The organism is Alteromonas sp. H02 (genome assembly GCF_059682525.1).
On sequence record NZ_CM185021.1, the window covers coordinates 1,325,171 to 1,440,513 of the forward strand.

104 protein-coding genes and 5 tRNA genes (1 of these 109 cut by a window edge) are annotated in these 115,343 nt (G+C 49.1%); 75 read left to right on the top strand and 34 right to left on the bottom strand.

Annotation, left to right across the window (positions count from 1 at the left end; all coding sequences use genetic code 11):
- Positions 1 to 512: the start of a 2-isopropylmalate synthase gene (gene leuA / locus AC566Q_RS06000; protein ID WP_105934347.1), read on the bottom strand. 1,048 nt of this gene lie to the left of the window's left edge; 512 of the gene's 1,560 nt are visible here — the first part of the coding sequence; it begins with the start codon at positions 510 to 512; the stop codon falls past the left edge of the window.
- A gap of 607 nt (positions 513 to 1,119) precedes the next feature.
- On the opposite strand from leuA, the gene AC566Q_RS06005 reads away from it, so the two are divergent.
- Positions 1,120 to 2,256, top strand: coding sequence for a DUF748 domain-containing protein (locus AC566Q_RS06005; protein WP_105934348.1), 1,137 nt, complete (start codon positions 1,120 to 1,122; stop codon positions 2,254 to 2,256).
- A gap of 10 nt (positions 2,257 to 2,266) precedes the next feature.
- Here the strand turns inward: AC566Q_RS06005 and AC566Q_RS06010 are convergent, their stop codons facing one another.
- The 4 genes from AC566Q_RS06010 to mutS form a co-directional block, all read right to left on the bottom strand.
- Complete coding sequence (locus AC566Q_RS06010; RefSeq protein WP_105934349.1) at positions 2,267 to 2,959, bottom strand: hypothetical protein; 693 nt, start codon at positions 2,957 to 2,959, stop codon at positions 2,267 to 2,269.
- Between the two features lie 64 nt (positions 2,960 to 3,023).
- Positions 3,024 to 4,316 carry a phosphopyruvate hydratase gene (gene eno / locus AC566Q_RS06015; protein WP_499614834.1) on the bottom strand — a complete coding sequence of 431 codons (1,293 nt, stop codon included), beginning with the start codon at positions 4,314 to 4,316 and terminating at the stop codon, positions 3,024 to 3,026.
- A gap of 60 nt (positions 4,317 to 4,376) precedes the next feature.
- Positions 4,377 to 6,008 carry a CTP synthase gene (pyrG, locus tag AC566Q_RS06020; protein ID WP_499614839.1) on the bottom strand — a complete coding sequence of 544 codons (1,632 nt, stop codon included), beginning with the start codon at positions 6,006 to 6,008 and terminating at the stop codon, positions 4,377 to 4,379.
- A gap of 221 nt (positions 6,009 to 6,229) precedes the next feature.
- On the bottom strand, positions 6,230 to 8,848 hold the full coding sequence (mutS, locus tag AC566Q_RS06025) for a DNA mismatch repair protein MutS (protein WP_499614842.1): 2,619 nt from the start codon (positions 8,846 to 8,848) through the stop codon (positions 6,230 to 6,232).
- A 35-nt stretch (positions 8,849 to 8,883) separates the two neighbouring features.
- Here mutS and AC566Q_RS06030 point away from each other — a divergent pair, with 35 nt between their 5' ends.
- Positions 8,884 to 9,411 carry a CinA family protein gene (locus AC566Q_RS06030; protein WP_105934354.1) on the top strand — a complete coding sequence of 176 codons (528 nt, stop codon included), beginning with the start codon at positions 8,884 to 8,886 and terminating at the stop codon, positions 9,409 to 9,411.
- A 160-nt stretch (positions 9,412 to 9,571) separates the two neighbouring features.
- Positions 9,572 to 10,603, top strand: coding sequence for a recombinase RecA (gene recA, locus AC566Q_RS06035; protein WP_105934355.1), 1,032 nt, complete (start codon positions 9,572 to 9,574; stop codon positions 10,601 to 10,603).
- A gap of 160 nt (positions 10,604 to 10,763) precedes the next feature.
- Here recA and AC566Q_RS06040 read toward each other — a convergent pair whose 3' ends face one another.
- Complete coding sequence (locus AC566Q_RS06040) at positions 10,764 to 11,075, bottom strand: EscU/YscU/HrcU family type III secretion system export apparatus switch protein (RefSeq protein ID WP_105934356.1); 312 nt, start codon at positions 11,073 to 11,075, stop codon at positions 10,764 to 10,766.
- On the bottom strand, positions 11,072 to 13,378 hold the full coding sequence (locus AC566Q_RS06045; RefSeq protein WP_105934357.1) for a hypothetical protein: 2,307 nt from the start codon (positions 13,376 to 13,378) through the stop codon (positions 11,072 to 11,074). The genes AC566Q_RS06040 and AC566Q_RS06045 overlap by 4 nt, the downstream gene beginning before the upstream one ends.
- Positions 13,379 to 13,613: 235 nt before the next feature.
- Here AC566Q_RS06045 and ccmA point away from each other — a divergent pair, with 235 nt between their 5' ends.
- From ccmA to AC566Q_RS06095, 10 genes are read left to right on the top strand one after another with little or no spacing between them, the layout of a single operon-like run.
- The gene (ccmA, locus tag AC566Q_RS06050; RefSeq protein ID WP_499614849.1) at positions 13,614 to 14,243 is read left to right on the top strand and encodes a cytochrome c biogenesis heme-transporting ATPase CcmA; all 630 of its coding nucleotides are present in this window, start codon (positions 13,614 to 13,616) and stop codon (positions 14,241 to 14,243) included.
- Complete coding sequence (gene ccmB / locus AC566Q_RS06055) at positions 14,240 to 14,908, top strand: heme exporter protein CcmB (RefSeq protein ID WP_279320280.1); 669 nt, start codon at positions 14,240 to 14,242, stop codon at positions 14,906 to 14,908. Before ccmA ends, ccmB begins: the two co-directional genes overlap by 4 nt.
- A complete protein-coding gene (locus AC566Q_RS06060; RefSeq protein WP_499614852.1) occupies positions 14,908 to 15,666 on the top strand; it encodes a heme ABC transporter permease in 759 nt (252 codons plus the stop codon). Before ccmB ends, AC566Q_RS06060 begins: the two co-directional genes overlap by 1 nt.
- Positions 15,656 to 15,886: a heme exporter protein CcmD gene (ccmD, locus tag AC566Q_RS06065; protein WP_105934361.1), complete on the top strand. Its 231-nt coding sequence runs from the start codon at positions 15,656 to 15,658 to the stop codon at positions 15,884 to 15,886. Before AC566Q_RS06060 ends, ccmD begins: the two co-directional genes overlap by 11 nt.
- Before the next feature lie 5 nt (positions 15,887 to 15,891).
- Positions 15,892 to 16,362 carry a cytochrome c maturation protein CcmE gene (gene ccmE, locus AC566Q_RS06070; RefSeq protein WP_123324479.1) on the top strand — a complete coding sequence of 157 codons (471 nt, stop codon included), beginning with the start codon at positions 15,892 to 15,894 and terminating at the stop codon, positions 16,360 to 16,362.
- Complete coding sequence (locus tag AC566Q_RS06075; RefSeq protein ID WP_105934363.1) at positions 16,359 to 18,356, top strand: heme lyase CcmF/NrfE family subunit; 1,998 nt, start codon at positions 16,359 to 16,361, stop codon at positions 18,354 to 18,356. The genes ccmE and AC566Q_RS06075 overlap by 4 nt, the downstream gene beginning before the upstream one ends.
- Positions 18,353 to 18,952: a redoxin family protein gene (locus AC566Q_RS06080; RefSeq protein ID WP_105934364.1), complete on the top strand. Its 600-nt coding sequence runs from the start codon at positions 18,353 to 18,355 to the stop codon at positions 18,950 to 18,952. Before AC566Q_RS06075 ends, AC566Q_RS06080 begins: the two co-directional genes overlap by 4 nt.
- Entirely contained in the window at positions 18,949 to 19,392 is a 444-nt protein-coding gene (locus AC566Q_RS06085) for a cytochrome c-type biogenesis protein (protein WP_499614857.1), read from the top strand. The genes AC566Q_RS06080 and AC566Q_RS06085 overlap by 4 nt, the downstream gene beginning before the upstream one ends.
- Positions 19,392 to 20,618, top strand: coding sequence for a c-type cytochrome biogenesis protein CcmI (gene ccmI / locus AC566Q_RS06090; protein WP_499614860.1), 1,227 nt, complete (start codon positions 19,392 to 19,394; stop codon positions 20,616 to 20,618). Before AC566Q_RS06085 ends, ccmI begins: the two co-directional genes overlap by 1 nt.
- Positions 20,615 to 21,472 carry an MlaA family lipoprotein gene (locus AC566Q_RS06095; protein WP_499614863.1) on the top strand — a complete coding sequence of 286 codons (858 nt, stop codon included), beginning with the start codon at positions 20,615 to 20,617 and terminating at the stop codon, positions 21,470 to 21,472. Before ccmI ends, AC566Q_RS06095 begins: the two co-directional genes overlap by 4 nt.
- Positions 21,473 to 21,517: 45 nt before the next feature.
- Here the strand turns inward: AC566Q_RS06095 and galE are convergent, their stop codons facing one another.
- The 8 genes from galE to AC566Q_RS06135 form a co-directional block, all read right to left on the bottom strand.
- Positions 21,518 to 22,531, bottom strand: coding sequence for a UDP-glucose 4-epimerase GalE (galE, locus tag AC566Q_RS06100; protein WP_105934368.1), 1,014 nt, complete (start codon positions 22,529 to 22,531; stop codon positions 21,518 to 21,520).
- Positions 22,528 to 22,830, bottom strand: a complete 303-nt coding sequence (locus AC566Q_RS06105; RefSeq protein ID WP_105934369.1) for a DUF6170 family protein — start codon at positions 22,828 to 22,830, stop codon at positions 22,528 to 22,530. The genes galE and AC566Q_RS06105 overlap by 4 nt, the downstream gene beginning before the upstream one ends.
- Before the next feature lie 87 nt (positions 22,831 to 22,917).
- Positions 22,918 to 24,447: a peptide MFS transporter gene (locus AC566Q_RS06110; protein WP_499614871.1), complete on the bottom strand. Its 1,530-nt coding sequence runs from the start codon at positions 24,445 to 24,447 to the stop codon at positions 22,918 to 22,920.
- A gap of 182 nt (positions 24,448 to 24,629) precedes the next feature.
- Complete coding sequence (locus AC566Q_RS06115; protein ID WP_105934371.1) at positions 24,630 to 25,745, bottom strand: KpsE/RkpR family capsule polysaccharide export protein; 1,116 nt, start codon at positions 25,743 to 25,745, stop codon at positions 24,630 to 24,632.
- Positions 25,746 to 25,757: 12 nt separating this feature from the next.
- Positions 25,758 to 26,408 (bottom strand): ABC transporter ATP-binding protein, encoded by a 651-nt coding sequence (locus tag AC566Q_RS06120; RefSeq protein ID WP_105934372.1) that lies wholly within the window; start codon positions 26,406 to 26,408, stop codon positions 25,758 to 25,760.
- Positions 26,405 to 27,199 carry an ABC transporter permease gene (locus tag AC566Q_RS06125; RefSeq protein WP_105934373.1) on the bottom strand — a complete coding sequence of 265 codons (795 nt, stop codon included), beginning with the start codon at positions 27,197 to 27,199 and terminating at the stop codon, positions 26,405 to 26,407. The genes AC566Q_RS06120 and AC566Q_RS06125 overlap by 4 nt, the downstream gene beginning before the upstream one ends.
- Positions 27,199 to 29,004, bottom strand: a complete 1,806-nt coding sequence (locus tag AC566Q_RS06130) for a polysaccharide biosynthesis/export family protein (protein WP_105934374.1) — start codon at positions 29,002 to 29,004, stop codon at positions 27,199 to 27,201. The genes AC566Q_RS06125 and AC566Q_RS06130 overlap by 1 nt, the downstream gene beginning before the upstream one ends.
- A gap of 15 nt (positions 29,005 to 29,019) precedes the next feature.
- A complete protein-coding gene (locus tag AC566Q_RS06135) occupies positions 29,020 to 29,337 on the bottom strand; it encodes a hypothetical protein (protein ID WP_146129534.1) in 318 nt (105 codons plus the stop codon).
- 410 nt (positions 29,338 to 29,747) lie between these two features.
- Between AC566Q_RS06135 and wecA the strand changes: the two genes are divergently transcribed.
- The 5 genes from wecA (at position 29,748) to galU (ending at position 34,992) form a co-directional block, all read left to right on the top strand.
- Entirely contained in the window at positions 29,748 to 30,824 is a 1,077-nt protein-coding gene (wecA, locus tag AC566Q_RS06140) for a UDP-N-acetylglucosamine--undecaprenyl-phosphate N-acetylglucosaminephosphotransferase (RefSeq protein ID WP_499614878.1), read from the top strand.
- Between the two features lie 74 nt (positions 30,825 to 30,898).
- The gene (locus AC566Q_RS06145; protein WP_499614883.1) at positions 30,899 to 31,786 is read left to right on the top strand and encodes a glycosyltransferase; all 888 of its coding nucleotides are present in this window, start codon (positions 30,899 to 30,901) and stop codon (positions 31,784 to 31,786) included.
- The gene (locus AC566Q_RS06150; RefSeq protein ID WP_499614886.1) at positions 31,783 to 32,649 is read left to right on the top strand and encodes a glycosyltransferase family 2 protein; all 867 of its coding nucleotides are present in this window, start codon (positions 31,783 to 31,785) and stop codon (positions 32,647 to 32,649) included. Before AC566Q_RS06145 ends, AC566Q_RS06150 begins: the two co-directional genes overlap by 4 nt.
- A 106-nt stretch (positions 32,650 to 32,755) precedes the next feature.
- On the top strand, positions 32,756 to 34,102 hold the full coding sequence (locus tag AC566Q_RS06155) for a UDP-glucose dehydrogenase family protein (RefSeq protein WP_499614889.1): 1,347 nt from the start codon (positions 32,756 to 32,758) through the stop codon (positions 34,100 to 34,102).
- Entirely contained in the window at positions 34,099 to 34,992 is an 894-nt protein-coding gene (gene galU / locus AC566Q_RS06160) for a UTP--glucose-1-phosphate uridylyltransferase GalU (RefSeq protein ID WP_123324494.1), read from the top strand. Before AC566Q_RS06155 ends, galU begins: the two co-directional genes overlap by 4 nt.
- Before the next feature lie 69 nt (positions 34,993 to 35,061).
- Here the strand turns inward: galU and suhB are convergent, their stop codons facing one another.
- On the bottom strand, positions 35,062 to 35,838 hold the full coding sequence (suhB, locus tag AC566Q_RS06165; RefSeq protein WP_499614894.1) for an inositol-1-monophosphatase: 777 nt from the start codon (positions 35,836 to 35,838) through the stop codon (positions 35,062 to 35,064).
- A gap of 163 nt (positions 35,839 to 36,001) precedes the next feature.
- Between suhB and trmJ the strand changes: the two genes are divergently transcribed.
- The 21 genes from trmJ to der all read left to right on the top strand — a co-directional run bounded on the left by trmJ (position 36,002) and on the right by der (position 57,605).
- Entirely contained in the window at positions 36,002 to 36,718 is a 717-nt protein-coding gene (trmJ, locus tag AC566Q_RS06170; RefSeq protein ID WP_499614897.1) for a tRNA (cytosine(32)/uridine(32)-2'-O)-methyltransferase TrmJ, read from the top strand.
- 2 nt (positions 36,719 to 36,720) lie between these two features.
- Complete coding sequence (gene cysE, locus AC566Q_RS06175) at positions 36,721 to 37,539, top strand: serine O-acetyltransferase (protein ID WP_499614900.1); 819 nt, start codon at positions 36,721 to 36,723, stop codon at positions 37,537 to 37,539.
- A gap of 132 nt (positions 37,540 to 37,671) precedes the next feature.
- Positions 37,672 to 38,151: a Fe-S cluster assembly transcriptional regulator IscR gene (iscR, locus tag AC566Q_RS06180; protein ID WP_499614903.1), complete on the top strand. Its 480-nt coding sequence runs from the start codon at positions 37,672 to 37,674 to the stop codon at positions 38,149 to 38,151.
- A 9-nt stretch (positions 38,152 to 38,160) separates the two neighbouring features.
- Positions 38,161 to 39,327, top strand: a complete 1,167-nt coding sequence (locus AC566Q_RS06185) for an IscS subfamily cysteine desulfurase (protein ID WP_499614906.1) — start codon at positions 38,161 to 38,163, stop codon at positions 39,325 to 39,327.
- A gap of 314 nt (positions 39,328 to 39,641) precedes the next feature.
- A complete protein-coding gene (sufB, locus tag AC566Q_RS06190; RefSeq protein ID WP_105934385.1) occupies positions 39,642 to 41,078 on the top strand; it encodes a Fe-S cluster assembly protein SufB in 1,437 nt (478 codons plus the stop codon).
- Positions 41,079 to 41,086: 8 nt separating this feature from the next.
- Entirely contained in the window at positions 41,087 to 41,848 is a 762-nt protein-coding gene (gene sufC, locus AC566Q_RS06195) for a Fe-S cluster assembly ATPase SufC (RefSeq protein WP_105934386.1), read from the top strand.
- Positions 41,845 to 43,107, top strand: coding sequence for a Fe-S cluster assembly protein SufD (sufD, locus tag AC566Q_RS06200; RefSeq protein ID WP_105934387.1), 1,263 nt, complete (start codon positions 41,845 to 41,847; stop codon positions 43,105 to 43,107). The genes sufC and sufD overlap by 4 nt, the downstream gene beginning before the upstream one ends.
- Positions 43,104 to 44,321, top strand: coding sequence for an aminotransferase class V-fold PLP-dependent enzyme (locus AC566Q_RS06205; RefSeq protein ID WP_499614910.1), 1,218 nt, complete (start codon positions 43,104 to 43,106; stop codon positions 44,319 to 44,321). Before sufD ends, AC566Q_RS06205 begins: the two co-directional genes overlap by 4 nt.
- Before the next feature lie 11 nt (positions 44,322 to 44,332).
- Complete coding sequence (locus AC566Q_RS06210) at positions 44,333 to 44,689, top strand: HesB/IscA family protein (protein ID WP_105934389.1); 357 nt, start codon at positions 44,333 to 44,335, stop codon at positions 44,687 to 44,689.
- Between the two features lie 8 nt (positions 44,690 to 44,697).
- Complete coding sequence (gene sufT, locus AC566Q_RS06215) at positions 44,698 to 45,231, top strand: putative Fe-S cluster assembly protein SufT (protein WP_105934390.1); 534 nt, start codon at positions 44,698 to 44,700, stop codon at positions 45,229 to 45,231.
- Positions 45,232 to 45,245: 14 nt separating this feature from the next.
- Positions 45,246 to 45,659, top strand: coding sequence for a SufE family protein (locus AC566Q_RS06220; RefSeq protein WP_105934391.1), 414 nt, complete (start codon positions 45,246 to 45,248; stop codon positions 45,657 to 45,659).
- A 122-nt stretch (positions 45,660 to 45,781) separates the two neighbouring features.
- Entirely contained in the window at positions 45,782 to 46,213 is a 432-nt protein-coding gene (gene ndk / locus AC566Q_RS06225) for a nucleoside-diphosphate kinase (RefSeq protein ID WP_073323091.1), read from the top strand.
- A gap of 525 nt (positions 46,214 to 46,738) precedes the next feature.
- The gene (gene ltrA, locus AC566Q_RS06230; RefSeq protein ID WP_499609383.1) at positions 46,739 to 48,127 is read left to right on the top strand and encodes a group II intron reverse transcriptase/maturase; all 1,389 of its coding nucleotides are present in this window, start codon (positions 46,739 to 46,741) and stop codon (positions 48,125 to 48,127) included.
- A gap of 150 nt (positions 48,128 to 48,277) precedes the next feature.
- The gene (gene rlmN / locus AC566Q_RS06235; RefSeq protein WP_105935567.1) at positions 48,278 to 49,396 is read left to right on the top strand and encodes a dual-specificity RNA methyltransferase RlmN; all 1,119 of its coding nucleotides are present in this window, start codon (positions 48,278 to 48,280) and stop codon (positions 49,394 to 49,396) included.
- Positions 49,397 to 49,431: 35 nt separating this feature from the next.
- Entirely contained in the window at positions 49,432 to 50,676 is a 1,245-nt protein-coding gene (gene pilW, locus AC566Q_RS06240) for a type IV pilus biogenesis/stability protein PilW (RefSeq protein WP_499614915.1), read from the top strand.
- A gap of 12 nt (positions 50,677 to 50,688) precedes the next feature.
- Positions 50,689 to 51,651, top strand: coding sequence for a RodZ domain-containing protein (locus tag AC566Q_RS06245; protein WP_499614920.1), 963 nt, complete (start codon positions 50,689 to 50,691; stop codon positions 51,649 to 51,651).
- Positions 51,651 to 52,769 carry a flavodoxin-dependent (E)-4-hydroxy-3-methylbut-2-enyl-diphosphate synthase gene (ispG, locus tag AC566Q_RS06250; RefSeq protein WP_499614923.1) on the top strand — a complete coding sequence of 373 codons (1,119 nt, stop codon included), beginning with the start codon at positions 51,651 to 51,653 and terminating at the stop codon, positions 52,767 to 52,769. Before AC566Q_RS06245 ends, ispG begins: the two co-directional genes overlap by 1 nt.
- A gap of 93 nt (positions 52,770 to 52,862) precedes the next feature.
- Positions 52,863 to 54,143 (top strand): histidine--tRNA ligase, encoded by a 1,281-nt coding sequence (gene hisS, locus AC566Q_RS06255; protein ID WP_499614926.1) that lies wholly within the window; start codon positions 52,863 to 52,865, stop codon positions 54,141 to 54,143.
- Between the two features lie 27 nt (positions 54,144 to 54,170).
- Positions 54,171 to 54,785: a YfgM family protein gene (locus AC566Q_RS06260; RefSeq protein ID WP_499614929.1), complete on the top strand. Its 615-nt coding sequence runs from the start codon at positions 54,171 to 54,173 to the stop codon at positions 54,783 to 54,785.
- Between the two features lie 54 nt (positions 54,786 to 54,839).
- Positions 54,840 to 56,060 carry an outer membrane protein assembly factor BamB gene (bamB, locus tag AC566Q_RS06265; RefSeq protein ID WP_105935663.1) on the top strand — a complete coding sequence of 407 codons (1,221 nt, stop codon included), beginning with the start codon at positions 54,840 to 54,842 and terminating at the stop codon, positions 56,058 to 56,060.
- A gap of 99 nt (positions 56,061 to 56,159) precedes the next feature.
- Positions 56,160 to 57,605 carry a ribosome biogenesis GTPase Der gene (gene der / locus AC566Q_RS06270; RefSeq protein ID WP_105935573.1) on the top strand — a complete coding sequence of 482 codons (1,446 nt, stop codon included), beginning with the start codon at positions 56,160 to 56,162 and terminating at the stop codon, positions 57,603 to 57,605.
- A gap of 76 nt (positions 57,606 to 57,681) precedes the next feature.
- On the opposite strand, the gene AC566Q_RS06275 is transcribed toward der, so the two are convergent.
- The gene (locus AC566Q_RS06275) at positions 57,682 to 58,758 is read right to left on the bottom strand and encodes a hypothetical protein (protein WP_105935574.1); all 1,077 of its coding nucleotides are present in this window, start codon (positions 58,756 to 58,758) and stop codon (positions 57,682 to 57,684) included.
- 69 nt (positions 58,759 to 58,827) lie between these two features.
- Complete coding sequence (gene xseA / locus AC566Q_RS06280; protein ID WP_105935575.1) at positions 58,828 to 60,189, bottom strand: exodeoxyribonuclease VII large subunit; 1,362 nt, start codon at positions 60,187 to 60,189, stop codon at positions 58,828 to 58,830.
- A gap of 102 nt (positions 60,190 to 60,291) precedes the next feature.
- Here xseA and guaB point away from each other — a divergent pair, with 102 nt between their 5' ends.
- The 4 genes from guaB (at position 60,292) to AC566Q_RS06300 (ending at position 66,238) form a co-directional block, all read left to right on the top strand.
- Complete coding sequence (gene guaB, locus AC566Q_RS06285; protein WP_105935576.1) at positions 60,292 to 61,761, top strand: IMP dehydrogenase; 1,470 nt, start codon at positions 60,292 to 60,294, stop codon at positions 61,759 to 61,761.
- A gap of 78 nt (positions 61,762 to 61,839) precedes the next feature.
- Entirely contained in the window at positions 61,840 to 63,417 is a 1,578-nt protein-coding gene (gene guaA, locus AC566Q_RS06290; protein WP_105935577.1) for a glutamine-hydrolyzing GMP synthase, read from the top strand.
- Between the two features lie 235 nt (positions 63,418 to 63,652).
- On the top strand, positions 63,653 to 65,275 hold the full coding sequence (locus tag AC566Q_RS06295) for a methyl-accepting chemotaxis protein (RefSeq protein ID WP_105935578.1): 1,623 nt from the start codon (positions 63,653 to 63,655) through the stop codon (positions 65,273 to 65,275).
- A gap of 39 nt (positions 65,276 to 65,314) precedes the next feature.
- The gene (locus AC566Q_RS06300; protein WP_170308521.1) at positions 65,315 to 66,238 is read left to right on the top strand and encodes a histone deacetylase family protein; all 924 of its coding nucleotides are present in this window, start codon (positions 65,315 to 65,317) and stop codon (positions 66,236 to 66,238) included.
- On the opposite strand, the gene AC566Q_RS06305 is transcribed toward AC566Q_RS06300, so the two are convergent.
- The 4 genes from AC566Q_RS06305 to tsaA all read right to left on the bottom strand — a co-directional run bounded on the left by AC566Q_RS06305 (position 66,235) and on the right by tsaA (position 70,428).
- Complete coding sequence (locus AC566Q_RS06305) at positions 66,235 to 67,179, bottom strand: phospholipase A (protein WP_240621997.1); 945 nt, start codon at positions 67,177 to 67,179, stop codon at positions 66,235 to 66,237. The two genes, AC566Q_RS06300 and AC566Q_RS06305, sit on opposite strands and share 4 nt — an antisense overlap.
- On the bottom strand, positions 67,157 to 68,008 hold the full coding sequence (locus AC566Q_RS06310; RefSeq protein ID WP_105935580.1) for an MBL fold metallo-hydrolase: 852 nt from the start codon (positions 68,006 to 68,008) through the stop codon (positions 67,157 to 67,159). Before AC566Q_RS06310 ends, AC566Q_RS06305 begins: the two co-directional genes overlap by 23 nt.
- A gap of 48 nt (positions 68,009 to 68,056) precedes the next feature.
- On the bottom strand, positions 68,057 to 69,652 hold the full coding sequence (locus AC566Q_RS06315) for a proline--tRNA ligase (protein WP_420836941.1): 1,596 nt from the start codon (positions 69,650 to 69,652) through the stop codon (positions 68,057 to 68,059).
- A gap of 62 nt (positions 69,653 to 69,714) precedes the next feature.
- Positions 69,715 to 70,428, bottom strand: a complete 714-nt coding sequence (gene tsaA / locus AC566Q_RS06320; RefSeq protein WP_499614945.1) for a tRNA (N6-threonylcarbamoyladenosine(37)-N6)-methyltransferase TrmO — start codon at positions 70,426 to 70,428, stop codon at positions 69,715 to 69,717.
- Positions 70,429 to 70,714: 286 nt separating this feature from the next.
- On the opposite strand from tsaA, the gene AC566Q_RS06325 reads away from it, so the two are divergent.
- The 4 genes from AC566Q_RS06325 to AC566Q_RS06340 are packed head-to-tail and all read left to right on the top strand — an operon-like array spanning position 70,715 to position 75,210.
- Positions 70,715 to 71,644 carry an ABC transporter ATP-binding protein gene (locus tag AC566Q_RS06325; RefSeq protein WP_499614947.1) on the top strand — a complete coding sequence of 310 codons (930 nt, stop codon included), beginning with the start codon at positions 70,715 to 70,717 and terminating at the stop codon, positions 71,642 to 71,644.
- Positions 71,637 to 72,371, top strand: a complete 735-nt coding sequence (locus AC566Q_RS06330) for an ABC transporter permease subunit (protein ID WP_105935582.1) — start codon at positions 71,637 to 71,639, stop codon at positions 72,369 to 72,371. The genes AC566Q_RS06325 and AC566Q_RS06330 overlap by 8 nt, the downstream gene beginning before the upstream one ends.
- Positions 72,372 to 72,373: 2 nt before the next feature.
- The gene (locus tag AC566Q_RS06335; RefSeq protein WP_499614950.1) at positions 72,374 to 74,242 is read left to right on the top strand and encodes a Gldg family protein; all 1,869 of its coding nucleotides are present in this window, start codon (positions 72,374 to 72,376) and stop codon (positions 74,240 to 74,242) included.
- Positions 74,239 to 75,210, top strand: a complete 972-nt coding sequence (locus AC566Q_RS06340; RefSeq protein ID WP_499614952.1) for a DUF4340 domain-containing protein — start codon at positions 74,239 to 74,241, stop codon at positions 75,208 to 75,210. The genes AC566Q_RS06335 and AC566Q_RS06340 overlap by 4 nt, the downstream gene beginning before the upstream one ends.
- 21 nt (positions 75,211 to 75,231) lie before the next feature.
- Here AC566Q_RS06340 and AC566Q_RS06345 read toward each other — a convergent pair whose 3' ends face one another.
- Complete coding sequence (locus tag AC566Q_RS06345) at positions 75,232 to 75,789, bottom strand: DUF1415 domain-containing protein (RefSeq protein ID WP_499614955.1); 558 nt, start codon at positions 75,787 to 75,789, stop codon at positions 75,232 to 75,234.
- Positions 75,790 to 75,798: 9 nt separating this feature from the next.
- Positions 75,799 to 76,653, bottom strand: coding sequence for a bifunctional methylenetetrahydrofolate dehydrogenase/methenyltetrahydrofolate cyclohydrolase FolD (gene folD, locus AC566Q_RS06350; RefSeq protein WP_499614957.1), 855 nt, complete (start codon positions 76,651 to 76,653; stop codon positions 75,799 to 75,801).
- Between the two features lie 253 nt (positions 76,654 to 76,906).
- On the opposite strand from folD, the gene AC566Q_RS06355 reads away from it, so the two are divergent.
- The 11 genes from AC566Q_RS06355 (at position 76,907) to AC566Q_RS06405 (ending at position 86,620) form a co-directional block, all read left to right on the top strand.
- Positions 76,907 to 76,983, top strand: a tRNA-Pro gene (locus tag AC566Q_RS06355).
- Positions 76,984 to 77,009: 26 nt separating this feature from the next.
- A tRNA-Arg gene (locus AC566Q_RS06360) sits at positions 77,010 to 77,086 on the top strand.
- Between the two features lie 208 nt (positions 77,087 to 77,294).
- Positions 77,295 to 77,370 (top strand) — tRNA-His (locus AC566Q_RS06365).
- Between the two features lie 7 nt (positions 77,371 to 77,377).
- Positions 77,378 to 77,462: transfer RNA gene (locus AC566Q_RS06370), tRNA-Leu, on the top strand.
- 33 nt (positions 77,463 to 77,495) lie between these two features.
- Positions 77,496 to 77,572 (top strand) — tRNA-Pro (locus AC566Q_RS06375).
- Between the two features lie 470 nt (positions 77,573 to 78,042).
- Positions 78,043 to 79,347: a trigger factor gene (gene tig, locus AC566Q_RS06380; RefSeq protein ID WP_123324526.1), complete on the top strand. Its 1,305-nt coding sequence runs from the start codon at positions 78,043 to 78,045 to the stop codon at positions 79,345 to 79,347.
- A gap of 96 nt (positions 79,348 to 79,443) precedes the next feature.
- Positions 79,444 to 80,073, top strand: a complete 630-nt coding sequence (clpP, locus tag AC566Q_RS06385) for an ATP-dependent Clp endopeptidase proteolytic subunit ClpP (RefSeq protein ID WP_123324527.1) — start codon at positions 79,444 to 79,446, stop codon at positions 80,071 to 80,073.
- Between the two features lie 62 nt (positions 80,074 to 80,135).
- Positions 80,136 to 81,413 carry an ATP-dependent protease ATP-binding subunit ClpX gene (gene clpX / locus AC566Q_RS06390; RefSeq protein ID WP_105935589.1) on the top strand — a complete coding sequence of 426 codons (1,278 nt, stop codon included), beginning with the start codon at positions 80,136 to 80,138 and terminating at the stop codon, positions 81,411 to 81,413.
- 164 nt (positions 81,414 to 81,577) lie between these two features.
- A complete protein-coding gene (gene lon / locus AC566Q_RS06395) occupies positions 81,578 to 83,938 on the top strand; it encodes an endopeptidase La (protein WP_499614961.1) in 2,361 nt (786 codons plus the stop codon).
- A 325-nt stretch (positions 83,939 to 84,263) separates the two neighbouring features.
- Positions 84,264 to 84,536, top strand: a complete 273-nt coding sequence (gene hupB, locus AC566Q_RS06400) for a nucleoid-associated protein HU-beta (protein ID WP_499614964.1) — start codon at positions 84,264 to 84,266, stop codon at positions 84,534 to 84,536.
- 197 nt (positions 84,537 to 84,733) lie between these two features.
- On the top strand, positions 84,734 to 86,620 hold the full coding sequence (locus tag AC566Q_RS06405) for a SurA N-terminal domain-containing protein (protein ID WP_499614967.1): 1,887 nt from the start codon (positions 84,734 to 84,736) through the stop codon (positions 86,618 to 86,620).
- A gap of 336 nt (positions 86,621 to 86,956) precedes the next feature.
- Here the strand turns inward: AC566Q_RS06405 and AC566Q_RS06410 are convergent, their stop codons facing one another.
- The 5 genes from AC566Q_RS06410 to rpsT form a co-directional block, all read right to left on the bottom strand.
- The gene (locus AC566Q_RS06410; protein ID WP_499614970.1) at positions 86,957 to 88,066 is read right to left on the bottom strand and encodes an acyltransferase family protein; all 1,110 of its coding nucleotides are present in this window, start codon (positions 88,064 to 88,066) and stop codon (positions 86,957 to 86,959) included.
- 105 nt (positions 88,067 to 88,171) lie between these two features.
- Positions 88,172 to 88,729, bottom strand: coding sequence for a DUF5655 domain-containing protein (locus tag AC566Q_RS06415; RefSeq protein ID WP_105935593.1), 558 nt, complete (start codon positions 88,727 to 88,729; stop codon positions 88,172 to 88,174).
- 126 nt (positions 88,730 to 88,855) lie between these two features.
- Positions 88,856 to 90,574 (bottom strand): bifunctional ornithine lipid synthase OlsF, encoded by a 1,719-nt coding sequence (olsF, locus tag AC566Q_RS06420; protein ID WP_105935594.1) that lies wholly within the window; start codon positions 90,572 to 90,574, stop codon positions 88,856 to 88,858.
- Between the two features lie 100 nt (positions 90,575 to 90,674).
- Entirely contained in the window at positions 90,675 to 91,475 is an 801-nt protein-coding gene (locus AC566Q_RS06425) for a UDP-2,3-diacylglucosamine diphosphatase (RefSeq protein WP_499614973.1), read from the bottom strand.
- A 169-nt stretch (positions 91,476 to 91,644) separates the two neighbouring features.
- Positions 91,645 to 91,908 (bottom strand): 30S ribosomal protein S20, encoded by a 264-nt coding sequence (rpsT, locus tag AC566Q_RS06430; protein ID WP_105935667.1) that lies wholly within the window; start codon positions 91,906 to 91,908, stop codon positions 91,645 to 91,647.
- Positions 91,909 to 92,199: 291 nt separating this feature from the next.
- Here rpsT and AC566Q_RS06435 point away from each other — a divergent pair, with 291 nt between their 5' ends.
- The 7 genes from AC566Q_RS06435 (at position 92,200) to ispH (ending at position 100,136) form a co-directional block, all read left to right on the top strand.
- Positions 92,200 to 92,640: a CBS domain-containing protein gene (locus tag AC566Q_RS06435; RefSeq protein WP_499614977.1), complete on the top strand. Its 441-nt coding sequence runs from the start codon at positions 92,200 to 92,202 to the stop codon at positions 92,638 to 92,640.
- Positions 92,641 to 92,747: 107 nt separating this feature from the next.
- Positions 92,748 to 94,307 carry a murein biosynthesis integral membrane protein MurJ gene (murJ, locus tag AC566Q_RS06440; RefSeq protein ID WP_499614990.1) on the top strand — a complete coding sequence of 520 codons (1,560 nt, stop codon included), beginning with the start codon at positions 92,748 to 92,750 and terminating at the stop codon, positions 94,305 to 94,307.
- Positions 94,308 to 94,386: 79 nt separating this feature from the next.
- Positions 94,387 to 95,331, top strand: coding sequence for a bifunctional riboflavin kinase/FAD synthetase (gene ribF / locus AC566Q_RS06445; protein ID WP_499614993.1), 945 nt, complete (start codon positions 94,387 to 94,389; stop codon positions 95,329 to 95,331).
- Between the two features lie 44 nt (positions 95,332 to 95,375).
- Positions 95,376 to 98,198 (top strand): isoleucine--tRNA ligase, encoded by a 2,823-nt coding sequence (gene ileS, locus AC566Q_RS06450; protein ID WP_499614996.1) that lies wholly within the window; start codon positions 95,376 to 95,378, stop codon positions 98,196 to 98,198.
- Complete coding sequence (gene lspA, locus AC566Q_RS06455; RefSeq protein ID WP_499614998.1) at positions 98,191 to 98,700, top strand: signal peptidase II; 510 nt, start codon at positions 98,191 to 98,193, stop codon at positions 98,698 to 98,700. Before ileS ends, lspA begins: the two co-directional genes overlap by 8 nt.
- A 22-nt stretch (positions 98,701 to 98,722) precedes the next feature.
- Complete coding sequence (gene fkpB / locus AC566Q_RS06460) at positions 98,723 to 99,172, top strand: FKBP-type peptidyl-prolyl cis-trans isomerase (RefSeq protein ID WP_499615000.1); 450 nt, start codon at positions 98,723 to 98,725, stop codon at positions 99,170 to 99,172.
- A 19-nt stretch (positions 99,173 to 99,191) separates the two neighbouring features.
- Entirely contained in the window at positions 99,192 to 100,136 is a 945-nt protein-coding gene (gene ispH / locus AC566Q_RS06465; protein ID WP_499615002.1) for a 4-hydroxy-3-methylbut-2-enyl diphosphate reductase, read from the top strand.
- A gap of 63 nt (positions 100,137 to 100,199) precedes the next feature.
- Here the strand turns inward: ispH and AC566Q_RS06470 are convergent, their stop codons facing one another.
- Positions 100,200 to 100,565 carry a type IV pilin protein gene (locus AC566Q_RS06470; protein WP_499615003.1) on the bottom strand — a complete coding sequence of 122 codons (366 nt, stop codon included), beginning with the start codon at positions 100,563 to 100,565 and terminating at the stop codon, positions 100,200 to 100,202.
- 269 nt (positions 100,566 to 100,834) lie between these two features.
- Between AC566Q_RS06470 and AC566Q_RS06475 the strand changes: the two genes are divergently transcribed.
- From AC566Q_RS06475 to AC566Q_RS06485, 3 genes are read left to right on the top strand one after another with little or no spacing between them, the layout of a single operon-like run.
- Positions 100,835 to 101,461 carry a hypothetical protein gene (locus AC566Q_RS06475; RefSeq protein ID WP_499615004.1) on the top strand — a complete coding sequence of 209 codons (627 nt, stop codon included), beginning with the start codon at positions 100,835 to 100,837 and terminating at the stop codon, positions 101,459 to 101,461.
- Entirely contained in the window at positions 101,451 to 102,575 is a 1,125-nt protein-coding gene (locus AC566Q_RS06480; RefSeq protein ID WP_105935604.1) for a pilus assembly PilX N-terminal domain-containing protein, read from the top strand. The genes AC566Q_RS06475 and AC566Q_RS06480 overlap by 11 nt, the downstream gene beginning before the upstream one ends.
- A gap of 8 nt (positions 102,576 to 102,583) precedes the next feature.
- On the top strand, positions 102,584 to 104,266 hold the full coding sequence (locus AC566Q_RS06485; RefSeq protein WP_105935605.1) for a PilV family protein: 1,683 nt from the start codon (positions 102,584 to 102,586) through the stop codon (positions 104,264 to 104,266).
- Position 104,267: 1 nt separating this feature from the next.
- Here AC566Q_RS06485 and AC566Q_RS06490 read toward each other — a convergent pair whose 3' ends face one another.
- A complete protein-coding gene (locus AC566Q_RS06490; RefSeq protein ID WP_105935606.1) occupies positions 104,268 to 104,789 on the bottom strand; it encodes a GspH/FimT family pseudopilin in 522 nt (173 codons plus the stop codon).
- Positions 104,790 to 105,008: 219 nt separating this feature from the next.
- Between AC566Q_RS06490 and AC566Q_RS06495 the strand changes: the two genes are divergently transcribed.
- The 5 genes from AC566Q_RS06495 to AC566Q_RS06515 are packed head-to-tail and all read left to right on the top strand — an operon-like array spanning position 105,009 to position 111,589.
- Complete coding sequence (locus tag AC566Q_RS06495; protein WP_499615007.1) at positions 105,009 to 105,635, top strand: pilus assembly protein PilV; 627 nt, start codon at positions 105,009 to 105,011, stop codon at positions 105,633 to 105,635.
- A complete protein-coding gene (locus AC566Q_RS06500; protein WP_499615010.1) occupies positions 105,632 to 106,480 on the top strand; it encodes a PilW family protein in 849 nt (282 codons plus the stop codon). Before AC566Q_RS06495 ends, AC566Q_RS06500 begins: the two co-directional genes overlap by 4 nt.
- The gene (locus AC566Q_RS06505; RefSeq protein ID WP_105935609.1) at positions 106,477 to 107,052 is read left to right on the top strand and encodes a pilus assembly PilX family protein; all 576 of its coding nucleotides are present in this window, start codon (positions 106,477 to 106,479) and stop codon (positions 107,050 to 107,052) included. Before AC566Q_RS06500 ends, AC566Q_RS06505 begins: the two co-directional genes overlap by 4 nt.
- Positions 107,052 to 111,122, top strand: coding sequence for a PilC/PilY family type IV pilus protein (locus AC566Q_RS06510; protein ID WP_499615014.1), 4,071 nt, complete (start codon positions 107,052 to 107,054; stop codon positions 111,120 to 111,122). Before AC566Q_RS06505 ends, AC566Q_RS06510 begins: the two co-directional genes overlap by 1 nt.
- Positions 111,123 to 111,127: 5 nt before the next feature.
- The gene (locus tag AC566Q_RS06515) at positions 111,128 to 111,589 is read left to right on the top strand and encodes a type IV pilin protein (RefSeq protein ID WP_105935611.1); all 462 of its coding nucleotides are present in this window, start codon (positions 111,128 to 111,130) and stop codon (positions 111,587 to 111,589) included.
- 5 nt (positions 111,590 to 111,594) lie between these two features.
- Here AC566Q_RS06515 and AC566Q_RS06520 read toward each other — a convergent pair whose 3' ends face one another.
- The gene (locus tag AC566Q_RS06520) at positions 111,595 to 112,152 is read right to left on the bottom strand and encodes a GspH/FimT family pseudopilin (RefSeq protein ID WP_499615019.1); all 558 of its coding nucleotides are present in this window, start codon (positions 112,150 to 112,152) and stop codon (positions 111,595 to 111,597) included.
- Positions 112,153 to 112,343: 191 nt separating this feature from the next.
- On the opposite strand from AC566Q_RS06520, the gene nadE reads away from it, so the two are divergent.
- Positions 112,344 to 113,177 carry an NAD(+) synthase gene (gene nadE, locus AC566Q_RS06525; protein WP_499615022.1) on the top strand — a complete coding sequence of 278 codons (834 nt, stop codon included), beginning with the start codon at positions 112,344 to 112,346 and terminating at the stop codon, positions 113,175 to 113,177.
- A gap of 6 nt (positions 113,178 to 113,183) precedes the next feature.
- Positions 113,184 to 113,522: a P-II family nitrogen regulator gene (locus AC566Q_RS06530; RefSeq protein WP_105935614.1), complete on the top strand. Its 339-nt coding sequence runs from the start codon at positions 113,184 to 113,186 to the stop codon at positions 113,520 to 113,522.
- 82 nt (positions 113,523 to 113,604) lie between these two features.
- Here the strand turns inward: AC566Q_RS06530 and AC566Q_RS06535 are convergent, their stop codons facing one another.
- Together AC566Q_RS06535 and ygfZ are read right to left on the bottom strand one after the other, a co-directional pair.
- On the bottom strand, positions 113,605 to 114,084 hold the full coding sequence (locus AC566Q_RS06535) for an FKBP-type peptidyl-prolyl cis-trans isomerase (protein WP_105935615.1): 480 nt from the start codon (positions 114,082 to 114,084) through the stop codon (positions 113,605 to 113,607).
- A gap of 55 nt (positions 114,085 to 114,139) precedes the next feature.
- Positions 114,140 to 115,117 (bottom strand): CAF17-like 4Fe-4S cluster assembly/insertion protein YgfZ, encoded by a 978-nt coding sequence (gene ygfZ / locus AC566Q_RS06540; protein ID WP_499615026.1) that lies wholly within the window; start codon positions 115,115 to 115,117, stop codon positions 114,140 to 114,142.
- Between the last annotated feature and the right edge of the window lie 226 nt (positions 115,118 to 115,343).

Below are 115,343 nucleotides of genomic sequence, written 5' to 3' on the forward strand. Positions count from 1 at the left end.
GTATCCGGAATATTAACCGTCGTGGCGCCGGCGGCAATGACTGCCTCAACCATACGGGCCAGGTAACCGATTTCGGTACGCCCGGCATCTTCACAGGAAAACTCTACATCGTCGGTATAGTTGCGGGCGCGTTTAACCGCGGCAACGGCCATCTCAACCACGTCATCCTGAGATTTACGTAGTTTATTATTCACGTGAATTTCGGATGTTGCAATGAAGGTATGAATGCGGAACTGATCTGCTACTTTCAATGCTTCGCCGCAGGCATCAATGTCGGCTGCTACGGCGCGCGATAAACCGGCAACCGTTGAGTTTTTGATTTCTTTGGCAATCATTTGCACCGATTTGAAATCACCCGGCGATGACACTGGAAAGCCCGCTTCGATAATATCAACGCCGAGACGTTCGAGGGCCAGTGCGATCTGCAGTTTTTCTTTTACACTTAAACTGGCTGGCAAGGCTTGTTCGCCGTCACGCAAGGTCGTATCAAATATTTTTACCTGATTCGTCATGGCTGTCTCTCGTTGATTTTAGTTAAAAAAAACCCGTGCTGTGCACGGGTTTTATGTATTGATTCGATGGTCGCAATCTACCCGTGCAATCTGGCTGCCATAAGGAGTAGAAGAGATAGAATAAACGTACGCGGCATTGGTAAAACCTGTTGTTTGCTGCATGTGCGACCTTTCCGATGCCCGACAATTTACAGCCTGAACCGCAGCAGGTCAACCACTGATTCTGATTTTCGGTATAAATTTTAGTTATAAATTACTGCATAACAAAAAAATTAGGATGAAATTTCTCAGCTGAACAAAAATTAGTTTTTTTATTTCGCCAACCGGGTCACCAAACGGGTCACCAGCCAGAATCAAGGTTCAAAATCAAGGTTGCTCTGACAGATACAAAATTGTTGTTTAAGGGCGGTTTTATCCCGCGTTGTGTAAATTTTGCTTGTCAGCGACTTGCAGAGTACTGATTAAATTCTTAGCTATTCATTTCTGCTCGATATTTCTTACTGAATTTCAATAGATTGCACAGATATCAGGAAATCCAGAACAGACAGTCTAAGCTGGCACCAAACTTGAACCTTCTCAGTGATAACAACGGTGAGAGGAAAGCATAGTGAGCAGCAACAAGACAGCAAAAAGAGTGAAGTATCTGGCTATTGGCCTAGGGCTGCTGGTGGTTGTTCGTTTAAGCTTACCTTTTACGGTGCAGTGGTACATCAACGACACACTCGATGAAGGCGAGACATTCACCGGATTAGTGGGGGATGTGGATATTATGCTGTGGCGGGGCGCCTATGCACTCAATGATGTGGTGATCATGAAACGCAACGGTAAAGTAAATGAGCCCTTTTTTGAGGCCAGCCAGGTTGACTTCAGCTTACTCTGGCCGGCAATTTTCGATGGCGCATTGGTTGCGGAGGTGTATTTGCAGCAACCGCAATTAAACTTCGTAGATGGCGGCACTGATGCATCGAGCCAGTCAGGTGAGGATGAAAAGTGGCTTTATCTGACCGATCAACTGGTGCCATTAAAAGTGGATCGGCTGGAAATAGAGCAGGGCGTTATCCGCTTCCAAAATCCAGACACCCGCCCACCCATCAGCGTTCGCCTTCATCATGTTAATGCTGTGGTTAAAAATCTCGTCAACAGTCGCGCGTTATCGCGCAACCTGATTGCCACTGTGGATGCTTCAGCGAGCACTGAAAGCCAGGGCACTATCACGCTGTCAGGCTCGCTAAATCCGGCTACCAAACAACCCACTTTCGATCTCAATCTACAGGCCAATGATATTGCCTTAGTTAACTTCAGGAATTTGCTGGATACCTATGCGCCCTTTGATTTAGAAGCCGGAAAACTTGAGCTCGCCTTTGAACTGGCCAGCGAGCAGGGCGAGGTTACAGGCTATGCTAAGCCAGTGCTGCATGATGTAGAAGTATTTAGCTGGAAAGGCGATGTAAAGCGCGATGATGACGGCTTTTTCAGAGCCCTTGCTGAAGCGTTTTCCGGTTTCATCGCCGAGATATTTGAAAATCAGGGTAAAGATCAGATTGCTACCCGAATTCCTATCAGCGGTTCACTTAATGATATTGATACACCTGTTCTCACCACTCTGGCGGGGATCCTGGAAAATGCGTTTATTCAGGCCTTCAACGGTAACCTGGAAAACAGTGTGGAATGGCAAGACGTGACTTTGGATGAGTCCGAAGATGATGCCGCTGAGAAACAAACAACTGTTGAAGAGGACATATAAGCAGTGCGTGTTATTTATTATCGAAGCGTTGCGGTTCGCTGAACTTGCGCCAGTTAAGGGTACTGACTAGTAAGATTTCACGTAAGGTGAGTGTACGGGGCGAAGTGCGCCCTTTGTGATTCCAGGTGTGGCCGCAGCACGCTGCCGTCATAATGGCTTTTGATGGCTTTACCAGTGACAGGGTGATGTGTTCTCTGTCCGTATAGCGGGCAGGGCTTTCTACCGGTGTACCGCTAAAATCAAACCAGCCAAATTTATTCACATGCAACGTTTGGTTTTCTGGCTGCACATGATCAATAGAGTCGAGCTCTAGATGCTCATTATCGAACTCCTGAACCCATACCGGCACGACCAGGCCTACTTTGGCATGTTCGGCAAACCAGGCATTAGTTTTGCCCGTGTCGTTACTCCGAGCGGGATTTTTCGCTGCCTGTCTGGCCTGCCAGCTGGCATTGTGTTCATCCAGTTCCAAAGGCACGGCTTTAGCTGCCAGGAAACGAGCAGTGCGTCTGACATGATGGCTCAGGCCGGCAATACGTCGGCGCAATAAACTGGTTTGGTTGGGGCCTTGTTGGGCGATAAGCGCTAACTCGCGCTCATATAAAGCGTTACACAACTCAGCGATGATACGTTGGGATGTGTCTGATTCGACCGCATTAAAGAAGTCGGATTGAGGAGACGCCGGGTCGGAGGAATGCGCCATTAGCGTTTTGATTGTGGGGACAGCATCAAAAAGTTGGCGGGCAATGTTGCCCGCCAGCTTAAGATTACTGACCTTTAATTTCGCTACGGCCGTTGTAAGCTGCGTTGCCAGCCAGCGCTTCTTCGATGCGCAGTAACTGGTTATACTTAGCTACACGGTCTGAACGACACAGTGAACCGGTTTTAATCTGGCCCGCTGCGGTACCTACTGCCAGGTCGGCAATAGTGGCGTCTTCAGTTTCACCTGAACGGTGCGAGATAACCGCAGTAAAGCCGGCATCTTTAGCCATCTTGATCGCTTCTAGGGTTTCGGTTAATGAACCAATTTGGTTAAATTTGATCAGGATAGAGTTACCGATACCGTTTTCGGTACCACGCTTCAGGATCTTAGTATTGGTTACGAACAGGTCGTCACCAACCAGTTGCACTTTGTCACCAATTTTCTTAGTCAGGCTCGCCCAGCCATCCCAGTCGCTTTCGTCAAGACCATCTTCGATAGACACGATTGGATACTGTTCGCACAGCTCTGCCAGGTAGTCACCAAAGGCTTCTGAATCAAATGACTTGTCTTCACCAGACAGAACGTATTTGCCTTCTTTGTAGAACTCAGAGGCCGCACAGTCGAGTGCCAGCGTAACGTCTTCGTTCATCTTGTAACCGGCTTTTTCTACCGCTTCAACGATAACGGCCAGGGCTTCTGCGTTTGAGCTCAGGTTAGGGGCAAAACCACCTTCATCACCAACGGCAGTATTGAGGCCTTTGGCGCTCAGTACTTTTTTCAGGTTGTGAAAGATTTCAGCACCCATGCGCAGGGCTTCTTTAAAGCTCTTCGCGCCAACCGGCTGTACCATGAATTCCTGAATATCAACGTTGTTGTCGGCGTGCTCACCACCGTTGATGATGTTCATCATAGGCACTGGCATTGAGTACTGACCAGAGGTGCCGTTAAGGTCGGCAATGTGCTCGTAAAGTGCTACGCCTTTCTCGGTGGCAGCGGCTTTGGCGACAGCCAGTGATACCGCCAGGATGGCATTAGCACCCAGGGTTTCTTTGTTTTCGGTGCCGTCCAGATCGATCATGGTTTTGTCGATGTCAGTCTGAGCGACCGGATCCATACCAATCAGGGCCGGTGCGATTTTCTCGTTTACTGCTGCTACGGCTTTTTCTACACCTTTACCCATGTAGCGGCCTTTATCGCCGTCGCGTAATTCCAGTGCTTCGCGTGAACCGGTAGAGGCACCCGATGGTGCACAGGCGCGACCCATTACACCTGAGTCTAAATATACGTCTGCTTCTACCGTGGGGTTACCACGAGAGTCCAGAATTTCACGTCCAATGATACGCGAGATCTTCGCCATTTTTTCTTCCTCAACAATAATAATGGCACTGCGGGAGTAGTCAGTGCCGGGTTTTATAAATTAATGATTTTCTTTCTGATACGTTTGCGCCGCTGCTACAAAACCGGTAAACAGTGGATGGCCGTCACGGGGAGTTGAAGTAAACTCCGGGTGGAACTGACCGGCCACAAACCACGGATGATCCGGGATTTCAATGACCTCGACAAGGCGTTTATCGGTGGACAAACCACTCACCTTAAGGCCTGCCGCTTCGATTTGGTCACGCAGGTTGTTGTTAACTTCGTAGCGGTGACGGTGACGCTCGTAAATTTCTTCGTTACCGTAGGCGGCATGTACCTTGCTGCCAGGGATCAGGTGACACAGCTGACTACCCAGACGCATGGTGCCACCCAGATCGGAGGTTTCGTCACGGGTTTCGGTGCTGCCGTCTGAGTCGAGCCATTCGGTAATCAAACCCACCACCGGATACGGTGAGCTGGGGTCAAACTCGGTACTGTTGGCTTTTTCCATGCCGACTACGTTGCGGGCAAATTCAATCAGCGCTACCTGCATACCTAAACAAATACCTAAATAGGGCACTTTGTTTTCGCGGGCATAACGGGCTGCTGCAATCTTGCCTTCGATACCGCGTTCGCCAAAGCCGCCCGGGACCAGAATAGCATCCAGGTTTTCAAGGATTTGGGTGCCTTTGGATTCGATGTCCTGTGAGTCCACGTAATGGATATTTACCGTCAAACGATTTTTCAGGCCGGCATGTTTGAGTGCTTCGTTAACCGACTTATAAGCATCTGGTAACTCAACGTACTTACCTACCATACCGATGTTAACTTCACCCACCGGGTTAGATTCTGCATACAGCACCTGTTCCCACTCGGTGAGGTCGGCTTCCGGGCATTCCAGACGGAACCGATCCACCACCAGTTGATCAAGGCTCTGTGCTTTAAGCGCCGCCGGGATGCGATAAATACTATCAACGTCTTTAAGTGAGATAACGGCTTTTTCAGCCACGTTGGTGAACAAGGCAATCTTAGAGCGCTCTGAGGCTGGCATAGCGCCTACCGAACGGCAAACCAGAATGTCTGGCTGAATGCCAATAGAGCGCAGTTCTTTTACGCTGTGCTGAGTAGGCTTGGTTTTCAGCTCGCCGGAGGCTGGCATGTACGGCACCAATGTCAGGTGCATAAACATGGCGTGGTCACGGCCCACTTCGGTTCCCAACTGACGAATGGCTTCGATAAACGGTTGTGACTCGATGTCACCAACGGTACCGCCTACTTCCACAATCGCCACGTCGTGACCCTGTGCGCCTTCGATAACGCGGCGTTTAATTTCGTTGGTAATATGCGGGATAACCTGAATAGTGGCACCCAGGTAATCGCCACGACGCTCGCGACGCAATACCTCTTCGTAAACCCGTCCGGTGGTAAAGTTGTTACGTTTGGTCATACGGGTGCGAATAAAACGCTCGTAATGACCTAAGTCGAGATCTGTTTCTGCTCCATCATCAGTAACAAAAACCTCGCCATGCTGAATGGGGCTCATGGTACCTGGATCAACGTTAATATACGGATCCAGTTTAAGCATGGTCACGGTGAGACCGCGTGCTTCAAGGATAGCGGCAAGGGATGCAGCAGCAATGCCTTTACCAAGCGATGAAACAACACCACCGGTGACGAAAATATAGTTTGTCATGCGAAACCTAAGACGTTGGGTTATATTTTGGGTAAATCGTTGTTTTTAAACAACAGTGTAGACGGCGCAACAGTATACCCAATAAGGCGCTTTCACACAATTATAACAGCTCTAAAAGATACTGTTTCCTGGTGTTTTATACAAGGGGACTGAAATTAAACGACTTCCGTTTTCAGGAAGCCGTTTAACCGGGTATGAAAAGTCGGTTTTTTTGGGTAGTTTTACACTTTTAGCTGTTTTAGTTCATAAATCAGCGCTAAGGCCTGTTTTGGCGTAAGTTCATCGGGATCCACCTCTTCAAAAGCCTGCTCAAGGGCGCTTATTCTGGCCGGTAAATCAGCGGGCTCTTCGGGCAACAGGCTCTGCTGGGCAGGCGCTGCGGCGAGTGTTTGCTCGCTGGCCGATACGGTGTGCTGGCTTTCAAGCGTCCGGAGCCGGGCTTTGGCCGCACTGATCACGGCTTTGGGCACACCCGCCAGTTGCGCTACCTGCAGGCCATAGCTCTTGCTGGCGGCGCCTGTTTCAACGGAATGCATAAACCGAATGGTGTCGTCATGCTCAACGGCATCAAGGTGTAAATTCTGTACGCCTGGTAAGGTATGGGTAAGCTCCGTCAGCTCAAAATAATGGGTGGCAAATAACGTAAATGCCTGTAACTGAGTGGCGAGATACTCGGCGCAGGCCCAGGCCAGCGACAGGCCATCGTAAGTACTGGTGCCGCGGCCAATTTCATCCATCAATACCAGTGAATAAGGCGTGGCATTGTGCAGGATATTAGCGGTTTCTGTCATTTCTACCATAAAGGTAGAGCGGCCGGAGGCCAGATCGTCTGAGGCGCCAATACGGGTAAATATTTTATCCACCGGGCCGATTTCGGCGGACTCAGCTGGTACATAGCTGCCAATATAGGCTAGTAACACAATTAGTGCGGTCTGGCGCATAAAGGTAGATTTACCACCCATGTTGGGACCGGTAATAATTTTAATCCGCGAGTCTTTATCCATATTAAGTGGATTCGGAATAAACGGCGAATCCATGACGTACTCAACCACCGGGTGGCGGCCCTGCTGGTAAGTCACTCCGGGTACATCGGATAATGTGGGGCGGTGATATTCCAGGGTTTCTGCACGTTCAGCCAGGGTAATTAGCACATCGAGTTTCGCCAGTGCGGCGGCACTGGTGATCAGGGCATCAAGCTGCGGATTGATTAAGTCGAACAGCGCTTCATATAAGCGCTTTTCCAGGGCCAGCGCACGGCTTTGCGAGGTGAGTACTTTATCCTCGTGCTCTTTGAGCTCTGGTGTGATGTAGCGCTCGTTATTCTTTAGCGTCTGGCGGCGAATATAGCTGGCCGGTACCAGATGACTATTGGCTCGCGATACCTCTATAAAAAAGCCATGTACCTTGTTGTAGCCCACTTTTAGCGTGCTGATGCCGGTTTGTTCCCGCTCCCGGGTTTCTATCTGGCGCAGCAGTTCGGTGGCACCATCGGATAAGTCTCGCAGTTCGTCAAGCTCGGCGTTGTAGCCAGGGGCGATTACGCCGCCATCACGAATAACCACCGGCGGGTTATCGATAATGGCGCTATTCAGTAGGTCCGACAGTTCGGGGAATTCGCTGATTTGCTCACTTAAACTGTTAATCAGCGGCGCGCTAAATACATTTAAGCCTTGTTGAAGCTCGGGCAGACTGGCCAGAGCGTTACGGAGGCGCGCGAAGTCCCGCGGCCGCGCTGAGCGCAGCGCCAGGCGAGCCATGATCCGCTCAATATCGCCTATGTGTTTTAACTGGCCGGTAAGTGCCGGGTAATCGCCGTTAAGAAAATCGCCGATGGCCTGCTGACGGGCGTTCAGCTCATCCCGGTTGGTAATCGGCGCGTGCAGGAAGCGCTGTAGTAAGCGACTGCCCATTGCCGTGGCCGTGTTGTCGAGCACGGCAAACAGCGTGTGTTCGGTGCCGCCGGATAAATTCCGCGTTAGCTCAAGATTCTTGCGCGTGGCCGCATCCAGTTGCACCCGGGTTGATTGCTGCTCAAGTGTGATAGCACGAATATGCGGTAGGGCCGTGCGCTGGGTGTCTTTAACATATTGTAGAATACAGCCAGCAGCACTAATGGCCAGGGTAATATTGGCTAAGCCAAAACCGGTGAGTTCCCGGGTGGCAAACTGATTGTTGAGCTGTTGCTCAGCAGTTTGCTGGTCAAATTCCCATTCAGGCCGCCGGCGCAGGCCTTTGATGTGGTCAATTTTTGACAGCCAGTCGAAGCCTTCCGGGTAGAGTAATTCCGCCGGGTTAAGGCGTTGTAATTCGGCGGTGAGCATGTCGGTGCCACTAAATTCACTGACTAAAAAGCGGCCGCTGGTAATATCCAGCCAGGCCAGGCCGAATTGATCGTTCACGCTGTAGATTGCAGCCAGAACGTTATCCTGGCGTTCGTCAAGCAGCGCTTCATCAGTAACGGTGCCTGGCGTAACGATACGCTGTACCTGGCGCTCCACCGGGCCTTTGCTGGTAGCCGGGTCGCCTACCTGTTCGCAAATCGCCACCGATTCGCCCATTTTTACCAGCCGTGCCAGATAGCTTTCTACCGCATGATAGGGTACACCGGCCATGGGGATAGGCTCGCCGCCGGATTTACCCCGGGCGGTGAGGGAGATATCAAGTAGCTCGGCAGCGCGCTTGGCGTCGTCATAGAACAATTCATAAAAATCGCCCATGCGATAGAAAAGTAAAATGTTAGGGTGCTGCGCCTTTATATTCAGGTATTGGCGCATCATTGGCGTGTGTGATTCCAAGAATGCCTCGGCTTGCTGGTTGCTTGCGATTGTGGTTTTGACCAATAATACGGTCTCAATATTATGAGTGTATTATTCCTATGAGCCAGTCATTTTCAACTTTTTCGAGACAGCAACTGGATATAAATACGTTAGCTGAACAGATTTTGGCCGTTGGTGAGGCGCTACGGCAAAGGGGCTGGTCGGTTTCCTGCGCGGAATCCTGTACCGGTGGCGGAGTGGCTTATGCGTTAACGTCGGTGGCCGGCAGTTCGGACTGGTTTAAGCAAAGCTATGTGACCTATTCTAATCAGGCAAAACAGGCTTTGGTTAACGTTAGTGGCGACACCCTGGATAAATTTGGCGCGGTGTCGGCCGAAACCGTGCGCGAGATGGCTGAAGGCACCGCGCAGCAAACCGGAGCACAATGTACCACAGCGATCAGTGGTATTGCCGGGCCGGGCGGCGGCAGTGAAGAAAAACCGGTAGGGACGGTATGGTTTGGCTTTTACTTAAACGGTGTAACCGATACAATCCACCGCCAGTTTGAGGGTGACCGGGAGGCGGTCAGAACCCAGGCCATTGCGTTTGTTATTGCAACACTGCACCACAGACTAGTTGCGAAATAAACCAGGCGTGATGAAATAAAGAAAAGAAAAAAGCATATTGCACTGTATAACTATACAGTATATTATGCAGTCATTATTTTAGTGATGATCAGCTTACCGGCTGCATCAGTAAAAGCAACTGCGGATAACGCAATCAGAATAGAATAACGAGGGGTTTTCGGTGGACGACAACAAATCTAAAGCATTATCGGCTGCGGTCGGTCAGATTGAAAAGCAATTTGGTAAAGGCGCTATTATGCGTCTGGGCGACAACCAGGCCATGGATATTGAATCTATTTCTACTGGCTCACTGAGTATTGATATTGCGTTAGGCATTGGCGGGTTACCTTGTGGCCGGGTAGTTGAGATCTACGGTCCTGAGTCATCTGGTAAAACCACCTTAACTCTGCAAGTTATTGCAGAAGCACAGAAAAAAGGTAAAACTTGTGCGTTTGTGGATGCCGAGCACGCGTTGGATCCGGTGTATGCTGAAAAGCTCGGTGTAAACATTGACGATCTGCTGGTATCCCAACCGGATACAGGCGAACAGGCGCTGGAAATCTGTGACATGCTGGTTCGCTCTGGTGCAGTGGATGTCGTGATTGTTGACTCGGTTGCTGCGTTAACGCCAAAAGCAGAAATCGAAGGTGATATGGGTGACTCACACGTTGGCTTGCAGGCACGTCTGATGTCGCAGGCGCTGCGTAAACTGACCGGTAACATTAAGCGTTCAAATACACTGTGTATTTTCATTAACCAGATTCGAATGAAGATTGGTGTGATGTTCGGTAACCCGGAAACCACTACCGGTGGTAACGCACTGAAGTTCTACTCCTCTGTTCGTCTGGATATTCGTCGTATTGGCTCAGTAAAAGAGGGTGACGAAGTGGTGGGTAACGAAACCCGCGTGAAAGTGGTTAAAAACAAAGTGGCGCCACCGTTTAAACAGGCTGAATTCCAGATTATGTATGGTGCTGGTATCAGCAAAGAAGCTGAACTGATTGATTTGGGCGTGAAGCAAAAGCTGGTGGATAAAGCCGGTGCCTGGTACAGCTATAACGGCGATAGAATTGGTCAGGGTAAAGCCAACGTGGTGAAATTCCTTAAGCAAAACCCGGATATCGCTAACGATATTGAAACTAAGATTCGTGCAGAATTACTGTTATCGAAAAATATTAAAGCCGACGACGTAGAGCCTGAAGACGCGCTTTAACATAACAGTGACCTTTTTCAACACCCGTTGGAAACTCCCCCTATAAGCCTAACTTATAGTTTTGCCCATCCGTTTGGATGGGCTTTTTTATATGACAAATAAAAATATTGGTGACTGTTCATGATTCGAAAATAGTTGAGGTGAGCGTTGATGTCAGGCTCTAAATCTTTTCTTCAATTCCCGGAAATGCCTGTTTCCAGTTCTCTGGCACTTTGCCCTGTAATACGTACGAGTAAGCCAGTAATTCGGCTATAACATAATATAACGGTTCCGGTATCGACTGGCCAAGATCCAGGGTAGTCAAAAATTCGCTTAGGTAGGGATCTTCATGAACCAGCACGCCATTAGCCTTTGCACTGGCAATAATTGCCTCGGCGAGATCATCATAGCCCTTGGCGACAATCGTTGGGGCCTGCGACGGTTCGGCTTCATTATATTTAATCCCAACCGCGCGTTTACTTTTACGGCTCATGCCTGGGTCTCCAGTATCTGATAGGGGCGTGTGGCAAGGGTATCCGGAATTTTGCCTAATTGCAGTTTATGCTGTTCAACTGTTAAACCAAGCTGGGTAAATCGCTTGAGCAGAAAAGGGAGGGTTACGCCTACTTTCTCCAGTAATGCCTGATTCGACGAATAAATATCAAGATAAAGCTGTTCATCGCGGATTTTCGCTTTAGTGAGCAGCTCTCCTTGTTCACCGATGTCCAGCTTCATGGTGAGGTGCCATTGGGTTTGAGTTGACTCGTTATCCTGTTCAGTCTGGCGTTCACGCTCGCGGCGGATAAGTAATTCAGCCGGCTTTTGCTGAGGTAATAGTCCGGGTAGCACATAATAAAAACTGTCATTGCCTTGTAGCGTTTGTTCCATATTGCCAAGCTTGGCACTTTGGTGGCCGGCAAGTAATCCCTTAAGCTGTTTTAACAGGTTTTGCTGGCTGTCGAGCTGGGCAAACTCCCTTACCTGTCGGCCGGTTATGGAACCTAGCAGGCTGTTTGGTGCATTGCCTTTTGGCGTTGAGGTTCGCTGGCGGTTAAGCGCCTGATCGAGATCCTCATGGCCTTTAAAGTGTCTGCCGAGCAGCGACACCTGTAATAACTGAATAAGCCCGCTTAAAAAGTTCTGCCCGGCCGGGGGGGATGAGAGCATTAACGGAGACTGAACCCAGGCTGGTGATGTAAGTAGTTGTTTAAGCGCAGTGCTTTGCTGAGCTGAGTCGATACCGGCTTTTGCAGTCACCGGCTCAGCAGAGCCAGTGACTTCAGGCTTAAGCACTGACGATTCTGCCGTGGGCAGTTTGTTGGCCGCTGATAAATTAAGTTGTAGCTGCGCAATCACTGAGTTAACGGGTTTGGCAAGGGCCGGGTTGGCACTAGCGAATTTTTGCAGTGCAGTAATAAGCACATTAAGACTCGATTGTAACGAATCCGTGTTACTGACATTAATTCGGTTGGCAGAGCGAATGAATTGCATGAGTGCAGTTTTTGCCTCGGCGGGGAGCTGCTCCAGTTTATGCTTCGCAATACTTTCTACGTCTGACGGTATCACTGGCTTGCCTACTACGTTGTCCGGTGCACCAGAACGCACCATTTCCTTCTGAGGCGGGCTGATATCCGCTTTAGGCGCTGCCGCTTTCGTCGACAATGAAAATGTTTGTTGAGTTGATTGTCCTGCGTTCGATTGAAGCTCGGTTGCTAATGGCTTGATCGTAACCTGGGGGATGTTCCTGGCAGTCGTGCTTTGAATATTAAGTTGCCCCATTTGCTGAGGACTGACCTTTGGTGCTAATTGCGTGGTAGCGGTGGTTGAATTTGTAGTAACGGCTAAAAGCTGAGTCTTGCTACCGGTAATGGTTACTTCATTGCCTTTTATACTCACTGTCGCAGGGAGCATGGGACTCAATTGCTGAAATGACTTTGCTGCGGCAGGCGGGAGTGACTGAGTTACCCAACTTGCCAGTTTAGGCAGCTCCACGTTAAGTGGCATTTGCTGAGTCACTGCCTGAGTGAGTTTATTCGCCAGAGGCGAGTTCAGCGGCACGTTAACAACACGCGATGAACTAACCGGCGTATTCTGGACTGAAGCTGAACCTTGTACACTGGGTTGCGCCGCTTGCGCTGTTTGTAAAGATGACGCAGGCGGAGTAATTTGCACTTGTAGCTGGTTTTGCCGTGTTGAAACGGTTAGCGTTACTGATGCCTGTAAAACAGGTTTGTTACCTGAGGGACTGGCTAATAATGCATCGCTCTGTTTGGGCGCTTTTGCTAACGGAATATCGATAATTAAAGGCCGCTGGGCACCGGCATTAACCCTTATTGAGGCATTATCTTGCTGAATAACCGTGGCCTGTAGCGTGACTGGTGTAGTCAAAGCTCGGGATAATGCCGTCATTAGCGATTGAAACTGCGCCTGGGAAACCTGTTGGCGAACGGTTTCCGGCGATAGTTTTACTAACGTGGGTAATGCTATCGACCCGGCATCCGGCGGTAATACGCTCTTAAATGGGACCGCGGAACCCTGCGGCGGCTGAATCGGTGCTTCTGCAGGCAATCGAACCAGCAACAAGTTCTCGGCACTGGCCACGCGGAAGGCAGGGCTAACCTGCAGTAACTGCTGGTTTGTGGCCATAAACACGCTGGCATTATTCGATGGTAAGGCCCTGGAAGTTTTTTGCTGTCCTGCTGATGAGGCTGATACCTGAACGGCGGCAGAGGCGTTAATCTGCACTGGCTGTAAAACCTGAGCAATTCTGGCAATTGCCTGGCTTTTGGTTGTCACGTTCGCTGACTCTGCAGCGTTGACTCGACTGCTTTCGGCGCTTGCTTGTGGGGGCAGATTGGATGATTGCATAAGTCGTTATCGGCAGTCAGTTTCAACAGTTAAGTATAATGTCAATCGTGCCAAAGATTGAAATAGATCAGAAATTTGCCGATCCGCCCTTTGGGTAAGATGCGAAGCCGCTGGTTTATGATAGAATGCGACGGATTTTTTTGCTAACAGAACGGGATGCATCTTGGCAGGACTTGCTGCAGACAATTTAACCTGTATTAAACGTGACAGAGTATTGTTTACTGACCTGTCGTTTTGCTTATCGCCCGGTCAGCTCATCTACCTGCGGGGTCCTAACGGCGCGGGTAAAACCAGTTTATTGCGGATCTTAACCGGTTTGTCGGCGCCGGAGAGCGGCCAGTTACTGCTCGATGACGAGCCGCTCGATAAAGTGCGGGACAGATTTAATCAGCAACTGATCTATGTAGGCCACAAGGCTGGTATTAATGGTGCGCTGACTGCGATGGAAAATCTGCGCTTCTGGTGTGCTCAACACAGCACCGATTTTATTGCGCAACAGGCCTACGACGTGCTTGCAAGATTAGGACTTGTTGGGCTTGAGGATGTGCCGGTAAGAATGCTTTCGGCCGGACAACAGCGCCGGGTCGCGCTTTCCCGTTTATGGTTAAAGCAAGCAACCTATTGGATTCTAGACGAGCCCTTCACCGCGCTGGATACCGATGGTATTGAATTGCTCGAAACCCATATGCGTGAGCATGTTGCTAATCAGGGCGCAATTATTACGACCTCGCATCAGCCGCTTAGCAAGCAGGCCGGGCCATTTACCGAGTTAGTGCTGGAGTATCGGTTATGAATACCTTGATAAACGGTATCTTTAAGCGGGATATGGCGCTGGCTTTTCGACAGCGTTCTGAGCTGGCCCAGCCGCTGATGTTTTTATTAATGGTGATCACGCTTTTCCCTTTGGGCATTGGGCCCGGGCCGGTTACCCTGCAAAAGATAGGACCAGGCGTTATCTGGATTGCAGCGATTCTTTCCTCCCTACTGGCCATGGAGCGTCTTTTTCGTGACGATTTCTGGGATGGTTCGCTGGAGCAGTACATGCTGAGCGGTCAGTCGGTGGCGGCCATTGCAGCGGTCAAGGTTTTAGTCCACTGGCTGGTGAGCTTTTTACCGCTGGCACTTTTTTCACCGTTACTGGCACTATTTTTAAACCTGACGGTCGATATGTATATCGCCTTAATGCTAACCCTGGTGCTGGGCACGCCGTTATTGTCGCTGGTTGGGGCAATCGCGGTAGGGTTAACGGTAGGTTTACAACGTGGTGGTGTGTTGTTGGCGTTATTGTTAATACCGGTGTTTATTCCGTTATTGATATTTGCCACCTCGGCGGTAGATTCTGCTGCACTCCAATTACCTTACCGGGCACAACTTGCTATTATTGGCGCCATGCTAATGCTGGCGATGGCATCAGCCCCCTTTGCAATTGCTTATGCACTTAAAGTGAGTCAAAACTGATGTGGAAGTGGTTACATCCGTATGCAAAACCTGAGCGAGCGTATCAACTGTGCGTAACGCTTCAGCCCTATTTTCTCTGGCCTGGTATTCTATGCTTAATCGCCGGCAGCATCTGGGGGCTGGCCTTTGCCCCGCAGGACTATCAGCAGGGTGATTCTTTTCGGATTATTTATATCCATGTACCCAGCGCCATTTTGTCGATGAGTACCTATGTAGCCATGGCGGTTGCCGCGTTGGTGGGCATTGTGTGGCAATGGCGAACCGCGTTTATGGCCATGATTGCGATGGCGCCTGTTGGAGCGGTGGTGACCTTTATTGCGTTGTTTACCGGCGCGGCCTGGGGTAAACCTATGTGGGGGACCTGGTGGGTATGGGATGCCAGACTTACTTCAGAGCTGATCCTGTTATTTCTTTACCTTGGTGTGATTGCCCTGTATGGCGCGTTTGAAGATAAGCAACAGGCGGGGAAGGCGGCCGGGGTAATGGCTCTTGTTGGTGTGGTGAATGTCCCCATTATTCATTATTCGGTAGAATGGTGGAATACCCTGCATCAGGGCGCGACAATCAGTAAATTTGATAAACCTTCCATTGCGCCGGAAATGCTGTGGCCATTATTGATCGCTTTGCTGGGTTTGGCCTTATTTATTGCAGCAGTGACCGTAATGCGTATGAAAAATGAAATCATTCGGCGAGAATATCACCGCCCCTGGGTGAAAGATCTGGCGGCGCGAGCGCTCGGAGATGACCATGCAGTTTGATAGTTTGCAGGATTTTCTGGCCATGGGCGGCTATGCCCTTTATGTGTGGCTGTCGTTTGGTGTGTCTTTACTGGCGCTGGTGTGGGTAGTTATCGACAGTGCCGGCACCCATAAAAAGTTGTTGCGCAATGCCCGTGAAGAACAAGCGCGGCAAGCCCGAATTGCGGCGGCGCGAAAGGCTCAGGCAGTGCAATCTGAATCACAACAGACAGGTAGTTAAGCAGTATGAATCCAAGACGACAAAAGCGACTCGCTGCCGTTGGTGGCATTGGTTTACTGATTGTAGGTGCGATCACGCTGATGCTATTCGCATTGACCGACAATATCGATTTGTTCTATACGCCCTCTGAAATCGTCGAGGGCAAAGAAGGGGTAAAACCTACGGTCGGTCAGCGCCTGAGAATTGGTGGCATGGTGGTACCGGGCACTGTGAGTCGGGATTCAGAATCACTGGCGGTGAGCTTTAATCTTATCGATACCGGTCCGCAGGTTACGGTACGTTATGCCGGTATCCTGCCTGATTTGTTTCGTGAAGGGCAGGGCATCGTCGCTACCGGTGTGTTGCTGGAATCCGGTGTGATTGAAGCCGAAGAAGTTCTGGCTAAACACGACGAAGAATACATGCCGCCGGAACTCGCCGAGAAGATGAAAGGTATTAAGCATGTTAACCCCAATCAAGGAAATACAGGCTCGTGATCCCCGAAATAGGTAATATTGCCGTCGCGCTGGCGCTGGTTGCTTCCATTTTATTGTCGGTCTATCCGCTGTGGGGAGCGTTCAAAGGGCACAATGCCATGATTGGCACCGCCCGTCCTCTGGCCATTGCCATGTTTAGTTTTACTGCCCTGGCATTTGGCTGTTTAGTCTATGCCTTTGTGACCGACGACTTTTCGCTTAATTATGTTGCGCAAAATTCTAACAGCCGTTTGCCGGTGTACTATAAGGTCACGGCCGTCTGGGGCGGGCACGAAGGTTCGTTTTTACTCTGGGTGCTGATGTTGTCATTATGGACAGTGGCCGTAGCCCTGTTTAGCCGCGGTATTCCGCAAATTATGATTGCGCGGGTGCTGGCAGTACTTGGCTTGGTGTCGGTGGGTTTTTATATGTTTATTCTGCTGACCTCTAATCCATTCGACAGCATGTTGCCTTATTTTCCGGTAGATGGCCGGGATTTGAATCCGCTGCTGCAGGACTTTGGCATGATCATTCACCCACCTATGCTGTATATGGGGTATGTCGGGTTTTCTGTGGCTTTCGCGTTTGCCGTATCGGCGCTGCTTTCAGGACAGCTTGATTCAACCTGGGCGAGATGGTCACGGCCCTGGGTAATTGCCGCCTGGAGCTTCCTCTCAGTAGGCATTGCGCTCGGGAGCTGGTGGGCCTATTACGAGCTAGGCTGGGGTGGCTGGTGGTTCTGGGATCCGGTTGAAAATGCCTCCTTTATGCCGTGGCTGGTGGGCACCGCATTAATGCACTCACTGGCGGTAACGGAGAAACGTAAGGCGTTTAAATCCTGGACAGTATTGTTGGCTATTGCCACCTTCTCGTTAAGTTTATTGGGGACTTTCCTGGTGCGCTCGGGGGTAATTGTCTCGGTACACTCCTTCGCCAGCGACCCGGCACGCGGACTCTTTATTCTGGGCATTCTGGTATTATTAACCGGCTTCAGTCTAGTGTTGTATACACTGCGTGCACAGCAGTTAAAAAGCCCGGGCCGTTACCAACTGTTTTCTCGTGAAGTCTTACTGATGGGGAATAACGTGTTCCTGTGCGCAGCAACGCTGGTAGTGTTACTGGGCACACTTTTACCACTGGTGCATAAAGAGCTTGGACTGGGGTCTATTTCCATCGGCGCACCGTTCTTTAATCAGATGTTCACGCTGCTGATTGTGCCCTTTGTGTTGTTTTTGGGTCTTGGACCACTAACCCGCTGGAAACACCAACCAGCCTCTCAGGTGCAAAAAACGCTATTAATTGCCTTTGGCTTAAGCGTAAGTGCCGGGGTATTAATTAACTATACCTACGATGCGCCCACTTACATGGCGGCGTTGGGGTTGGTGCTAAGTGCCTGGATCCTCATTACAACGACGTTAGAAGTGGTGCAAAGAGTGTCTGCCATGGATACCAGCCTCAGTGCATTTGAACGGCTGCGTAAGCTTACGCCGAGTCATTGGGGGATGATTCTGGGTCACCTGGGCTTTGCGGTAACGCTGATTGGCATCACGCTGGTGAGTAATTACGAAGTGGAAAGAGACGTTCGTATGATGCCGGGCGAGTCCGTCACCTTATCGGGCTACGAGTTTGCCTTCCGCAAGGTAGAGCAACGCAACGGGCCGAATTATACCGCCGATGTGGGCATTTTTGATGTATACGAGTCGGGTGATAAGCTGGTGCATCTTGAGCCTGAGAAGCGCTTGTATCTGGTACAGCGTATGCCGATGACGGAAGCCGGTATTTATTCGACTATCTTCAGGGATCTGTTTATCGCTATGGGAGAACCTCTGGACGATGGTGCCTGGGCGATACGCGTTTATATCAAACCCTTTGTCACCTGGATTTGGGCCGGGGCTGTCATCATGGCCATTGGCGGAATATGCTCGATGAGTGATAAACGTTATCGCATGGCTAAAGTGGCTAAAGTACGCACTGCGGTAGGCGGTGTAGCAACCGGCGAGGAGGTTGAAGCATGAAGAAGATAATGATTTTCGGCGTACCGCTGCTGGCCTTTCTGGTATTGGTGGTGTTTTTGTTCAGTGGTTTGTTTTCTGATCCCAGGGAGCTTGATTCCCAGGTTAAAGGCAAACCCATGCCGGCTTTTTCGTTGCCGGACCTGATGAAACCGGAAACGACTTATACGCCTGAGGTATTCAAAGGTAAGGTAACTTTACTGAATGTGTGGGGCGTCTGGTGCGTGACCTGCGCCGTGGAATTGCCTTATCTGACTGAGCTTACTGAACAGGAAGGGATCAGCATCGTTGGTTTATATTTCGATCAGGATCTTGATCCGGAGTTTGGTACCAAGACCTTAAACCGGGTCCAGCAGGAAGTGGAAGAGATCACCAGTCGCTTTGGTAATCCTTACCAGTTTCATATTTTCGATGTGTACCGTGATACGGCACTGGACCTGGGCGTGACCGGCGCGCCAGAGCATTTTCTTATCGACCACAACGGTGTGATCCGTATGCATTATATCGGTGATATCAACGAACGTGTCTGGAACAATAAAGTAGGCCCGTTATACGCGCAGTTACAACAGGAAATGGCGCAGGAGAATTCAGCTGAATGAAAACAGTAATACTCACGGTCTTACTACTTATCTCTGCATCGGTTGTGGCCACTGAAGATAGCTATGAGTTTGATACGCCGCAGCAGCGTCAGTTGTTTTTGTCGCTTACCGAGGAGCTTCGCTGCCCTATGTGTCAGAACCAGAATATTGCCGATTCTGACGCCATGATTGCCCATGACATGCGCCGTAAGGTGTATAACCTGGTAAAGCAGGGTAAAACCGGCGATGAAGTCATTGACTACATGAAGACCCGCTACGGCGATTTTATCAGCTATAAGCCACCGGTAACGCCGGTGACTATGTGGTTATGGCTGGCGCCAGTGTTATTCGCCTTGCTGGCGTTTGTGATAGTGATTGTGCGACGGAAGTCGACACCGCTGGAGGATATGGCCGCCAAGCTGGCCAAAGCAGAGGCGATGTTAAAGCAGGGTGATAAGTAATGTCGTGGATGTTTATTGGGGCTGTCATTGTATTGATAGCCATGTTGATCCTGCTGGTGGTTTTACCCTGGTTAAAGCAGCGTCCGGAACAGGAAAATCTTACCCAGGCTAACATTGCCGTGGTGAAAGAGCGCTTAAAGGAATTGCAGCGCGAAGTCGACGAAGGCTTGCTCAGTGAGCAGGACATGCGTCAGGCCAGCGATGAAATTAAAATATCGCTGGTAGAAGAGCAACAGACGGAATCTAACGGATCAGCAAACGCTTCTTTTGTATTAGCTTGTGGCGCGTTGTTGGCCTTGCTCGTGGGTGGCTTTGCTTATTTTAAAGCCAGTAATATTGAGCATTTACAGGACGCACAGGCAGCGCTTGATGCGTTACCCAAGCTCAGTGCCAAGCTGGCTGATGGGCAGGGCGAAAATTTTACCCCGCAGGATTTTCAGCAGTTGACGCTGGCTATCCGAAAGCGTCTGCAGGAAAACCCTGAAGATGGTCAGGGGTGGATGTATCTGGGCCGTATCTGGATGGCACTGAGTCAGACAGAAGAAGCCTACGCGGCGCTAGAGAAAGCGCTGCATTTCTCGCCTGATGACGAAAACGTGCGCATGACCTATGCCCGTGCACTGATGATGAGTGATGACAAGGCTCAGCTTGAAAACGCCCGGCGTTTATTAGCCTCACTGATTGAAGAGCAACAACAAAATGATAACCTGGTACTAATGCAGGCAGTTGTAGCTGGCCGGTTAGGCGATAAGGTACTATTGGCTGATAGTCTTGCCAGGCTGGAGGGGAAGCTTCCTGCTGACAGTCCTATCGCCATGCAGTTAACTGAAAGGTTGGCCAGTTTAAATGGAGAGCAACCGGCAAAAGCGGCCATCACCGGCTTCAATCTGACTGTAGAAATCAGTGAAGAGTTGGTAGCCAATCTGCCGGATAATGGGTTTTTATTTGTGTTTGCCCAGGATGCTAACAGTGACAACCGGATGCCCGCTGCGGTATTAAGGTTACCTTTAGAAAATTTACCGTTAACTGTGACGTTAACCAGTGAGAATGCTATGGCACCTAATTATTCACTGGAACAACTTTCAACAGCCCGCCTGATTGCCCGTATTTCAACGGATCAGGAAGCGCCTGCTCAACCTGGCGATCTTGAAGGTACTACGGAGGCTGCTGTGGAAAACGGCAAAGTTATCGATCAAACCATCGTAATCAACAAGGAATTAATGTGACATTATCTATGCGTAGCTTTTCGATATTTCTCCTTTTCTCTGGCGCTTTGTTTCTTTCGGGCTGCGCCAGCAATAATGCTGAGCAGCAGGCACAGGCCAGCGCGCAGGCCAACTCTGCCAGCGCACCGTCTGACTACTCTGATCCGCGCGACCCGCTGGAGAGCGTTAACCGCGTTGTGTGGGATTTTAACTGGGAAATCCTCGATAAGTATCTGCTGCGTCCTGCCGCAACCACTTATGTCACCGTAGTTCCCGGTTTTGCCCGTACCGGCCTCTCTAATGCGGTGGAAAACCTGGCCGAACCTGCCAATATGCTGAATAACCTCTTGCAGGGGAAGGTAGGGCCTTCTTTTGATAGCTTTACCCGTTTTGTTATTAACTCGACGGTTGGTGTCGCGGGTTTCTTTGATGTTGCGGGAGCTATGGGCTTACAACGGCAGGAAGAAGAGTTTGGCGAGACCCTCGGAAAGTGGGGAGTAGGAAGCGGTCCATTTTTAATGTTACCCGCTCGGGGGCCCAGCGATCCGCGCAGCTTTACCGGGGATATTGTGGATAACCTTTATTTTCCGATGACCCTGATGACTGGTAATCTTAACGTGTTAAGGTTTACCATTGGCGCGCTGGAAGCTCGTGCTCAGCTGCTTGGTCAGGAAGGGCAGATCGAAAACGCCAGAGACCCTTACGAGCAGGTTAAAAACATCTATTTTCAGAACCTTGAGTTTCGGGTGACCGATGGTAAAAACCTCGATGCGCAGCCCGATGAAGAAGAAGCCGAAGAGTTCGACGAATTTGAGGCGTTGTTTGACGATGTGGACCTGGAAAGTGAGCCACTGGACGAAGCAAAAGATAATTAGAGAGTTAAACAAAAGGCGCGTTAAGCGCCTTTGTTATTTTAAGGGTTAATAACCCTGTGGGTTTTGTGATTGCCAGTGCCAGGCATTTTCACACATATTCTCGAGGGTTTTCTGAGCGTTCCAGTTAAGCTCGGTAGCCGCTTTGGTGGGATCGGCATAACAGGCTGCTACGTCGCCTGAACGACGCGGTGCAATCTTGTAGTTTATAGACTTGCCACAGGCTTTTTCGAAGGCCTTAATCATTTCCAGAACGGAGTAACCCTGACCGGTACCCAGATTATAGATATCCAGTCCCATATTCAGGTCAAGACGTTCAATGGCTTTCAAATGGCCATTAGCTAAATCTTCTACATGAATATAATCCCGTACACCGGTGCCATCCGGGGTGTCATAGTCATCACCAAATACGGCTAATTGTTCGAGTTTGCCAGACGCGACCTGGGAGATATATGGCATCAGATTATTGGGAATACCGTTAGGGTCTTCGCCAATCTGACCGGAAGGATGCGCCCCCACAGGATTGAAATAGCGTAGTAACACGATATTCCAGGCTTCGTCTGACTGATACAGATCGGTCAGAATAGTCTCTACCATCAGTTTGGACATACCGTAAGGGTTCGTTGGCTGACCAGTAGCCATATCTTCACGTAACGGTAATGAAACCGGATCGCCATAAACGGTGGCTGATGAACTGAAAACAATGTTCTTAACGTTGTGTTTGCGCATTACATCACATAGCGCGACAGAGCCGTAGACATTGTTTTCATAGTATTCCAATGGCTTTTGAACCGATTCTCCAACGGCTTTTAAGCCGGCGAAGTGAATGACGGCATCGATGTCATGGTTTGAGAACACCTCATCGAGCTGCTCAGTGTCACGGATATCACCCTGTACAAATGTTACGGCTTTGCCTGTTAAGGCTGACACGCGCTTGAGAGATTCCTCTGAGGCATTACTGAGGTTATCAAATACTACAACCTCATAATCCGCTTCCAGTAATTGCAGTACGGTGTGGCTGCCGATATAGCCAGCTCCACCGGTGACAAGTATTGTTTTCATTGCTTATCCTTGTGTGACAACGATTCTAAATATTTGGCGCTTAACGAGTATTGTACAGGTTTCACAATAATGGGATACAGCAGGAAAACCAGCAATGCCCATAAAAGTGACGTCCAGTCTGCTGCAACACGAAGGAGTAGTGCAAACGCAGGTACAATCACCAGTAGTTTAAGAATGTTCAGTACGGTCTTTTCCGGAACCGTGAGTTTTTTTGCCGCTCGTTCCAGTCTGCGCATACGTTCTGCTAAAGGCAGGCCAGCTAAACCAGGAATATTGCGCGTCGAAAAATATAAATGCATAAAGTGCTCTTAATAAAAAACCGCCGGGACATGACGTCACGGCGGTTATTGTATGGCAATCAGCCAGTGTTTAAAACACAGGGGGCGTTATTGCGTCTTTTCCCCGATACCGGCTTTTTCCCAGAATCGTGATTTAAAGCTCATAAGACCAATCACAATAGCAATAGCAATACTAAACAGGGCGATTTGCAAATACAGGTTTGGCATTTCCTGCACGTTCTCAGGGTCAAAGTTGCCTGAAAGCAGGCCTGCAATAATATTACCAATTGAGTAGGTGAGCACGAATACGCCCATCATTTGACCGGCAAAACGCTTAGGTGACAATTTACTTACCGCACTTAGTGCTACCGGGCTAAGGCAAAGTTCGCCGACGGTATGCAGGAAGTAAGTAGTTACCAGCCACATAGGAGCTACTTTAAGTCCCTGCGCCGCATACTGAGATGCCATAAACATGACCAGGAAGCCTGAAGCCATAATCACAATACCGATTGCACACTTAATGGTATAAGAGGGATCAATCATGCGCTTGGCAAGGTTAATCCAAAGTGCTGCAAAAAACGGCGACAGAATAATAATAAACAGTGAATTAGAGAGCTGGAACCACACGGTAGGAATTGCATCCATACCAAACCATGACGTCAGCCATGAGCCACTTTCCAGTGCGCGATCGGTATAGTTTTGGGCGAATAAATTCAATGAAGAGCCAGCTTGTTCGAAGCCTGACCAGAAGCACGCAGAGGCAACACAGACTAAAAACAGGGCCCACATACGTTGCTTTTCATTATCGCTTAACTCACCTTTAAAATAGATGAAACCGAAATAAACAAAGAAAATGGCGGTGAAAATAATAGCGACTTTTTCCGCAAGAGCGACGGGCTCGATAACAATGGTGCCCATATGTGCCAGGATAATGACCACAATGGCTGCTGCCAGCACACCGAATACACTTAGCCAGGCACGCTGTTTCGCTGCACCAACATATGGGTTTGCAGGTTCAACCGACTCTGCAGCTAAAGAACGGTTACTAAAGTAGTACTGCACGAGACCAAAGCCCATACCCACTGCAGCGGCGCCAAATGCATAGTGCCAGCCCCAGTTCTCCTGCAGGTAACCTGTGACCAGATACGCAATCAAAGAACCGATGTTTATGCCCATGTAGTAAAGGGCATAGCCACTGTCCCGGCGGCTATCATCGTCACCATATTGCTGACCGACCATGGCCGAAATGTTTGGCTTAAGTAACCCTGTACCTGTAGCAACCAGAATAAGTCCGACAAAGAAAAGGTTTTGCAGGTCGACAGCCAGTACAATGTGTCCGGCGAAGATAATTAAACCGCCGTACCAAACGGCTTTTTTACCGCCAATCAGACGGTCAGCAAGCCAACCTCCGGGTAAGCCAAGAAAGTATACCGCCCCGGTATACAGGCCATAAATGGCGCCGGCTGAGGCTACGGTGAAGCCGAGGCCTTGTGTTTGCAAGCTGGCTGTCATAAACAGTACAAGCAGAGCACGCATGCCATAGTAGCTCATGCGCTCCCACATTTCGGTAAAAAATAACGTTCTCAGACCCTTAGGATGGCCGAAAAACCTGGTGTCGTTAGAAGTTTTTGTTGTCACAACAGAGTTCCATATAGTTTTTATTTAAATTTATTATCGTCTGGGTGCACTGTCTGCAGGCAGGAGCTGCTTGTACACGGGTTATCCCTCTTATACTAGAGGATGATTCCCGACACAAGCTACCTTAGTTAAAGCACTGCTCGTGGCGGGAAATCGGTTATCATCTTATTGTAGCGTTTGACTTACAATTCTTTGATAGTGGCAATAATAATGCGGCCCGCGATGAAAGCCATTATGAGCATAACGCCAAACAAAACCAGGTTATAAACTGTTTTAGGGTAGGCGGCCTCATCGGGTAGCGTTGGTGATTCGATGGTGACCAGATGCTGAATTTGTTGGTAAGTATCGACACGTGCATTTTCCAGAGTCATCAGAGATGAGCCATATGCTTGCATGGCAAGCTCGGCTTGCACCTGTAAATTAGAATACTGCGCCATTAGCTGGTTAATCGATAGTTTTTCATCACCGTTTAGGGCATCACTGATTTTGGTTTTCTGACTGCTAATTTGCTCTTCCAGTGCTCTGATTTGACGTTTCAGAGAGATTATCTCCGGCGCAGAGTCAGACATGATTCTTTTTAAGGTGTTCAGCTCGGCTTCCTTTTGGGCCATTGTGGCTTCCAAAGAAAACGCAATATTTTGAATGGCAAGACCTTCAGCATTTGGGTCCAACACGTTATATTTTGTTTGAAAATCGATTAGAGCAAGTTTGGCATTTTGTAATTTCTCTTCAACAATATCGTGTTCGCTTTGTGCAAAAGCCAGCCGTGACTTAGCCAGGTTGTTACTAATCTCGTTGATGAACTGTTCTGCACGCTTAACTATGGTCTGACTAATCAACTGTGCATAAGCAGGGTCATATGCTCTGGCCGAGAGCTCAATCACGCTGGTGTTTGAATCAATTATTACTTCGGTGTTGGCAAGGTAATATTCGATAAAATCCTCTTCGCTGTGATTCGAGGAGAGCCTACTAATAAAGTCTCCTTCTGAAGAAATATAGTGCTCACGTAAGCCTATCGTTTTATCGAGGTAGTGGAGCATGTCGGCAGATTGTACGAAGGCAACAACCAATTGACTGTCATTGGTACTGGCTACTCCGGTGACGCTGCTCATTAGCATCGAAGAAGGGTCAAAACTATTAGCGCCATCGGCAGATTTAACCACTAGCTGACTGGTGCTCTCATATTTGGGTGCAGCAATAAACGTCAGATAAACTGCGTAAATCAGCCAAGGGATAACCACCAAAAGTACAGGGCGCTTTTTAATTTGAGCGGTAATATTATCTAGCACTTGTTTCATGTTTCTGCTCGTTTATTCCATGTAGGCTGCGATACCTTCTTCAAGGTCACCGTAGTAATTAAGTTGGCCGTCTTCAATGATGATTGCTGAGGTGCAAAACTCACGTATTTGATCCATTTCGTGACTGACCATAATCAGTCCCGCTTCTTTGGCTTTAACTTCTAAAGCTTCCCTCGCTTTGCGGCGAAATTTAGGATCACCGACTGAGGTTGCTTCATCTATAAGGTAGATATCGAAATGAATATTCACGCAACAGGCAAATACCAGGCGGGCACGCATACCAGAAGAATAGGTTTTAACCGGTAAGTCAAACCGTTTACCAATTTCAGCAAAATCCTGCACGGCTTCTTCATAGACGGATAAGTCTTTCACATCATTAATACGGCCAATAAAACGTGTGTTTTCCCTTCCGGTCATTTGCGGATGTACCCCGGTTGCCAATGCTACCGGCCAGGACATGGATTTATTGGTATAAATCTGCCCCTTATCTGGATATTCACTCTTGGCCAGCATGCGAAATAAGGTCGACTTACCAGCGCCATTTTTTCCCAGAATGGCAACATTATTCTCAGTCGGGAAGTCGAAATTGAGGTTTCTGAATATGTATTGGGGTCCCAAACGGCTTGGATAAGACTTAGTCAGGTTAATTAAACGGATAGTCATCGTGATAACAAGCCTTTCCAGGTCAGGTGATACAACGAAACAGCAAAGAAAAACACAATCAAAGTAAATTGAAATGCGTATTGGAGGCTGACGCCGCGATCGCCATAAGACTCAAAACAAGCATAACGGCCAAGTTCAACAAAATGAACTAGTGGATTCCAGGTAAACCAATGCCAATATTCAACAGGGATATCCTGCAAGCTAAAAAATACGCAGGAGATAAAAAATAAAGGTCGGGTGAATACGCCTACGATCTTTTTGACTTCGGGTAGATATGAAGAAGCGATGCCCAATATGCAACTCATACTTATTGTCATAATCCAGAGGAGATGAAACAACAAAAACAGCAGTAAGGGATCATGAACTGGGAAGGTTACCCCAAGTAGGTAAATAGTTAGCATAGCCAGCACAATAACTATAACTTTTATTGTATATTCAACAAATGCTGACACCAACAGCGCTGATATTGGCTGAACCTGCCTGAAAGCATATAGTGGCTTATTCTTGCTAAATGCACTGGCGACTTTTGTAAAAGGTTGCAGAAACGATTGGATAGCAACCATACCAATCAACATAAATATGAATATAGGTATGCCGTGAGCATCTCCTTCACGGACTAGGCTTCTTACGTAAGATAAACCAAATATGAAAGCAAAGGGCTCGAGAAAACCCCAGGCTAAGCCTAGCCTGTCGCTAAACTGGGACCTAAGCTCTCGCAGGAAAAGTGCAAAACAAACACTTTTCCATACTTTGAGTTGAGAGCGAAATGAGACGCTTACAATATCTGACATTAGTTGAGTGCTACGTTGGCCGCCACAGCAATCTGGTAAATGATCTGAGTGATATCTTTGACTGCCTGCAATGTTTTGGCATCAACCCTAGGTAAAACGATCACCTGATCGCCTGCTGCCACATCTGAGTTATCATCAACATCATAGAAATCGACCATGCCGTTGGCCCGGATAACCAGAATTCGGGCATCATTAGCTCTCTCGCTAAAGCCTCCCGCCCAGGCAACGTAATCGGAAAGTTCTGCGTCCGGATTAAAGACTACCGACTGAGGCATTAATACTTCACCACCAACGTGGACCAAATCCGTTTTGGTTGGAATGACAATGGTGTCATTCTCTTCCAGCAGAATGTCGGCCACGTTATCGTTTTCGGCAATAATGACTTTACCGAGGGGCTTTACCTGCCTGGCTCTGGCGATAAAGTCGGTTACCAGCTGTGCTTCCTGAACCCGAATCGAGCCTTCACCGGTAGAGCGTACCGGCGCGGTGTAAATGCTCCGCTCGAGACGATCCAACGCCTGATTGATAATCAACTGTTGTTGATCAGCGACACTTTCACGTAACAAATACACATTCTTAAAGTCTGCCAGGTTCGGATCGATCGCAATATTGCTAAGAACCTGATGCAATCTCGCACCTTTGGATACCATGACCCTTGAGGCGCCGCGGAAACTGCCAGCTACATTAATCGGATAAATTTGTATTTCATAGTCGTTTTTGAATTCGACATGATCGCCAGGATGCAAACTGAATTGTTTAAAATCAGTTAGTGGGGCATAGCGGGCAAATTGTGCGCCGTCACGAAGGCCGCTGACCGATACGTGGCTGATAAAGTCACCAGGTTTGGCGTAATCGACCAGCGCCTCGCCGGTTAAGTCAGAGGGTTTCAACTCAAAGGTGAAGCTGTTTCTAGCGCCTTCGCTGACGGTGATAGTTGGGCCGATAGGGCGAACCAGAATGACGTCTTTATCCTGAAACGAAATCGCTGGTAATTCGCCTTCGGTAACAAAGTTATATAAATCAATTGAGTGAATGACTTCGCCGGCGCGTAAAATATCGATACTACGGAAGCTGCCGCGCAGAAAATCAACGCCGCCGGCACGTTTGAGGAAATATAGCGGGCTATCGGTTGCCTGGCCGGCATATTGGCCTGGCCTTAATACTGGCCCCGAGACATAAACAGATACCGGCGTTGCCGTCAGTAAGTTGACATAAACATTTACATCATTGGTATAGACCTGTTTGATGCTTCTGGTAACTGTGGCATTGACCTGGCTGGACGGCACGTTAAGCAGATTAACCGGGCCAATATTGGGAATAAAAATATTGCCCTGACTATCGACGGTTGCAACATCGGAATAATCGACAGCACCCCAAAGCCAAATTGAAATTTGGTCGCCGGGGGCAACCAGATAATTGGGGTTCACCGAGTTTGTGCGTTCTGACTCAAAGCCACCGACAAACAGGTTTGCAGCGAACGGCGGATTCTCCATGGCTTCCTGCAGAGGAAAAACCATATCCATAGTCGGCTCGCCTGGTAATACCAGACCATTGCGGGGCTGTGTACTATACTGGCCGGAGCTTGGCCGGGTACCAGTCTGACTGTTGCCTTGCAAGGTAGGGGATGCAGACAACTGCACCGGGCTAACGCCTGCATTGCCGGTGTTGGCCGCTGCTGAATTATCGGCCCCTCGTTGACTTAGTTGCTGTTGAATTTGTTGAATTTGCTCAGCTGTTTGTGCCTGGACGCTACTGAAAGCAGATAGCGATAAAGCCGTAAGCGTTAACCAGATAGAGATACGCATAAGCGAATTAAACCTTTATAGGGTGTTACTAAAAACCAACGCCGGGTATAGCAGCCAGTGCGTTTGATTGTTACAGATAGGACGAACTTCCGTTGATCCTGAACGTCCCTGACGTTTTAGCCGATAACATTGATTACCCATGGCAGAGATATAACTATCAGAAACTGCGTAGCTATTTCCATCTATCACAATAGCCTCATTGGCATTGATGTTTAACTCTGGAATAGCTTTTGCTTCACTTTCCTGTAAACCGGTGCCAGTATCGCTAAGGTTATGCGTAAAGCTTGGATTAACCAGCGGCAGATTGGCCTTGACACTCTGAGGTTGTGACACACATCCCAGCATTGTCATAGTGCTGAAAAGTAGAGCGGATAAAATAACTTGTCTTCTCATTGCCTGACAGTAATGCGTCCATTTAAAAAAGTGGTCGTAGCATAACATAACCGAGCAAAAAGGCATGCACTGATTAACAGCCTGGGTAAACGCTGAACAGAAATAACACCGACTGTGTAAAAAACGTGCGTTTAAATTTAAATTTAATTGGGGGGGTAGTCAGTTATACTAATGTTTACTATTATATCGGGTGATTATAGTGACCTCTCCACGAAGCCTCAGGTGGCTGGTGTAGCCATATATAGGTTCGGCGATATTCTCAACGGAGTTTGTAAGTAAATGGATTTTCCTGTTTGTAGTGTGGGCGTGAGAACACAGGTGGGTAAGGATTCTGTGGAGAAAAGTAAGGCATGATGGACTATCTGCAGTTTATTCCGTTATTTACAGCATTTTTTGTAGCATTGATTTTGCTGGTGGTGATGACACCCCTGGCCCATCAGTTTGGGCTTGTTGATCAGCCGTCATACAGAAAACGTCACAATGGTATAGTGCCATTGACGGGCGGTGTAGCTATTTTTGTTGCAGTACTGGTAGCCAGCGTGCTAACTGACGTGTGGATGAAAAATAATCCGCTGTTTTTTACCGCGTCCGCCTTTATTGTTTTGCTCGGTATGCTTGATGATCGATTTGATCTGAGTGCTAAAGGTCGTTTGGTTTGTCAGTTTGGCGTCGCCTCGATTATGGCGTGGAGTGCGCAAAATTACATTACATCCCTTGGCGATATCTTCGGCTTTGGTTCAGTTTACCTTGGTTTGTCTGGCTATTTCTTCACCCTGGTTTGTGTTGTAGGGGTCATTAACGCCATCAACATGATTGATGGTATCGATGGTCTGGCAGGCGGTATGAGTCTTGTAGTACTGTTGAGTGTTGTCAGTTTGCTATTGCTGTCAGATAACGGCGCCGCCATTATGGAACCGTTGGTTATCATTGCTGCCATAGTGCCGTTTCTGGCATTTAACCTTAGCCTCAAAGGTTTCAAGGGGAATAAGATATTTATGGGTGATGCCGGCAGTATGTTTGTCGGCCTTACCATAGTGTGGCTGCTGGTTGATCATACCCAGGGGCCTGGTGCGTCACTACGCCCGATTACGGGTGTTTGGCTAATCGGTCTGCCGCTAATGGATATGGCAGCCATTATGTTCAGACGAGCCAGAAAAGGTCAGTCAGTGCTAAAACCGGATCGTAAGCACCTGCATAATATTTTCATGCGGGCAGGCTTTAGTTCTCGCCGTTCACTGGTCGCCATCCTTCTGATGGGCGCGGGATATTGTCTTATTGGTATCCTCGGTGAGGTGTACCAGGTTCCGGCATACATCATGTTCTGGGGATTTATGGTGCTGTTAGTCATTTACAGGGCGGCAATTATGAATATCTGGAAAATCATACGGTTTTTCCGGGCGGTAAAGCGCCGCCTGCTACCTGCATAAATTGCATCACAGTGGTGCATATTTGTTGTAAAATCCGGTACACTTCGCGTTACTGTCGATAGCCGGATTTTATCTTGACCCCAAACTTTTCAATTAAACACAGCAACTATCGGGTGCATGAAATTCCCGCCATCGTTGCTATGGCCGTTTACGAAAAGGACTGCGCGGATTGGGTGGATCAGGCAATTGTCAGTATTCGCCAGCAAACCTACAGCGACTTTCTTTATGTCATTGTTATCGATGGGCATATTTCGCCTGAATTACTGGCGGTTATCATGCAGCACGCTGAGGACGATGAGCGTCTGGTAATCATTGAAGGTAGCGCCAACAGAGGATTGGCAACCTGTATGAACTTCGCTATCGACTGGTCCTTATCGTTAAAGCCGCAGTACTTTTTCCGTATGGATGCTGATGACATATCTGAATTTAACCGTTTGGAAAAGCAAATTACCTACCTGACCAAACATGCACACGTTGCCATTTTAGGTACCGGCCTGATTGAAATTAATGAGCAAAATAATCAGGTGGGCTCGCGGGTGATGCCACAGACCAATCGACAAATCACGCGTCTGTTACCACGCCGTTGTACCATTAATCACCCCACTGTATGTATTCGTTATAAAGTGTTTACTGACGGCTACCGTTATGACGATGCACTGCAAAATACTCAGGATTATTTTCTCTGGATTGAACTCGCCGCGGCCGGCTACATTTTTTGTAATCTAAAAGATAAGTTGCTGCGTTTTCGGCGGGTAAATGATTTTTATAAACGCCGCGGGCTGATAAAATCATTAAATGAATTTCGGGCCCGCTTTCGGGCGATGCGCTGGCTTAAACGCCTGACACCTTATAATCTTGTTTATGCCTGCATGGTATTAGGTCTGCGCATGATGCCATCAGGGGTTGTCAAAATGGCTTACAAGCTCGACAGGCATCTACTTGAAAAAATAATAAAGCATTGAAATTCTCGGCTATTATCATTCTCTTTTATCCTGAGCGTCCTATTCTGCTCAACAACATCAGGTTGCTGGAGAACAACGGCTGGCAGGTCGTTGTGGTGGATAATTCCCCGCAAAGCCATAAGAGCTGGTTATCATCTTCCGTTGAGTTCAGGCATTGTCCTGAAAACGCTGGCATTGCCCACGCGCAGAATATCGGGTTGCTATTAGCCAGACAACAGGGGCGTGATTATGCCATGTTGCTTGATCAGGATAGTCACCTTACTGAGCAGTTACTGCAAACGGTGCAGCAGCGTGTGGTTGAAGCACAGTCTTTTTATACAAATCTTGCGGCTTATGGCCCCTCTATCGTCAGCGAATTTGACGGACGGGTTGTCCGAGCAAAAGTGCAACGCGCTGTACCCGATGAACATGGTTTCCTGCATAGCAGGCAGATTATCGCGTCCGGCAAGGTCATTCCGATATCCGTGCTTGCTGACATTGGCTTGATGGAAGATGCTTTATTTATAGATGGCGTGGATCATGAATGGTGTTGGCGGGCGAGCCAAAAGGGGTATCGGATCATCACTGATACAAACGCCTTATTGCGCCATAAACAAGGAGAATCCCGCAAGCGTATCCTCGGGTTCACGTTTAAGGTCGGTAGTCCTGTGCGGCTATATTATCAATTTCGCAATATCCTCATATTATTGCGCCGCTCTTATGTTCCACTGTACTGGAAAGTCAGGAATTGTATCGCCCTGCCAGTCAGGTGGATAGTGAACGGCTGGTGTTTGGAGCAGCGCAAGGCTCGTCGCCAGTATATGATGCAAGGGTTGAAGGATGGCCTGTGTAAACGGACTGGACGTTACAAGGCCGACCAATAAGTTTTCTGTTGAGCCTGTTACGTCATGATGCTTTAATGTTTTAGTTTTATTATTCGATTTGCCTGATTAACCCAGGCGCCGCTGAGTTTTAGAAGGAAGGGAACAAGTGAAGGTAACAGTCTTTGGAATTGGCTATGTGGGCCTCGTGCAGGCTGCAGTGTTAGCTGAGGTGGGCCACGATGTTGTTTGTGTGGATGTGGATCAGGCCAAGGTTGATAACCTTAAAAACGGCATTATCCCCATTTACGAGCCGGGCTTAACGCCGCTGGTCACCAGCAATTATGAGGGCGGCCGGGTCGACTTTACCACCGATGCCAAAATGGGTATCGAACATGGAGAGCTGATTTTTATCGCTGTGGGTACACCGCCGGATGAAGATGGTTCAGCCGATCTGAAATACGTACTGGCAGTGGCGGAAACAGTGGCCACTCATATGCAAAATCATAAAATCATCATCAATAAATCTACTGTGCCGGTTGGCACTGCCGACAGAGTGAGTGCAAAGGTAAGCGAAACGCTGGAATCCTTAGGGAAAGCGGTTACCTTTGATGTGGTATCTAACCCTGAGTTTTTAAAAGAAGGCGCAGCAGTTAACGATTGCATGCGGCCAGACCGAATTATTATCGGCACTCAAAGTGAGAACGCCGAAAAGAAACTGCGCGAACTCTACTCGCCGTTTAACCGTAATCACGATAAAGTTATCGTGATGGACATTCGGTCAGCAGAGCTGACCAAATATGCCGCCAACTGTATGCTGGCCACTAAAATCAGCTTCATGAATGAAATGGCTAACCTGGCAGAGCGTTTTGGCGCCGATATTGAGAACGTGCGTCGCGGTATTGGTTCTGACCCCAGAATAGGTTATCAGTTCATCTACCCCGGATGTGGCTATGGCGGTTCATGTTTCCCCAAAGATGTGCAAGCGCTCATTCGTAGTGCAAATCAGGTGGGCTACCAGGCGAAAGTGCTGGAATCAGTGGAAGCCGTTAACTACACCCAAAAAGAAAAACTGTTTGAATATGTTTCCGGCCATTTCGATGGCGACCTGAAAGGCAAGACTGTTGCATTATGGGGATTGTCGTTTAAGCCGAATACTGACGATATGCGTGAAGCTTCCAGCCGCGTGCTTATGGAGTTGTTATGGGAACAGGGCGCAACGGTTCAGGCCTACGACCCTGAAGCAATGGAAGAAACCCAGCGTATCTATGGCAGCCGCCCGGATCTTAAGTTAACCGGAACGAAAGAAGCAGCCCTTGATAGCGCTGATTTCCTGGTGATTTGTACTGAGTGGCAGTCATTCCGGGCACCAGATTTTGACCTAATTAAAGAAAAACTGAGCATTCCGTTAATTTTCGACGGCCGGAATTTGTATGATCCGAAAATCATGTCGGAATACGGATTGCATTACTACGCCATTGGTCGAGGACTATCAATAAAAGGACATAAACTATGAGTCAGGTAAAAAAAGCGGTTATTCCTGTAGCCGGCCTAGGTACGCGTATGCTGCCAGCAACCAAGGCAATTCCGAAGGAAATGCTGCCGGTTGTCGATAAACCATTAATCCAATACGTGGTTAACGAGTGTGTGCAGGCGGGGTTAAAAGAAATTATTCTCGTTACTCACGCGAGTAAGAACAGCATCGAAAACCACTTTGATACCTCTTTCGAACTTGAAACCACGCTGGAACAGCGGGTTAAGCGTCAGTTACTCGAAGAAGTACAGGCTATTTGCCCGAAAGACGTAACGATTATGCACGTTCGTCAGGGCGCTGCTAAAGGTTTGGGTCATGCCATCATGTGTGCGCATCCTATGGTGGGTGATGCACCATTCGCGGTAGTTTTGCCGGATGTGATCATTGACGATTACGCCAGTAACCTGAAAAAAGATAATCTGGCAGACATGGTCGCGCGCTTCAATACCAGCCGGGTGAGCCAGGTTATGGTAGAGCAGGTACCACAAGAGAACATTTCTAAGTTTGGTATTGTTGACTTAGAAGGCGCGAGCATTAAGCCTGGTGAATCTGCCAAGATCCATGACATGGTTGAAAAGCCGCCACTGGAAGAAGCGCCATCTGATCTGGCCGTTGTAGGTCGTTACGTGTTGTCACATGAAATCTGGCCATTGCTTGAATACACACCGCCGGGAGCTGGTGGTGAAATCCAGTTAACAGATGCCATCACTTCACTGATGAAAGTTGAGCAGGTTGATGCTTACTACATGAAAGGTAAGAGTCATGACTGCGGTAGTAAACTGGGCTACATGAAAGCCAATGTTGAATATGCGCTGCGCCATCCGAGTCTGGGCGACGAATTCAAAGAATATCTGGCCTCGTTAAACGGCTAGTAATATTCACTAAATTAAAAAGGCCACTTCATTGAAGTGGCCTTTTTGTTACTTAGGTGTTGTATTGGCTTACTTTAAATGTTTAACCAAACCTTGAACGACTTTTACGCTACCGGCGACGATCTCACCTTTATAAAGTGGGTCGTTATTGCCGCTGAAATCAGTTACCAGGCCGCCAGCTTCGCGAACCAGCAATTCACCGGCTGCAATATCCCAGGGCTTAATGCCGCGTTCCCAATACCCGTCATGGCGGCCTGCCGCAACGTAGGCTAAGTCCAACGCTGCACTACCAGCACGACGAATATCACCGCAGTCATGGAAGATTTTATTTAACCGAAGAGCGTAGTCGGCATACTGGGTTTTGTTTTTAAACGGTAACCCTGTAGCTAAAACGGTTTCAGATAAATCACGAGCCTTACTGGCGCGAATGCGATAACCATTTAACTGGGCGCCCTGGCCACGAGAGGCAGTGAACAACTCACCACGGATAGGATCGAAGACTACGCCCTGGTCGAGACGACCTTTATGCAATAGTGCAATCGATACGGCAAAATGTGGAATGCCTTTAATAAAATTGGTGGTGCCGTCAAGGGGATCAATAATCCACTGAAATTCAGCGCTTTCGCCTGCAGTTTCGCCGCTTTCTTCACCTAAAAAGCTATGCTCGGGGTACGATTGCTTAATTTTGTGAATAATTGCCATTTCGGCATCTTTGTCGATTTGGGTAACATAATCGTTTGCGCCCTTAGCCTGTTTTACCAGGTCGTCACGATTTTCAAAACCGCGGACAATAAGAGAGCCAGCCACGCGCGCAGCGCGCACCGCAATGTTCAGCATCGGATGCATAACAGAACCACCAATTGTAAAAGATCAAAAAATAAACGCCGCGGAGTGTACCAGTTCCAGCCCGCAATGCAATGCCACCACAGACGAAATACGCAGCTAAGCGGTGAGAATGTGTAAGCGGTATGCTACACTCTGCGCCATTTGCAGCCGTACTGTTTAAAGCATGTTAGAAAATATCAGAATTGTATTAGTAAATACGTCACATACCGGCAACATCGGTTCTACCGCCCGGGCGATGAAAACCATGGGCTTAAGTAACCTGTATCTGGTGGATCCGGTTAGCCCGCCGGATGGCAAAGCCAGTGCACTGGCGGCTGGTGCTGGCGACGTATTAGCCAATGCTAAAACCGTGAATAAACTGGAAGAAGCGGTGGCAGGCTGTGGTCTGGTTGTGGGTACTTCGGCCCGCTCAAGAACCTTAAGCTGGCCCATGCTGGAGCCTAGAAGTTGTGGTGAAAAGCTGATCAAAGAGGTTGATAACTATCCGGTGGCACTGGTGTTTGGCCGTGAAAACAATGGCCTCACAAATGAAGAGCTTCAGCAATGCCATTTTCATGTATGCATCCCGGCCAATCCCGATTACAGCTCATTAAACCTCGCGGCTGCGGTGCAAACCCTGTGTTATGAAATACGCATGGCGTTTCTGAATAAAGATGCCATCCCAACCGAAGAGACTGAATATCCGTTAAACGACGACCTGGAGCGTTTCTATGTGCACCTGGAATCAACGTTAAAAAAAGTCAGCTTCATTAATGAAAATCACCCGGGCATTGTAATGACCCGCCTGCGCCGCTTATTTAACCGGGCCCGCCCGGAATCCCAGGAGCTGAATATCTTACGCGGTATTCTGGCATCCGTGGATAAATCAGCCGGGAAATAGCCATGTTCAGCCGAATGAAAGAAGATATCAGAGCGGTCTTTCACCGCGATCCGGCGGCGCGAAACGCTTTTGAAGTACTGACCAACTATCCGGGATTACACGCCGTTTGGTTGCATCGGATAAGTAACAAGCTCTGGCGACTGGAGTTGAAATGGCTCGCCCGCTCGCTATCGACTTTCAGCCGTTGGCTGACCGGCATCGAAATCCACCCGGGCGCCACCATCGGCCGGCGTTTCTTTATTGATCACGGCATGGGCGTGGTGATTGGGGAAACGGCTGATATTGGTGATGATGTTACCCTTTACCATGGCGTTACCCTTGGCGGTACTACCTGGAATGCCGGTAAACGCCACCCAACTCTGGAAAATAACGTTGTGGTTGGTGCGGGTGCCAAGGTTTTAGGCCCTATCACCATTGGTGAAGGGGCGAAGATTGGCAGTAACTCTGTGGTAGTAAAAGATGCACCGCCCGGAACCACAGTGCTGGGTATCCCCGGGCACATTCTGCAGCCTGCCAAAGAAACCGATACCGGTAAAGAAAAGCGCAATGCCATCGCCAAAAAGTACGGCTTTGATGCGTACGCGGTGGCTTCGGATAATCCTGATCCCGTGGCGAATGCCATGGGCATTATGGTGGAACATATCCACGCTATGGATGGTCGCATCGAAGAGCTTTGTCAGGTTATTCAGGGCATGGGCGGCGAGGTATCTAAAGATCGCCTTAGTGCAATGACCGCAGAAGACTTCGCCAGTACAGGTATTTCTCCTGTAGTGCCTAATTCGAAACAGGTGAGTCACGACGAATTCGATCCACAGATCTGAACATCCGACTCAAGTGGCTTCTGAGTGTATCGGTAAACAGCATAATACTTGAGTAAGTAGTAGGGTTTTATACTTGACCAATTTACTCGGGTATGGAACAATTTTGCTATTGTTCACTATCCGTATTTGGTTATGAAACTGACTTCAAAAGGCCGCTACGCAGTTACGGCAATGTTAGATGTGGCGCTCCATTCCAAGCAGGGGCCGGTATCGCTGGCTGATATTTCTGCCAGACAGGAAATTTCTCTGTCTTACTTAGAGCAGCTTTTTTCGCGTTTACGCAAAGAGAATCTGGTATTGAGTGTGCGCGGACCGGGCGGCGGCTATCAATTGGGGCGGGAAGCCGAGCTTATCGCTATCGGTGAGGTGATCCGAGCGGTAGACGAATCAGTATATGCTACGCGCTGTCAGGGGCAGGGCGATTGTCAGGCCGGTGAGCGTTGTCTTACCCATAGTCTGTGGCAGGACCTGAGCGATCGCATCAGCCACTTTCTTGACGGCATAAGTCTTGGAGAATTGATGGCTAAAGGCGATGTACAAGAAGTCGCTGGTCGTCAGGACAAGCACAACATGCCGGTTGACGGTAAAATTCAGGTCAGTTTTCAGTTATAAAGACAGGTCATGAAACGTACCCCCGTATATTTAGATTATGCCTCTACCACGCCGGTAGATCCTCAGGTTGCAGCGCAAATGGCTGCCAGCCTGACGATGGAAGGTAATTTTGGCAACCCGGCTTCGCGCTCACACCGTTTTGGATGGGTGGCTGAAGAAGCGGTTGATGTGGCGCGCAATCAAATTGCCGATCTGGTGAATTGCGATCCCCGCGAAATTGTCTTTACCTCCGGCGCCACCGAGTCGGATAACCTGGCGATTAAAGGTGTGGTTGAAGCTGCAGATAAACCGCAAAAGCATGTGATTACCGTGGCAACCGAACACAAAGCAGTACTCGATACAGTAGAGTATCTTGCCGGTCAAGGGGTCAGGGTTACGCTACTAGCGCCCGACACCCACGGATTGATATCGGTAGAGCAAGTGGCTGAGGCGATAAGCGATGACACCGTGCTGGTCTCAGTAATGCATGTCAATAACGAAACCGGTGTTATCCAGGATATTGCCGCAATTGGTGAGTTGTGTCGCGAGCATCAGGTGTATTTTCATGTTGATGCTGCGCAGAGTCTGGGTAAGTTGCCTATCGACCTGACAGCCCTGCCTGTGGATTTAATGTCTTTCTCTGCACATAAGTGTTATGGCCCGAAAGGAATTGGCGCGTTGTATGTTCGCCGCCGACCTAAGGTTCAAATTGCCGCTCAAATCCATGGCGGTGGTCATGAGCGGGGCATGCGCTCGGGAACGCTACCGACCCATCAGATAGTGGGTTTTGGTGAGGCCTGTGAGCTTGCCGGGCAATCTCTGAATAAAGAAGCTTCCAGGCTGCGCAGCTATACCGAGTTGTTGTGGGAGGAGGTTAGCTGCCTTGACAATGTGTATCTGAACGGTCACCTCACCCAACGCGTGCCTGGCATTATCAATATCAGTTTTGGTGGGGTAGACGGTGAAAGTCTGGTGATGGGACTGCATGATCTTGCTATCTCTACCGGTTCGGCCTGTACCTCGGCGAGTATGGAACCTTCTTATGTGTTAACGGCGCTGGGCCGCAGTGCAGAATTAGCCCACGCGGGTTTACGCTTTTCTGCCGGTCGTTTTACCAGTGAAGAAGACATCCGTTTTGCCGCGCAAAGAGTAATAGAAACAGTAAAAACGTTACGCGAGGGCAGACAGGGAGGTTAACACAGCCGCCTGTCACAGTGCTTTATTCAGACCTAAGTCGGAGCCGCTAAGATTGCAGTTAAACCAATATTCAGGCAAGATTGCGGCCCCCAGATTTCAGTGCATACAAAGCGCCACGTTGCCATACCAGACTGTCATGAGATTCGGTTTGATAGAGAGCAGAAACGCCCCGGGTGAATAGTTGAGTGAAATACTCGGGTATTATATAATGTGGCTTCCATGTCGCGGTGACAGCGAAAACGCTGAACAGCTGTAGTGACGACACTACAGGGTGATTATCGCGGCGAAATGTTCAATAACAGTGAGATGAGTCAATGAGCGAGCAAATCGAACAGGCGCTATCGAAACAATACGAGGCGGGTTTCTATTCTGAAATCGAGTCTGATACCTTCGAAAATGGTCTGGACGAATCCATTATCCGCCGTATATCAGCCATGAAAAATGAGCCGGAATGGATGCTCGAATGGCGCCTGAAAGCCTATCATTCATGGCTGGAAATGGAAGAGCCGGACTGGGCTCATGTCGATTATCCCAAAGTGGATTATCAGGCCATTTCGTACTACTCATCACCTAAGAGTATGAAGGACAAACCAAAGTCCCTCGACGAAGTCGACCCGGAACTACTGGATGTGTATAACAAGCTGGGCATTCCGCTGCACGAGCAGGAAATGCTGGCTGGTGTTGCCGTTGATGCGGTATTTGACTCGGTATCAGTAGTGACAACCTTCCGCGAAAAGCTGCACGAAGCGGGCGTTATATTCTGCCCGATTTCGGAAGCTATCCAGAAATATCCTGAGCTGGTTAAAAAGTACATCGGCTCTGTGGTTCCTCGTACCGATAACTACTTCGCGGCGCTGAACAGTGCCGTATTTACCGATGGCTCGTTTGTGTATATCCCTAAAGGCGTGCGTTGCCCCATGGAACTGTCAACTTATTTCCGCATCAACGAGCAAAACACCGGTCAGTTTGAACGTACACTGATTGTTGCTGACGAAGGCAGCCATGTAAGCTATCTGGAAGGGTGTACGGCACCACAACGTGATGAAAACCAGTTACACGCAGCCGTTGTAGAGCTGGTTGCGCTGGATAAAGCCAACATCAAATACTCAACGGTACAAAACTGGTACCCCGGGGATGAAAACGGCAAGGGCGGTATTTATAACTTTGTGACCAAGCGCGGTATTTGCCATAACGACGCAAAAATCAGCTGGACCCAGGTAGAAACCGGCTCAGCCGTTACCTGGAAATATCCGAGTTGCGTGCTGAAAGGGGATAACAGTGTTGGTGAATTCTACTCAGTTGCCTTAACCCGTGGACGCCAGCAGGCGGACACCGGCACCAAGATGATTCATCTGGGGAAAAACACCCGCTCAACCATTATTTCAAAAGGGATCTCGGCAGGCAAAAGTAATAACGCCTACCGCGGTCTGGTACAAATGGGGCCGAAATCAGATGGCGCCCGTAATTTTACGCAGTGTGATTCGCTGCTAATTGGCGATCAGTGTGGCGCGCATACGTTCCCGTATATTGAAAGCCGCAATCCGTCTGCCATTGTTGAGCACGAAGCCACTACATCTAAAGTGAGCGACGAACAGTTATTCCTGGCTCAGCAACGGGGCCTGGACGCTGAGAAAGCGGTATCCATGATCGTCAATGGCTTCTGTAAGGAAGTCTTTAAAGAATTACCAATGGAATTTGCGGTGGAAGCCGGCAAGTTACTCGAAATTAGTTTAGAAGGTTCTGTGGGGTAAAGAATTTAATGTTATCTATCGATAATTTACACGCCAGTGTTGAAGATAAAACCATTATCAAAGGGCTGAATCTGGACGTTAAGCCTGGTGAAGTTCATGCCATCATGGGGCCTAACGGCGCCGGTAAAAGCACCCTTGGCTATGTGTTGTCTGGCCGTGAAGGCTACGAAGTCAACGAAGGCGCCGCCACGCTAAATGGTAAAGATTTACTGGATCTGGACGTGGAAGAGCGTGCCCGCGAGGGGTTATTCCTGGCCTTTCAGTATCCGGTTGAGATCCCTGGCGTTAGCAACATGGAATTCTTAAAAGAATCGGTTAACGCCCTGCGCGAGCACCGTGGTGAAGAGCCACTGACCGCAGCTGAGTTTTTAAAGAAAGCCAAGGCGGCCTGTAAACAGGTGAATCTGCCACTGGATTTCTTAAAACGTGGTGTTAACGAAGGTTTCTCTGGCGGTGAGAAAAAGCGTAACGAGATCATGCAGATGATCCTGCTTGAGCCGTCGCTGTGTATTCTTGACGAGTCTGACTCGGGCCTCGACGTTGACGCCCTGCAAGTGGTGGCTGATGGTGTAAACAGCCAGCGTGACGGGCAGCGCAGCTTTATTGTTGTGACTCACTATCAGCGTTTGCTTGATTACATCAAGCCGGATTTTGTCCATATTCTGGCTGACGGCAAGATTGTTAAAAGTGGCGATGCGTCTCTGGCGCTGGAAGTTGAAAAATCAGGTTATGCCTTTTTAGGTAAAGCCTATGAGGAGGCCGATGCATGAGCCAATGGCTGTCTGAAGTAATCGCCTCGGCGCAAACACATCACGACTGGCTGGCTCCTCATCGTCAGGCGGCGCTGGCTGAACTGGAAAAAGTCCGCTGGCCGCTACGCAAAGTGGAAGACTGGCGTTTTACGCCGCTTATCCCGGTAGAAAAACGCAGCGTGTCACTGGCTAAGCCTGGGAATTCCGAATTTAGCGCGCCGAAAATAGGCGAGTTAAGCGCCATTGAGATAGTGTTTAGTGGCAATGAATTGCTCACCGACGTGAACGCACTGTCTTTACCGGAAGGCTTGGAAATTGCCCGTTTTTCATCAGCTACCGCTGAGCAACAACAGGAAATCGAAAGCCTGTTGTCAGACGTAAAACCTGCCAGGCATTTGTTTGGTCAGGTTAATGACGCATTGCTGGCCGATGGTCTGTACATTAAAGTTGCTGCCGGCAAAACTATCGATACGCCGATTCGTATTTCACAGCTGGCCAGTAACGAAGGCGATCAACATCTGCGGGTACTGATGCAGGTCGAAGCCGGTGCGCGAGCCACTGTACTTGAAGACGGCTATGGCGATGCCAGTGGCGTAAACACGGCTTTTAGCGAATATATCCTGCACAGCGAAGCCCATTTGGAGCATTATCGTTTTGCTATGTTCACTCAGCAAGCCATGCACGTTGGCGGCTGTCATTTTAAAGTGGCGGAAAAAGCGCAGCTCAACAGCACATTAATTGGCTATGGTAGTCAGCTATCGCGGCTTGATGTGGATGTTATCTACACTGGCGAATTTGCCAACGCGAATATCAATGCGATTTATTTGCTGGCCGAAGGCGAGCTGTTTGACTTGCATACCACCATTGAGCATGCCGTACCAAACTGTACTACCGAGGAAAATGCACGGGGTATCGTTGGCGACCGCGCTAAAGCAGTATTCAACGGCCGCATTCATATTCATCGTGACGCGCAGAAAACCTTGGCGGAACTGAATAACCGTAACCTGTTATTGTCACGTCGGGCGGTAATAAATACCAAGCCTGAACTGGAAATTTATGCCGATGACGTTAAATGCGCCCACGGTGCCACTGTGGCAGAGATTGATGATACAGCATTGTATTACCTGCTCACTCGCGGCATCAGTCGCAGTCAGGCGTTAATCATGCTCAACTTTGGCTTTATTCAGGAACTGATCAATCAGATCCCCAACCAAGATATCGCTGGCTGGTTGTTAACTCAGTTACATGACCGCTTTGTGGGCATGGAGGTTAAATGAGTTTTGATGTAGCGGCAGTTCGTGCTGAGTTCCCTATTTTATCGCAAACGGTAGACGGTAAACCGTTGGTGTATCTGGATAATGGTGCCACCACGCAAAAACCTCAGGTCGTGATTGACTCACTGGTGGATTTTTATACCCAGTGTAATGCCAACGTGCACCGTGGCGCTCATCAGTTATCTGACGAAGCGACCCGCCGTTACGAAAAAGCTCGTGATCAGGTAGCTCGTTTCATTAATGCGGCAAACCGTAACGAAGTTATCTGGACCAGCGGTACTACCGAAGGCATTAACCTGGTTGCAAAGGGCCTCGCCCAGCAGCTTGAAGCCGGTGACGAAGTGGTGGTAACCGAAATGGAACACCACGCCAACCTGGTTACCTGGCAACAAGCTTGTTTGCAAAGCGGAGCCACGCTGCGTGTTGCGCCGATTTTTGATAACGGTGAGCTTGACCTTGAAACTTTCAAGGCGTCGCTGGGGCCCAATACCCGCATGGTGGCGTTTCCCCATGTATCCAATGCATTGGGTACCGTTAATCCGGTTAAAGAACTCACTGCAATGGCTAAGGCCTACGGCGCGTTAGTGCTGGTTGACGGCGCTCAGGGTATCGCGCATGGCGACGTGGATGTACAGGCGCTGGGCTGTGATTTTTACGCGTTTTCTGGTCATAAAGTATTTGGCCCAACCGGCATTGGTGTGCTGTGGGGTAAACAAGACGTGCTGGAAAACTGGCCGGTATGGTTAACCGGTGGCGAAATGATTGCCGATGTAACCTATCAAAGTGCCACCTGGGGCGCATTGCCTAACCGCCTCGAAGCCGGTACGCCAAACATTGCCGGCGCTATTGGCCTAGGCACCGCACTTGAGTGGTTCAGCCAATTGGATATTGCTGCCGTGCAGGCTCACGAGAAAGCACTGATTGATTCTGCTATGGCGCAGGCTGCGGATATTCAGGGCATGCGCTTAATTGGCACGGCACCAAACAAAATCGGTATCCTAAGCTTTGTGATGGATAACGCACACCCGGCCGATATTGGCTTTATTCTGGATCGTCAGGGGATTGCTATCCGTACCGGCGATAACTGCGCGCAACCACTGATGCATCGCCTCGGAATTAATGGCACTGCCCGCGCTTCTTTCTCGCTGTATAACACGCTGGAAGAAGTGTCTGCCTTCTTTGCGGGCTTACGTAAAGCCCAAACTATGTTGGGCTAGGAGAGATAACCATGTCAGTAGAAACTTTTGTACCCAGTAAAGACGTTGTTACCCTCACTCCGGGTGCGATCAAGCACTTTGAGGGCAAACTTAAAAATCAGCCGGGCAAGATTATTCGTTTATCGACCAAAGTGAGTGGCTGTACCGGCTATGCTTATGTGCTCGATTTTGCCGATGCCTCGGTAGAAGGTGACGAGGTGCTTAACGTGTCCGATAAGCTAACTGTCGCCATCGCTAAAGACGCCGTATCATTGTTACAGAACACCGAAATCGACTATGTGATGGAAGGCGTAAATGGCGTGATCAAATACTACAACCCTAATGTTGTAGATGAATGCGGTTGCGGCGAAAGCTTTAACGTCGGATAAGAGTACCTATGAAGCAAAAAATGGTAGTGACTGAACGTGAAGTGAAGTCGCGCAAAGTGCCTTCCGGCGAGACAGTGATCATTCCTGATGGTGAATTTGTTAATATCACTCAGGACTTAGGTGGTAACTACACCGTCACGTGGCAAGGAAATATGTTGCGTATCGACGGTACCGACGCCGATGCCATTGGTCGTAAACCCCAAGCCCTGGATTTTATCGCGCCGGCCGATGGCAATATCGATAAGCAGCAGGTCTGGGACGCGCTGGAAACCATCTACGATCCGGAAATTCCGATTAATCTGGTATCACTCGGCCTGATCTACAACGTCGACATTAATCAGGATACTCAGCAGGTCACTATCGACATGACCCTCACCGCACCGGGTTGCGGTATGGGCCCGGTGCTGGTTGGCGATGTGGAATACCGCGTGGGACTGGTGCCATTTGTTGAGAATGTCAAAGTAGAACTGGTGTTTGATCCGCCCTGGTCGCGGGATAAAATGAGTGAAGAAGCCCAGCTCGAAGCCGGCCTGTTTTTTTAATTCGAGAGTAAATCATGCAGTTACCATCTAGTCAGGAAATCGTTGAAGATTTGGAATTCTTTGATGATTGGGAACAAAAGTACCAGTACATCATTGATTTGGGTAAAGCGTTACCGCGCCTTGATGATGCTCAGAAAACCCCTGAGCGGTTAGTCAAAGGCTGCCAGAGCAGCGTGTGGCTGATGACCTCAATGGACGGGGATAAACTCCACTTCGAAGTCGACAGTGATGCGGTGATTGTTCACGGTCTGCTGGCACTGGTGATGGCGGCATACAACGATAAAACGCCGGCCGAAATTACCGCCTTTGACATTGATGCGTACTTCGAAGCGCTCGATCTGGAACGTCATATTACGCCTACACGGGGCAACGGCTTACGTGCCATCGTGGGTAAAATCCAACATTTAGCCGCCCAACACGGCGGATAGCCCGCCTTTATCGCCGCCTTTATGAAGATTTTTTGATATTTGCCCGTTACCCCCTAGGCACGGGCAGAAAGATTGCCTATAATTCGCGACCAAAATTTTACAATTAAACCCGGAGACAGAAAATGGCTCTTGAGCGTACGTTTTCAATTATTAAGCCTGATGCCGTTGCAAAGAACGTAATCGGTGCAATCTATAACCGCTTCGAATCTGCTGGTCTGCGCATCGTTGCTTCTAAAATGGTTCATATGAGCAAAGAGCAAGCTGAAGGCTTTTATGCTGAACACAAAGAGCGTCCTTTCTTTGGCGCCCTGGTAGACTTCATGACGTCTGGTCCGGTAATGGTTCAGGTGCTGGAAGGCGAAAACGCTGTGGTTAAAAACCGTGAAATCATGGGGGCTACTAACCCGGCTGAAGCAGCTGCCGGCACATTGCGTGCTGATTACGCTGTATCCATCGATGAGAATGCGGTTCACGGTTCAGATGCACCAGAATCTGCAGCGCGTGAAATTGCGTATTTCTTCTCAGAAGAAGAAATCTGTCCACGCACTCGCTAAGCTTAGCCTGATGCGTGACAAAGGGAGCTTCGGCTCCCTTTTCTGTCGTGCGCCGGGCATGGCGCGTGGTGTTTCGACACCGTTTAACTCACTGTGGTGGTGAGTTGATGACTTGGAGGTGAAAGTCCTCTGCACACCCGGCAAGGGGAAGTGTTAGCCGAACGGCAAGGGTGTTCACCGCGAGGTGAAATCTGAAGGAAGCCGAAGGCAAAATGCTGGCCTGACGAACAGGAAGCGGTTTAGGCGTTGTTGCAGGGTGAGGTGGCGATTATCACTAAAGCCCAATACTTGCACGGAATGCAGCAACGTAAAGCCGACAGGCATAAGCAGGAAGGTCGCGCGAATTACCCCGGGAGGTCTGATGTTCTGCCTCTGATTTATTTTTTTTTAAAAAAACAGCGTGCTACTGACATCAAGAGGTGTTGGGATGGAATATCAGAAGTCAGCCGAGGCCGTAGTAGTGTTATTAAACCGATAACATGAAGGGCTGAACATACTTAACCGCTATTAGGACACTGTTACTCGATGTTGATTAATGATGCACAAGCGCAAAAGACTGCGGCCAGTGAGTGCGAAGACGGGCGGAACCTGTCGGGATACGCCTCTGGTGTTGAAATTGACACGGCGGGCAGTGGGCGAACGAAAGCGGAACCATCGGTGACGATGGAAGCAGTGACAGACCGAGCCAATATGATGCTGGCCTATCAGCGGGTGGTGGAGAATAAAGGCGCAGCGGGTGTAGATAACCTGAGCACGCTGGACTTAAAACCGTGGCTGAAACAGCATTGGCAAGGTGTGAAGGTCTCACTGACAGAGGGCAGCTATCTACCGCGGGCCATCCGTAAAGTGGATATCCCGAAACCGAACGGCGACGTCAGGACGTTAGGCGTACCAACGGTGGTAGACAGACTCATCCAGCAAGCGATAGCACAACGGCTAAGTCCGTTGGTAGAGCCGTACTTCTCTCACTCCAGCTACGGATTCAGACCAAACCGCAATGCATGGCAAGCAGTGCAACAAGCACAGCAATACATACGTAGCGGAAAACGGTGGGTCGTAGACATGGATTTGGAGAAGTTCTTCGACCGGGTAGACCATGACATCTTAATGTCGAAACTGGCGAACCTGATAGAAGATAAACGGCTGTTGAAACTCATCCGTCGCTTCCTTGAAGCGGACATGATGGATAATGGCGAATGGGTCACAAGGGACAGAGGCATGCCGCAAGGCGGCCCACTGTCACCATTGCTATCAAACATCCTGCTGGATAGCTTAGACAATGAATTAGAGCGACGAGGTCACAGCTTCTGCCGCTATGCCGATGACTGCAATATCTACGTGAGCAGTCAAAAGGCAGGCGAGAGCCTACTGGCCGATATCACCGACTTCCTGTCTAACGAACTGAAGCTGCAAGTGAATGTCAACAAAAGCGCGGTAGCCCGGCCATGGGAACGCAAGTTCTTAGGCTATAGCTTTACCCGGCACAAAGAGAGCCGGGTGAAAATCGCCGCGCAAAGTGTGAGTCGCTTCAAGGATAAAATCCGCGAACTGACCACAGGGCATTGCTCGCGCTCAGTCAGTGACACGATAAACGTATTGACACCAGTACTTCGTGGCTGGATAAGCTACTTCCGCCTGACAAAGGTTAAAGGCGTGCTGGAAGAACTAGACGGTTGGATACGACGAAAACTCCGCTGCCTGTTATGGCGGCAATGGAAGGGAGTGTTTACCCGTGCTGGTAATCTGATGAAAGCAGGCCTTAGCGAGAGTCGGGCATGGTGGTCAGCGACAAACCAACGAGGTGCATGGTGGAATGCGGGGGCTAGCCATATGAATCAGGCCTTCAGAAAAGGGTGGTTCGATAAAATGGGGCTGGTATCACTGCTGGAGTGTCACCGACAGTTCCAGTGTTAATATGAACCGCCGTGGTACGGAACCGTATGCCCGGTGGTGTGAGAGGACGGGAGTTGTAAAACTCCCTCCTACTCGATTGTGATCGAATATCCTTTTCGTGGTACTCTATACCGGTTCGACGTCACTAATTTGAAGAGTTGATAACGCTTTATGTCCAAAACTAACCTACTTAATTTTAATCGGCAGGGATTGCGCGACTATTTCGCTGAAATCGGCGAAAAGCCATTCCGTGCAGATCAGGTCATGAAGTGGATTTATCAGCATGGTGTCAGTGATTTCGAGCAGATGACCAACATCAATAAGCAGCTGCGCGCGAAGTTAATCGAGCAGTGTGAAGTAAGAGCACCAGAGATTGCTTATCACCAGCAGGCCACCGACGGCACGATTAAGTTTGCCCTAAAACTCGATGGTGGGCAGGAAGTCGAAACCGTGTGGATCCCGGAAGCCGACCGCGCAACCTTATGCGTGTCCTCACAGGTAGGTTGTGCGCTGGAATGTACGTTTTGCTCCACCGCACAACAGGGCTTTAACCGTAACCTTACCGTTAGCGAAATCATTGGTCAGGTGTGGCGGGTAGCCACCACGTTAGGGTTATCTAATGATACCTCGGCAAGACCAGTTACCAACGTGGTGATGATGGGCATGGGCGAGCCGCTACTGAACCTTAAAAACGTAGTACCCGCTATGGATATCATGCTGGATGACTATGGTTTTGGTTTATCCAAGCGCCGGGTAACGCTGAGTACTTCTGGTGTGGTCCCGGCCCTTGATATGCTGGGTGATCAGATTGATGTGGCGCTGGCCATCTCGTTACACGCACCGAATGATGAGCTACGTGATGAAATTGTACCAATCAATAAAAAGTACAACATTGAAGCCTTCTTAGCTGGCGTGCGCCGCTATTTAGCCAAGTCCAAAGCTAATCAGGGCAAGGTGACGGTTGAATACGTGATGCTGAACCAAATTAACGATTCAACGGATCACGCTCATCAGCTGGCTAAGGTGATGAAGGAAACGCCCTGTAAAATTAACCTGATTCCGTTTAACCCTTACCCGGGCTCGCCGTATACCTGCTCAAGTAATTCGCGTATAGATCGCTTTGCCAAAGTCCTGATGGAAAAGGGCTACACTGTGATTGTGCGTAAGACCCGGGGCGATGATATCGATGCCGCCTGTGGTCAGTTAGTGGGTGATGTGGTTGACCGAACCAAAAGAATGTTGAAAAAACAGATGAAGGGCGAGCCAATTTCGGTAAAAATGTCCCAATAATAAAATATCGAAAAAACATAAGGTAAGCGCTGCCGATGAGAATACTGATAGTTTTGAGTCTGATGATTGCCCTGACAGGCTGTGTCAGTGAAACCCAGCCCGGGGCGTTTAGTTCTGAATTTGATCAACAGGAAGCGGCGAAAACCCGTGTATCCCTGGGGTTAACCTACCTTAAAAACGGTAATTACTCACAAGCCAAACAAAATCTGGATAAAGCGCTGGCCTTTGCGCCACGCCTGGCCGAAACCCACTATGGTCTGGCGTATTATTACCAAGTGGTTGGTGAGTCCGAACGCGCTGATGAGTCTTATCAAACCGCCATGAGCCTGGCACCGCGCGATGCCAACATAGCCAACAGTTACGGTGCATTCTTATGTCAGGACGGCCGCTATGAGGAAGCTAAGCGTTTCTTCTTGCAAGCTGTTAATGCAAAGCAATACGCCAACTCCGCCGAAACCTACGAGAATATGGCACTGTGCGCGCAGAGTCAGGGTGAAGGCGAAGACGCCATCGAATACCTCAATAGCGCACTTAAACACCAGCCTGGTCGCGCTAAAACCCTATTTATTCTGACCGAAATGTACGTTGCTACGGAACAATACGAGTTAGCCGCTGAAACCTTGCGTCGTTATGAGAAGGTTGCGCGGGTATCTGCCGATTCGCTTTGGATGGCCATCGAGATTGCCAAAGGGCAGGGCGACTTGCGCGCTGCCAACGGTTATGGCGATATGCTCCTGCGCATGTATCCAAACAGCCCCTTAGCAAGGTTATACATTGAACGTCAGAAAACGGTACCGCAGCCAGTGGTTAAGGTGAAAACCAAGCCGCAGTCTCAGGTAGTATCAGTGCCTGCGCCAGAAAAAGCCACTGATTCAGATATGGAGAATCAGGCCACGGAAGTGTTAGTTACCAAATCTAACCAAGCCGAATCTACCAAATCTGAAGTGCCAGAACCTGTTGTCGTGGCTGAAGAGCCCGAGGCCGACGCCAGCGAAGCTGATGTCGCAGAATCATCACAACCTGTATCGCCAGAACCTGTCGTCGTGACTGAAGAACCAGAAGCAAACGAACCGGTTGTTGAAGCGAAGCAGAACATTGAGGCCGATGAAGCTGACACCCTTTTTCATGTTGTTCAGCCAAAAGAAAACCTTTACCGGTTGTCACTGAGATACAACATTAAGCTGAATACACTCAAAGAGTGGAACAACCTGGATGAAAACGGGTCTATTAATGTCGGCATGAAGTTATGGCTGGTGCCGCCAGCACAACAAACCAACTAACGCAGGTAACAAATGGACAAAGAGCAGCACATTGAAGCTGATGAGCAGCATGTGCCTGACGTACCCAGTCCCGGCCAGGTATTGCGGGAAGCACGGGAAGAGCAGGGCCTGACTCAACAGGCGATCGCTGATAAGTTGTATTTAAAAGTTGGTATCATTGACGATCTGGAACAAAATCGGATCGATGATTCAACGTCTGTCACCTTCTTTAAAGGATATGTCCGTCTTTATGCAAAGAATCTGGGGCTGAATCCGGAAGAAGTCTTAACGCTTTTTAATCAGTATCACACCACGCCAAAGCCGCCGGCCAAGCTACAAAGCTTTTCACGTCGAGTTGCTAAGCAGGCGCATGATGACCGCTGGATGATGGTGACCTACGGTATTGCTGTTGTACTGATTGCCGGGGTTGTAGTGTGGTGGTATCAACAACCGGCAAATGACAGCAACGAGCTGCCCGCTGCAACGCAAGGTGCTCAGAATCAGTCAGCACCAACGCCGGCAAGAAGTGAGCCTCAACCGAAGCCTGAAGTATCGCAGTCGGATGAAGGTTCGGTCAGTGAAGTTATCACCGAAGAAGCGGATACTGAGTTGCCCGTTCAGCCTTCGCAGCAAGATATGACAGAAGATACCAATGCGCCAGTCGACACCTTGAGTAATGGGTCGGTCGATACAGCACCTCCGGCAAACGAAGAAGCGTCATCGCAGCCAATGCCTGAAGCTGGTGAGCCAGTAGCGCTGGTGTTTAATTTTAGTGCCGATTGTTGGGTGAATGTTACCGATGCCAGTGGCGAAGCCATCGCCTACGGGATTAAAGCGGCTGGCTATGAAATGCAGGTTAGCGGCCTGCCGCCATTTGAAGTGACGCTCGGCGCGCCTGATGTCGTGCAAATTAGTTATGATGGTGAAGCGGTAGATATGTCTGGATTCGACCCTACCCGCACCGCGAAGTTTTCGTTACCCATGCAGGAACAATAATGTTTGCTGATAGTCCTATCCAACGCAGAAAATCAATTCGGATTAGCGTAGGTAATGTGCCCATTGGTGATGGTGCCCCCATTGCCGTGCAATCAATGACCAATACGCCGACAACCGATGTGGCGGCTACCGTAGCGCAGATCAACCGGATCGTCGCTGTAGGCGGTGAGATAGTGCGGGTGTCGGTACCTACCATGGACGCTGCCGAAGCCTTTAAGCAAATTCGCGAACAGGTTAGTGTACCGCTGATTGCAGACATTCATTTCGATTACCGGATTGCGCTCAAAGTTGCCGACTATGGTGTGGATTGCCTGCGAATTAACCCCGGTAACATAGGTAATATGGAGCGGGTCAAGTCGGTAGTGGATTGCGCCAAAGACAAAAATATTCCGATTCGAATTGGTGTTAACGGTGGGTCGCTTGAGCGTGATCTGCAGGAAAAATACGGTGAGCCAACGCCAGAAGCGCTGCTTGAGTCGGCCATGCGCCACGTGGATATTCTCGATAAACTGAATTTTGATCAGTTCAAGGTATCGGTAAAAGCCTCTGACGTATTTCTGGCTGTTGGTGCGTACCGGTTGCTGGCTAAACAAATAGAGCAGCCTCTGCATCTGGGTATTACCGAAGCTGGCGGACAGCGGGCCGGCGCGGTAAAAAGTGCCGTAGGCCTGGGCATGCTGTTGGCGGAAGGAATAGGCGATACCCTGCGAGTATCATTGGCCGCCGACCCCGTGGAAGAAATCAAAGTCGGCTTTGATATTTTAAAATCGCTGCGTATCCGCTCTCGCGGTATTAACTTTATCGCTTGCCCGAGTTGTTCGCGCCAGGAGTTCGATGTGATTGGTACCGTGAATGCGCTTGAACAACGCTTAGAAGATGTATTAACACCAATGGATGTGTCAATCATCGGTTGCGTGGTGAACGGTCCCGGCGAAGCTGAAGTGTCAGATCTGGGCTTAACCGGTGCGCGTAATATGAGTGGTTTTTATCTTCACGGCAAACGTCAGAAAGAGCGGCTGGCGAACGATGACCTCGTAGAGCAGCTGGAAAAACGCATCCGCGCCAAAGCGGCAATGCTGGATTCTGCCAACGCCATTCCGGTGGTTGAAAAACCATAATCCCGGCGCCGGTTGCTGGCAGTTAAGAATGTTTGTGGTTAAACACTAAAGCCCCTATAATGCGGGGCTTTTAATTAAGCTGAGAGAGAACAGGTGGCAAAAACAATCCAGGCTATTCGAGGTATGAATGACTGCCTGCCGACGGAGTCGGGTAAATGGCAACAGGTCGAGGCAGGTATTCGGCAGGTTGTGGCCAGTTATGGCTATCAGGAAATCAGAACGCCAATCGTCGAAAGTACCGACCTGTTTAAGCGCTCTATTGGTGAAGTCACCGATATCGTTGAAAAAGAAATGTATACCTTTGCCGACCGTAACGGCGATAGTCTGACCCTGCGCCCGGAAGGAACCGCCAGTGCAGTGCGTGCCGGTAATGAGCACGGTTTGATCTACAACCAGCAACAACGCTTGTGGTATATGGGACCGATGTTTCGCCACGAACGGCCGCAAAAAGGTCGTTACCGCCAGTTTCACCAGTTCGGGGTAGAAACCTACGGATTGGCAAGCGCCGACATCGATGCTGAAGTGATCCTGTTATCGGCCCGACTGTGGAAGCTGTTTGGCATATCAGAGCATGTTACTTTACAGATCAACTCGCTTGGCTCCAACGAAGCTCGTCAGAATTACAAGGACGCGTTAGTTGCTTACCTTAAACAGCACGAATCGCAACTTGACGAAGATTCTCTGCGTCGGCTGGAGTCTAATCCTCTGCGGGTGCTGGATAGCAAAAATCCGCAGGTTCAGGCGCTGGTAACCGATGCGCCTTCTTTGCTGGATTATCTCGATGACGATTCTAAAGCGCATTTTGCCTTGTTGTGTGAACTGCTCGACAATGCAGGCGTGGCCTACGAAATCAATCCTCGTCTGGTTCGTGGTCTGGATTATTACAACCGCACCGTTTTTGAATGGGTAACCGAGAGTCTTGGCGCTCAGGGTACGGTTTGTGCCGGTGGTCGTTACGATGGTCTGGTTGAACAACTCGGCGGCAAGCCAGCACCAGGTGTGGGCTTTGCATTGGGTATGGAACGTCTGGTGCTGTTACTCGATACGCTGGAGAAAATCGAGCAGAACCAGCCAGCAGCCGACATTTATGTTACCGCATTAGGTGATGATACCCGCGGATACGCCAGCCAGGTCGCAGAATCTTTACGTGATTCTGACAGCCAGTTTCGGGTGATGCTGCACTGTGGTGGTGGCAATCTGAAGAAACAATTAAAACGGGCAGACAAAGTAGGAGCCAGTGTAGCATTGCTGATTGGCTCAGAAGAAATGGCTGCTCACCAGGTGACCCTGAAACCACTACGTGGCAATGGCGAACAGGTTAATGTGGCGCTCAGCGAGCTGCCAGCAGCTTTACATAACGTGTTATCCGTATAACCGTTAGCAAAATAAAGAGGTTTTAAGATGGAACAATTCGCTACAGAAGAACAACAGGTAGAGGCGATTAAACGGTTTTGGTCAGAGCACGGAACGTCTCTGATTGTCGGTGCAGTACTGGGGTTAGCCGGTTTATTTGGCTGGCAGTACTACAGCGATTCACAAATCGCCGCCAAGGAAAGCGCCTCTCAGTCTTACCAGGCCGCACTTGAGTCGCTGGTAAACGAAGAAAATAGTCAGCCGATTGAAGCGGTAATCAATGCCGATGCTACAGGCTATGCCAACGTGGCAGGTTTACTGGCTGCTAAGCAAGCGGTTGACGACGGCAACCTCGAAAGCGCTGCAACTTATCTCAAAGGCGTAGCTGGCAGTGCCGCAGACGAAAGTTTAAAGCAGGTTGCAAATGTGCGTCTGGCACGTGTTCAGCTAGCTCTTCAGCAGTATGACAATGCCCTGACAACCATCGAATCGGTAACCGATGAAGCCTTTACTGCACAGGTTGAAGAAGTGAAAGGTGATATTTTTGCCGCGCAAGGGAACTTTGACAAGGCTCGCATAGCCTACTCCTCTGCCTTGGAGAAAAATATTAACAATCGATTACTGCAAATGAAGCTAGACAACCTTGCAGTTAGCGCAGGATAGTGAATGAATTTAAATACTCGAAACATCTCACAGCAATCAACTCTGTGTGGCCGTATGTTTAAACGGGTCATTTTGACCGCAGCCGTCATCGGTTTGTCTGGTTGCGCCACCATGACAGACTGGTTCGCTGATGAAGACGAAATCAAAATCCGCCGTATTGCGCCTATTGAAAACCAGATAACTCCGAAAGAGGTTTGGAGTTACACCATTGGTGATGGCGTTGATGAATATTTTTCACGCTTAAAACCGGTCTTCGCTAACGATACGGTGTACGCGGCAGAGCGTCATGGCGAAGTGGTGGCACTAACCCCGGATACCGGTGATGTGGTATGGGAACGCAATTTTGCTATTTTCCCGGACGAATCCTTCTGGGATGACATTGCTCGCCTGTGGCGCAGCGGTGCGTCAGCCAAAATCAGTGCGATTGCAGCAGGCTATGACATGGTTTTTGTCGCCACTGAAGATGGCATTATCCGAGCCTTAAACAGTGAGTCTGGCGAAACCTTATGGGAAAGCACGGTACCAGGTGAAATCCTGGCTACGCCAGCGATGGACGAAGGGATCCTGGTATTGAATACCGGCGCTGGAGTGTTGTTTGGACTGGATGCAAAAACCGGTGAGCAACTGTGGCGCAGTGAAACCGACGTGCCGCCGCTGAGTTTACGGGGTATTTCAGCACCGGTTGCCACCAATGGTGGTGCACTGGTTGGCACGCCTACCGGGAAGTTACAGGTGAATATTCTGACCAGCGGCATTCCCGCCTGGGAAACCGCTATTACTGCGCCTGCCGGAGCAACCGAACTTGAGCGTATTATTGATGTGGATTCTGCGCCGGTAGTATTCGGTAATACTGTCTACATTGTTTCCTATGATGGCACTCTGGCTGCAGTAGAACTGCGCAGTGGGCGCATTATGTGGAAGCGTGAATACGGCTCGTACCGTGATTTGGCGGTGAGCGGTAATCGCATCTACGTAGTTGATACACGCTCAATTGTTTATGCGCTGGATCGTCGTAATGGCGTTGAAATCTGGTCTCAGAGCGGTCTCAAAGAGCGTAACCTGACTACGCCATTAATTATGGGAGAACAACTGGTGCTTGGCGACCGCTGGGGGCTGATGCACTGGTTAAATGCAGAAGATGGTAAACTCATTGCCCGCTATGATTTAGGTGGCGACGATGAAGATGAAGCTATCTATGCAACACCAGTTAAAGTGAATGACCTGGTGGTTACCATTACCCGCGATGGAGAAATTGCTGCGTTGTCAGCTCAGTAACCACGCTTATCCTGCAATTCGCGGGATATTCCGATATAATTTAACGGCCGCGCTTTATGCGCGGCCGTTTGCTTGTTTATTACTTAAAGGAACACCGATATGTTGCCTGTTGTGGCGTTAGTTGGCCGGCCCAATGTGGGTAAATCAACGCTGTTTAATCGTTTAACTCATACCCGTGATGCACTGGTTGCTGATTTCCCGGGACTGACCCGTGACCGGCAATACGGTCAGGCCAGCTATGAGCAACGTCACTTCATCGTAGTCGATACCGGAGGTATCACCGGTGATGAGGAAGGTATTGATACCTTAATGGCACAGCAGTCACTACAGGCCATTGAAGAAGCTGATGTGGTGTTCTTTTTAGTGGATGCCCGGGCGGGTCTGTTACCTGCCGATCAGCTCATCGCCGATCACCTGCGTAAAAGCGATAAAACCGTATTTTTGCTGGCCAATAAAGTGGATGGCATAAACGGTGATAGCGAAAGCGCGGAGTTTTTCTCTCTGGGCCTGGGCCATGTACATCAGATCGCCGCAGCCCACGGCCGCGGTGTGTCGCAATTGATTCAGGAGGCCTTGGTGCCACTGGATGAGCAATTCCCTGAAATGCTGGTGACCAAATCAGCCGAAGAGGAAGAGCTCGACGCAGAAGACCAGCTGAAACACCTGCAGAGTTTACCCATCAAACTGGCTATTGTAGGTAAACCAAACGTGGGTAAGTCAACACTTACTAACCGTATATTGGGTGAAGATCGTGTGGTGGTCTATGACATGCCAGGCACTACCCGCGACAGCGTATACATTCCGCTGCAACGTGACGAGCGCGACTATGTATTAATTGATACAGCCGGAGTGCGTAAACGCAAGAAGGTCTCAGAAGCGGTCGAAAAGTTTTCCATTGTAAAAACGCTTAAAGCCATTGAGGAAGCTAACGTTGTACTGTTGGTGATTGATGCCCGCGAGGGGATCTCTGATCAGGACTTAAGTCTGTTAGGCTTTATTCTTAATTCCGGTCGCTCGCTGGTGATAGCCGTGAACAAGTGGGACGGCCTGGATACCGATATTAAAGATGAAATCAAACGCGAACTGGACCGTCGCCTGGGCTTTATCGACTTTGCCCGGTTACATTTTATTTCTGCACTCCATGGGTCGGGTGTGGGCAATTTGTTTGAGTCGGTGCAGGAAGCTTACCGGAGTGCCACAAAACGAATCAACACTTCAATGCTGACCCAGATCATGGAGTTGGCTCAGCAAGACCATCAGCCGCCATTGGTGCGAGGACGCCGGATAAAAATGAAGTACGCCCACGCGGGCGGCTACAATCCGCCTGTCATCGTCGTTCACGGCAACCAGGTGCAGGATCTGCCCAGCTCGTATAAGCGGTATCTGATGAATTACTTCAGAAAGGCGCTGGATGTAATGGGCACGCCAATTAAAATTGAATTCCGTGAAGGGGCTAACCCGTTCGAAGGCAAGAAGAATCAGCTGACGCTTGCCCAGCAACGAAAACGCCGTCGCATGATGGATTTTCACAAGAACAAGAAATAAGTCACAAAAAAAATGCCAGTCAGTTCTTAACTGACTGGCATTACTGCATAGCAGGGCTTTTTCATGCACTGTTTAACTACAGTGCTTTGCGTAATTCTTTCATCAGTGCCGATTCGCCAGGTACCGCCAATTGAGTTAAGGCTTCGGACACCAACGGATCGCCAATACGCGATGGGAAAGTGGTGCTGAATTTTACGAACTTATCTTCTAACCGGAAGATATAAATAGTGGCGTAAAGTGCCTCGCCACTCTCACCCTCAGCGGCTATCTCTGACATCACGCCCTGCAATGAAGACTCGCCCTGGCTGAAGGCTTGTTGATGTTTCTTTATTTCCATCGCCATGGCGCGCTCAACCGTAATTTGCCTGGCCTGTTCTACTGCGTCTTCCAGTTCATGGCTGATAAGCTGCTCGGTATCACCGGTTAACGGCGCTAACACCGGATAAATGGCAATATCCATAATTGCCTCGCTGAAAGAGGGGTGAAGGTACCTGGCCAGTACGCCTTTAAACGGATCCGGATATAAAAACTGACGGGCCAACTGAAACTCACCCAGAACTTCGGGGAGGGTCAGAGCACCCGAGTAATCACTTGCGCCCATGGCCTGATAAAGAAACGGTGTTGAAAAAATGTGGTTACGGTTGGCGTGCTCACTCCAACGCAGGATGATTTGTTCAACATCCTGGGGGTGGATAACGCCGTAATGCCAATAGTGCACTAAAAAGCTATCGAGATGAACGCCGCGCCATTCCACCGCAAATTCCGTATAACTTTGCAGCGGCACATCTGCCGATTCAGGTTCTTGCCCGGCAGGCATATCAGCCACCTGATTAGCGATCAATAATTCATAATCATGACGGCTCACTGAAGGACTAAGCTCGGCAAACAAATCGAGCTTTTCGAGGCTCTTCAGAAAGTCATTAGCAGCAATGCCATCGTTTTTGCAGGGATTACTGGTTAACGCGGCCTCATTACATTGCTGTTCAACCTCGTCACTGATATAGGAAGAGTAGACATTAACTGCCAGATTGAAGGGAGCTTGTTCTGGGGCGCTTAGCTTAGGCTGTTCAGGCGGCTTTACTGAACTGGTTGCGCATCCGGTGGTCAGCAACAGCGCCAACCAATAAAAAGAGTGGCGGAAAATTTTAATCAAACAACAATACCCATAATAAGTGCTTCACCAGTCCTTGTTCAGGCCTGATCACGCTAAAACTGAGAGATTTTATAAATTGGGTTTGGCATTTACTGCTGTTACCACACTGACAATCTCACCGTCACTGACCCGGCTGATAATTTCGTCCTGCTCTTTAACCGCCGTAATACTGGTAATCGCCTGACCGGCTTTTAAGGTGGCGGAATAACCGCGGGCCATAGTTGCCAGAGGGCTTACAGACTGAAGCAGGTGCGCCAGTGTAGCAAGCTTCTGCTTGTGGGTCTCTAGCCGTTGTTGCATCGCCTTCATCATTCTTTGATCTAAATACACCTGCTGCGTTTTAATCTTATCCAACTCAATGGCCGGATGCTGTCGGGCAAGGCGGTTTTCCAGACGCTGTGAAGCGGTTTGTCCACGCACGAGCTGTTGGTTTATCAGACTGGTTATTTTTTGTGTCAGTTGATCAACCCGCTGGCCCTGCTGTTGCAACATCACTTCCGGATGGCGTGACTTCAGGCGCTGGCCTAGTACGGCTAACTGATGGGCACGACGCTGCAACGTGGTATTAAAGGAACGTGTGAGCTGTTGTTGTAACTGGCGGACCTGCGTCTGGATTTCGCGCTGGTCCATGGAGAGCAGCTCTGCTGCTGCCGAAGGCGTTGGCGCCCGCAGGTCTGCCACAAAATCGGCGATGGTTACATCCACCTCGTGGCCTACAGCACTAACCAGCGGCAGCGTCGATTGGGCTATTTCCCGGGCCAGTGACTCGTTGTTAAAACACCACAGGTCTTCCAACGAACCGCCGCCCCGGGTGAGCAGGAGCACGTCGACCTCCTGGCGCTGATTAGCCAGCCAGATATTACGGGCTAACTGGGCAGCGGCTTGCTCGCCCTGCACCATAGAGGGATATACGATGACTTCTGTGGCCGGGCTGCGGCGCTGTAGTACACTTAATACGTCGTGTAACGCGGCGCCATGAGCAGAGGTAATCACACCAATTCGTTTTACGTGGGTCGGTAGTGGCCGTTTATTAGCAGGGTCGAATAGCCCTTCAGCCTGCAGTTTGTATTTTAGCTGCTCAAAAGCGAGTTTTAACTGACCTTCACCCTCCGGCTCCATGCTTTCAACCACCAGTTGATAATCGCCGCGGGGTTCATAAATGCCAACACTGGCTCTGACCAGTACTTTGTCGCCCTCACGCGGCGGATTACGAACCACCCGGTTAGCGGAGCGAAACATGGCAGCCCGTACCTGGGCTTTATTGTCCTTGAGGGTAAAATACCAGTGGCCGGATGATGCACGGGTGAAGTTGGAAATTTCAGCGCTGAGCCACACCAAACCTATCTCACTGGTTAAAATGTTACGCGCCAGGCGATTTAATGTTGTTACGCTGTGAACTTTTTGCCCGTCCGGGGCAGAGAAAACTGTCATTGAATGAAAAAACCTCAGCTTTAATGCAAATACAGTTTACCTGAAAGTGAAAAAACACTACAATTGCGCCGCAATTAAACCTCAATATACAGGTGTTTTTGCATGCTACGAATCGCTCAAGAAGCGCTAACCTTTGACGATGTTTTATTGGTTCCGGCGCATTCCACAGTGCTCCCGCACACAGCCAGTCTACAAACCCGTGTGACTCGCAAGGTAAATCTGAATATCCCTATGGTATCAGCTTCTATGGATACTGTAACGGAAGCGCGTTTGGCAATTGCATTAGCCCAGGAAGGCGGTATTGGTTTTGTTCATAAGAACATGACCGCAGAAGAGCAAGCCAAGCATGTACGCGAAGTTAAAAAATATGAAAGCGGTGTGGTTTCGGACCCGGTAACCGTAGGTGCCAGTGAAACTTTAGGTAATGTACAGGCATTAAGTAAGAAGCTCGGGTATTCCGGCTTCCCGGTCACCGACTCAGAAAATAATCTGATCGGTATTATCACCGGCCGCGACATGCGCTTTGAAAACCGTCTTGATTTGTCGGTGGATAAAGTGATGACCCCTAAAGAGCGTCTGGTAACGGTTAAAGAAGGTGCCAGCTCTGAAGAAGTACTCGAGCTGATGCACGAGCACCGTATCGAAAAGATCCTGGTGGTCGACGACAGCTTTAAGCTTACCGGTCTGATTACGGTTAAGGACTTCCAGAAAGCCGAAAGCAAGCCGAATGCCTGTAAAGATTCACTGGGTCGCTTACGCGTTGGCGCTGCGGTAGGTGTTGGTCCGGGCACCGATGAGCGCATTGCGCTATTGGTTGAAGCAGGTGTTGACGTATTACTTATCGATACCTCTCACGGCCACTCGCAAGGCGTTATCGACCGTGTTAAGACTGTTCGCGAAACCTACCCAGAACTACAAATCATTGCCGGTAACGTGGCGACTGCCGAAGGTGCTCTGGCGCTGGCTGATGCCGGTGCTGACGGTATTAAGGTAGGGATTGGCCCTGGTTCAATCTGTACTACCCGTATCGTAACCGGTTGTGGTGTACCGCAAATTACCGCTATCTCTGATGCGGTTGAAGCGTTAAAAGACCGTGACATTCCGGTTATTGCCGATGGTGGTATTCGTTTCTCCGGTGATATTGCCAAGGCTCTGGTAGCTGGTGCAAGTTGTGTAATGGTTGGCTCTATGCTGGCCGGTACTGAGGAAGCGCCGGGTGAAGTAGAACTTTATCAGGGCCGTTACTACAAGTCTTACCGTGGTATGGGCTCGTTAGGGGCTATGAATCAGCGTAATGGTTCATCCGATCGTTACTTCCAGGAAAGTGACAACGCCGAAAAACTGGTACCGGAAGGTATTGAAGGTCGTGTGGCCTATAAAGGCCCGATCGCTACCATTATCCATCAACAAATGGGCGGCCTGCGTTCAGCCATGGGCTTAACCGGTTGTGCTACCATTAATGAACTGAATACCAAGCCGCAATTTGTGCGGGTGACTTCAGCGGGAATGGGTGAGTCACACGTGCACGATGTAAGCATTACCAAAGAAGCACCTAATTACCGTTTAGGTTAAACTTTACCAACACCAATCGATTGATTTATCAGGCTGGTTAATACCAGCCTGCTTGTTTTCTATTTAAAGGCAAACACCATGACACAAAACATCCATGATCATCGCATACTTATTCTGGATTTTGGCTCACAATATACCCAGCTTATTGCCCGCCGTGTGCGTGAGCTTGGCGTTTACTGCGAACTCTGGGCATGGGATGTCACAGAAGAACAGATCAAATCGTTTAACCCGCAGGGTATTATCCTGTCGGGCGGTCCGGAATCGGTCACCGAAGACAACTCGCCACGTGCACCTGAATATGTCTTTAATGCAGGTGTCCCTCTATTGGGGGTTTGTTATGGCATGCAAACCATGGCCGAGCAGCTTGGCGGGAAAGTGCAGGGTTCAGATAAGCGTGAATTTGGTTATGCCCAGGTAGAAGTGGTTAAGTCGAACGATTTACTGGCCAATATCGAAGACGCCATCAGTGCTGAGGGCAATGCGTTGCTGGATGTATGGATGAGCCACGGTGACAAGGTTATCGCCATTCCTGACGGATTTGAAACCGTCGCATTAACGCCGTCGTGCCCCCATGCCGCCATGGTAAATACTGACAAGCAATTCTACGGTGTACAGTTCCACCCGGAAGTGACGCATACCCGTCAGGGCATGCGTTTGCTGCAGCATTTTGTGATGGACATCTGCGGTTGTGAAAAGCTGTGGACCCCGGATGCGATTATCGAAGATGCCATTGCCCGCATTAAAGAAAAAGTGGGTGATGATGAGGTTATTCTGGGCCTGTCTGGTGGGGTGGATTCATCAGTAGTCGCGATGCTAATCCACCGTGCAATCGGTGACAAGCTTACCTGTGTATTCGTTGATAATGGTTTGCTGCGATTAAACGAAGGTGAGCAGGTGATGGATATGTTTGGTGACCACTTCGGCCTGAATATTATCAAGGTTGACGCCGAAGAGCGTTTCCTGGCTCGTTTGGAGGGTATTGACGATCCAGAGTTGAAGCGTAAAGCCATCGGTAACGAATTTGTGGCCGTATTCGATGAAGAAGCTGGCAAGCTGGTTAACGCCAAATGGTTAGCGCAGGGCACTATTTACCCGGATGTTATCGAGTCAGCTGGTTCTGCTACCGGTAAAGCGCATGTGATCAAATCTCACCACAATGTTGGCGGTTTACCAGAAGACATGAAAATGGGCCTGGTAGAGCCACTGCGTGAGTTATTTAAAGATGAAGTACGCAAAATTGGTTTAGAGCTGGGTTTGCCATACGACATGCTGTATCGCCATCCGTTCCCAGGACCAGGCTTAGGCGTACGTGTGCTGGGTGAGATCAAGAAAGAGTACTGTGACCTGCTGCGCCGTGCCGATGCTATCTTTATTGAAGAGCTGCATAACGCAGAGCTTTACCACAAGGTCAGTCAGGCCTTTACGGTATTCCTGCCGGTAAAATCGGTGGGCGTAATGGGCGATGCTCGTAAGTATGATTGGGTTGTATCGCTGCGTGCAGTAGAAACCATCGACTTTATGACTGCGCACTGGGCGCACCTGCCCTATGATTTCCTGGGGAAAGTGTCTAACCGCATCATCAACGAAATCGACGGCATCTCTCGCGTGGTTTACGACATTTCAGGTAAGCCTCCGGCTACCATCGAATGGGAGTAGTTTACCCATAGGTTTAACATCAAGCCTCGCTGAATAACGCGGGGCTTTTTGTTGTTTAGTATTCAAGGAGGCAGTTTGAAATTGCGAGTTTTTGCTACTTTAGTTCTATAATAAAACTGATTTGTATGATTAGTAAGCGGCCTTTCACACAACTGTCATATTGCCGCGCTGTAATTAGACTCCTTCACACGGAGGGTGGATCTATGGTTATAACAAGCGCTTTCCGGAGATTTAAATGATACGATTTACCAGTATCAATCGTCTGATAATGACTCCCGTTCTGGCAATCATTGCCATTCTCGTCCTGCTCAATGCAGGCTCTTTGACTATCGCTTTTTCCTTAATGAGCGATATTGAGCAGGTTGAGCAAACCAATGTCGTGCACGAGCGCTTGGTTTCAGACGCGCTGACTGAGTTTAAAACTCAGGTCCAGGAATGGAAAAATGTGTTATTGCGTGGCGCTTCGGATAAAGACAGAGAAAAGTACTGGTCACGGTTTCAGGCCCGGGAAGCAGATGTTCAGGAGATTCTGCGTAAGCTGATGGCAGGAGAGGAGCTAAACACTGACTCGGCCAGTTTAATCGACCGTTTCTTAACGGCTCACAAGACGATGGGCGTCAAGTACCGCGAAGGGTATGAGGCATTCGTTTCCGCTGGTTACAGTCCTTATACCGGTGATACCTTTGTAAGAGGTATTGACCGTGAACCGGCCGATCTGTTGCAACAGGCAACTGACCAGATAGCTCAGGCAACCCGTCAGGCCAAAGAGCAGGTAACAGCGCAAACCAGCCAGCGCTTATGGCTAATTATGGGCTTGTCGATAGTATTGAGCGGCCTGTGTATTGTTTATCTGATTACGAATCTGCGTCGCAACATTGTTAAACCAACCCGCGAAATTGCTACCTGCCTGCAAAAAATGGAGCAAAAAGATTACGATTATCGCCTTGAGTATCGCAGCGAGCACGAACTCGGCTTAGTGGCCAGTGCTACCCGTCACTTACAGAACAAGCTGCAGGATACGGTCACCATTTTGTCTGATGCGCAGGATCAGATTCGTCAGTCCCATGACATTCTGGAAGATGTCAGCAGCGCCATTGCAAAAGGGGCAAGTGATCAGCACACCTCGTCAGACTCGCTGGCCCAGGCGAATGATAAACTCGATGAAATTGTTAAAGGACTGGTCACCATTACCAGTCAGGTGTCTGTCGCTTCCAGCCATTCCCAGCAGCAGGTTCAGGAATGCTATACCACCTTTGATAGCGCCAATAAGGGGTTTGCTGAGCTGGCCAGAACCGTGGCATCCGCCAGTCAGATTGTGAATGAGCTACAGGCCCGCAGTGCCAGTATTCTTACCGTGGTGAATGTGATTAATGAAATTGCCGACCAAACCAATCTGCTAGCCCTTAATGCGGCTATTGAGGCGGCCCGGGCCGGTGAACATGGTCGCGGTTTCGCCGTGGTGGCCGACGAAGTGCGCGCGCTGGCAGCTAAAACGCAGCAATCCACCCAGGAAATTAACGCTATATTAAGTGCCTTTGAAGCTGATGCATCAAAAGCCGTATCGGCCATGGCAAGTGGGCAGCAACATGCTGACGTGAATGCTCAAAGTGCACAACAGGCCCTGGCGTTGCTCAACGAGCTGGTGCGTTACATCGATGAAACCCAAAGTGTGGTCGGTGCGCTGGAAGAAGCGGCGAACGATCAAAGCAGCATCCAGCGACAGCTGGATGGCGTAATCGCCCGGGTAATGAGTTCTGCAGAAGATTACAAGTCATTATCACAGAGCAATAATATTTCAGAAGCCATCAACATGATGTCAAAAAATGTGATGTCGGTAGTCTCTGCATTGAGCCGATAACCGCTCAATGCAGTACAATACCAAACTTGTGTAACAGAAATGGACAACGTTGGTATTTTGCAGCATCTGGTTTTCCACCCTATTTACAGTCAGCTCGAGTTGCCGGTCCGGCATCGTTTTCCCATCGAAAAATACCAGGGGATCCATGATGCCCTGTGCGCTGGTGGCGTATCGGAGTCAGCGTTTACAACGCCAACACCGGTTGGCAGGGATACACTGACCAATTGGTATGATGCCAGTTATGTTGATGCATTAATTGGTGGCACCCTGGATACCAAGGCAATGCGTCGCATTGGTTTTCCCTGGTCTGAACAACTGATTAAACGCAGTCTCACCGCAGTAGGTGGTACCCTCAAAACCGCCGAGCTGGCATTGGCGCATGGATTGGCGCTTAACCTTACCGGTGGTTATCATCACGCTGGTGCAGATTGGGGCTCTGGTTTTTGTTTATTTAATGATTTGTATCTTGCCGCCAGGCAAATGCTCACCAATCCCGGCATCGATTCGGTGCTCATTATTGATTTGGATGTGCACCAGGGGGATGGGACCGCGCTACTCGCTCAGGATGATACAGCAGTGATCACCTTGTCGTTGCATGGCGAGAAAAACTTTCCTCACCGTAAGCAACAGTCTGATATGGATTTCCCTTTACCCAAGGGGATGACGGATGAACCTTACCTGGCTACGTTGGATGAGGCGCTGAGTGTAGCTGAGAGACTGTATGCACCGGACGCCATAATCTATGACGCAGGTGTGGATGTGCATGAAAACGACGATTTAGGGCTGTTAAATATCACTACCGCTGGTGTTTATCAGCGCGACTGTATGGTGTTTGATTGGTGTCGTCGACATAACCTGCCGGTGGCTTGTGTTATTGGCGGCGGCTATCAGCGGGATATCAATGCGTTGGTAGACGTGCACCTGCAGATGTACCGGGCGGCAGGGGTTATTCCGCAGCGCTAAAATGCCGCCAGCTGGAATCCCAGACCGATGCGGTTCTGGCGGCGATCATAGTCAATCAGGCTATCACCATAGCCATTAAAATACTGCAATACTACTTCATAACGGGGAGATACCGGGTAACTCACGGACAGCTCCAGGCTACCTCGGTTGTTATCAAACTCCAGGTTATTGCGCAGGCGGGCAAATAAACCAAAACCTTTGATGCGTGTGCCATAGCCAAGTTCAATTCGGCCATAATAGTGATTAATTCTGGGATTATCATCGCCGCTGGGATCTTCCGGGGAGGTTTTTTCATCTTCCGGAATGCGATACCAGGTGCGCAAATAATAGATACCGTCAGCATCGCTGAACAAACTGGTCAGCATAATGCGGTTCCAGCTGCGCGAGCGAAGTTCACTCTGACCGTTAGACATGTGGTTAAAGCCCAGCTGCAGGGCATTAAAATCGATACCAAGGAGCTTTATATCGGTATTCCACTGATAAAAAATTTCCGGCTCGTAGTTGGTTTCCCGGAAAGGCTTGGACACTTCACTGTTATAAAGTTGCCAGAATGAAGTGAGCGTAAAGCCAAAATAAACGCCCTCTACGGAGTCGGGTTGGGTGTAAAGAGGCAGTTTTACGCTAATCTGAAATTTTGCCTCTTTATTATCCACGTTATTTTCAGTGAGTCCGGCATTGCCCAACGCATTGGGGTTATCCACATAAGTAAACGGCAGAAAATAGTTGCGTTTGTACTGGGTAATCGCAAAGGCGTTATTTAACAGGTGTTTATCGGCCTCGAAGCGCTTTTTAAACAGGCTTGGCCGGGCAATCAGGCCGCTTTGCTGTTCCTGGGTTGCTACTTCGCTTTGTTGCTCGTTATCGTCGCAATAGCCGAATACAGAGGTTGTCAGCAGCACCAGGCCAAGAGCTAAGCGTTTAAGACTGAGCGGTAAAATCAATGGTGAGTCCCTCATGGGCTGCAATCAACTGCAATGGCGATTCTGCAATGGTGATGTACTGGTTGCAGTGGTCGATGATGTCATCGATGTCCTTGTCGGTGCGGCTCGGATCATGACTATACAGAGCCAGGCGTTTGGCGTTACATGCCATGGCCAGTTTTACTGCTTCTTCGGCTACCGAATGCCCCCAGCCACTTTTGGTGGGCATGTCAGATAACATGTACTGAGCATCATGAATAATTAAATCTGCGTTTCTGGCAAATTCCACAAAGGTCAGGAAATCGGTTTCTTTTTTATAGGGAGGGTAGAGCTCATTATCAGTAATATAAGCCACCTTAAAGCCATTTTCCGAAACCGAATAGGCACTGCCTTTACCCGGATGATTCATAGGCAAACGTGCAATGGTTGCGCCGTTGAGCTTCCACGTATCGATGTTTTCTGGCTGTGGCGTGATAGTAATTTTCGAGCGCAATGCCGAAAAGGGAACCGGGAAAACCGAGCCCTGCATTTGTTTAATGATGGCATCGTTTTCGGGCAGTGATGTTTGCCCCGGGGTGATAAATATTTCACGGTCCGGTTGATAAATGGGAGTGAAAAATGGGAACCCCTGAATATGATCCCAGTGATTGTGGGTCAGCAGAATATGAATTGGGGTCTGCTTTTTAACCAGCTTATCGCCAAGGAGCCGGATGCCGGTACCGGCATCGAGGGAAATATCGGTGCCGTCACTCAGCTCGATATGCACGCACGCAGTGTTTCCCCCATAACGCACATACTCTGCGCCCGGTGTTGGAATGGAACCTCTTACACCATAGAAGGTTAACTGCATGCTGACTCCTTACCTAACGGGATCCGCCGGATGGCTTATCCCGTTATACTACAATCCGCCGATAAACGCGGTGACTTCCGTTAATTGTAATAAAGATTTCTCACCGGTGCGGCGATTTTTATACTCAACCAGTTGTTCATCAAGGTTGCGCTCGCCAATTACGATACTGTGAGGTATTCCTACCAGCTCCATATCTTTAAACATTACGCCCGGACGTTCTTTACGATCGTCAAACAAGACTTCCACGCCTGCGGCGGTCAGCTCTGCGTAGAGTGCTTCGGCTGCTTCCATAATACGCTGTGATTTATGCATGTTCATGGGGATCAGCGCTACCTTAAATGGTGCGATTGGATCGGGCCAGATAATGCCGTGCTCGTCGTGATTTTGCTCAATTGCCGCAGCAACCACGCGTGATACACCAATACCGTAGCAACCCATACTCAGGATTTCATGTTTACCGTTTTCGTTCAGCACGCCACAGCCCATAGCTTCAGAGTATTTATCACCGAGCTGGAAGATATGACCGACTTCGATACCGCGCTTAATTTCGATGGTGCCATTACCACAAGGTGATGGGTCACCGGCTTCGATGTTGCGCAGGTCTGCAGCGGTAATTTTCTCCGCGTAAGCTTGGTGTTTTAACGCCGCCGCCACAACGTAATCGGCAAATACCGGCACTTTCACGCTAGCCAGATCGATGTCATTGCTCGTGGCGCCCAGCACAGCTGATACGGTTTCATCATTGGCGGTAATCAAAGGAGCGGCAACACCGCTAAGCTTTTCGGCTTTAATATCGTTGAGTGTGTGACCGGCTGCCAGAACCAGCAGTACCCAGTTGTTGGCATCAGCTTCGCCGTTTTCGTCGGCAGCCTGTACCAGCACATATTGCAGGCCGTCTACGCTGGCACTTTCAACTTGTTGCGTTTGTGCCAGTTCTACGTTGGCTGCATAGTCTGAGCCGTTGGAGAAAGCGATGTTATCTTCGCCAGACTCTGCCAGTACATGGAATTCATGGGACACGCTGCCGCCAATTGAGCCGGTATCGGCCATTACCGGGCGGTAATCGAGCTGCATGCGTTCAAAAATTTTGCAGTACGCGCCGTACATGGCGTCGTAGGTATCCTGCAATGATTCCTGGGTAATATGGAAAGAGTAGGCATCTTTCATGGTGAATTCACGGCCGCGCATAATACCAAAGCGAGGACGTACTTCATCACGGAACTTGGTTTGAATCTGGTACAGGTTAAGCGGCAGTTGCTTGTAGCTGCTGATTTCGTTACGAACCAGGGCGGTGATTACTTCTTCGTGGGTCGGGCCTAACACGAAATCGCGCTGGTGACGGTCTTTAATGCGCAGTAATTCCGGACCGTATTCTTCCCAGCGTCCTGTCTCCTGCCACAGATCCGCAGGTTGCACTACAGGCATTAACACTTCAATCGCCCCGGCTTTGTTCATTTCTTCGCGAACAATATTGGCGACCTTGTTCAGCACCCGCAAACCGGTTGGCAGCCAGGTGTACAGTCCGGAGGCTAGTTTACGAATGAGACCAGCCCGAAGCATAAGCTGATGACTAATTACCTCAGCGTCAGCAGGGGTTTCTTTTTGTGTGGCTAATAAATACTGACTAGTGCGCATTGATGGCATATACCCGTTGGATGATTACAAAACCCGCGTATTCTAGCAGTGTTAAGAGCGCTAAAATAGCCCTAACAGACCTGTTCCAGTGATGTCACCAGGACTTCACCGTTTTCAACGCGCCACTGAATGTCACGATCGTAAAATATTACCTGATAAGTCTTCGGATCGTTGTCTTGTGATTGTCGGTAAGCCGGACGGGGATCCTGGCTTAAACACTGGACTATCAGGTCGTGTAAATCACTATGAGGCTGCGCGTTTAGCTGCGTCATTGCCTGCTCAGTGAAATGGACAGCTCTGGCGGGGAGCGGGTGCTCATCAAGCATATGCGCCTCGGCATTGACCACGCTATCGCTGTAGGGCAGGTAAGGCTTGATATCGATAACAGGCGTGCCATCAAGTAAGTCAATGCCGCCTACATTGAGCTGCCACTGACCATTGAGTTGCTCAGCGCCCAGGTTTTTCACCACTGACATACCTATACCATTAGGCCGAAACGTACTGCGAGAAGCAAATACCCCAATGCGATTGTTACCGCCAAGACGTGGCGCGCGGACTGTAGGAGTCCAGCCCTTCTCGAGATTTTCGTGAAATAAAAATAACAACCACAGATGGGAATAGGTTTCTATACCACGCAGACAGTTTGCGTCGTTGAAGGGAGGCGTCAGTCGCACACTGCCCCGGGCATTGGCTAAAGCTGGTTGGCGGGGAATGGCAAATTTTTGTTTAAATGGTGAGGCGATATGGCCGATGGGGGTTAACCCAAAGGCAGAAGGTTCGGACATAAATTGCAACACTTCTGTAGTTAGACTGAAACAAATTTCAAACATTTATTCGCTATAGTAGCGCCGCTATCTAATCACTGGTAGTCCCTGGAACACTTTAGCCCGCCTCTGCGCGGGCTTTTTTTTGCCCGCTGCGCACATAAGTCATCAAATTGCTGATTTTTTACATGATTGAAAATCCCGCGTATGCCAATATATAGCACTAACCACATACCTTGGTCTTTTGCAGTAAGTCACAGCAATGCACAAAGGCACTGTTAAACAGTAGATCGTAAATAGGATGGCTATGATCTCGGTAAAAAATTTATCTAAATTTTACGACCATTTTAAAGCAGTCGATAACCTTTCTTTCGACATTTCGCCCGGCAATATCGTGGGCTTTCTGGGGCCGAATGGCGCAGGTAAGTCTACCACCATGAAAATGCTGACCGGATTTCTGCCACCCAGTGAGGGAGAAATTTTTATAAAGGAACGGTCAATCGACAGCGATGCGAAAGCAATTCAGCGGGATATTGGTTACCTGCCAGAAGGCGCTCCGGCGTATGGGGACATGACGGTGTGGCAATTTTTGCACTTCATTGCCGATGTCAGAAGGTTAAAAGGGTCCCACCGTAAAGAGCGCCTGTACGATGTGATTCATCGCGTTGAGCTCGGTGATGTGCTGAACCGGCCCATCGACAATCTTTCCAAAGGCTTTAAACGCCGGGTAGGGCTGGCTCAGGCAATTTTGCACGATCCGGATATTCTTATTCTGGATGAACCAACGGACGGACTCGACCCCAACCAGAAACACCATGTCCGGCAGCTGATTGAAGATCTGTCACGGGAAAAAATTGTGATTATTTCTACTCATATTCTGGAGGAAGTCGCGGCGGTGTGTAACCGGGTGATGATTATCGCCGACGGGCAATTACGCTTCGACGATACACCGGAAGTACTCAGGCACCGATCGCGGTACTGTAATGCGGTGAGCCTGCGTCTTAGCTATGCCGCTGACATTTCCGGCCTGGCCGAACTGGAAGGGGTAGATGAAATGGAAATCGATCGCAAGACCGGTGTGGTAACCTTGTTTCCGGAACCTGGCAAACATATCTTCCATGCCATTAATGAATATGTCACCCAACGGCGTTTACCTGTGGATACCCTGACCCTGGAGACCGGTCGACTCGATGAAGTGTTTCGGGACATCACTACGGCAGAGGTGGTCCATGGGTAATATTTGGATCGTCACCAAACGGGAATTTGCGAGCTTTTTCGCCACACCGGTCGCTTACGTTTTCATTGCTATCTTTTTGATGCTTTCCGGCATCTTTACTTTCTTTATTGGCAACCTGTACGAACGTGGCCAGGCCGATTTGATCCCGTTTTTTAATTTCCACCCCTGGCTGTATTTATTTCTGGTGCCGGCGATAGCGATGCGCAGCTGGGCGGAGGAGCGCAAGTCCGGTTCTATCGAATTACTTATGACCCTGCCGATCAGTGTGGCTGAAGCCGTACTGGGTAAATTTATTGCCGCGTGGCTGGTGCTTGGCCTGGCGCTGGCGCTGACTTTCCCACTATGGCTCAGTGTTGATTTTCTTGGTGAACCCGACCACGGCATTATAGTAGCCGCCTATATTGGCAGCTGGCTTATGGCCGGCGCTTTTCTGGCAATCAGTACCTGCATGTCGGCCTTCACCCGTAATCAGGTAGTGGCGTTTATTCTGGCGGTGGTAGTGTGCTTCCTTTTTGTCGTATCGGGTAGCAGTATCGTATTGGATGCTTTTCAGCCCTGGGCCGGGAACCTTATTCTCGATACCGTCGCCAGCTTCAGTTTTCTGAGTCACTTTGAGGCTATGGCTAAAGGTGTACTGGCACTGAATGATGTGGGCTATTTTTTCATCATCATGGTGGTTTGGCTCTATGCCAGCCTGATTGTTATTGAGCAGAAAAAGGCGGATTAACCATGCAGAAATTAATCGCTTTTTTAACCCTTTTGCTACTGGCCATGTTGTGTCTCGGGCTGGTGGTTATTAACAATGAAATGCTGGGTGACTACCGTATCGACCTCACCGAAGATCAGGTGTATTCCCTGTCTGAGGGAAGTCAGCGGGTGTTAAGTGATATCGATGAGCCCATCGTACTTAATTTTTACTTCTCTGATACCGCCTCGAAGGGCATGACGTCGTTACGAAACTATGCCAACCGGGTACAGAGTTTACTGGAGGAGTATGAATCACGGGCAAATGGCAAAATTACCCTAAATGTCATCGATCCTGAGCCTTTTTCAGAAGCTGAAGACCGGGCAAACCAGTTTGGCCTGACCGGAGCAACCCTTGGCCCGGTAGGCGATGCCATTTACTTTGGTCTGGCCGGCACGAATGCGGTTGATAATCAGTTTACGATAAACTTTTTCGATCCGCAGAAGGAACGATTCCTTGAATACGATATCAGCAAACTGATTTATCAGCTTAGTGAACCAGAGCCGGTACAGCTGACACTACTTACCGATATCAACCTGATGGGCGGGCAAAATCCGATGAGCGGTCAGATGACGCCAGCCATGACGTTTTACAACCAGCTAAGTCAGTTATACGACATCACAACCATTGGCAGTGATGCCATACAAATTCCGGAAAATACCGACGTGCTGGTGGTTATTCAACCGCAGAACCTGGGTGAGGCATTGCAGTATTCCATCGACCAGTTCGCCATGCGGCAGGGGCGGATCCTGTTATTTGTGGATCCCCACTATGAGTCAGATGCCATGGCCATGATGGGCTCTTTGGAACCGAACAAGTCTGACTTTGGCTTGCTGACAAGCTGGGGTATTAATGCCGGGCTTGATTCGGTGGTACTTGATGGTCGTCTGGGTCTGGATATTCGCACTCCTGAAGGTGCGGTAACCCGCCACCCCGGCATTATCGGGCTGACCGGTGAGCAACTTAATCGCGAGGATGTGATTACGGCCAATCTGGAACTCGTTAACGGTTCGTCTTTTGCGCCTCTGACGCTGGCTGAAGGCAGTAATTTAACCCTCACCCCTCTGGCCTATTCGTCTGCCGATGCGGTGATAGTGGATAGCGCTGAGTACGCTATGACGCAGGATCCACAAGCATTGCAGCGAATGCTTGATAGTTCAGACCCACAGCGTGTCACTCTGGCAGCACGGTTCAGTGGTCCGGCGACTTCGGCGTTTACCCAGGCTCCGGCGACAGAATCCGCCAGTGAGCTTAATAGGGCCCATGTGAGCCGAACGGCTAAATTAAATCTGATTGTGTTTAGCGATGCCGACCTGCTGGCCGACCGCTTTTGGGTGCAACAGGCGAATTTCTATGGTGAAACTATTTACACGCCATTTGCCAACAATGGTGACGCTATTATCAACGCCAGTGAAAACCTGGCAGGTAGTGATGCATTGATTAGTATTCGTGGCCGGGGCACCTACGCGAGGCCGTTTGAACAGGTGCAGGCATTGCAGGTAGCGGCAGAAGCTCGCTTCCGCGAACAGGAAGAGCGTCTGCAAAATCAGCTCCAGAAAACAGAGGAACAGTTAGCCCAACTGCAAAATGTTCAGACTGAGTCTGGCGCGCTGACGCTGACCCCGGAACAGCAGGCCGCACTGGATACGTTTATTGCGCAGCGCAACGAAATCCGCCGGGAACTGCGGGAAGTTCGATATCAGCTGGAAAGGGATATTGATCAGTTGGGTAACTATCTCAAGTTGGTAAACATAGCCATCAGCCCCTTATTATTGGTAACTGTGCTGTGGGGAATGGCGCGTTTGCTGCGTCGCAGAGCAGGGAAGAAAACACTGGAGGCCATCGGATCATGACCCGCGTTGTTATATTATTTTTACTGGTCGTAGTGACTTTGGGAGCCGGTTATTATCTGGTGATTGAACGCCATCCCGAGCAGAGCTCTCAGTCTCATTTACTGTTGGGCGGACTAGCGTCACAAAGTCATTCGCTGACGCAAATAACCATTGAAAATACAGAAGGGGCGCTGTTTAAAGCGCGTCGGGAAGGCGAGCATTGGCTTGCAACCCATCTGGATTCGGTAATGACTTTTCCTGCTGATGTTCAAAAGCTGGCTGGCTTCGTTAGTGCCCTGTCCCAGGCGCATATTATCGAACCGAAAACCGCTAAGGCGTCGCGTTATGTATTGCTTGGCGTAGAGCCTGTTACTCAGCCGGGCGCGCAAAGTACCCTGCTAACTATTGCCACGGATACTCAGCAATGGCGAGTGGTAATAGGCAATCTGGCGTCCAGTGGCCTGGGCCGTTACGCTCGGGAGCCGTCGCAGCAACAGAGTTATCTGATAGACGAAACCCTGTCGTTACCGCTCACACCTTATGAGTGGTTGTTGCCTGACGTTATTGATGCCGGACTTACAACACTTAAGTCCATCGTTATCGATGATGATCCGGCTTTTACTCTTTATAAAGGCACCGAGGGTAACTGGCAGCTCAGTGAGAATAAGTTACCACTGGCCTATCCTGGCGTTCTGGCTCACACCCTGAATGACATTGTTAATTTCGAATACGACAGTGTTGCACCGCTGATACATGAGCCTGCTGCTGCGCAATTGCGTCGTACCATCGATATTACTGCAGAAGACGGCAAATTATTAACTATGACGCTGTACCAGATGGATGACGATGAAGGTGGTTACTCGTTGTTGCTGGCCGGCGATCTGGTCGCGGCTTCTCTCACCGAGTGGATGTTCCGGCTGACTGATTTTCAGGCGCGTGGGCTGTTAACGCCGAAAACAGAGTTACTGCAACAGCCAGCTGGTCCTTAATAACCTGTGCTCTGCGTAGCTTTAACGTGGCGCTTTACACGCCTTAAGCTGAGCCTGCAAAGCTGCTTCGCCGAGCGTTTCGGTAGTATCGATGTTGGTTTGCGGGATTGATTCGGGGTCCGGGTGGTGCGCCAGTGCCTGCTCCATTTCCGCTTCACGTATAATGTGGATCACCGGATGGGGAGCACGATTGGTAAAATGACTGGGCGCATTTTCCGCTTCTCCGGCAAACAGATAGTCAGGATGAAAGCTGGCCAGCTGGTATTCCCCTTCATAGCCCCAGTGATTCAGAGATTGCTGAGCGACATCTACTAACATGAGGTAGTCATCAAACTGTTGCCAACCGTCAGATAACACCATCAGGGTTGTGGATGTATGGCTGGTGGTATCCAGATGCAGAAATTCATCGTGCAATGTCTCCAGCACCTGGGCCATGTCTGAGAAGGCTATGTCCACAAAGCGGATGCGCTGCTGGTCTCGCACAAAGCGGGCAAAGGGGCAGAAATTATGGCCAATAACCATATCATCAAGCCAACGCTGCACATGCAGGCAGGCTGGCGTCTCGGGGCTGTAAGTCATGACTTTAAATTAAGAATGGAATTTAACGTAGGCTTCCAGCGTGTTTTCAATCAGGCTGGCGACGGTCATGGGCCCAACACCGCCGGGTACCGGCGTAATCCAGCCTGCGCGTTCTACCGCTTTATCAAACTCCACGTCACCGACCAGTGAACCGGCAGCGGTGCGGTTAATACCTACATCGATCACGATTGCGCCGGGTTTAATCCAGTCGCCCGGTATAAAAGCAGGCTTACCTACGGCCACTACTAACAAATCGGCACGGCTGACGTGGCTTTTTAAATCCTGAGTAAATTTGTGACAGGTAGTCACGGTACAACCGGCCAGCAATAGTTCCAGCGACATTGGGCGACCAACAATATTAGAGGCGCCCACAATCACTGCATCTAACCCTTTAACGGGACGCTTAGTAGCTTCAATCATGGTCATGATGCCCTTGGGGGTGCAGGGGCGTAAAGCCGGGATGCGCTGCGCCAGACGGCCGATATTATAAGGGTGGAAACCATCAACGTCTTTGTGGGGATGAATGCGCTCAAGAATTTGTTCTGCATCGAGTCCGGCAGGTAGCGGTAATTGAACCAGAATGCCGTCGATAGTCTGGTCTTCATTTAATTCATCAACGAGGTCGAGCAACTGTTGTTGTGAAGTATCGGCCGGTAAATCATAGGAACGGGAATTAAAACCCACTTCGTCACAGGCTTTACGTTTATTAGAAACATAAACCTGCGAAGCTGGATCGCTGCCAACCAGCACCACTGCCAAACCGGGCTCTCTTTTGCCTGCTTGCTTTAGTGAATCAACATATAAAGCGACGTCTCGTCGCACTTGTTTGGCAATAAGTTTGCCGTCAATCAAATGGGCGGTCATAGTTACTGGCTGCTTAATGAAGTAATTAATTAAAAACGATAGGAGATATATTTTCCCACAAGTATAGCGGCTAAGGCAAAACAACAAACGTGAATTGTTGGTCAGAAGCGTAAATTTGACTAATTTTAGATCGAGTTGCCGACTTTATGAGCATACGATTATTTTAGGGTAAAAAAGTGTTTGACGAGGTAGGGGCAAGCCGGTAGTATGCGCACCCCGTAGCGGTGATGAAGTTCACGCCGATACGCAGGTTCGGTGAGTGGCGCAGCTTGGTAGCGCACTTGTTTTGGGTACAAGGGGTCGCAGGTTCAAATCCTGTCTCACCGACCACTTTTTTGCTAGCGAAGATTCGCCAAGCGTCCGTAGCTCAGCTGGATAGAGCAACGGCCTTCTAAGCCGTGGGTCGCAGGTTCGAATCCTGCCGGACGCGCCATAGCGAGTCGGTAGGATGAGAAGCTCAGGTTCGACCAATTTGTCTGGAACAGATTGGCACAGCCTTTGGGCTGGTCCGAAGGACAACATACACGATGTATGATGCAATCCTGCCGGACGCGCCATAGCGAGTCGGCAGCTAAGTAAGCAAAAAGAAAATAATAGTTACCATACCACAACTATTATTTGTATAATGCAACACCTCAATGGTGGGCGTAGCTCAGTTGGTAGAGCCCCGGATTGTGATTCCGGTTGTCGTGGGTTCAAGTCCCATCGTCCACCCCATTTTCTCGCGGAAGTGGTGGAATTGGTAGACACGCTGGATTTAGGTTCCAGTGCTTCACGGCGTGAGAGTTCAAGTCTCTCCTTCCGCACCATTTACACCATTTTTTAGCAACACAGATTAAAGTCGGTGAGTGGCGCAGCTTGGTAGCGCACTTGTTTTGGGTACAAGGGGTCGCAGGTTCAAATCCTGTCTCACCGACCATTTCTAATAAATTCTCAGAAGATATGCCTCGCAGATAGCCGAAGACCCCTTGTGTAAGTAAGGGGAGCAGTTCAGCACATTGTCTGGAACAATGTGCAACAGCACTTTAGCGCTGGCCCGCAGGGCGAAGGACAGGAGTTCGGAGTCAATCCTGTCTCACCGACCATCTCTCTAAATTTTCATTTAACCAAAGTTAAAGCATTTGCAAACGTCCTGCTTACCTCCGCTTTGCACTCCTTTAAGTGCCCGAAAATCACCAATTATATCTGCCTGTTCAGGGCGAAAACAGAAAGCGCCGATTTGTGCTCGACTCTGATGTTATCAAACTGTATACTACTGCGTCTTTTTAAGGCAGCGCGTAGATTATAGCGCGATGAAACGACCTCTTACCTGAGTTTTAATCACTGTTCTCAGTGGCGGGCGAGAGGCTGGAAAATAAAGCGTATTAGGCGCAAAGTTGAGGTAATACAATGCAAGTTTCAGTCGAGACGACTCAGGGTTTAGAACGCCGTCTTACTATTACTGTTCCTGCTGAGTCAGTAGATAACGCCGTTAAATCGCGTTTACAGCAATTAGCGAAAACTCAGCGTATTAACGGTTTCCGTCCAGGTAAAGTACCAGTAAGCGTAATCAAGAAACGTTACGGACAAGCGGTTCGTCAGGAAGTGGCTGGCGACGTTATGCAACAAAACTTCTATCAGGCTATCGTGCAGGAAAAAATCAATCCTGCTGGCATGCCTTCATTTGAACTGACCAAAGATCAGGACGGTGAAGACCTGGAATTTGTTGCCAAGTTTGAAGTCTATCCAGAAGTAGAAGTAAAGGGCGTAGACGACATCGAAATCGAAAAAACAGTTGTTGAGATCGCCGATGAAGATCTGGACAACATGTTAGAGACTCTGCAAAAGCAGCACGGCGAGTGGAAAGAAGTTAAGCGTAAAGCGCGTAAAGATGACCGCATGGTTATTGACTTCGTAGGTACCATCGACGGTGAAGAGTTTGACGGCGGTAAAGCAGAAGACTTTACGCTGGAACTGGGTAAAGATCGCATGATCCCAGGCTTTGAAAAGCCACTGGTTGGTGCGAAGAAAGGTGAAGAAGTTATCGTTGACGTAACTTTCCCTGAAGATTACCACGCTGAAGCGCTGAAAGGTAAAGAAGCTCAATTCACCGTTAACGTGAAGAAAGTTGAAGGCCTGACACTGCCTAAGGTAGATGAAGAGTTTGCTAAACTGTTCGGTATCGAAGACGGTGACGTTGAAGCACTTAAAGCAGAAGTACGCAAGAACATGGAGCGTGAATTAGGCCAGACGCTTAAGACACAGCTTAAGGAAGAAGTGATTGCCAAGCTGCTTGAGAAAAACGAACTCGACCTGCCAGCAGCACTGGTTGATCAGGAAGTTAACGCACTGCGTGAACAGGCTAAACAGCGTTTCAGCCAACAGGGCGGTGGTCAAAACCTGCCAGACCTGCCAGCTGATCTATTTAAAGACAATGCACAGCGTCGCGTAAGCATCGGTCTGCTGCTGGGTGAAATCATCAAGCAAAACGATCTGAAAGCTGACCAGGAAAAAGTAGACAGCCTGATCGAAACTATGGCTTCTGCGTATGAAGATCCACAAGAAGTTGTTGATTACTACAAAAATAATCAGGAACTGATGCAACAAATGCAAAATGTTGCACTCGAAGAACAAGCGATCGAGTGGGTTGTTGGTCAGGCTAAAGTCACCGAAGTGAACAAGCCGTTTGACGAGGTTATGAACAAACAGGGGTAATTTTGCACTCCCAGATTGACTTAACCTACACGCAACTGTTTAAATGCTCGGTCTAGTCCGAGCATTTTTATTTCTGTAAGTACTTAAGGTAACCGCATAATGCAAAGCCCGTTAGATCCAATGAATGCACTGGTCCCCATGGTTGTTGAACAAACCGCGAAAGGGGAGCGTTCTTACGATATCTATTCTCGTCTGCTCAAAGAAAACGTCATTTTTCTGGTGGGTCAGGTTGAGGACCACATGGCCAACCTTATCGTGGCACAAATGTTATTTCTGGAAGCGGAAAATCCGGAAAAAGACATTTTCCTTTATATCAATTCTCCTGGTGGTTCTGTTACTGCGGGTATGGCAATTTACGACACCATGAAATTTATCAAACCTGATGTTAGCACCGTGTGTGTTGGCCAGGCTGCCAGCATGGGAGCGTTCCTGTTGTCAGGTGGTGCTAAAGGTAAACGTTACTGTTTACCGAATGCGCGGGTGATGATTCACCAGCCTTTAGGCGGTTTCCAGGGCCAGGCATCTGATTTTGAAATCCATGCCCGTGAAATCCTCAGCATCAAAGAAAAACTCAACCGACTGATGGCTGAGCATACCGGACAAGACTACGAAACCGTGGCTCGCGATACCGATCGCGACAACTTCTTAAGTGCAAGTGAAGCCAAAGAGTATGGTTTAATCGACCAGGTTTTAACAAACCGAACTGACGCATCCGCCACTAAGTAGTATAGTTATATAAGCCCGGCACTGGTTTTTGTGTTTGCCGGGCAGTCTAGAGGCAAGAATTTATGAGCGATAAACAAGGCAGCGATAGCGATAACAAACTTCTGTATTGCTCGTTTTGTGGCAAAAGTCAGCATGAAGTCAGAAAACTGATTGCAGGTCCGTCTGTATTCATTTGTGACGAGTGTGTTGAGCTTTGTAATGACATTATTCGTGAAGAAATTAAAGATATTTCTCCGAATAAGGCAAATCAAAACGCGTTACCGAAACCACAGGAAATTCACGAGCATCTGAATGACTATGTGATCGGTCAGGACCACGCCAAAAAGGTGTTATCGGTCGCGGTATACAACCACTATAAACGTCTGCGTAACGGCGACGTACATGATGGTGTAGAGCTGGGCAAGAGTAACATACTGCTGATTGGCCCTACTGGTAGCGGTAAAACGTTACTGGCAGAGACCCTGGCGCGACTGCTGGATGTTCCTTTCACTATGGCAGATGCCACCACTCTGACCGAAGCCGGTTACGTGGGTGAGGATGTTGAAAACATCATTCAGAAGCTATTACAGAAATGCGACTACGATGTAGAGAAAGCCCAGCGTGGTATTGTGTACATCGATGAAATCGACAAGATCAGCCGTAAGTCTGACAATCCGTCCATCACCCGCGACGTATCAGGTGAAGGTGTGCAGCAGGCACTGCTGAAACTGATTGAAGGTACGGTTGCCTCCGTGCCTCCTCAGGGCGGACGTAAGCACCCACAGCAAGAGTTTTTGCAGGTAGATACCTCTAAGATCCTGTTTATCTGTGGCGGTGCGTTTGCTGGTCTGGATAAGGTCATTGAACAACGTTCTGCACAAGGCAGCGGTATGGGCTTTGGTGCACAAGTGAAATCCAAAGAAAACAAACAGGCAGTGTCGCAACTGTTCAAGCAGGTAGAGCCGGAAGATCTGGTGAAGTACGGTCTGATCCCAGAGTTTATCGGTCGTTTACCGGTTGTGACCAGCCTGGAAGAGCTCAACGAAGAAGCACTGATTCAGATTCTGAAGGAACCGAAGAACGCCATTACCAAACAGTATGGTGCTTTGTTCGCAATCGAAGATACTGAGCTTGAGTTCCGCGAAGACGCTCTGTTTGCTATCGCCAAAAAAGCGATGCAGCGTAAAACCGGTGCCCGGGGCCTGCGTTCCATCGTAGAAGCGGTATTGCTTGAAACCATGTACGAGCTACCGTCCATGGACAACGTGTCCAAGGTGGTTATCGATGAAACGGTTATCCGCGGAGAATCGAAACCCATCCTGATTTACGACAACGCTGATAAAAAAGCGGCAAGTGAATAAGAAAAAATGCCAAAGGCCCTAATTAAAGGGCCTTTTTTGTATCAATTATTCAATGTTTTGCGCTATCTTGGAATAAGATTTAGTAAAACAATGACAGACTGATTGAACTTTGTCTGCCTATCCCCATATAAACACTCATTAATAGAAAAAGTTAGAGAAGAAGTATGACGTCAGAGCGAGAAAATCGCATTGAAATTCCTGTACTGGCCTTACGGGACGTGGTTGTGTACCCCCATATGGTCATACCTTTATTTGTTGGACGAGAAAAATCCATTCGTTGCCTGGAAGCGGCCATGGACAGCGACAAACAGATCTTTCTGGTTGCGCAAAAAGATGCAGGGATCGATGAACCCGATACCAATGATATTTATTCCGTAGGCACCATCGCCACCATTCTGCAGTTGCTTAAGCTACCCGACGGTACGGTTAAAGTACTGGTAGAAGGTAATGTGCGCGGCGAAATCGCTGAATACAACCAAACTGAGCCTTACTTTATCGCGGGCATTAACCGCACGGCCGACGAAGACTTGCCTGAAAGTGAACAGGAAGTGTTGATACGTTCGGCGGTTTCGCAATTCGAAGGCTATGTGAAACTAAACAAGAAAATCCCACCTGAAGTCCTCACTTCATTAAATGGGATCGACGATGCTGCTCGCCTGGCCGACACCATGGCAGCGCACATGCCGCTTAAGCTCGTCGAAAAACAGAAAGTGCTGGAAATGAAAGGCGTTAATGAGCGTCTTGAGTACCTGATGGCACTGATGGAAGGCGAGATTGATTTACTCCAGGTTGAAAAGAAAATCCGTACCCGGGTTAAAAAGCAAATGGAGAAATCCCAGCGTGAGTATTATCTCAACGAGCAAATGAAAGCCATTCAGAAAGAACTGGGTGAGCTGGACGATGCTCCGGATGAGTTTGAAGCGCTGAGCAAGAAAATTGAAGAAGCGAAAATGCCTGCTGAGGCTGAAGAAAAAGCCAAAGCCGAGCTGCAAAAGCTGAAGATGATGTCGCCGATGTCAGCGGAAGCCACCGTAGTACGTAGTTATATCGACTGGCTCACCAGCGTGCCATGGCACAAGCGTTCAGCGGTGAAAAAGAATTTGGCGAAGGCGGAAGAAATCCTCAATGCCGATCATTACGGCCTGGAAAAAGTTAAAGAACGGATTATTGAATACCTTGCCGTTCAGCAGCGAGTGCGCAAGCTGAAAGGGCCCATTCTTTGTCTGGTAGGCCCGCCAGGGGTTGGTAAAACCTCGCTCGGTCAGTCGGTTGCCAAGGCTACCGGACGTAAGTACGTTCGCATGGCTCTGGGTGGTGTACGTGATGAAGCCGAAATTCGTGGTCACCGCCGGACTTACATTGGCTCATTGCCGGGTAAGCTGATCCAGAAAATGGCCAAGGTAGGAGTAAAGAACCCGCTGTTCCTGCTTGATGAAATCGACAAGATGTCGTCAGACATGCGCGGCGACCCGGCATCTGCGCTGCTCGAAGTGCTCGACCCGGAACAAAACAGCAGCTTCAGCGACCATTATCTTGAAGTGGATTACGACCTGTCAGACGTGATGTTTGTTGCTACATCAAACAGCATGAATATTCCGGGGCCGTTACTGGACCGGATGGAAGTCATTCGTCTGTCCGGTTACACCGAAGATGAAAAGCTCAATATTGCTACCCGCCATTTAATTGGTAAGCAAATCGAGCGTAATGGTCTTAAGAAAAACGAACTCGAGATCGACGACTCAGCGATTATTGGCATGATTCGTTACTACACCCGCGAGGCGGGGGTACGTTCACTGGAGCGTGAAATCTCCAAGGTGTGTCGTAAAGCTGTAAAAGATATTCTGCTCAACAAAGCCACCAAGAAAGTTGTGGTCAATCAGGACAATCTGAAAGATTACCTTGGCGTGCAGCGCTTCGATTACGGGAAAGCCGACAAGAACAACCAGATTGGCCAGGTTACAGGCCTTGCCTGGACTCAGGTTGGTGGCGACCTGTTAACCATTGAAACCACTTCGGTTCCGGGTAAAGGTAAAATGACCTCAACCGGTTCATTAGGTGATGTCATGCAGGAGTCTATTCACGCCGCCATGACTGTGGTGCGCTCTCGAGCAGAGAAACTACGTATTAACAGTGATTTTTACGAGAAACGCGATATCCACGTGCACGTGCCGGAAGGGGCGACACCAAAAGATGGTCCGAGCGCGGGTATAGCTATGTGTACCGCATTGGTATCGTCATTAACTGGTAACCCGGTGAAATGTGAAGTAGCGATGACTGGTGAAATCACTTTGCGTGGTGAAGTGCTGGCCATTGGCGGTTTAAAGGAAAAGCTTCTGGCGGCTCACCGTGGCGGCATCAAAACCGTAGTGATACCAAAGGAAAACGAACGTGATCTGGAAGAGATTCCGGATAACGTAAAACAAGATCTGGACATTCATCCGGTACAGTGGATAGACGATGTTTTGGATATTGCTTTACAAGAACCGGTTGAAAGTTTTAAACCGGTGGCACTTGACGGCGAATAAACCATCAGCAAACACCGCTGAAACGCACGCCAATGCTGCGTAGCAGCGGTTTTATTAGACCTTTTGGTTAATTTTTATCCATATGGTGTGACAAAAGCCGTTTTTTTTAACTTTAGGGGCTTCAAAGTCCCAAAAGTTGTGTTACCTTAACTGCTGTATTCGCTTGAAGCCTTGTCACTAAAGGGATGGCAGCGATTCAACAATAAGTTAAAAAATTGTAAAGTGAAGCTTGATGTTAATCTTCAAGCTTGCTATAACGTCTGGGCAATGAACTGATTATTGTTTTGCGGACGAGAGCATAATAACAAACGAAGGGGATCTAATTGTGAACAAGTCTCAACTCATCGACAAAATCGCTGCTGGTGCAGATATTTCTAAAGCTGCCGCTGGCCGTGCACTGGATGCTTTCACTGACGCGGTAACCGACTCGCTGAAAGAAGGCGACCAGGTAGCTCTGGTTGGTTTTGGCACTTTCTCTGTAAGAGAGCGCTCTGCACGCAGTGGTCGTAATCCTCAAACTGGTGAGACTATCGAAATTGCTGCAGCTAAAGTACCTTCTTTCAAAGCTGGTAAAGCACTGAAAGACGCTTGTAACTAAGCATTAGATATTTTTTGAAAAGGCGATGGTTTACCATCGCCTTTTTTATTGCTGTAAGCAAAGGAATGCCTCTTCAGCATTCTATCGGGGTAAGTATTAAGCTATAATCCCCGCTTATTTGTTCCGCCGGCCCCCGATTGTATTACGGGTAGCTACCGGCCGGAAAAGTTGTAATGCAACGGAGTTAAAATCGAGTCATGCTAGAAAGGATCAGAGAAGGTTCTCAAGGCCCATGGGCGATGGCGATTATTGCCCTGATCGTATTGAGTTTTGTATTTGCTGGGGTTAGCAGCTATGTGTCTTCATCAGGCAGCTCTGCCGCCGCTGAAGTTAACGGTGAGCCAATCAGCCAGCAGGATGTTGAACGCGCCTATCAGGCACAACGTGCCCGTTTGGAAGCGCAGTTTGGTGAAGGGATCAGCGCCTTATTCAGCGATGAAAACTATCTGCGTGATTTCCGCATGAATGTGCTGGATCGCCTGATTGCCGATACATTAATCGAACAGAAAGCGAAAGAGCTGGGCATGCGGGTGTCAGACAAGCAGATCCGTGATGCTATTACTGCAATGCCCGAGTTTCAGACCGAAGGTAGTTTTGACAACGAACGCTATTTAATGCTGTTGCGTCAAAATGGTTTCCAGCCCAGTGACTTCCGCGATTATATGCGCCAGCAAATGACCCGCGAGCAATTATCTCGTGCGGTGCAGGCCAGTGATTTCAGCTTGCCTGAAGAAGTGAGCTTAGCGCACCGCTTACAGGGTCAGACGCGTAATGCCGATTATCTGATTGTAGACTCTGCGCCATTTGCCGCATCCGTCGAACTGAGCGATGAAGAGGTTCAGGCGTTTTATGACGAAAATATCTCGCGCTTTGATACCCAGGAAAAAGTGAACCTGGCCTATGTTACGCTGGCGGTAGAAGACCTGAAAGCTGACGTATCGGTAAGCGAAGAGGAAGTCGAGCAGGAGTACCAGGACAACATCGCGTTGTATAAAACGACTGAAGAGCGTCGTGTATCGCACATCCTGATCGAATTTGGTGATGACAAAGACGCGGCTAAAGAAAAAGCCGAATCACTGTTAGCCGAAGTTGAGCAAGGTGCCGATTTTGCCGAACTAGCCGAAGCTAATTCTGCTGACACGTTTTCTGCTGAAAATGGCGGTGACCTTGATTTTATCACTGCAGGAATGATGGACCCGTCGTTCGACGAAGCCGCTTTTGCTATCAGTAATGTAGGCGAAACCTCTGAGGTTATCGAAACTGAATTTGGTTACCATATTATCAAGCTCACCGATATGAAGCCGGTAGAAACAACGCCGCTGGCAGAAGTACGCGACGAGATTGAAGCGCAACTGCTTACCGACAAAGCGACTGATGAATTCTTTGCCCTGCAATCAGAAATGGCTAACCTGGCGTTTGAAGTGCCGGATACCCTTGAAGACGTTGCGGGTGCGGTGAATGGTAAGATTAAGGAAACCGGTTTAGTTACTGCTGCAGCGGTACCAGCGGCGCTTAATGTTCCAGCCGTAACCAGCAAAATGTTCGATCCGGACTTTATTGCCGAAGGGCTGAACAGTGACATTATTGAGCTAAGCAATGACGAAGTGGTAGTCATCCGCGTAGTAGGTCACGAGCCACAGCGTACTCAGGCACTGGATGAAGTCAGAACACAAATCCTTGCCCAATTACGCGCCCGTAAAGCGCAGGAAGCAGCAGCTGAGTGGGCTGACAACGTAGTAGAGCAGGTACAGGCTGGTGAGTCACCTGAACTGACCATTGGTGATGTCACTCTGGAATGGCAAAGTAAGGAAGCCATTGCCCGTAACAGCACCGAGTTACCGCGTAATCTGGTTGACACCGTATTTACCCTGAGTACTGATGAGGGTAACAACCTTGAAGTCGCTAAGCTGGGCTCAGGTGATGTTGGTGTAGTACGCCTGACGGCAGTGAACATGCCTGAAGCACTGGGTGAAGAAGAATTAGCCAGCCTGAAACAGCAACTGATGACTAATTACAGCCAGACTAACTACCAGAGCTTTGTGGATTCATTACGTTCAGCAGCTGATGTAACAGTTAATCTGTAAACTGTACGCTTTGTTCAGAAAAACCAAAGCAGGTCTCAGACCTGCTTTTTTATGTTTAGCTGAAAATCGGTGTTAGTGAGTGACAAAATACATAAAGGTGAAAAAGACGGCGATCACCGATGAAATCACAAAAATATACTTAAAACCCTGTTTGCCGTCAGCCACACTGTAATTGTTAGCCTTTAAATACCCAAACCACAATACACTCAGGATAAGAGGGATCAAGACAATAATTTTTAGCATAATGATGTTACCCGCTAAACAGACCTAAAATCGATACGTTAAGTGTTTCCTGATGGACCAATAATATCAAGCACTAATCGAGGATTAACGTATTCAGGTGCGTTGTTTCAGACCAAATGCAAGGCGTAACCAGGCAGCCGGGCGGATGACAAAATAACACAGGCCAGCGGTGAGGGTAAAAGCCAATACCAGTACACTCAATGATTTAAGCGCAATACCGGCATCCCACTGAACGATATAGTATGCAAGCATCACTATGACCGTCTGATGCAAAATATAAAACGGGTAGATTAACTCGTTTGCCTGGCGCAACCAGGCCGGGGAGTTATTCAGGTAGTGTCCAGCATAGCCCAGCAAAACCAGCATGCCAGCCCAGCTGAGTAACGCGGTTAATGCCCACCAGATTTGCCACCTGACGGTAAGTGAGCCAATAAAGCTGAAGTCACCCAGGTAGTAGATATAGAACACCAGGCTGCTGACTATAAACCCATACAGATTGAATCGACGATGGCGGGCAATTGATTGCCAGATTGCCTGGCGGGACATAAACAGCATTCCTGTGATAAAAAACACCAGATAGAACACCGACACCGACAGGTTCTCGATAGCCCCGTCCTGCTCGGGATAATTGAGCTTTAAAATGCACCTTACAGAAATAAGAACCACGCCAGACAGCATAAGACCAAACGGGCGATGCGACAGCTTCTCAAAGGCTCCAAGTAGCGTTTGCCCGGGAGATGTATCCAGCGCCTTTTTTAACGGGGTAGCCAGGAGCATAAAAATGATCAGAAACTCAATAAACCACAGGTGTTTGTTATCGAAGATCAGCAATCGCTGCTGGTAGGCGTCGAGCAGTGAAGCATACTGCTCAGGGGCTTCAAAATAAGCCTGAGGAGGCGTAATAAACATCATTGCCAGCAACAGGGGCAGTAACAGCCGCTTTGACTTGCTGAGTAAAAATGCCGTACTGCTGACCCGGTTGAGCAGAATAATGCTGCCAGCCCCGGCAATCAGAAACAAGACCGGTAACCGAAGCTGCTCAAAATAGACCATAATATCATCGAGTAATTTGCTCGACTCACTATTCATAATGTGCCAGTTATCACCGTTGAACGGCATGAATACATGGTGCATAAACACCGCGACAATCAGTATCACGCGCAGCCAGTCGAGCTCTGCATAACGTTGGGGGGTTACTTCCATGAATACCGGTTCCTGCATAAATAGGTCAAAGGGTTGCAATCCCTATGCTATCTAAATTTCGGCTGTTTATTGGTTGGATGTATGTAAGTAATTGTAAATATTTATTTATTCTGCTTCCTGATAGGCTGTGTTTAACCAGCTTATGAGCTCATCGTCAATCTGCTCTGGTGCCGTAACACGCACTCTGAAGGGCGTCATTTTACCTGGCGGCAGCTTCTCCAGCCTGTTGCCTTCACTTAATGAGCGACTGTTTATGCCTAATTCTACCGCGGTTTTGGTTGCCGGGCCAATCATGGCAAATTGTTTACTTCTGCGATAGCTGATGTAAGTTTTCTTGGGCGCGGTTTCAAAAGCACCAAACGTATTCAGCGCTTCCAGTAACGCTTCATGGATGGGGCGCAAGTGCGCTTTGTTACCAGCATAGATGAGGTCCATTGGCGGCGTATCAGTATCGCCAGGATTTGCCGCCTGTTTAGCCATGTGCGCAATAAGGTTGGCATTGCCATGGCCTAATCCTAAATCGGCCTTGAGCATTTTCACCACATCGGTGTGTTTGGTCAGGCCGCTACTATTCACCAACGAACATAATTCACTGAGTGATTTACCGGTGGCTTTTTCAATGTTCTGGATCTGGGTTGCCTGAGCCTGCTCCATGCTTGCCATATCATTAACCCTTCGAAGTTGGCTGGAATGGTTACTATAGCAGTGCCGTAGGTTTTTGCGTAATGTCAGATATCAGAGGAGAAGGGCCAACGGATTTCTATAACCGTTGGCCCTGAGCAACACAAGTTAAGCCGTTTTCTCGAACTGATGGCACTGGATATAACGTTTGCGTTTCTTCGGCAATAACTTGTCGGCGTCAACGACCACCAGACCATCCACACAGTCGCAGAAGTCCGGGTCGATGTTGAAGTCCAGAAAGGCCACGCCGTCGTGCTCGCAGACTTCGGTATATTGCTTATACAGGGTGGGCACGTTCACTCCCATATTGGCCAGCAGATGTTTAAGCTGAGTGAACTCTTTCTTGTAGTCCTCGCCTTTAAACTCGGTCAGTGTATCGGTGGGGAGGGAAAAGGGGATCTTTGCCTCGGCCTCACCAAATCTGGCCGGGAAGTGGGTCGCATAAAACTGCACAATAAGCTGCTTGGCTGGCTGTGGATAATTATCGCTCAGACTCACTGGTCCGAACAGATAGCGATAATGTGGGTAGCGGGTTAAAAACGCGCCAATACCGAACCACAGGTAATCGAGGCTGCGCTTACCCCAGTAACGGGGCTGTACAAAGCTGCGGCCAAGTTCCAGGCCCTGTTCAAACAGCTGCGGATTATGTTGTGCGTAATCAAACAAGGTGGCTGAGTATAAGCCCGTTGGATGGTCGGGGTTACTCAGAATTCGCGCATCACCAAAACGGTAGGCACCAACAATTTCCAAATCGTTTTCATCCCACAGGATAAGGTGATAATAGTGATTATCGTACTTATCGATATCACGACGGTGCAAAGTACCTTCACCAACAGCGCGAAACGCAATTTCACGTAGACGGCCAATTTCACGCATGATCACCGAACTGCCCTGATGCAGGTATAAATAGATATGTTTGCCATCAGAAGTTTCGCCTAAGTGCTCACACTGGCGTATAGCTCGAGAGAGCTCCTTGCGGTCTTCAGGCATGGCAATGGCCGCCTGAGTCGCAAAAATTCCCTTACGATTAGTACCCACACGGTACAGATGACGTTTAAACAGTTTTACCTGATCAGGTAGCGAGATGCTCAGTGACTGGTAGCTGGAGAAGGGGATCAGCTCGCCAATGCGCATCGGCAGTGACTTACGCCGTTGTTTGAACATTTCTTTCACCAGCAGCGCTGTCGCCAGTGGCTTATAAACCATAGACACACCATAGAATAACGGCGAATTTTTAGCATCAATAAATATCGGCAGGATGGGGGCTTTGGCCTGCCTGGCGATGCGCAAAAAGCCATTATGCCAGTGGGTATCGCGTACACCCTGTGGTCTGAGTCTGGAGACCTCGCCGGCAGGAAATATTAATACCGCGCCGTCGCCAGCCAGGTGCTCGTGAATGGCAGCCAAATGTTCTTTGCGGGTGCCGCCCTGCATATTGTTAACCGGCAGCAGCATATCCCGAAGTGGTTCAATAGCCATCAGCATCTGGTTGGCTACCACCTTTAAATCATGGCGGATTTCGGAGATCAGTTTGATTAGCGCCAAACCATCAATGGAGCCAATCGGGTGATTAGCAATGATCACCACGCGGCCCTCACTTGGGATGCGTTCCCGTTCGGTGTCCCGCACCGAGGTGCTGACATTAAAGTATTCCAGTACCTGCTCGACAAAATCGATATCGTGGTAGTGAGGGTAGGTCCGTCCGAAGTCTGCGATTTCCCTTTCGTGCAGTAAATGACGCAGTGCAAAGCGCAGGGGTTTGCTTAGCAGGCTGTGCTTGGCGACCTGCGGATAGTACTCATTGAGCAATTCATCAACAGTAAACATATTCAGTACACTTCAGGTTATTTCGCCACACGATAGCAACCGTTTATGACGATATGCTCACAGTTGTATTGCAGTTCCTTTACAGATACGCCTGGCAGTATCAGGCGGCTTTGCCGGTTTTTACAAAGTCTGCCAGGACTGACACATTACCGGAGTGCTTGAGATACTCATTAAAGTGAATTAGTGAGAGCTCACCACTATTATCTTCAACCAGTGCCGAGCAGTTTTCTATCCAGTCGCCATCGTTAATGTAGTGGATACCATTCACCATTAACGATTCAGGGTGGTGTATATGGCCACAGATAATCCCGTCGAGCCCTCTTTCTGCGGCGTGGCGGCAACCTGCTGCGCGATAGCGTTCGATGGCTTTATTGGCGCCCTTGATGTGCTTTTTAATGTACCCGGCCAGCGACCAGTAGTGATTGTTACGCCAGGCTCTGAAACGGTTATACCAGCGATTAAGAAATAACAGCAAGTCGTAGCCTTTATCCCCTATCCAGGCGTGGAATTTGCCGAGGGTGACATCGGCATCGAACTGATCGCCGTGCAATACCAGGTAGCGTTTACCATTGGTTGTGGTGTGCACCAGTTCACGCTCAATAGCGATATCACCAAAGGCCATACCTGAGTATTTTTGAATGGGCGCATCGTGGTTGCCTGGTAAATACACCACGCGGGTGCCACCATTGCTCATTTGCATGAGTTTATGCATGACCTGGTTGTGGGTATCCGGCCAGCGAAACTGCTTTTCCATTTGCCACATATCGACGATGTCGCCCACCAGATATAAGGTGTCCACCGAAATACTTTGTAAAAACTCAAGCAGGAATTCTGCCTTACAGTCTTTATTACCAAGGTGAATATCGGATAACCATACAGCTTTATAGTGGAGTTTTGCCATCACATTTTCCCGGCCAATCGCAACTGGTAAAGTGAATGGCACTTTACTGACAGGGCTTGACAGTTAGGTGACGGAGCTTTGACTATTCGATGACGAGTTGTTGAAGGTTAAATGACAGGCATAAAAAAAGCGCCGAAGGCGCTTTTTTAAACTAAACGTCAGTGGGTGATTAACCCAGCGCTTTAATTTGCGCAGCCAGACGGCTCTTATGACGTGCAGCTTTGTTCTTGTGAATCAAACCTTTAGAAGCCATTCTGTCAAGAATTGGAGTCGCAGCAGACAGTGCAGCCTGGGCACCTTCTTTATCACCAGAGGCGATAGCCGCTACTACTTTTTTAATACTTGTACGAGTCATGGAGCGACGGCTGGCATTATGCTGGCGACGCTTTTCGGCTTGAATTGCACGTTTCTTAGCAGACTTAATGTTAGCCAAGGTGTAACTCCCAAAAAAATTCATGTCAAAAACGAGGGTGCGGATTGTGCCTAGCTATCGGCTAATTGTCAAACAATTTATCGCAGCTAAACGTAACTTTCTTCCGCATGGCGCGTAGTATACCTGAGTAGGGCCCCCCGGCTCCAGTAAATATTCGCTGACATGGGTCGTTGACGCAGGTCAATAGCTTGTCTGCGTAACCAGCGATAATGGTCTACAGTAATCGGAGTAAACCGATAGTAGAGCGGTAAATCTCTGAAATGATAGCTAATAAATAACAGGAGTAGGTGAATGTTAACCGTTGCCGATATTATGACCTGCCCGGTAATGCAATTGCATGAAGGGAACACCTTACACGATGCCCACTATATCACCCGCCATCGCGGCATTCGTCATTTGCCTGTGGTAAATAAAGAGACGCAAGAAATTATTGGTGTGGTCACGCAAAAAAGCCTGATTGCCAAAGTGATGAGTCTGATGGTGCTGTATGGTAACGAGGCACTGGAGCAGCATGAGAAGCAAACCAATATCATGGAAGTGGCGGTATGTGACTTTGATACCGTTAAAGCCGAGGAGACTATTCAGGAAGTCGCGCCTTTCTTTTTGCGCAATAAACACGGCTGTTTACCCGTGGTGGATGACGAACGCCATGTTATTGGTATTGTTACCTCAACGGATTTCGTTAACCTGTCGATGATGCTGATTGACAAACTGGAGCGATTAGAAAGCTAAATATCCGGTATATCCCAATTATTCATTGATTTCATTGTGGTTACATAAGGTACAATAACGGCACATAAGTCGATTAGGGTGTCAGCAGGGCACCGAAAGGGAAGTGTGTGTCGAAGAAATTAATTAAGTCAGGCCTGATTGTCAGTACGATGACACTCCTTTCCCGGGTGCTGGGTTTAGTCCGGGATGTCGTGATAGCCCGCCTGATGGGGGCAGAAGCCGCCGCTGATGTGTTCTTTTTTGCCAATAAGATCCCCAACTTTCTACGTCGCCTCTTTGCCGAAGGGGCGTTTGCCCAGGCCTTTATCCCGGTACTTACCGAAGTCCACGCCGAACAGAACGAACAAAAACTCAAACAGTTTGTGGCCCATGTATCGGGCACTCTGGGCGCAATTGTGTTTGTCACTGCGCTGATTGGGGTAGTCATTTCGCCGGTGATTACTGCCATGTTTGGTGCCGGCTGGTTTATTGATTACCTTCACGAAAGACCTGACGGAGAAAAATTTGAACTGGCCAGCGCCATGCTCAAAATTACCTTTCCGTACATTGCTTTCATATCACTGACCGGCCTATCCGGCGCAATTTTAAATACCCTTAACAAGTTTGCCGTGGCGGCCTTCACGCCGGTATTGCTGAATATTTGTATTATCGCCTGCGCTTATTTATTGGCTCCAGCTATGAGTGAGCCGGCTTATGCGCTGGCGTGGGGGGTGTTTATTGGTGGCATTGTGCAACTGGGTTTTCAGCTACCGTTTTTGTTTCGCGCCGGTTTATTGGTTAAACCCAAATGGGGGTGGCGCGATCCGGGGGTGGTAAAAGTCAGGACGCTGATGATCCCGGCGTTGTTCGGTGTATCGGTAGGGCAGATAAATCTGCTGCTCGATACGTTTATTGCCAGCTTTCTGGTCACCGGGTCGATAAGCTGGCTGTATTATTCAGACCGCTTGTTAGAGTTTCCGCTGGGGTTATTTGGCATAGCCATCGCCACCGTCATTTTACCTACGCTTTCTCGCAATCATGTGGGGAAAGACGAGCTGGGATTTTCCGGTAACATGGACTGGGCGGTCCGCATGGTAAGCTTACTGGGGGTCCCTGCGGCGGCGGGCCTGGGGTTTCTGGCAGAACCGATACTCTCGGTAATATTTCAGCGCGGTGCCTTTACGGCCGAAACCGCGCGCATGGCCTCATACAGTTTAATGGCCTATGCGTTTGGCCTGCTCAGCTTTATGCTGGTTAAGGTGCTGGCTCCAGGCTATTACTCGCGTCAGGATACTAAAACACCGGTTAAAATTGGTATCTGGTGTATGGCAGCCAACATGCTGTTTAATCTTATCTTTGCCATCCCTTATGGCTATGTGGGTCTGGCAATAGCCACCAGTTTGTCTGCCACGCTGAATGCTGCGTTGCTGTATATCGGTTTAAGCCGGCAAAAAGTGTATGTTGTGAGCCGTCTTACCCTGGGGTTTGTGGCTCGGGTGATGTTTTCAACCTGCGCCATGGTGGCTGCTATTTTGTGGATGCAGCAGGGCGTTGACTTTACCGGCCTGGCCTTGCGCGACAAAATCGTGTCCCTTACGTTAACCATTTTGCTGTCCGTTGCCGTGTTCGGCGGCTGCCTGTTTAGTTTTGGCATTCGCGTCCGTCATTTCAAATCCAAGGCCTTTTAGCGATTGGTATTGCTGGCCGGGTAGTTTATAATCGCCGGCTTTGTAGCATATTCATCTCAACAAAAGGTTGCTGTAAAACGTGGAGCTAATCCGGGGCCTTAACAATTTAAAAGATCATCATCACGGCTGTGTCCTGACCATCGGAAAGTTTGATGGAGTTCATCTTGGCCATCAGGCGGTGCTGGCTAATGTTATTGAACAAGCCCGCAGGCTGTCTTTGCCTGCCACTGTGATGGTGTTTGAACCGCATCCGGAAGAAGTCTTTACGCCGGACACGGCGCCTGCCCGAATCAGCCCGCTGGCCGAAAAATATCAGCTACTTAAAGCGCAAGGGGTAGACCGCCTGTTGTGTGTACGTTTCAATGCACAATTTGCTGCCCAGTCGCCGGATGAGTTTATAGAGCATCTGCTGGTCGACAAGCTGGGTGTGAAATTTCTGGTGGTTGGCGATGATTTTCGCTTTGGTAAAGGTCGTCAGGGCGATTTTTCCCGCCTCGAACAGGCCGGACGGCACTTCGGCTTTGAGGTGGTCAGCACCCAAAGTTACCGCATGGAAGACTGCCGGATAAGCTCTACGGCTGTGCGCGAGGCGCTGGCTGAGGGGAATTTTAGCCTGGCTCATACCATGCTTGGCCGTTCGTTTTTTATCTCCGGTCGGGTGATTCACGGCGAGAAAAAAGGGCGCACAATAGGCTTTCCTACTGCCAATGTGTTGCTTAACCGTTGCCAGACACCCATTAGCGGCGTGTTTGCAGTGAAGCTGAATATCGACGGTACGCTCTACACCGGTGTAGCCAATATCGGCTCAAGACCCACGGTAAACGGCCAGCGCAAGCAACTGGAAGTGCATATTTTTGACTTTGCCGGTTCCATTTATGGTCAGCATATTACGGTAGTTCCGGTGGCCAGAATCAGAGATGAACAGCGCTTCAGCAGTCTTGAGGCACTTCGCGAGCAAATTGCCCTCGATGTTGCCAAAGCTAAACAAATTTTAACGAATAACGACGACCTGGTGCAGGTCTGAACCCGGGATAACTCCCGATAACGTGGACGGATAGAACAATAGCTATGAGTGATTACAAAGCCACATTGAATTTGCCGGAAACCGCCTTCCCAATGCGAGGGAACCTGGCGCAACGCGAACCGCAAATGTTGAAAAGCTGGGAAAAAGACGGCTTGTATCAGCAGATTCGCCAGGCCAAAGCCGGTAAAACGCCATTTGTGCTGCATGACGGCCCTCCTTACGCCAACGGAAACATTCACATTGGCCATGCCGTTAACAAAATCCTCAAAGATATTATTGTTAAGTCCAAAACCTTAGCTGATTTTGATGCGCCTTATGTGCCTGGCTGGGATTGCCACGGTCTGCCTATTGAGCTGATGGTAGAAAAGAAAGTCGGCAAGCCGGGTAAAAAGGTCACCGCTGCGCAGTTTCGTCAGAAATGCCGTGACTATGCGCAAAAGCAAATCGACGGTCAGATGGCAGACTTTAAACGTCTGGGCATTCTGGGTGAGTGGGCGAAGCCCTACAAAACCATGGATTTTGATTCCGAGGCGAATATTGTTCGCGCGCTGGGCAAAATCATTGACGCCGGCCACCTGGAAAAAGGCTTTAAACCGGTTCACTGGTGTACCGACTGTGGTTCTGCATTAGCCGAAGCCGAAGTGGAATACAAAGACAAAATGTCACCGGCTATCGACGTAAAATTCCCGCTGGCAGATGTTGATACGTTTGCCTCCGCGTTTGGCCTGAGCAGCGACGAGCTGACCGCGCATAAAGCCGGCGTGGTGATCTGGACTACCACACCATGGACCTTACCGGCCAACCTGGCGGTAAGCTTACATCCTGAACTTGAGTATTCTCTGGTTGAATTTGGCGACGATGCCCAGTGGCTAATGCTGGCGACTGATCTGGTAGAAAGCTGCATGCAGCGTTATGGCGTTGAAGAATACAAAACCGTGGCTACCTGTTTAGGTCAGGCTCTGGATAAAGCTGAATTACAGCATCCGTTCCTCGATAAAACATCGTTAATCGTACTGGGCGACCACGTGACTACTGACGCGGGTACCGGTTGTGTACATACCGCGCCAGCTCACGGTGTGGACGACTTTAACGTCTGTAAGCACTATGATATTGAGGTTTATAACCCGGTAGGTAACAACGGTGTTTATCTTGAAAACACGCCGTTGTTTGCCGGTATGCACGTATTTAAAGCCAATCAGCCTATCATCGATACCCTGGCTGAAAGTGGCAACCTGGTGCTGAATGTGAACTTTGAGCACAGCTATCCTCATTGCTGGCGCCATAAAACGCCGATTATCTTCCGTGCTACGCCACAGTGGTTCATCAGTATGGACAAACTGGGTCTGCGCGAGCAGTCACTGGAACAAATCCGCAGCACTGAGTGGATCCCGGAGTGGGGCGAAAACCGTATTACCAAGATGGTAGAAGGCCGTCCCGACTGGTGTATTTCACGTCAGCGTACCTGGGGTGTGCCGATCCCGCTGTATATCCATAAAGTCAGCGGCGAGTTACACCCGGAAACGGCCAGCCTGATTGAAAAGGTGGCGGCAGAGATAGAGAAAACCGGCATTCAGGCCTGGTGGGATATCGATGATGCTGCACTGTTGGGCAGCGACGCCGACCAGTACGATAAAGTTACCGATACGCTGGACGTCTGGTTTGACTCCGGTGTTACCCACTTCTTCGTGGTGGACTGCCGTGACGATATCCCGGCTAAAGCCGATTTATATCTGGAAGGGTCCGATCAGCACCGCGGTTGGTTTATGTCGTCACTGATGACTTCTACCGCTATGCACGGTCATGCGCCTTACCGCCAGGTACTCACTCACGGCTTTACGGTTGACGCTCAGGGCAAGAAAATGTCCAAGTCATTAGGCAACGTAGTCGCGCCGCAGGAAGTCACCAACAAGCTGGGCGCCGATATTCTGCGCCTGTGGGTAGCTTCAACAGACTACCGCGGTGAAATTGCGGTATCCGATGAAATCCTTAAGCGTGCGGCCGACAACTATCGTCGTCTGCGTAATACTGCCCGCTTCTTACTGGCGAACCTCAATGGCTTTAACCCTGAAACTGATGCGGTACCGGAAGCCGAGATGGTTGCACTGGACCGCTGGGTAGTGTCACGGGCAAAGCAGTTGCAGGCCGAAATCATCGCCGATTATGAAAAATACGACATGCTGCTGGTCTCGCAGAAACTGTCGCATTTCTGCTCTATTGAGCTGGGCAGTTTTTATCTGGATATCATCAAGGATCGTCAGTACACCGCCAAAGCCGACAGCGTTGCACGTCGTTCATGCCAGACTGCGCTGTATCACATTGTTGAGGCATTGGTACGCTGGATGGCGCCAATCACCAGCTTTACTGCGCAGGAAATCTGGCAGGAATTGCCAGGCGACAGAGCGAAATTTGTGTTTACTGAAACCTGGTACCAGGGCTTTAATGACTTTGGTCAGGATGACACCTTTAACGACGCTTACTGGAAACAGGTAATGGTGGTTAAAGACGCAGTTAACCAGGCGTTGGAACAGGCGCGTAAAGCACAGCTGCTGGGCGGTTCACTGGAAGCCTCTGTAACCCTGTATGCCGACGAAACGCTTAAGGGCCAATTGGAGCAACTGGCCGATGAACTGCGCTTCGTATTGCTTACCTCTGGTGTGGAGGTGGCGGCACTGGTCGATAAGCCGGCGGATGCTAGTGCAACCGAACTGGAAGGGCTGTTTGTGAGCGTAGCGAAAAGCAGTGGTGAAAAGTGCGTGCGCTGCTGGCACGTACGAGACGATGTGGGCTCTCACAGTGAGCACCCTGAACTGTGCGGCCGCTGTGTAACTAACGTTGATGGTGACGGAGAAACGCGCCACTATGCCTAAGTTTATTAGCCAAAGCGGCCTGCGCTTTTTATGGATAAGCGTGATCACGGTAGTGCTGGACTTATGGAGTAAGTACGCCGTGATGGACAGCATGGCATTGTATGAGTCAGTCCAGCTGGCACCGTTTTTCAACTTCACTTATGTGCATAATTACGGTGCCGCATTCAGCTTTCTGCACGACTCAGGCGGCTGGCAGCGCTGGTTTTTTACTGCTATTGCGGTAGCTGTTTGTAGCGTGATCCTGTGGTGGCTAAAACAAACGCCTAAACAGCAAAAGCTGCTGCCGATAGCCTTTAGTTTTATTCTGGGCGGCGCACTGGGTAACGTGTACGATCGGATTGTGCATGGTTATGTCATCGATTTTCTGGATTTCTACGTAAATGACTGGCACTGGCCGGCATTTAATCTGGCCGACAGCGCTATTTTTATTGGCGCTGCCCTGCTTATCTGGGACATGCTAACGAGTAAAGAAGACAACACATCAACCAGTAGCGCTAACTAACCTGAACGTAGAGAGAGTGACCGTGAGCGAAACATCAAAAGTGATTGGCGATAAAAGTCAGGTCATCATGCATTTTGACCTTAAACTGGCAGACGGTTCTGCCGCCGACAGTACCCGGGTAAATAAAAAACCAGCCAGGCTGGTAATGGGCGATGGTAGCTTAACGCCTAATTTTGAAGCCTGTTTACTGGGGCTGTCTGCGGGGGATAAAAAATCCTTTGAGCTGGCACCCGAAGACGCCTTTGGCCAGCCTAACCCGGACAACGTCCATCATATGGATAAAAGCCGTTTCGCTGCCGATATGACCCTGGAAGAAGGTATGATCATGGCCTTTGCCCAACCCGATGGCAGTGAAGTGCCGGGGATTATTCGCAGCATCGCCGGAACCTCGGTAACGGTGGATTTTAATCATCCGCTGGCTGGACAAACCGTGATCTTTGATGTTGAAATCATTGATGTTATCAACGCTTAGACTTGAGTAAGGGCGTACCATGCAAATTCATTTAGCTAATCCCCGTGGCTTTTGTGCCGGTGTAGACCGAGCCATTACCATTGTTGAACGGGCGCTGGAAATTTTTCAGCCACCTATCTATGTTCGCCACGAAGTGGTGCATAACAAGTTTGTGGTAGATGGACTGAAAGAGCGCGGCGCTATTTTTGTGGATGAGCTGGATGAAGTACCAGACGATAACATCGTCATTTTTTCTGCCCACGGCGTCTCGCAGGCCGTGCGCAAAGAAGCCGAACGTCGTGGCCTGAAAGTATTCGACGCCACCTGTCCGCTGGTTACCAAGGTTCACCTTGAAGTCACGCGCGCCAGTCGCCGGGGCACCGAATGTATTTTGATTGGTCATGCCGGGCATCCGGAAGTGGAAGGCACCATGGGGCAGTATGATAATCCCGAAGGCGGCATCTACCTGGTAGAGTCCAGTAACGATGTACAAACGCTGGAAGTGAAAAATCCCAATGCCCTTTATTACTGCAGTCAGACGACCTTGTCGGTAGATGACACAGCAGAAGTCATCGACGCCTTGCGTGAACGCTTCCCGGCCATTGAAGGGCCGCGTAAAGACGATATTTGTTACGCCACGCAAAACCGCCAGGATGCCGTACGCGAGCTTGCTCAGGATTGCCAGGTGTTGCTGGTAGTGGGCGCGCAAAACAGCTCTAACTCAAATCGTCTGCGCGAGCTGGCGGGCAAAATGGGTGCACAGGCACATCTGATCGCCGATGAAAACTGTATTCAGCGCGAATGGCTCGATGGTGTTGAGCATATCGGTGTTACTGCTGGTGCGTCAGCACCTGAGATACTGGTTAAACGGGTCATCCAGCGTTTACTCGACTGGGGAGCTGTGAAAGCCAGTGAACGAAGCGGTCGAGAAGAGAGCATTGAGTTTGCCGTTCCCAAAGAACTGCGGGTTAAACAGGTAAGTTAAAACAACTCCTTTTCTTATGCTCGCAGCAGCATCTTGTCTGCGAGCAATTCCCCTTAAACCGTGTTACCAGCAATTCGCTGGTGTGCGATTCATTGATTCGTCGAGTGTCAGGGTTGTGCAACCCGTATCATTAGTCTGACTTCCTTTCGCCGTGGCTGTAAGCGTAAACGTGGTGGCACTAACGTTACTTACACTGAAACTGTAAAAATCCGAAGCCGGAATTCCGATATCCGCTGCAGCGCCGTAGGTAATGTTTTGCAGCCTGTAGTTTTCCTGGCTCATATGCATTTGCATCAGTGCTGTTTGAGCATCTCCCCGTCTGGATTCCCTTACCTGGCCCTGATATGCCGGCAGAGCAATCGCAGCCAGAATACCCATTATCACAACGGCAATCATCAGCTCTATCAGCGTAAATCCTGTTGTTTTCATCAGATAGTTGTTCCCTGTAAAGCCAGTTGATTCATCGTAACCTGATACTCCAAATTTACGCCCTATCAGTCAACTGAACGCACGTACGGCTCTTATCCTAAAGCCACTGTTTGGTTGGCGACTATCTAACAACTATCTAACAACCATTCTTAAGACCAGCAGAAACAAGCTAAAGCAGTATGCATAATGTGTCATCAGACGAGACACAGAAAGCTGCTTCTGTGAGTAGTTCAGTGTGCGATGAGTACAACAGAGAGATTTATTGCGAAATGAATGTTAGATACCAGGGCGGGTACAGCTTAATTGAAATTATGATTGCCATGACGCTGGCAGTTGGTTCTTTGGCCGCTGTGTCGTCGCTGGTGGGTTATGGAGTGGGAGTTAACGGCAATTTACTTAACAGTGCCAGGCTTAATGAAGAATTAGGCAACGTTTATGCGCTCATCATCGCAGATTTACGAAGAACTGGTTTTTCTGGAAACACCAAGGCTATGGTTTCTCAGCCGGATGCTAATCCCTCGCCATTTAATCAATCTATCTCTATCAGCGAGTATCCCGGTGAAACGGCACAAAGCTGCGTATTGTTTAGCTACGACAGTAACGACAATGGCACACTAGACCTGGCCTCACCCAATGAGAACTTCGGTTACCGACTCCTTGATGGCACGGTAGAAATCCGACGTAACTCTCTTGATTGCACCAGTAATGGTTGGGAAGACTTAACCGACAGCAGCGTAGTCAAGGTTACTTCACTGAGGTTTGCCATTAACCAAACAATTCAACAAGGGATTGCCAGCACATCCGTAACGGTTTTTCTTAGTGGGGAACTATCGGCAAACGATAAATTATCAAGAACCTATGAAACCGTTGTGGTGGTCAGAAACTATGAAAGCTAAAACTACTACATTATCGGCTGAGAGAGGGGCAATTGTCCTGACTTCGGTTGTTTTATTACTCACCATGGCAGCTCTGGTGACTTTATATACCGGTCAGGTTAAGTCCTTTGAAAACCTGATTACTTTAAATGTACAAAATCGCCTTTTGGCATTTAACAGTGCAGAGGCCGGACTAATGAAAGCCTTAGGAATTTTGACGATAGAGCCTTACTGGGATGGTGCTCAGTTTACCGAGAGCCTGCCAGGGCAGGGCAGTTTCACCACTGCGGGGAGTTGGGAAGAAATACATCGTGAATCTACAACACAGCGCTTAATAACATTAGAGTCAGTCGGACAGTCACCTGACCGATTGTCCGCAGTGACGGTCACAGAACAAGCTTTGGTTTACCCTCTGGTGGCGAATCTACCGGATGCTCCACTTGTAGTGGCCGGCGGCATAGCTGCGGGAGGCAACTTTGAGGTGGTTGCCAATCCTGATGGTGGTGGTGTAGGAGTACCCTTGTCCATCTGGAGCGATTTGGATGTGGATTTGCTCAACGGCAGCGGCACCACCTGTAACCAGGAGTCCTTTGCGGAAGGCAACTGTAGCAGCGCCCCATATTCTCAAACCGCTCATCAGGGGCCGGATATTCTGGATAACGATGTTAATTTTCCGGACGATTTGCTTGAGTATATTTTTAATATACCGGCAAATCAGTGGGCATTACTGCGTAATGAAGCTGACGAAGTGTTATCGACTTGTACGTCGTTGGGAGCGGCAACATCGGGATTTATCTGGGTCGAGGGACATTGTTACGTCACGGCAAATACTTCGCTAGGCAACGATACTAACCCGGTACTACTCGTTGTTGCCAATGGCGATTTAACGATGAACAGTGGCTCCATAATTACCGGGCTGGTGGTGTCATTCAGAAAACCGACTACCGCTATGGATTATGAAATTTATATGGCCGGGGGAGCAAGAGTAGTTGGTGGAATGATTGCGAATCACGATTTAGGTCACGCGAATGGCTATTACCACTCAACCTATCATCAGGATGTCCTGACCCTGCTACAACAGCACAATGCGTTTCAACGGCTGGCCAGAGTGCCCGGTAGTTGGCGGGATTATTAGGAGGTTATATGCAGGTTCGCGGCTTCTCACTGGTTGAAGTTTTAATTGCTTCACTGATTATAATGCTTGGCGTTAGCGGCGTTGTGTCATTGCAGTCTGCATACATGCGAAGTGATGCGCAGACCGCTTATCGACATGCAGCCTTGCGATTAGCTCAGAATAAATTTAATGATCTGCGACAATTTGAAGCTATTGAAAGTGCGGCAGGGATGATTGCCTATGATGATATAGCTGATAATGTCGGTGGTACGATTAATCCTGGACAGGTAGATGTCACGCTCGGCACCGATGGTGAATTGCATTCATTCACCCGTAACTGGGAGGTTGAGGATAAGTATTTTAGCGATACCACCGGTGATGGTGTTGCCGACACCTGGATGGACAGATCCACCCTGCTTGGCAATGGCTTGCCATTACCGCCATCCCCGGCGCAAAAACAAGTGACGGTGACGGTTAAATGGGTTGATACCAAAGGTAATACCATGGCCATTGCAGTGGATGGGAATATAGCACCAGTATCCTTAGGGCACAGTTATCATGCAATTAATGAGTCAAATAACGTTAAAACGAAGCCGGAAGTGCCTTTCACACCAGGTACCGCGCCAGACGTAATATCCTATAGTCTTGGCAATAATCAAAGGGTGGAAGCCAGCAAACCGTTACCTGACAGGATTAACCAAGGGAGTAACCAAATTGTTGAATTGACTTCTTTTCGCTATGCCTCCAGCGGTCAGGTCAGCAAATTGCTCAAACAGGAGGATTTTTTGACCATTAACTGCAAATGCAAACTGGCTGGTAGCGGCAATGGTTATACCCCGGCAATGACGCTACTTGAAGGAGACGAGTTGGTAGACTCGCCAGGTTATCTGGAGATTAAAGATACCGGTGTGGTGGCCGATAATCAGCAACCTGCCCACTGCAATGTATGCTGTCGGGACCATCATGACAACATGAATATGGTTGCCAGTGAAGCTTACTATCGCCTGGAAGGGGGCTTACCTCACAGTCACTATGACTCAGTTGGAGGAGGAAACTTCACTAAAGCCACGCAGGTCGGCGACACCTATATCGAGAATTGTCGATTTAAACGCATTAACGGCTTCTATGAGCTCTACCCCGACTGGCAACTTGTCGATATCGTCGCATTTGAAGCATCCTTTTTAGACACCCAAACAGCACTGGACGATTACCGGTCTTATACGACTGAGTTAATGGCTAGCAAAATCAGTAATTCACCTTTTTCATCCAGCCTGGCTAGTCGTTCCTTACTGGTACCGCCTGGTGATTATCAACTGATTGCCAGAGGGATTTATTTGGATAGGATGACAAGCTCTCACCTTGCCGCGGTGCAAGCGAAGCTGGCAGCAAATGATCCGCTATGGCAGCAGATAGTGCCATTTTATGACATCAATCTTACTCTGTTGGCCAGCTGGCACGCAGATAACCCGGTTATTGCAACGGTCACTAGCGAGACTATGGACACCGTTATCGATCCAGTGAATCACTACTACAATACTTACAGCCGTGGTCGAGTGACAGGTATCCAGGATGGTGTTACGAATATCAACGTAGGTAGCTACGGTGGCAATGCCGGGATCGCCAGCACTCTGCCTTTATCACCTGATGAATATTATCAGTTTTATTCAGACTACATCCAGGTCCAGATAGATAGCAGCGTAAGTGCGCCATAACTCAGCATTTAGGGTAGTGCGAAATAGCCTGATTAAGCGCACAAATCCTTACCCTGCCAGTATTGCTCACGATAACTTTGAAATCCTGCTCGGCATTAGTCAGCGTGACCGACCCTGCGTATCCTTGCGCAAGCCCCCGCGGAGGTGAAAACCGTGACTGGTTGTTATGGGCAAAAGTAGAGGCCGCCAATTGAACAAAACGAAATTCGTCATATGAGGTCACTTTTTCGACACCATCAATGGTACAAGATTGCGAGCTCTGACAATTGCAGGTTGCCTGGTCAGTAATACCTATACACCAGTACTGACCATCGACAATATCTAGCTGAATATCTTGTTGCTTGGCGATTGCCTGATGTCGTGCAGCCTGTATCTGAAAATATACCAACTGAACCGCTCCTTTTAATTCAATGGCTTTTAGCATGGTACTGAAGCTTTGCACGCTCTGGCTGGCAATGATTGCCACGATTGCTACGATTATGAGTAATTGAACCAGTGAAAATCCGTGCTCGCGAGCAGTCATTTTTCATTCCTTTCAATTAATTGACGTGAGGTTACAGTGTATCTTGCACACTTTGACAGGTGACCTGATCTGAAGAAGGGTAAATAGAGTTACATCCGGGAATGGTTAAAATTTGTTATTGCAGACAATACCTATTACCCAACTCACGTAACCAAAATTACGGAAAATTTACCGGCAGTTAGTTAGTATAGAGTCATATGGTAGGAGTCAATGATGCGCATGCCCCCGCAAAAATTATATAGTCTGCAAAAAGTCGCCGGTGTCGGTATGATCGAGATCCTGGTTAGCCTGTTTGTGCTGACGATTGGTTTGCTGGGCGTGGCATCCCTGCAGTTTACCGGCACTTTTAACAATGTGCAGGCTGCCAGCCGAAGTCAGGCAGAACTGGTTGCCCGCTATGTCTCAGAACAAATGGTCAGCGCTGCGCAACCGGCGCAGTCCGACGATGGCTGGGAAGTTGATGATGCCTTCTTCAATACGGACTTCTTTAACTTTGAAACCCTAAGCTGCAACGACAGTAATCTTTATAAATGTTACTGCCTGACCTTACCTGCCACTATTCCAAATTGCAGAACCGGGAATTGCACAAGCGCTGAAATCGCCGAATACAGTGGCTGGGAAGCTAGTTGTCAGGCGGTGGGCAGTAATCCGAATATGCGTATCAGCGTGAGCTGCAATGACCGCAACAATGGCGACGCTAAAGATTGTACGAGTGGTTCATTGATAAATATTGCCGTGAGCTGGCCGGTTAAGAGTGACCAGCAGTCAACGGTGGCCAACGACAGTCGGTGTACTTTTAACACAGACTCAAACCGAGCCTGTGTTATCAAAGAGGTTACCCTGTGAAGCAGCAGTCTGGCTTTTCCCTGATCGAATTAATGATAAGCCTGGTATTAGGGCTGGTCATTTTATCGGGCGTGATACAGGTTTTTGTTAGTACCAGAGCAACAAATTCAATGAACCAGGCAATTGCAGAAGTGCAGGAGTATGGGCGATACATTACCTTGCGGATTCAGGATGAACTGCGTGAGGTTGGTCGTTACGACATGAATACAACCCGCATCGAAGATTCTACGGATCTGGTGCTGGAGTCCAGTTTTGTTTTGCGTCAGCCCGTGGCTATCGCCAATGATTATCCGGCTATGGCGACGCTGGGTAGTACTGAGGGGGCAGGAAGTGCAAGTGATGGACTGGTGGTCAACTTGTTAGCTGAACAGGATTGTACAGGCAACCCGTTTAATGCCACTGCCCCAGAGCATCTGCATGTTGTAAACCATTATTTTGTTGAGAACGGCCAGCTAAAATGCATCGGTTATAACGGGCGTTATTTGCGTGGATTCAGTGGCAACCCTACCCCCAGTGCAGCAGTGGTATTGCTTGATGGTGTGGATAACATGCAAGTTGAATACGGGCTATCAGCAGATGTTACAGGCAATGACGGTCGGGTAGAGACCTATGTGGATGCCAGCGAACTCGGTAATGCTCGCCTGGCAAATCAACAAGTTGTAGCGATCCGCCTGGCGTTATTACTCAAGAGCGCCCCCATCAATCTGCAAAATATCGCAAACGAAAAGGTCAGGTTACTTTCTGAGGCCCCGGTAACTCTGGATCAGCAGCATTACTACCAGGTGTTTACAGTTTCAGTCGCGCTACGAAATAGTCTTAATTATGTAGGGAGTGCCGTGTTATGAAACAGCAACAACAGGGCATGGTGCTGGTATTTGCGCTAATCATGCTACTTTGCGTAACCCTGCTAGGGGTAGCGGCGGTCAGCACCAGTTTGTCGCAAACTAAGATGGCCAACTCTGTGCAGGCTCAGGGGCTTACCTTTGATGCCGCTGAAGCGGCAATTGCAGGCGTGGTATTTGAATCTGAGGATCAGATTGTATTGTCTAACGTCAATCTGGATGACCCCCTCACTGCGGCGCGTCAGGGCCTCACGTTTGATCCGCAAACTGATACCCTGGAGTGTGTCAATGATACGGATTGGATCAATCGCCAACTGACCAGCAGCGGATTAACAAAAGGTCAGCAAAATACCGCCACCGGCAACTTCCATACTCAGCCTGATGTTACCAGTTGGTCACGCACCGCGTTTGTGCAGGAAAAGCCTTGTCGGGGCTCCAGTAATGTTATTGGCAGCGGCGGATTACGCTGCCACGTTTTTGTCGTGCGCGGATGTGGACAGATTGATGGCAAACGAACCATCACCGCGAACTCACTGACAGTTGCCGTATTTGGTCCTTCATCGGAGGCACAATAATGAAACGAGTATCACCAGCCTGGTTAGCCAGCCTTTTTTTATGTGCCGTAGCACAACATGCTACCGGCGATGACCTTGATATCTTCCTTGGCACATCTAATGCCGCGCAAACTTACAACCCTAATGTGCTGTTTATTATGGATACGTCAGGCAGTATGGGAAGCAAGGATGGTGGTTCCGAGTCGCGAATGTTACGGGTACAAAATGCATTGAAGGATGCCCTAGCTTCGGCGACCAATATCAATGCTGGTTTGATGCGGTTTTCCGATCACGGCGGGCCGATTCTTTACCCTACCACGAATATTGATCAATCCATTGATGCCCAGTTAAGTAGCTCAACCAATGCGTCTGCCAATGATGGCTATGAAATATCATCATCAGTATATACCAATACAGATGAAATCATCCTGAGCTTTTCCACATCGCCGGTAACCTCAGCCTTTCGCTTTGAAGATCTCAATATTCCGCGCGGTGCCAGCATTACTTCGGCGTACCTTAAATTTACCTCAGCCCAGTACAATATTGCCAGTACCAATATCACTATTGCTGGTGAGTTAACCGGTGACAGTTCAGCGCTTTCCAGTGCCAGCGGTTCCATAAGCAGTAAAACGCAAACTGCTGCAGTGATTGACTGGAGTACAGATAATGATTTTCCTTCCGGGGGAGATGATGTTAGTTCGCCGGATATTGCACCGGTCATTCAGGAAATCATTGACCAGAGTAGCTGGTGTGGCAACAACGCGCTGACTGTGTTGATCAACGGTGAAGGTACCAGTACCTCCAGCAACCGTCGGGTCATGGCCTATGATGATGGTACCGGTACCGCTCCGCAGTTGGTTATCTCTTACGATCAAACGTCGGCTACTGGTTGTGTAGCAGGGGAAGCTCAGTATCAGATTGCAGACTCCTATGACAATGTGGAAGAAGCCACTAATGGCTGGGAATCTACCGGTCGTGAGCTAACATTCCGGGATAGCTCGAATAGCTATATAGGATTGCGTTTCACTGATGTTAATATCCCTCAGGGCGCGACAGTGACCAATGCCTACCTTGAATTTACCGCTTATGATACGGACACCAGAAATGGTGCCACTATGCTTATCAGAGGAATAGATCAGGACGACCTTAGCAATTTTAGAAATCATAACCGCTACGACTTAAAGAATATTGCCAAAACCGGCGGCGTCACCTGGAGTATTCCTGACTTCAGACGAAACAGGACGTATCAGACCGGAGATCTGAGTAGCATAATCAATGGTATTGTTGGCCGCAGTGGCTGGCAGGCGGGCAATGCACTGGGATTCGTGCTGAGTGATTTTGACGAATTACGGGGTGCCTACTCATATAGCGGCAAACCTTCCCGGGCGCCCAGGCTTTATATTGAATTTAACGGTAATGCCTCTGCCGGCAGCAGTCTTTCGGTTCGGGACTTGCTTATCAGTCAGGTCGATGACCTGTCGGCCAACGGTTTAACCCCCATTGTTGATACCCTTTACGAAGCGGCCTTGTATTATGGCGGCCGACAAGTGGATTATGGTTTAACCCGGGGTAACTCATCGGTCTCCTCGAGTGTGCGCCGCAGTACCCGTGTGAGCCATCGCGATGCTTATACAGGCGCTGACTCAGTACTTCCCTATGGCTGCGATCCGGAAAACCTCAGTGATTACGATTGTATCGATGAATATATACCCAGTGGTGCAGAGTACATCAGCCCGGTGACAGATTTACAGTGTCAGACCAATAACCATATTGTGCTGTTGTCTGATGGTGAAGCGAATAACAACCACAGTTCAGCAAAGATCCAGGCTTTACTTAACAGCAATTGCCAGAACGCGTCTTCCGGTGAGTATTGCGGTTTGGATTTGGTCTCGAATATCAGTAAATCGGCAACCTCCGTCATTGGCCCAAAGGTCACTACGCATACCATCGGCTTCGCGGCAAATAACAATGCTAATAACTTCCTTTATCGACTGGCACTGCAAAGTGGCGGCGGTTTTTATACAGCTAATAATTCCACCGATCTGCTGAACGCCTTCGAGACCATCTTAAGGGCCGTTAAAGATGTGAACGCGACCTTCGTTTCTCCAGGAGTAGCGGTAAACCAGCTAAACCGTCTGACTCACCAGGATGAGCTCTACTATGCGCTGTTTAAACCGGCTGAGGGTACCTTATGGCCGGGAAATCTGAAAAAATATCGGATTTCCGGTGATACGGTATACGACCAAAATGGCCTGGCTGCCATTGATACCAATACCGGTTTCTTTGCCGATAGCTCACACAGTTACTGGTCGCTGTTTCAGGACGGCGCGGATGTTCGCGAAGGGGGCGCTGCCTCACTGTTGCCATTAACCCGAAATGTGTACTTTTTTGACGGCCCTGGGAGTATCGTATCGGGTGCTAATCAGGTGCATGAAAATAACAGTGCAATTACTACTGCTATCATGGACACCGATGGTGAAGCCGATCCGCAGGGGCTGCGTGAGATACTGCTCAAATGGACGCGAGGCGTAGACATCAAAGACTATGATGGCGATGGAAATATCACCGAATCCCGTTTGCAAATGGGTGACCCTATCCACTCGCAACCAGTGATTGTTAATTATGGCAATAATGATTCAGTGATATTTATTGCTACCAACCACGGTTTCCTGCATGCCTTTGATGCAGAAACCGGTACTGAATATTATTCAGTTACGCCTAAATCCCTGCTATCCAATATCAAGGACTTTTATCAGGATAACTCCAGCTATCGTCATATTTATGGTTTGGATGGTCACATGGTGTTGCGAGAGTTTAATAATAAAAAATATCTGTATGTAGGTATGCGCCGCGGTGGTCGCGATTATTACGTATTCGATATCACTAGCAAAACATCTCCTTCTTTGGTGTTTAAAATAGAAGGCGGCAGCACCGGGCTGGATAAACTTGGGCAAACCTGGTCACGACCGATCATTACCAAAATGAATATGGGTGGAACATCCTATAACGTAATGATAGTCGGTGGTGGCTATGATGAAACCCAGGACACAAATCAGGTTAAAACCGCTGATGCGGTAGGCAACGCCGTGATGATTTTTAATGCTGATACCGGGGCCTTACTATGGCAAGCATCTGATAGTGGTGCTGACCTGAACCTGAGTGAAATGCAATACTCTATCCCTGGTCATGTCGCAGCTATTGATCGCGACAGTGATGGCTATGCAGACCACTTATACGCTACGGATATGGGAGGCCAGATATTCCGATTTGATGTTTATAACGGCGAATCTGGCAGCGACTTCATTAAAGGTCAGCGCATTGCAGATTTAGCTGGCACGGGGAATTCTGACAACCGCCATTTCTACTATGGAGTGGATGTAGCTGAAGTGGCGCTTGGTAGCAGTAACTTTTACGCCGTAGTGGTTGGCAGTGGCTGGCGGGCCAATCCGCTGGATAATGTGGTCAACGATCGATTTTACATGATTAAGGATACCGGTGTATTCACGCCTGATACCAATGGCGACTTTACTTTTCCGACTACGATCACCGAAAACGACTTGTTCGATGCCACCAGTCATAGTCTGACCCACAGTAATGATTCAACCAGAGAACTAGCTATCACGGAGTATAAGAGTAAACAGGGATGGTTCTTAAAAATGCAAACTTCCGGCGAAAAAATTCTCTCTTCGCCGGTTATTGTTAATTACAAGGTCTTCTTTACCAGTTACGTGCCTGCGTCGAGCAGCACCAGCGCCTGTGCACCTCCGGCGGGGAACAGCCGGGCATATCTGGTAAACCTTGTTGATGGTAATGCGGTGGGCGATCTGAATGGTGATGACGAATTGGGTGAAGATGATCGCTTTGCAACGTTGACGCAAACCGGTATTGCCCCTGATACTAAGATCCTCATAGAGGATGCTACCAATCCTACAATCTGCCTGGGTACCGAATGTGTATCGGCGGTAGTACCCGTGGATGAAGATGGTAATCCGGAGGCCTGTGCTTCAGACTTTGAATGCCTGAGTCAGAATATATTTGGCCGCTATCAGCGGGTAATGCGTGGTAGCTGGTCAACCGAAGTGGAGCAATAATAGTTATGACCAAACCATCAGGGTTTACTTTAATCGAAGTTATGATCGCGGTGGTCATTGTAGGTATTATCGCCGCAGTGGGATACCCGTCGTACCAGTCAATGATGATTAGTGCTAACCGCAGTACGGCTCAGGCTGACCTGATGGGTTTTGCCTCGGCAATGGAACGCCATTATGCAACAACTTTCAGTTATAACGGTGCGGCCACAGGTAGCGGTAACACCGGGTCGCCAGTGGTTTTTACGGCCTACTCACCATCTACTGAACCCGCAGCCAAGAAAAAGTACACGCTTACTATTCATGCCGTGAGTGCTGATGGTAATAGCTATGAACTACGCGCGGTGCCGGTAAGCGGCAGTCCTCAGGCGGGTGATGGTACGTTATATATATTCAGTGATGGGCGCAAAGCCTGGGATCAGAATAGTGACGGCAGTATTGGCAGCAGCGAATACTGCTGGTCTTGCTAAAGATTTTAACTACAGGTTAATGCAGAACCAGCATGGTTCTCATTAACACCATCGTCATCGGAGTCCTGGGCGATGGCGATTTTACCGTACCCATTAATAATCAGGCCAACGGCTTTATCGGCTTTACTTGTGTCGTCGCAAATCGTCAATGTAGTGGTGATATTAGCGCCGCCTCTTGCATCAAAAACAAGGGCTTGAGAGGGCGCTTTAATTTTAACACTGCTATGCAGCTTTTCAGTGGAACTCAGTAAGGTTTCATTTGTGCCACGTTTACCGTTGCCGTCGACATCATAAAAAGCCATGCTCGGGTAAGTCCAGTTACTGATACAATTCGTATAATCCAAAGAAGGGCACATAACCACCTCGGTTTGCTCTTCCATGGCTTTAAAACGGGCAAGGCGGGCCAATGCGCTCAGTTCATTGATTTCTTTGGTCAGTATAGAATGATTAATGAATCCGCGGGCGCCAGGCACTACTACGCCGGCAATGATACTTAGCACTGCAACGGTTATCATGAGTTCGATCAGCGTATAGCCTGAGTGGCGCATAGAGAGCATCTTCATAGAGTTGATTCTAATGGTAGTTTATCGTACAACCAGTTCTATTGTTTATGAAAATAAACACCTAAGTATCGCTGTACGGCTGATTCTGCATCGCAGTGCTTCAACATCAGCAGTTGATATAATGCCTGCTGACAACATGGCGTCTTTTAACGTAGACTGTATACAAGTTATAGAAAACTCTGGATTATCTAATGGATAAACAAGCGGTTATTGAGGAAATGAAAGTACTGCCATCGATTGACGTGGCGTACGAGGTTACCCGTCGGGTTGGATTTATTAAGCAACAACTCAAACAGTCGGGCATGAATGCCCTGGTGCTTGGCATCAGCGGCGGTATCGACTCCTGCACTCTGGGGCGACTGGCTCAGCTGGCTATCGATGAGCTCAATCAGGAGCATCATGAAAAGTACCAGTTTGTAGCGGTACGTTTGCCCTACAATGTTCAGGCTGACGAAGAAGACGCCCAGGCGTCGATCGATTTTATTAAGCCGACTCAGTCTATTGCAGTGAACGTGCAGCCGGGAGCTGATGCCATCCACCAGGAAACCTGTTCGGCATTAACCGCGGCGGGTTTGCTACCAGCCGATGAGAGCAAGCAGGACTTTGTAAAAGGTAACGTTAAAGCCCGTACCCGGATGGTTATTCAGTATGAAATTGCCGGTATGGTTGACGGTCTGGTGCTGGGCACCGACCATTCTGCTGAAAATATTACCGGCTTTTACACCAAATACGGTGATGGAGCCTGTGATTTAGCCCCGCTGTTCGGCTTAAGTAAACGCCAGGTACGTCAGGTCGCTGAGCACCTGGGCGCACCGGCAAAAATTATTCATAAGGCACCAACCGCCGATCTGGAGACCCTGTCGCCACAGAAAGCCGACGAACAGGCATTAGGGCTGACTTACGACCAGATTGATGATTTTCTCGAAAATAAACCGGTTGCAGCAGAAGTATCTGAAAAGTTACTGTATATTTATAAACGTACACAGCATAAACGTGTACCCATTCCTACTATTTACGATGAGTAAACGACGATGAAAAAAATTGAAGCAATCGTTAAGCCGTTTAAACTCGATGACGTTAGAGAAGCGCTTGCCGATGTGGGTATTGCCGGCATGACGGTAACTGAAGTGAAAGGCTTTGGGCGTCAGAAAGGCCATACCGAGCTGTACCGGGGAGCGGAATACCAGGTCGACTTTTTACCAAAAGTGAAAATTGAAATCGTACTTGATGATGAGCGGGTAGAGCTGGCCGTAGAAACCATTCTGAAATCGGCTAAAACCGGCAAAATTGGTGACGGCAAAATTTTTATCTATTCTGTGGAAGAGGCGATTCGTATTCGTACCTCTGAACAGGGCGACGAAGCGATTTAATCCCACGCCGATAATGACCAACAAAAAAAGGAGTGCTGTGGCACTCCTTTTTGCTTTATCCCTTTCAGGCTAATGGCGATGCTTAGTGATTGCAGCCGCCTTTGCCGTGAACATGGCCGTGGGCCAGTTCATCTTCAGTGGGCTCACGAACATCGAGCACTTCCACTTCAAAAGATAACGCGATACCTGCCAGTGGGTGGTTGCCGTCGATAATCACTTCGTCATCGGTTTTCTCAATCACAATAACTGACTGCTCACCGGCATCGGTGGTAGCGCGAAACTGCATGCCAGGCTCTACTTCCATGCCTTCAAACATGGAAGCCGGCACGGCCTGCACCAGATGATCAAGACGTTCACCATAAGCTTTTTCCGGAGCAACGGTAACATCAAACTTTTCACCGGCGGCTTTACCCTGCAGGGCCTCTTCAAGACCACTGATTAAAAAGCGACTGCCAAGCAGTGCGGATAATGGCTCTCCACCGGTGGATGAATCAAGCTCGGTACCATCTTCGGTGCTTACGGTGTAGTGCAGGGTTACTACACTGTTTTGCGAAATCTGCATAATCTCTGCCTTTTCGGAGGTTGTAAAAAATAAAAATATACGCCGTGCGCCTTATTTAGAGCGTATACGGCAAGTCACAATGAATCAACTCCAATGCCGGATTAGTTGACAGTCTGAAGCTATCCTCGGGGGTGGTGTCATTATTCACTACGGCCAGTAGCCAGGTTTCCTCACCCAGAACCGCCGCGCGCAGGATGGTGCCGCCTGAGCGCCAGTGCTCACCGGCCTGTTTTTCAAGTTTGGCTGTGGCGATATCTTCACAAGCCTCGGGCAACTTGAAAATCATCGCAGCGCGCTTGTTCCTGCCCAGGTAACGGGTACGGGCAACCACTTCCTGGCCCATATAGCAGCCCTTGTTAAAGTCGATAGCATCCAGAGCCTGCAGGTTCATCATTTGTGGAACGTACTGGTTAATCTGTTCTTCGCTGGTCAGTGCGGGGATACCGCTGGCAATATCCAGTGCTGTGGCTGCCGTTTCCTCAAAGAGAGGTAAATCAGCATCGCTTACCGCCTGGACGAATGCTGGCGCAGCGTCTTTTTTAAGCGCAAGCAGTACAGTATCTGCGGGATAATCTAAAGTGATACAGAATCCTGAATCAAACTCGACCATGGCCATCGGGCTATCAGGTAACGCAGCGAAATTGCCTTCCAGTAACGCGGTGGTTTGCTTACCCTTTAACAGGTAAAAATCAAAGTTTTCCGTTTCGGATGTGATTTCAATCTTTGAAAATACGCCGTATTTTTTTAGTTGCTCCACCGAAGCGCCCACTGGTGTATTGCCTGCAATCAGATAAAGGGCGGAGGCGCCATTGGCCACCAGACTCACACTCCAGCTTTTGCCTTTAAAGTCACAGTGTGCGCTGCGGCGCACGGTTGCGTCAGCCATCTTATTGATATCAATGGTTAACTGACTGTGCAAAAAGGTTTTGGCATCATCGCCACTAACACTCACACAGGCCATCGACGGCAAAGCCACGACTAAATTATCGGGAAAAGCATCCAGTTTAGGAGGGAGTAGGGAGTACGATTGCATAGTGATATTAACGCCTGATGTTTTAGCTAACCTGCTGGAGTATATGAGGGGGATTACGCAGAAGATCAAGGGGGCTGATGATTGTTGTTGTGAACGGGGCAGACCTCCTGTTAAAGGCCCGGCAATAGTCACCTGGATGCGAGCCAGGGCTGCCCCCCCTGGGTAAAACGAAGAGCAACCTTTGCATGGGCAAGAGACACCTTCTGGCCAGTATCAACCTGGATCT

Coding starts and splice junctions, on each gene's coding strand:
- AC566Q_RS06010 (WP_105934349.1), bottom strand. CDS start 2,959: ATGGCGCATTCCTCCGACCCGGCGTCTCCTCAATCCGACTTCTTTAAT.
- eno (WP_499614834.1), bottom strand. CDS start 4,316: ATGGCGAAGATCTCGCGTATCATTGGACGTGAAATTCTGGACTCTCGT.
- pyrG (WP_499614839.1), bottom strand. CDS start 6,008: ATGACAAACTATATTTTCGTCACCGGTGGTGTTGTTTCATCGCTTGGT.
- AC566Q_RS06030 (WP_105934354.1), top strand. CDS start 8,884: ATGAGCCAGTCATTTTCAACTTTTTCGAGACAGCAACTGGATATAAAT.
- AC566Q_RS06040 (WP_105934356.1), bottom strand. CDS start 11,075: ATGAGCCGTAAAAGTAAACGCGCGGTTGGGATTAAATATAATGAAGCC.
- ccmB (WP_279320280.1), top strand. CDS start 14,240: ATGAATACCTTGATAAACGGTATCTTTAAGCGGGATATGGCGCTGGCT.
- AC566Q_RS06060 (WP_499614852.1), top strand. CDS start 14,908: ATGTGGAAGTGGTTACATCCGTATGCAAAACCTGAGCGAGCGTATCAA.
- ccmD (WP_105934361.1), top strand. CDS start 15,656: ATGCAGTTTGATAGTTTGCAGGATTTTCTGGCCATGGGCGGCTATGCC.
- ccmE (WP_123324479.1), top strand. CDS start 15,892: ATGAATCCAAGACGACAAAAGCGACTCGCTGCCGTTGGTGGCATTGGT.
- AC566Q_RS06080 (WP_105934364.1), top strand. CDS start 18,353: ATGAAGAAGATAATGATTTTCGGCGTACCGCTGCTGGCCTTTCTGGTA.
- AC566Q_RS06085 (WP_499614857.1), top strand. CDS start 18,949: ATGAAAACAGTAATACTCACGGTCTTACTACTTATCTCTGCATCGGTT.
- ccmI (WP_499614860.1), top strand. CDS start 19,392: ATGTCGTGGATGTTTATTGGGGCTGTCATTGTATTGATAGCCATGTTG.
- galE (WP_105934368.1), bottom strand. CDS start 22,531: ATGAAAACAATACTTGTCACCGGTGGAGCTGGCTATATCGGCAGCCAC.
- AC566Q_RS06105 (WP_105934369.1), bottom strand. CDS start 22,830: ATGCATTTATATTTTTCGACGCGCAATATTCCTGGTTTAGCTGGCCTG.
- AC566Q_RS06115 (WP_105934371.1), bottom strand. CDS start 25,745: ATGAAACAAGTGCTAGATAATATTACCGCTCAAATTAAAAAGCGCCCT.
- AC566Q_RS06120 (WP_105934372.1), bottom strand. CDS start 26,408: ATGACTATCCGTTTAATTAACCTGACTAAGTCTTATCCAAGCCGTTTG.
- AC566Q_RS06125 (WP_105934373.1), bottom strand. CDS start 27,199: ATGTCAGATATTGTAAGCGTCTCATTTCGCTCTCAACTCAAAGTATGG.
- AC566Q_RS06130 (WP_105934374.1), bottom strand. CDS start 29,004: ATGCGTATCTCTATCTGGTTAACGCTTACGGCTTTATCGCTATCTGCT.
- wecA (WP_499614878.1), top strand. CDS start 29,748: ATGATGGACTATCTGCAGTTTATTCCGTTATTTACAGCATTTTTTGTA.
- galU (WP_123324494.1), top strand. CDS start 34,099: ATGAGTCAGGTAAAAAAAGCGGTTATTCCTGTAGCCGGCCTAGGTACG.
- suhB (WP_499614894.1), bottom strand. CDS start 35,838: ATGCATCCGATGCTGAACATTGCGGTGCGCGCTGCGCGCGTGGCTGGC.
- trmJ (WP_499614897.1), top strand. CDS start 36,002: ATGTTAGAAAATATCAGAATTGTATTAGTAAATACGTCACATACCGGC.
- cysE (WP_499614900.1), top strand. CDS start 36,721: ATGTTCAGCCGAATGAAAGAAGATATCAGAGCGGTCTTTCACCGCGAT.
- iscR (WP_499614903.1), top strand. CDS start 37,672: ATGAAACTGACTTCAAAAGGCCGCTACGCAGTTACGGCAATGTTAGAT.
- AC566Q_RS06185 (WP_499614906.1), top strand. CDS start 38,161: ATGAAACGTACCCCCGTATATTTAGATTATGCCTCTACCACGCCGGTA.
- sufB (WP_105934385.1), top strand. CDS start 39,642: ATGAGCGAGCAAATCGAACAGGCGCTATCGAAACAATACGAGGCGGGT.
- sufC (WP_105934386.1), top strand. CDS start 41,087: ATGTTATCTATCGATAATTTACACGCCAGTGTTGAAGATAAAACCATT.
- sufD (WP_105934387.1), top strand. CDS start 41,845: ATGAGCCAATGGCTGTCTGAAGTAATCGCCTCGGCGCAAACACATCAC.
- AC566Q_RS06205 (WP_499614910.1), top strand. CDS start 43,104: ATGAGTTTTGATGTAGCGGCAGTTCGTGCTGAGTTCCCTATTTTATCG.
- AC566Q_RS06210 (WP_105934389.1), top strand. CDS start 44,333: ATGTCAGTAGAAACTTTTGTACCCAGTAAAGACGTTGTTACCCTCACT.
- sufT (WP_105934390.1), top strand. CDS start 44,698: ATGAAGCAAAAAATGGTAGTGACTGAACGTGAAGTGAAGTCGCGCAAA.
- AC566Q_RS06220 (WP_105934391.1), top strand. CDS start 45,246: ATGCAGTTACCATCTAGTCAGGAAATCGTTGAAGATTTGGAATTCTTT.
- ndk (WP_073323091.1), top strand. CDS start 45,782: ATGGCTCTTGAGCGTACGTTTTCAATTATTAAGCCTGATGCCGTTGCA.
- ltrA (WP_499609383.1), top strand. CDS start 46,739: ATGTTGATTAATGATGCACAAGCGCAAAAGACTGCGGCCAGTGAGTGC.
- rlmN (WP_105935567.1), top strand. CDS start 48,278: ATGTCCAAAACTAACCTACTTAATTTTAATCGGCAGGGATTGCGCGAC.
- pilW (WP_499614915.1), top strand. CDS start 49,432: ATGAGAATACTGATAGTTTTGAGTCTGATGATTGCCCTGACAGGCTGT.
- AC566Q_RS06245 (WP_499614920.1), top strand. CDS start 50,689: ATGGACAAAGAGCAGCACATTGAAGCTGATGAGCAGCATGTGCCTGAC.
- ispG (WP_499614923.1), top strand. CDS start 51,651: ATGTTTGCTGATAGTCCTATCCAACGCAGAAAATCAATTCGGATTAGC.
- AC566Q_RS06260 (WP_499614929.1), top strand. CDS start 54,171: ATGGAACAATTCGCTACAGAAGAACAACAGGTAGAGGCGATTAAACGG.
- bamB (WP_105935663.1), top strand. CDS start 54,840: ATGTTTAAACGGGTCATTTTGACCGCAGCCGTCATCGGTTTGTCTGGT.
- der (WP_105935573.1), top strand. CDS start 56,160: ATGTTGCCTGTTGTGGCGTTAGTTGGCCGGCCCAATGTGGGTAAATCA.
- xseA (WP_105935575.1), bottom strand. CDS start 60,189: ATGACAGTTTTCTCTGCCCCGGACGGGCAAAAAGTTCACAGCGTAACA.
- guaB (WP_105935576.1), top strand. CDS start 60,292: ATGCTACGAATCGCTCAAGAAGCGCTAACCTTTGACGATGTTTTATTG.
- guaA (WP_105935577.1), top strand. CDS start 61,840: ATGACACAAAACATCCATGATCATCGCATACTTATTCTGGATTTTGGC.
- AC566Q_RS06295 (WP_105935578.1), top strand. CDS start 63,653: ATGATACGATTTACCAGTATCAATCGTCTGATAATGACTCCCGTTCTG.
- AC566Q_RS06300 (WP_170308521.1), top strand. CDS start 65,315: ATGGACAACGTTGGTATTTTGCAGCATCTGGTTTTCCACCCTATTTAC.
- AC566Q_RS06310 (WP_105935580.1), bottom strand. CDS start 68,008: ATGCAGTTAACCTTCTATGGTGTAAGAGGTTCCATTCCAACACCGGGC.
- AC566Q_RS06315 (WP_420836941.1), bottom strand. CDS start 69,652: ATGCCATCAATGCGCACTAGTCAGTATTTATTAGCCACACAAAAAGAA.
- tsaA (WP_499614945.1), bottom strand. CDS start 70,428: ATGTCCGAACCTTCTGCCTTTGGGTTAACCCCCATCGGCCATATCGCC.
- AC566Q_RS06325 (WP_499614947.1), top strand. CDS start 70,715: ATGATCTCGGTAAAAAATTTATCTAAATTTTACGACCATTTTAAAGCA.
- AC566Q_RS06330 (WP_105935582.1), top strand. CDS start 71,637: ATGGGTAATATTTGGATCGTCACCAAACGGGAATTTGCGAGCTTTTTC.
- AC566Q_RS06335 (WP_499614950.1), top strand. CDS start 72,374: ATGCAGAAATTAATCGCTTTTTTAACCCTTTTGCTACTGGCCATGTTG.
- AC566Q_RS06340 (WP_499614952.1), top strand. CDS start 74,239: ATGACCCGCGTTGTTATATTATTTTTACTGGTCGTAGTGACTTTGGGA.
- AC566Q_RS06345 (WP_499614955.1), bottom strand. CDS start 75,789: ATGACTTACAGCCCCGAGACGCCAGCCTGCCTGCATGTGCAGCGTTGG.
- folD (WP_499614957.1), bottom strand. CDS start 76,653: ATGACCGCCCATTTGATTGACGGCAAACTTATTGCCAAACAAGTGCGA.
- tig (WP_123324526.1), top strand. CDS start 78,043: ATGCAAGTTTCAGTCGAGACGACTCAGGGTTTAGAACGCCGTCTTACT.
- clpX (WP_105935589.1), top strand. CDS start 80,136: ATGAGCGATAAACAAGGCAGCGATAGCGATAACAAACTTCTGTATTGC.
- lon (WP_499614961.1), top strand. CDS start 81,578: ATGACGTCAGAGCGAGAAAATCGCATTGAAATTCCTGTACTGGCCTTA.
- AC566Q_RS06405 (WP_499614967.1), top strand. CDS start 84,734: ATGCTAGAAAGGATCAGAGAAGGTTCTCAAGGCCCATGGGCGATGGCG.
- AC566Q_RS06410 (WP_499614970.1), bottom strand. CDS start 88,066: ATGGAAGTAACCCCCCAACGTTATGCAGAGCTCGACTGGCTGCGCGTG.
- AC566Q_RS06415 (WP_105935593.1), bottom strand. CDS start 88,729: ATGGCAAGCATGGAGCAGGCTCAGGCAACCCAGATCCAGAACATTGAA.
- olsF (WP_105935594.1), bottom strand. CDS start 90,574: ATGTTTACTGTTGATGAATTGCTCAATGAGTACTATCCGCAGGTCGCC.
- AC566Q_RS06425 (WP_499614973.1), bottom strand. CDS start 91,475: ATGGCAAAACTCCACTATAAAGCTGTATGGTTATCCGATATTCACCTT.
- AC566Q_RS06435 (WP_499614977.1), top strand. CDS start 92,200: ATGTTAACCGTTGCCGATATTATGACCTGCCCGGTAATGCAATTGCAT.
- ileS (WP_499614996.1), top strand. CDS start 95,376: ATGAGTGATTACAAAGCCACATTGAATTTGCCGGAAACCGCCTTCCCA.
- lspA (WP_499614998.1), top strand. CDS start 98,191: ATGCCTAAGTTTATTAGCCAAAGCGGCCTGCGCTTTTTATGGATAAGC.
- ispH (WP_499615002.1), top strand. CDS start 99,192: ATGCAAATTCATTTAGCTAATCCCCGTGGCTTTTGTGCCGGTGTAGAC.
- AC566Q_RS06470 (WP_499615003.1), bottom strand. CDS start 100,565: ATGAAAACAACAGGATTTACGCTGATAGAGCTGATGATTGCCGTTGTG.
- AC566Q_RS06475 (WP_499615004.1), top strand. CDS start 100,835: ATGAATGTTAGATACCAGGGCGGGTACAGCTTAATTGAAATTATGATT.
- AC566Q_RS06480 (WP_105935604.1), top strand. CDS start 101,451: ATGAAAGCTAAAACTACTACATTATCGGCTGAGAGAGGGGCAATTGTC.
- AC566Q_RS06485 (WP_105935605.1), top strand. CDS start 102,584: ATGCAGGTTCGCGGCTTCTCACTGGTTGAAGTTTTAATTGCTTCACTG.
- AC566Q_RS06490 (WP_105935606.1), bottom strand. CDS start 104,789: ATGACTGCTCGCGAGCACGGATTTTCACTGGTTCAATTACTCATAATC.
- AC566Q_RS06495 (WP_499615007.1), top strand. CDS start 105,009: ATGCCCCCGCAAAAATTATATAGTCTGCAAAAAGTCGCCGGTGTCGGT.
- AC566Q_RS06505 (WP_105935609.1), top strand. CDS start 106,477: ATGAAACAGCAACAACAGGGCATGGTGCTGGTATTTGCGCTAATCATG.
- AC566Q_RS06510 (WP_499615014.1), top strand. CDS start 107,052: ATGAAACGAGTATCACCAGCCTGGTTAGCCAGCCTTTTTTTATGTGCC.
- AC566Q_RS06515 (WP_105935611.1), top strand. CDS start 111,128: ATGACCAAACCATCAGGGTTTACTTTAATCGAAGTTATGATCGCGGTG.
- AC566Q_RS06520 (WP_499615019.1), bottom strand. CDS start 112,152: ATGAAGATGCTCTCTATGCGCCACTCAGGCTATACGCTGATCGAACTC.
- nadE (WP_499615022.1), top strand. CDS start 112,344: ATGGATAAACAAGCGGTTATTGAGGAAATGAAAGTACTGCCATCGATT.
- AC566Q_RS06530 (WP_105935614.1), top strand. CDS start 113,184: ATGAAAAAAATTGAAGCAATCGTTAAGCCGTTTAAACTCGATGACGTT.
- AC566Q_RS06535 (WP_105935615.1), bottom strand. CDS start 114,084: ATGCAGATTTCGCAAAACAGTGTAGTAACCCTGCACTACACCGTAAGC.
- ygfZ (WP_499615026.1), bottom strand. CDS start 115,117: ATGCAATCGTACTCCCTACTCCCTCCTAAACTGGATGCTTTTCCCGAT.